108 protein-coding genes, 3 tRNA genes, 2 pseudogenes and 1 CRISPR repeat array (1 of these 114 only partly in view) are annotated in these 112,363 nt (G+C 71.4%); of the genes and pseudogenes, 52 read left to right on the forward strand and 61 right to left on the reverse strand.

Translation table 11 applies throughout. The features are described from left to right. Positions 1–92: 92 nt before the first annotated feature. The 3 genes from ACN28G_RS02845 to ACN28G_RS02855 all read right to left on the reverse strand — a co-directional run bounded on the left by ACN28G_RS02845 (position 93) and on the right by ACN28G_RS02855 (position 4,156). Positions 93–1,457 (reverse strand): glycosyl hydrolase family 28-related protein, encoded by a 1,365-nt coding sequence (locus ACN28G_RS02845; RefSeq protein ID WP_421478334.1) that lies wholly within the window; start codon positions 1,455–1,457, stop codon positions 93–95. Positions 1,458–1,492: 35 nt separating this feature from the next. After that, entirely contained in the window at positions 1,493–3,025 is a 1,533-nt protein-coding gene (locus ACN28G_RS02850; protein ID WP_421478335.1) for a sugar transferase, read from the reverse strand. Positions 3,026–3,148: 123 nt separating this feature from the next. Then, complete coding sequence (locus ACN28G_RS02855) at positions 3,149–4,156, reverse strand: LCP family protein (RefSeq protein ID WP_421480849.1); 1,008 nt, start codon at positions 4,154–4,156, stop codon at positions 3,149–3,151. 201 nt (positions 4,157–4,357) lie between these two features. Here ACN28G_RS02855 and ACN28G_RS02860 point away from each other — a divergent pair, with 201 nt between their 5' ends. Then, a complete protein-coding gene (locus ACN28G_RS02860) occupies positions 4,358–5,191 on the forward strand; it encodes a class I SAM-dependent methyltransferase (RefSeq protein WP_091435164.1) in 834 nt (277 codons plus the stop codon). Between the two features lie 77 nt (positions 5,192–5,268). Beyond that, complete coding sequence (locus ACN28G_RS02865; RefSeq protein ID WP_421478336.1) at positions 5,269–6,366, forward strand: expansin EXLX1 family cellulose-binding protein; 1,098 nt, start codon at positions 5,269–5,271, stop codon at positions 6,364–6,366. A 187-nt stretch (positions 6,367–6,553) separates the two neighbouring features. On the opposite strand, the gene ACN28G_RS02870 is transcribed toward ACN28G_RS02865, so the two are convergent. Beyond that, a complete protein-coding gene (locus tag ACN28G_RS02870) occupies positions 6,554–7,075 on the reverse strand; it encodes a GNAT family N-acetyltransferase (protein WP_091435168.1) in 522 nt (173 codons plus the stop codon). A 333-nt stretch (positions 7,076–7,408) separates the two neighbouring features. On the opposite strand from ACN28G_RS02870, the gene ACN28G_RS02875 reads away from it, so the two are divergent. Beyond that, positions 7,409–8,461, forward strand: coding sequence for a trypsin-like serine peptidase (locus tag ACN28G_RS02875; protein ID WP_421480850.1), 1,053 nt, complete (start codon positions 7,409–7,411; stop codon positions 8,459–8,461). A 101-nt stretch (positions 8,462–8,562) separates the two neighbouring features. On the opposite strand, the gene ACN28G_RS02880 is transcribed toward ACN28G_RS02875, so the two are convergent. The 3 genes from ACN28G_RS02880 to bcp all read right to left on the reverse strand — a co-directional run bounded on the left by ACN28G_RS02880 (position 8,563) and on the right by bcp (position 10,642). Beyond that, positions 8,563–9,885 carry a beta-xylosidase gene (locus ACN28G_RS02880; protein ID WP_421478337.1) on the reverse strand — a complete coding sequence of 441 codons (1,323 nt, stop codon included), beginning with the start codon at positions 9,883–9,885 and terminating at the stop codon, positions 8,563–8,565. 68 nt (positions 9,886–9,953) lie between these two features. Further along, positions 9,954–10,028 (reverse strand) — tRNA-Leu (locus ACN28G_RS02885). A gap of 137 nt (positions 10,029–10,165) precedes the next feature. Then, entirely contained in the window at positions 10,166–10,642 is a 477-nt protein-coding gene (bcp, locus tag ACN28G_RS02890) for a thioredoxin-dependent thiol peroxidase (protein ID WP_091435172.1), read from the reverse strand. Positions 10,643–10,790: 148 nt separating this feature from the next. Here bcp and ACN28G_RS02895 point away from each other — a divergent pair, with 148 nt between their 5' ends. From ACN28G_RS02895 to ACN28G_RS02910, 4 genes are read left to right on the forward strand one after another with little or no spacing between them, the layout of a single operon-like run. Beyond that, on the forward strand, positions 10,791–11,507 hold the full coding sequence (locus ACN28G_RS02895; protein ID WP_421478338.1) for an energy-coupling factor ABC transporter permease: 717 nt from the start codon (positions 10,791–10,793) through the stop codon (positions 11,505–11,507). Further along, a complete protein-coding gene (locus tag ACN28G_RS02900; RefSeq protein ID WP_421478339.1) occupies positions 11,504–11,917 on the forward strand; it encodes a PDGLE domain-containing protein in 414 nt (137 codons plus the stop codon). Before ACN28G_RS02895 ends, ACN28G_RS02900 begins: the two co-directional genes overlap by 4 nt. Positions 11,918–11,920: 3 nt before the next feature. Next, complete coding sequence (gene cbiQ, locus ACN28G_RS02905) at positions 11,921–12,688, forward strand: cobalt ECF transporter T component CbiQ (RefSeq protein WP_421478340.1); 768 nt, start codon at positions 11,921–11,923, stop codon at positions 12,686–12,688. Between the two features lie 8 nt (positions 12,689–12,696). Beyond that, entirely contained in the window at positions 12,697–13,473 is a 777-nt protein-coding gene (locus ACN28G_RS02910; RefSeq protein ID WP_421478341.1) for an energy-coupling factor ABC transporter ATP-binding protein, read from the forward strand. On the opposite strand, the gene ACN28G_RS02915 is transcribed toward ACN28G_RS02910, so the two are convergent. From ACN28G_RS02915 to ACN28G_RS02930, 4 genes are read right to left on the reverse strand one after another with little or no spacing between them, the layout of a single operon-like run. After that, positions 13,457–14,716, reverse strand: a complete 1,260-nt coding sequence (locus ACN28G_RS02915) for a hypothetical protein (RefSeq protein WP_421478342.1) — start codon at positions 14,714–14,716, stop codon at positions 13,457–13,459. The two genes, ACN28G_RS02910 and ACN28G_RS02915, sit on opposite strands and share 17 nt — an antisense overlap. Beyond that, positions 14,713–15,429, reverse strand: coding sequence for a DsbA family protein (locus ACN28G_RS02920; RefSeq protein ID WP_091435182.1), 717 nt, complete (start codon positions 15,427–15,429; stop codon positions 14,713–14,715). Before ACN28G_RS02920 ends, ACN28G_RS02915 begins: the two co-directional genes overlap by 4 nt. Further along, complete coding sequence (locus tag ACN28G_RS02925; RefSeq protein ID WP_091435184.1) at positions 15,422–15,946, reverse strand: MauE/DoxX family redox-associated membrane protein; 525 nt, start codon at positions 15,944–15,946, stop codon at positions 15,422–15,424. Before ACN28G_RS02925 ends, ACN28G_RS02920 begins: the two co-directional genes overlap by 8 nt. A 33-nt stretch (positions 15,947–15,979) precedes the next feature. After that, a complete protein-coding gene (locus ACN28G_RS02930; protein ID WP_421478343.1) occupies positions 15,980–16,579 on the reverse strand; it encodes a sigma-70 family RNA polymerase sigma factor in 600 nt (199 codons plus the stop codon). A 187-nt stretch (positions 16,580–16,766) separates the two neighbouring features. Between ACN28G_RS02930 and ACN28G_RS02935 the strand changes: the two genes are divergently transcribed. Together ACN28G_RS02935 and ACN28G_RS02940 are read left to right on the forward strand one after the other, a co-directional pair. After that, positions 16,767–18,479, forward strand: a complete 1,713-nt coding sequence (locus tag ACN28G_RS02935) for a copper resistance CopC/CopD family protein (protein ID WP_091435189.1) — start codon at positions 16,767–16,769, stop codon at positions 18,477–18,479. Between the two features lie 38 nt (positions 18,480–18,517). Continuing rightward, positions 18,518–19,324: a YcnI family protein gene (locus tag ACN28G_RS02940; protein WP_091435191.1), complete on the forward strand. Its 807-nt coding sequence runs from the start codon at positions 18,518–18,520 to the stop codon at positions 19,322–19,324. Positions 19,325–19,500: 176 nt separating this feature from the next. On the opposite strand, the gene ACN28G_RS02945 is transcribed toward ACN28G_RS02940, so the two are convergent. Further along, positions 19,501–20,754, reverse strand: coding sequence for a glycosyltransferase 87 family protein (locus ACN28G_RS02945; protein ID WP_091435193.1), 1,254 nt, complete (start codon positions 20,752–20,754; stop codon positions 19,501–19,503). 389 nt (positions 20,755–21,143) lie between these two features. Here ACN28G_RS02945 and orn point away from each other — a divergent pair, with 389 nt between their 5' ends. Then, entirely contained in the window at positions 21,144–21,740 is a 597-nt protein-coding gene (gene orn, locus ACN28G_RS02950; protein WP_421478344.1) for an oligoribonuclease, read from the forward strand. Between the two features lie 212 nt (positions 21,741–21,952). Continuing rightward, positions 21,953–22,025: transfer RNA gene (locus ACN28G_RS02955), tRNA-His, on the forward strand. Positions 22,026–22,475: 450 nt separating this feature from the next. Here ACN28G_RS02955 and ACN28G_RS02960 read toward each other — a convergent pair. Together ACN28G_RS02960 and ACN28G_RS02965 are read right to left on the reverse strand one after the other, a co-directional pair. Continuing rightward, positions 22,476–23,726, reverse strand: a complete 1,251-nt coding sequence (locus tag ACN28G_RS02960) for an Ig-like domain-containing protein (protein ID WP_421478345.1) — start codon at positions 23,724–23,726, stop codon at positions 22,476–22,478. A gap of 258 nt (positions 23,727–23,984) precedes the next feature. After that, complete coding sequence (locus tag ACN28G_RS02965; protein WP_421478346.1) at positions 23,985–25,250, reverse strand: Ig-like domain-containing protein; 1,266 nt, start codon at positions 25,248–25,250, stop codon at positions 23,985–23,987. 204 nt (positions 25,251–25,454) lie between these two features. Between ACN28G_RS02965 and ACN28G_RS02970 the strand changes: the two genes are divergently transcribed. From ACN28G_RS02970 to ACN28G_RS02980, 3 genes are all read left to right on the forward strand, one after another. Then, positions 25,455–25,530, forward strand: a tRNA-Lys gene (locus tag ACN28G_RS02970). A 264-nt stretch (positions 25,531–25,794) separates the two neighbouring features. Continuing rightward, a complete protein-coding gene (locus ACN28G_RS02975) occupies positions 25,795–26,424 on the forward strand; it encodes a hypothetical protein (protein ID WP_421478347.1) in 630 nt (209 codons plus the stop codon). Positions 26,425–26,566: 142 nt separating this feature from the next. Then, entirely contained in the window at positions 26,567–27,586 is a 1,020-nt protein-coding gene (locus ACN28G_RS02980) for a tryptophan--tRNA ligase (RefSeq protein ID WP_421478348.1), read from the forward strand. Positions 27,587–27,601: 15 nt separating this feature from the next. Here ACN28G_RS02980 and ACN28G_RS02985 read toward each other — a convergent pair whose 3' ends face one another. From ACN28G_RS02985 to amcA, 6 genes are all read right to left on the reverse strand, one after another. Beyond that, on the reverse strand, positions 27,602–28,621 hold the full coding sequence (locus ACN28G_RS02985; RefSeq protein ID WP_421478349.1) for an FAD-dependent oxidoreductase: 1,020 nt from the start codon (positions 28,619–28,621) through the stop codon (positions 27,602–27,604). Beyond that, the gene (locus ACN28G_RS02990) at positions 28,614–29,489 is read right to left on the reverse strand and encodes a hypothetical protein (protein ID WP_421478350.1); all 876 of its coding nucleotides are present in this window, start codon (positions 29,487–29,489) and stop codon (positions 28,614–28,616) included. Before ACN28G_RS02990 ends, ACN28G_RS02985 begins: the two co-directional genes overlap by 8 nt. Further along, the gene (locus tag ACN28G_RS02995; RefSeq protein ID WP_421478351.1) at positions 29,486–30,478 is read right to left on the reverse strand and encodes a hypothetical protein; all 993 of its coding nucleotides are present in this window, start codon (positions 30,476–30,478) and stop codon (positions 29,486–29,488) included. The genes ACN28G_RS02990 and ACN28G_RS02995 overlap by 4 nt, the downstream gene beginning before the upstream one ends. A 14-nt stretch (positions 30,479–30,492) precedes the next feature. Then, positions 30,493–31,338 (reverse strand): hypothetical protein, encoded by an 846-nt coding sequence (locus ACN28G_RS03000; RefSeq protein WP_421478352.1) that lies wholly within the window; start codon positions 31,336–31,338, stop codon positions 30,493–30,495. Between the two features lie 164 nt (positions 31,339–31,502). Beyond that, positions 31,503–31,706: a hypothetical protein gene (locus tag ACN28G_RS03005; protein ID WP_421478353.1), complete on the reverse strand. Its 204-nt coding sequence runs from the start codon at positions 31,704–31,706 to the stop codon at positions 31,503–31,505. Beyond that, positions 31,703–31,885 carry a multiple cyclophane-containing RiPP AmcA gene (amcA, locus tag ACN28G_RS03010; protein WP_421478354.1) on the reverse strand — a complete coding sequence of 61 codons (183 nt, stop codon included), beginning with the start codon at positions 31,883–31,885 and terminating at the stop codon, positions 31,703–31,705. The genes ACN28G_RS03005 and amcA overlap by 4 nt, the downstream gene beginning before the upstream one ends. Positions 31,886–32,330: 445 nt before the next feature. Here amcA and ACN28G_RS03015 point away from each other — a divergent pair, with 445 nt between their 5' ends. Further along, positions 32,331–33,566, forward strand: a complete 1,236-nt coding sequence (locus ACN28G_RS03015; RefSeq protein ID WP_421478355.1) for an XRE family transcriptional regulator — start codon at positions 32,331–32,333, stop codon at positions 33,564–33,566. Here ACN28G_RS03015 and ACN28G_RS03020 read toward each other — a convergent pair. After that, positions 33,563–34,219, reverse strand: coding sequence for an HAD family hydrolase (locus ACN28G_RS03020; RefSeq protein ID WP_421478356.1), 657 nt, complete (start codon positions 34,217–34,219; stop codon positions 33,563–33,565). The two genes, ACN28G_RS03015 and ACN28G_RS03020, sit on opposite strands and share 4 nt — an antisense overlap. A gap of 282 nt (positions 34,220–34,501) precedes the next feature. Between ACN28G_RS03020 and ACN28G_RS03025 the strand changes: the two genes are divergently transcribed. Continuing rightward, positions 34,502–35,035 (forward strand): hypothetical protein, encoded by a 534-nt coding sequence (locus tag ACN28G_RS03025; RefSeq protein ID WP_421478357.1) that lies wholly within the window; start codon positions 34,502–34,504, stop codon positions 35,033–35,035. Here ACN28G_RS03025 and ACN28G_RS03030 read toward each other — a convergent pair. After that, on the reverse strand, positions 35,032–35,451 hold the full coding sequence (locus ACN28G_RS03030) for an NUDIX domain-containing protein (protein WP_421480851.1): 420 nt from the start codon (positions 35,449–35,451) through the stop codon (positions 35,032–35,034). The two genes, ACN28G_RS03025 and ACN28G_RS03030, sit on opposite strands and share 4 nt — an antisense overlap. Before the next feature lie 314 nt (positions 35,452–35,765). On the opposite strand from ACN28G_RS03030, the gene ACN28G_RS03035 reads away from it, so the two are divergent. Next, positions 35,766–38,636: a restriction endonuclease gene (locus ACN28G_RS03035; RefSeq protein ID WP_421478358.1), complete on the forward strand. Its 2,871-nt coding sequence runs from the start codon at positions 35,766–35,768 to the stop codon at positions 38,634–38,636. Between the two features lie 100 nt (positions 38,637–38,736). Further along, a pseudogene (locus ACN28G_RS03040) lies at positions 38,737–40,000 on the forward strand (IS256 family transposase). 116 nt (positions 40,001–40,116) lie between these two features. Here ACN28G_RS03040 and ACN28G_RS03045 read toward each other — a convergent pair. The 4 genes from ACN28G_RS03045 to ACN28G_RS03060 are packed head-to-tail and all read right to left on the reverse strand — an operon-like array spanning position 40,117 to position 42,712. Next, positions 40,117–41,118, reverse strand: a complete 1,002-nt coding sequence (locus ACN28G_RS03045; RefSeq protein ID WP_421478359.1) for a helix-turn-helix domain-containing protein — start codon at positions 41,116–41,118, stop codon at positions 40,117–40,119. A 55-nt stretch (positions 41,119–41,173) separates the two neighbouring features. Beyond that, positions 41,174–42,319: a helix-turn-helix domain-containing protein gene (locus ACN28G_RS03050; RefSeq protein ID WP_421478360.1), complete on the reverse strand. Its 1,146-nt coding sequence runs from the start codon at positions 42,317–42,319 to the stop codon at positions 41,174–41,176. Further along, positions 42,316–42,450, reverse strand: coding sequence for a hypothetical protein (locus tag ACN28G_RS03055; RefSeq protein WP_421478361.1), 135 nt, complete (start codon positions 42,448–42,450; stop codon positions 42,316–42,318). The genes ACN28G_RS03050 and ACN28G_RS03055 overlap by 4 nt, the downstream gene beginning before the upstream one ends. A 49-nt stretch (positions 42,451–42,499) precedes the next feature. Next, positions 42,500–42,712 (reverse strand): hypothetical protein, encoded by a 213-nt coding sequence (locus ACN28G_RS03060; RefSeq protein ID WP_421478362.1) that lies wholly within the window; start codon positions 42,710–42,712, stop codon positions 42,500–42,502. A 131-nt stretch (positions 42,713–42,843) separates the two neighbouring features. Here ACN28G_RS03060 and ACN28G_RS03065 point away from each other — a divergent pair, with 131 nt between their 5' ends. Together ACN28G_RS03065 and ACN28G_RS03070 are read left to right on the forward strand one after the other, a co-directional pair. Further along, entirely contained in the window at positions 42,844–43,635 is a 792-nt protein-coding gene (locus ACN28G_RS03065) for a GntR family transcriptional regulator (protein WP_421478363.1), read from the forward strand. After that, a complete protein-coding gene (locus ACN28G_RS03070) occupies positions 43,632–44,186 on the forward strand; it encodes a GCN5 family acetyltransferase (protein ID WP_421478364.1) in 555 nt (184 codons plus the stop codon). The genes ACN28G_RS03065 and ACN28G_RS03070 overlap by 4 nt, the downstream gene beginning before the upstream one ends. A gap of 30 nt (positions 44,187–44,216) precedes the next feature. Here ACN28G_RS03070 and ACN28G_RS03075 read toward each other — a convergent pair whose 3' ends face one another. From ACN28G_RS03075 to ACN28G_RS03090, 4 genes are read right to left on the reverse strand one after another with little or no spacing between them, the layout of a single operon-like run. After that, the gene (locus ACN28G_RS03075; protein ID WP_421480852.1) at positions 44,217–44,633 is read right to left on the reverse strand and encodes a hypothetical protein; all 417 of its coding nucleotides are present in this window, start codon (positions 44,631–44,633) and stop codon (positions 44,217–44,219) included. A gap of 1 nt (position 44,634) precedes the next feature. Continuing rightward, complete coding sequence (locus ACN28G_RS03080; RefSeq protein WP_421478365.1) at positions 44,635–45,285, reverse strand: hypothetical protein; 651 nt, start codon at positions 45,283–45,285, stop codon at positions 44,635–44,637. Beyond that, positions 45,282–45,542 (reverse strand): hypothetical protein, encoded by a 261-nt coding sequence (locus ACN28G_RS03085; RefSeq protein WP_421478366.1) that lies wholly within the window; start codon positions 45,540–45,542, stop codon positions 45,282–45,284. The genes ACN28G_RS03080 and ACN28G_RS03085 overlap by 4 nt, the downstream gene beginning before the upstream one ends. Positions 45,543–45,544: 2 nt before the next feature. Beyond that, positions 45,545–45,808 carry a hypothetical protein gene (locus ACN28G_RS03090; RefSeq protein ID WP_421478367.1) on the reverse strand — a complete coding sequence of 88 codons (264 nt, stop codon included), beginning with the start codon at positions 45,806–45,808 and terminating at the stop codon, positions 45,545–45,547. A gap of 321 nt (positions 45,809–46,129) precedes the next feature. Here ACN28G_RS03090 and ACN28G_RS03095 point away from each other — a divergent pair, with 321 nt between their 5' ends. Continuing rightward, complete coding sequence (locus ACN28G_RS03095; protein ID WP_421478368.1) at positions 46,130–46,501, forward strand: hypothetical protein; 372 nt, start codon at positions 46,130–46,132, stop codon at positions 46,499–46,501. 255 nt (positions 46,502–46,756) lie between these two features. On the opposite strand, the gene ACN28G_RS03100 is transcribed toward ACN28G_RS03095, so the two are convergent. After that, positions 46,757–47,194: a hypothetical protein gene (locus tag ACN28G_RS03100; protein WP_421478369.1), complete on the reverse strand. Its 438-nt coding sequence runs from the start codon at positions 47,192–47,194 to the stop codon at positions 46,757–46,759. Between the two features lie 121 nt (positions 47,195–47,315). Continuing rightward, on the reverse strand, positions 47,316–47,669 hold the full coding sequence (locus ACN28G_RS03105; protein WP_421478370.1) for a winged helix-turn-helix transcriptional regulator: 354 nt from the start codon (positions 47,667–47,669) through the stop codon (positions 47,316–47,318). 112 nt (positions 47,670–47,781) lie between these two features. Here ACN28G_RS03105 and ACN28G_RS03110 point away from each other — a divergent pair, with 112 nt between their 5' ends. Beyond that, positions 47,782–48,465, forward strand: coding sequence for an NADPH-dependent F420 reductase (locus ACN28G_RS03110; RefSeq protein WP_421478371.1), 684 nt, complete (start codon positions 47,782–47,784; stop codon positions 48,463–48,465). On the opposite strand, the gene ACN28G_RS03115 is transcribed toward ACN28G_RS03110, so the two are convergent. Further along, entirely contained in the window at positions 48,424–49,392 is a 969-nt protein-coding gene (locus tag ACN28G_RS03115) for a hypothetical protein (RefSeq protein WP_421478372.1), read from the reverse strand. The two genes, ACN28G_RS03110 and ACN28G_RS03115, sit on opposite strands and share 42 nt — an antisense overlap. 101 nt (positions 49,393–49,493) lie before the next feature. On the opposite strand from ACN28G_RS03115, the gene ACN28G_RS03120 reads away from it, so the two are divergent. Next, positions 49,494–50,396, forward strand: coding sequence for a ParA family protein (locus ACN28G_RS03120; protein ID WP_421478373.1), 903 nt, complete (start codon positions 49,494–49,496; stop codon positions 50,394–50,396). Between the two features lie 15 nt (positions 50,397–50,411). After that, positions 50,412–50,819, forward strand: coding sequence for a hypothetical protein (locus ACN28G_RS03125; protein WP_421478374.1), 408 nt, complete (start codon positions 50,412–50,414; stop codon positions 50,817–50,819). Here ACN28G_RS03125 and ACN28G_RS03130 read toward each other — a convergent pair. After that, positions 50,791–52,995, reverse strand: a complete 2,205-nt coding sequence (locus ACN28G_RS03130) for a HelD family protein (RefSeq protein WP_421478375.1) — start codon at positions 52,993–52,995, stop codon at positions 50,791–50,793. The genes ACN28G_RS03125 and ACN28G_RS03130 overlap by 29 nt on opposite strands. A gap of 169 nt (positions 52,996–53,164) precedes the next feature. Here ACN28G_RS03130 and ACN28G_RS03135 point away from each other — a divergent pair, with 169 nt between their 5' ends. Then, positions 53,165–53,467 carry a hypothetical protein gene (locus tag ACN28G_RS03135; RefSeq protein WP_175440462.1) on the forward strand — a complete coding sequence of 101 codons (303 nt, stop codon included), beginning with the start codon at positions 53,165–53,167 and terminating at the stop codon, positions 53,465–53,467. A 229-nt stretch (positions 53,468–53,696) separates the two neighbouring features. On the opposite strand, the gene ACN28G_RS03140 is transcribed toward ACN28G_RS03135, so the two are convergent. The 3 genes from ACN28G_RS03140 to ACN28G_RS03150 form a co-directional block, all read right to left on the reverse strand. Next, positions 53,697–53,903 (reverse strand): hypothetical protein, encoded by a 207-nt coding sequence (locus ACN28G_RS03140; RefSeq protein ID WP_139135617.1) that lies wholly within the window; start codon positions 53,901–53,903, stop codon positions 53,697–53,699. An 82-nt stretch (positions 53,904–53,985) separates the two neighbouring features. Further along, entirely contained in the window at positions 53,986–54,735 is a 750-nt protein-coding gene (locus tag ACN28G_RS03145) for a 5-formyltetrahydrofolate cyclo-ligase (protein ID WP_091435311.1), read from the reverse strand. 536 nt (positions 54,736–55,271) lie between these two features. Continuing rightward, positions 55,272–55,508, reverse strand: a complete 237-nt coding sequence (locus tag ACN28G_RS03150) for a GntR family transcriptional regulator (RefSeq protein WP_175440463.1) — start codon at positions 55,506–55,508, stop codon at positions 55,272–55,274. Between the two features lie 109 nt (positions 55,509–55,617). Between ACN28G_RS03150 and ACN28G_RS03155 the strand changes: the two genes are divergently transcribed. The 3 genes from ACN28G_RS03155 (at position 55,618) to ACN28G_RS03165 (ending at position 60,581) form a co-directional block, all read left to right on the forward strand. After that, positions 55,618–56,508, forward strand: a complete 891-nt coding sequence (locus ACN28G_RS03155) for a helix-turn-helix domain-containing protein (protein ID WP_091435313.1) — start codon at positions 55,618–55,620, stop codon at positions 56,506–56,508. Between the two features lie 105 nt (positions 56,509–56,613). Next, on the forward strand, positions 56,614–56,991 hold the full coding sequence (locus ACN28G_RS03160) for a hypothetical protein (protein WP_091435315.1): 378 nt from the start codon (positions 56,614–56,616) through the stop codon (positions 56,989–56,991). Beyond that, positions 56,991–60,581 carry a caspase, EACC1-associated type gene (locus ACN28G_RS03165; RefSeq protein ID WP_421478376.1) on the forward strand — a complete coding sequence of 1,197 codons (3,591 nt, stop codon included), beginning with the start codon at positions 56,991–56,993 and terminating at the stop codon, positions 60,579–60,581. The genes ACN28G_RS03160 and ACN28G_RS03165 overlap by 1 nt, the downstream gene beginning before the upstream one ends. Before the next feature lie 72 nt (positions 60,582–60,653). On the opposite strand, the pseudogene ACN28G_RS03170 reads toward ACN28G_RS03165, so the two are convergent. Together ACN28G_RS03170 and ACN28G_RS03175 are read right to left on the reverse strand one after the other, a co-directional pair. Continuing rightward, a pseudogene (locus tag ACN28G_RS03170) lies at positions 60,654–60,833 on the reverse strand (substrate-binding domain-containing protein); the annotation flags it as partial. A 64-nt stretch (positions 60,834–60,897) separates the two neighbouring features. Continuing rightward, positions 60,898–61,383, reverse strand: a complete 486-nt coding sequence (locus ACN28G_RS03175) for a MarR family winged helix-turn-helix transcriptional regulator (RefSeq protein ID WP_091435321.1) — start codon at positions 61,381–61,383, stop codon at positions 60,898–60,900. 119 nt (positions 61,384–61,502) lie between these two features. Between ACN28G_RS03175 and ACN28G_RS03180 the strand changes: the two genes are divergently transcribed. After that, entirely contained in the window at positions 61,503–62,150 is a 648-nt protein-coding gene (locus tag ACN28G_RS03180; RefSeq protein ID WP_091435323.1) for an FMN-dependent NADH-azoreductase, read from the forward strand. 207 nt (positions 62,151–62,357) lie between these two features. Here ACN28G_RS03180 and ACN28G_RS03185 read toward each other — a convergent pair whose 3' ends face one another. From ACN28G_RS03185 to ACN28G_RS03195, 3 genes are all read right to left on the reverse strand, one after another. Continuing rightward, on the reverse strand, positions 62,358–63,158 hold the full coding sequence (locus tag ACN28G_RS03185; RefSeq protein WP_229688097.1) for a hypothetical protein: 801 nt from the start codon (positions 63,156–63,158) through the stop codon (positions 62,358–62,360). Between the two features lie 72 nt (positions 63,159–63,230). Further along, positions 63,231–63,692 carry an S-adenosylmethionine decarboxylase family protein gene (locus ACN28G_RS03190; RefSeq protein WP_091435326.1) on the reverse strand — a complete coding sequence of 154 codons (462 nt, stop codon included), beginning with the start codon at positions 63,690–63,692 and terminating at the stop codon, positions 63,231–63,233. Positions 63,693–63,720: 28 nt separating this feature from the next. After that, entirely contained in the window at positions 63,721–64,986 is a 1,266-nt protein-coding gene (locus tag ACN28G_RS03195; protein WP_421478377.1) for a glycosyltransferase, read from the reverse strand. 240 nt (positions 64,987–65,226) lie between these two features. Between ACN28G_RS03195 and ACN28G_RS03200 the strand changes: the two genes are divergently transcribed. Then, positions 65,227–66,180 carry an aldo/keto reductase gene (locus ACN28G_RS03200; RefSeq protein ID WP_421478378.1) on the forward strand — a complete coding sequence of 318 codons (954 nt, stop codon included), beginning with the start codon at positions 65,227–65,229 and terminating at the stop codon, positions 66,178–66,180. Positions 66,181–66,377: 197 nt separating this feature from the next. Here the strand turns inward: ACN28G_RS03200 and ACN28G_RS03205 are convergent, their stop codons facing one another. The 9 genes from ACN28G_RS03205 to ACN28G_RS03245 all read right to left on the reverse strand — a co-directional run bounded on the left by ACN28G_RS03205 (position 66,378) and on the right by ACN28G_RS03245 (position 75,634). Then, entirely contained in the window at positions 66,378–67,613 is a 1,236-nt protein-coding gene (locus ACN28G_RS03205; protein ID WP_421478379.1) for an endonuclease/exonuclease/phosphatase family protein, read from the reverse strand. After that, positions 67,610–68,665, reverse strand: coding sequence for a glycosyltransferase (locus ACN28G_RS03210; protein WP_421478380.1), 1,056 nt, complete (start codon positions 68,663–68,665; stop codon positions 67,610–67,612). Before ACN28G_RS03210 ends, ACN28G_RS03205 begins: the two co-directional genes overlap by 4 nt. An 87-nt stretch (positions 68,666–68,752) precedes the next feature. After that, positions 68,753–69,778, reverse strand: a complete 1,026-nt coding sequence (locus tag ACN28G_RS03215; RefSeq protein WP_229688096.1) for a UbiA prenyltransferase family protein — start codon at positions 69,776–69,778, stop codon at positions 68,753–68,755. Positions 69,779–69,799: 21 nt separating this feature from the next. Further along, positions 69,800–70,852: an NAD-dependent epimerase/dehydratase family protein gene (locus tag ACN28G_RS03220; protein WP_421478381.1), complete on the reverse strand. Its 1,053-nt coding sequence runs from the start codon at positions 70,850–70,852 to the stop codon at positions 69,800–69,802. Continuing rightward, a complete protein-coding gene (locus ACN28G_RS03225; protein WP_421480853.1) occupies positions 70,849–72,177 on the reverse strand; it encodes an aspartate aminotransferase family protein in 1,329 nt (442 codons plus the stop codon). The genes ACN28G_RS03220 and ACN28G_RS03225 overlap by 4 nt, the downstream gene beginning before the upstream one ends. Before the next feature lie 133 nt (positions 72,178–72,310). Then, complete coding sequence (locus ACN28G_RS03230) at positions 72,311–73,375, reverse strand: lysylphosphatidylglycerol synthase transmembrane domain-containing protein (protein WP_091435339.1); 1,065 nt, start codon at positions 73,373–73,375, stop codon at positions 72,311–72,313. Beyond that, positions 73,372–74,382: a glycosyltransferase family 2 protein gene (locus ACN28G_RS03235; RefSeq protein WP_091435341.1), complete on the reverse strand. Its 1,011-nt coding sequence runs from the start codon at positions 74,380–74,382 to the stop codon at positions 73,372–73,374. The genes ACN28G_RS03230 and ACN28G_RS03235 overlap by 4 nt, the downstream gene beginning before the upstream one ends. A gap of 255 nt (positions 74,383–74,637) precedes the next feature. Next, entirely contained in the window at positions 74,638–74,883 is a 246-nt protein-coding gene (locus ACN28G_RS03240) for a DUF1178 family protein (protein ID WP_139135618.1), read from the reverse strand. A gap of 40 nt (positions 74,884–74,923) precedes the next feature. Then, entirely contained in the window at positions 74,924–75,634 is a 711-nt protein-coding gene (locus tag ACN28G_RS03245) for an AfsR/SARP family transcriptional regulator (protein WP_091435343.1), read from the reverse strand. Positions 75,635–75,836: 202 nt separating this feature from the next. Between ACN28G_RS03245 and ACN28G_RS03250 the strand changes: the two genes are divergently transcribed. From ACN28G_RS03250 to ACN28G_RS03320, 15 genes are all read left to right on the forward strand, one after another. Next, the gene (locus tag ACN28G_RS03250) at positions 75,837–76,793 is read left to right on the forward strand and encodes a UbiA family prenyltransferase (protein WP_091435345.1); all 957 of its coding nucleotides are present in this window, start codon (positions 75,837–75,839) and stop codon (positions 76,791–76,793) included. Positions 76,794–76,970: 177 nt separating this feature from the next. Further along, positions 76,971–78,026, forward strand: a complete 1,056-nt coding sequence (locus ACN28G_RS03255) for a sensor histidine kinase (protein WP_421478382.1) — start codon at positions 76,971–76,973, stop codon at positions 78,024–78,026. Beyond that, a complete protein-coding gene (locus ACN28G_RS03260; protein ID WP_229688095.1) occupies positions 78,023–78,706 on the forward strand; it encodes a response regulator in 684 nt (227 codons plus the stop codon). Before ACN28G_RS03255 ends, ACN28G_RS03260 begins: the two co-directional genes overlap by 4 nt. A gap of 150 nt (positions 78,707–78,856) precedes the next feature. Beyond that, positions 78,857–80,164: an AMP-binding protein gene (locus ACN28G_RS03265; protein WP_175440465.1), complete on the forward strand. Its 1,308-nt coding sequence runs from the start codon at positions 78,857–78,859 to the stop codon at positions 80,162–80,164. Between the two features lie 574 nt (positions 80,165–80,738). Beyond that, complete coding sequence (gene asnB / locus ACN28G_RS03270; protein WP_091435351.1) at positions 80,739–82,574, forward strand: asparagine synthase (glutamine-hydrolyzing); 1,836 nt, start codon at positions 80,739–80,741, stop codon at positions 82,572–82,574. A 101-nt stretch (positions 82,575–82,675) separates the two neighbouring features. Then, complete coding sequence (locus ACN28G_RS03275; protein ID WP_421478383.1) at positions 82,676–83,524, forward strand: TauD/TfdA dioxygenase family protein; 849 nt, start codon at positions 82,676–82,678, stop codon at positions 83,522–83,524. Positions 83,525–83,526: 2 nt separating this feature from the next. Next, positions 83,527–85,137 (forward strand): GMC family oxidoreductase, encoded by a 1,611-nt coding sequence (locus ACN28G_RS03280; RefSeq protein WP_421478384.1) that lies wholly within the window; start codon positions 83,527–83,529, stop codon positions 85,135–85,137. Next, positions 85,134–86,987, forward strand: a complete 1,854-nt coding sequence (locus ACN28G_RS03285; RefSeq protein WP_421478385.1) for a GNAT family N-acetyltransferase — start codon at positions 85,134–85,136, stop codon at positions 86,985–86,987. The genes ACN28G_RS03280 and ACN28G_RS03285 overlap by 4 nt, the downstream gene beginning before the upstream one ends. 47 nt (positions 86,988–87,034) lie before the next feature. Next, complete coding sequence (locus tag ACN28G_RS03290) at positions 87,035–88,408, forward strand: hypothetical protein (protein WP_421478386.1); 1,374 nt, start codon at positions 87,035–87,037, stop codon at positions 88,406–88,408. Then, positions 88,405–89,103, forward strand: a complete 699-nt coding sequence (locus tag ACN28G_RS03295; RefSeq protein ID WP_091435361.1) for an oxin biosynthesis protein — start codon at positions 88,405–88,407, stop codon at positions 89,101–89,103. The genes ACN28G_RS03290 and ACN28G_RS03295 overlap by 4 nt, the downstream gene beginning before the upstream one ends. Before the next feature lies 1 nt (position 89,104). After that, positions 89,105–90,358 carry a diaminopimelate decarboxylase gene (locus tag ACN28G_RS03300; protein ID WP_421478387.1) on the forward strand — a complete coding sequence of 418 codons (1,254 nt, stop codon included), beginning with the start codon at positions 89,105–89,107 and terminating at the stop codon, positions 90,356–90,358. Further along, positions 90,355–91,185: a 2,3,4,5-tetrahydropyridine-2,6-dicarboxylate N-succinyltransferase gene (locus ACN28G_RS03305; RefSeq protein WP_421478388.1), complete on the forward strand. Its 831-nt coding sequence runs from the start codon at positions 90,355–90,357 to the stop codon at positions 91,183–91,185. The genes ACN28G_RS03300 and ACN28G_RS03305 overlap by 4 nt, the downstream gene beginning before the upstream one ends. A gap of 5 nt (positions 91,186–91,190) precedes the next feature. Beyond that, positions 91,191–92,483 carry an aminotransferase class I/II-fold pyridoxal phosphate-dependent enzyme gene (locus ACN28G_RS03310; RefSeq protein WP_421478389.1) on the forward strand — a complete coding sequence of 431 codons (1,293 nt, stop codon included), beginning with the start codon at positions 91,191–91,193 and terminating at the stop codon, positions 92,481–92,483. Between the two features lie 22 nt (positions 92,484–92,505). Beyond that, on the forward strand, positions 92,506–93,867 hold the full coding sequence (locus ACN28G_RS03315; protein ID WP_421478390.1) for a M20/M25/M40 family metallo-hydrolase: 1,362 nt from the start codon (positions 92,506–92,508) through the stop codon (positions 93,865–93,867). After that, positions 93,857–95,026 (forward strand): GNAT family N-acetyltransferase, encoded by a 1,170-nt coding sequence (locus ACN28G_RS03320; protein WP_421478391.1) that lies wholly within the window; start codon positions 93,857–93,859, stop codon positions 95,024–95,026. Before ACN28G_RS03315 ends, ACN28G_RS03320 begins: the two co-directional genes overlap by 11 nt. Positions 95,027–95,065: 39 nt before the next feature. Here the strand turns inward: ACN28G_RS03320 and ACN28G_RS03325 are convergent, their stop codons facing one another. The 3 genes from ACN28G_RS03325 to ACN28G_RS03335 all read right to left on the reverse strand — a co-directional run bounded on the left by ACN28G_RS03325 (position 95,066) and on the right by ACN28G_RS03335 (position 99,931). Then, the gene (locus tag ACN28G_RS03325; RefSeq protein WP_421478392.1) at positions 95,066–95,995 is read right to left on the reverse strand and encodes a carbon-nitrogen hydrolase family protein; all 930 of its coding nucleotides are present in this window, start codon (positions 95,993–95,995) and stop codon (positions 95,066–95,068) included. A 73-nt stretch (positions 95,996–96,068) separates the two neighbouring features. Next, complete coding sequence (locus ACN28G_RS03330) at positions 96,069–97,328, reverse strand: MFS transporter (RefSeq protein WP_421478393.1); 1,260 nt, start codon at positions 97,326–97,328, stop codon at positions 96,069–96,071. Positions 97,329–98,199: 871 nt separating this feature from the next. Further along, positions 98,200–98,472: direct repeats of the CRISPR family, unit length 28 nt; unit sequence CTCTTCCCCGCCCACGCGGGGGTGATCC. A gap of 223 nt (positions 98,473–98,695) precedes the next feature. After that, on the reverse strand, positions 98,696–99,931 hold the full coding sequence (locus ACN28G_RS03335) for a helix-turn-helix domain-containing protein (protein WP_421478394.1): 1,236 nt from the start codon (positions 99,929–99,931) through the stop codon (positions 98,696–98,698). A 451-nt stretch (positions 99,932–100,382) separates the two neighbouring features. On the opposite strand from ACN28G_RS03335, the gene ACN28G_RS03340 reads away from it, so the two are divergent. The 3 genes from ACN28G_RS03340 to ACN28G_RS03350 are packed head-to-tail and all read left to right on the forward strand — an operon-like array spanning position 100,383 to position 102,536. Then, positions 100,383–101,741, forward strand: coding sequence for a hypothetical protein (locus tag ACN28G_RS03340; protein ID WP_421478395.1), 1,359 nt, complete (start codon positions 100,383–100,385; stop codon positions 101,739–101,741). 41 nt (positions 101,742–101,782) lie between these two features. Then, on the forward strand, positions 101,783–102,292 hold the full coding sequence (locus ACN28G_RS03345) for an NUDIX domain-containing protein (protein ID WP_091435371.1): 510 nt from the start codon (positions 101,783–101,785) through the stop codon (positions 102,290–102,292). 31 nt (positions 102,293–102,323) lie between these two features. Next, positions 102,324–102,536: a hypothetical protein gene (locus ACN28G_RS03350; protein WP_091435372.1), complete on the forward strand. Its 213-nt coding sequence runs from the start codon at positions 102,324–102,326 to the stop codon at positions 102,534–102,536. Positions 102,537–102,551: 15 nt separating this feature from the next. Here ACN28G_RS03350 and ACN28G_RS03355 read toward each other — a convergent pair whose 3' ends face one another. The 4 genes from ACN28G_RS03355 to ACN28G_RS03370 form a co-directional block, all read right to left on the reverse strand. Next, the gene (locus ACN28G_RS03355) at positions 102,552–102,734 is read right to left on the reverse strand and encodes a hypothetical protein (protein ID WP_421478396.1); all 183 of its coding nucleotides are present in this window, start codon (positions 102,732–102,734) and stop codon (positions 102,552–102,554) included. A 288-nt stretch (positions 102,735–103,022) separates the two neighbouring features. Beyond that, entirely contained in the window at positions 103,023–104,258 is a 1,236-nt protein-coding gene (locus tag ACN28G_RS03360; RefSeq protein ID WP_091435375.1) for a hypothetical protein, read from the reverse strand. Between the two features lie 201 nt (positions 104,259–104,459). Next, complete coding sequence (locus tag ACN28G_RS03365; RefSeq protein WP_091435376.1) at positions 104,460–104,978, reverse strand: hypothetical protein; 519 nt, start codon at positions 104,976–104,978, stop codon at positions 104,460–104,462. A gap of 116 nt (positions 104,979–105,094) precedes the next feature. Further along, positions 105,095–105,298: a hypothetical protein gene (locus ACN28G_RS03370; RefSeq protein ID WP_091435377.1), complete on the reverse strand. Its 204-nt coding sequence runs from the start codon at positions 105,296–105,298 to the stop codon at positions 105,095–105,097. 269 nt (positions 105,299–105,567) lie between these two features. On the opposite strand from ACN28G_RS03370, the gene ACN28G_RS03375 reads away from it, so the two are divergent. Next, positions 105,568–106,230 (forward strand): GNAT family N-acetyltransferase, encoded by a 663-nt coding sequence (locus ACN28G_RS03375; protein ID WP_091435378.1) that lies wholly within the window; start codon positions 105,568–105,570, stop codon positions 106,228–106,230. 6 nt (positions 106,231–106,236) lie between these two features. Here ACN28G_RS03375 and ACN28G_RS03380 read toward each other — a convergent pair whose 3' ends face one another. Continuing rightward, on the reverse strand, positions 106,237–107,688 hold the full coding sequence (locus tag ACN28G_RS03380; protein ID WP_421478397.1) for a glycoside hydrolase family 3 protein: 1,452 nt from the start codon (positions 107,686–107,688) through the stop codon (positions 106,237–106,239). A 121-nt stretch (positions 107,689–107,809) separates the two neighbouring features. On the opposite strand from ACN28G_RS03380, the gene ACN28G_RS03385 reads away from it, so the two are divergent. After that, the gene (locus tag ACN28G_RS03385; RefSeq protein ID WP_421478398.1) at positions 107,810–108,985 is read left to right on the forward strand and encodes an ROK family transcriptional regulator; all 1,176 of its coding nucleotides are present in this window, start codon (positions 107,810–107,812) and stop codon (positions 108,983–108,985) included. 60 nt (positions 108,986–109,045) lie between these two features. On the opposite strand, the gene ACN28G_RS03390 is transcribed toward ACN28G_RS03385, so the two are convergent. Further along, positions 109,046–110,050 carry an ABC transporter permease subunit gene (locus ACN28G_RS03390; RefSeq protein WP_091435381.1) on the reverse strand — a complete coding sequence of 335 codons (1,005 nt, stop codon included), beginning with the start codon at positions 110,048–110,050 and terminating at the stop codon, positions 109,046–109,048. After that, entirely contained in the window at positions 110,047–111,045 is a 999-nt protein-coding gene (locus tag ACN28G_RS03395) for an ATP-binding cassette domain-containing protein (RefSeq protein ID WP_421478399.1), read from the reverse strand. The genes ACN28G_RS03390 and ACN28G_RS03395 overlap by 4 nt, the downstream gene beginning before the upstream one ends. A gap of 130 nt (positions 111,046–111,175) precedes the next feature. Here ACN28G_RS03395 and ACN28G_RS03400 point away from each other — a divergent pair, with 130 nt between their 5' ends. Both ACN28G_RS03400 and ACN28G_RS03405 read left to right on the forward strand, forming a co-directional pair. Then, the gene (locus ACN28G_RS03400; protein ID WP_091435383.1) at positions 111,176–112,018 is read left to right on the forward strand and encodes an ABC transporter ATP-binding protein; all 843 of its coding nucleotides are present in this window, start codon (positions 111,176–111,178) and stop codon (positions 112,016–112,018) included. Positions 112,019–112,020: 2 nt separating this feature from the next. Next, positions 112,021–112,363 carry the beginning of a ribokinase gene (locus tag ACN28G_RS03405; protein WP_091435384.1) on the forward strand. The gene runs 554 nt beyond the window's last position, so 343 of the gene's 897 nt are visible here — the first part of the coding sequence; the start codon lies at positions 112,021–112,023; its stop codon lies beyond the right edge, outside the window.

Genomic DNA, 112,363 nt, shown 5'->3' on the forward strand with positions numbered 1-112,363 from the left:
CTGCTCCGTCGCCTGGGTCGACGGCCTCGCCGGCCTGGTCGGTCAACTGCTGGTGGCCGAGGCGCTGGTGGTCTGCTGGTTCCTGGCCCGGATCAGGGCTCGGCCGCCAGCACCTGCACCGCGCCGTTGGGGAAGACCGCGCAGAGCTGCGTCCGACCGTCGACCTGCCGGGCCACCACCCGCACCGCGCCCGGCTGCGGGAGACCGGGTTCGGCCTGCGCCCGCAGGTCGAACGCCGGGCGGACCACCAGGTTCTTCTCCGGGTGACCCAGGCCCTGGGTGATCTCGACGAGCGTGGTCGCCGCCGGCTCGCCGATCCAACCCCGGCCGGTGCCGGGCACCCGCCCGCCCTCGGCGTCCAGGGCACCGGGCTGGGAGAGGCTGACCCGGACACTGGACAGTCCCCGGTCCGCACCGAAGTCGACGGCCGCCGTGCCGCAGTTGACCACCTTGCTGTCGATCAGGCAGCCCGAGGGCTCCTGCGGGTCCACCCCGGGCACGAACTGGAAGCCGATCTCCGGGTGCGGGTCGTGGTGGTTGTAGCCGAGCACCAGCCCGCCGATCCAGCGCACGTCGTTGCGGGAGATCCGGACGCCGACCCCGCCGTTGAGGTCGGCGTAGCAGTTGGAGCAGCTGATGCCGGCGGCGGCCAGGTCGAACGAGACGTTCTGCCGGATGCCCCAGGCGTGACAGTTGACCATCGAGGTGCCCTGCGCGTCACCGGCCAGGCGGAACCCGCTCGCGCCGTTGTCGAAGGTCAGGCAGTTGATGAACATCGAGTCGTGCGGGCCCAGGAAGTTGATCCCGTGGCCGTCGTTGCCGTGGGTGCGTACCGCCGAGAACCGGGACTCCATCTGGTGCGAGGGGGCCGGCAGTGCGCCGGCCGGCCCCCACTCGCTGACGATCCCGTCGGTACGGCAGTTGAAGACGATCACCTCGGACAGCTCGTAGCCGTACCCGTAGACCCGCAGCCCGTACCCGGCGGTGGGATTCTGCGCCTTGTTGCCGTCCAGGGCCAGGTCCCGGAGGCTGAACAGGGTGGTCCCGGCGTCGCTGCGGGTGCCGGTGAGCCGGTCGTAGCCGGCGGACTCGATGATCGCGGTGTTCGCGCCGGGGCGCAGCCGCAGCGTCGTGGCGTCCCCACCCGAGCCGCGCAGGTGCACCCGGGACGGCAACACGACCCGCCCGGTCAGGTACGTCCCCGGCGGGAGGAACACGATGCCGCCGGTCCGGCCGGCGGCGTCGACGGCCCGCTGCAGCGCGGCGGTGTCGTCCTCGCGCCCGTCGCCGACGGCACCGTGCGCCCGGACGTCCACCACGCCGCCGGAGTCCCCGGTGGACCAGGCACCGGCCACCCCGGTGCCCAGCCCGGCCGCTACCGTGCCGCCGCGTAGCAACGCGCTGCGCCGGCTGAGGCCCGGCGTCGGCGCGGGATCACCCGGGCTGCCCTGGGCCATCGCCGCGCTCCCGTCGTCCGGTTCCGGCCGGCGACTCAGTGTCGGCCACCACGGAACACCTGTGCCACCGTACGCAGAACCACCTTCGCGTCCAGCCACAGTGACCAGTTCTCGATGTAGTAGTTGTCGAAGCGGGCCCGGTCGGAGATCGGGGTGTCCCCGCGCAGGCCGCTGACCTGGGCCAGCCCGGTGAGCCCGACCGGGACCCGGTGCCGCATCGCGTACTGCGGGTACTCGGCGGAGAACTTCGCCACGAAGTACGGCCGCTCGGGCCGCGGCCCGACCACGCTCATCTCGCCCCGCAGGATGTTCCAGAGCTGGGGCAACTCGTCCAGGGAGGTCCGGCGCAGGAACCGCCCGACCGGGCCGATCCGCCGGTCGTGTGCGATCGACCAGTTGGTCCGCGACTCGTGTTCGTCGACCGGTCGCATGGTGCGGAACTTGACCACCCGGAACAGCCGACCGTGCCGGCCCACCCGCTCCTGCCGGAAGAAGACCCCGCTCCGGTCCTCCAGCAGGGTGGCCACCGCGCAGAACAGCAGCACCGGGCTCAGCACCACCAGCGCCACTAGGGCGAGCACCACGTCCGAGGCCCGCTTGACCGCCCACTTGGGCCCGGTGAAGGTGGTACCCCTGATCTTGACGATCGGGATCGCGCCGATGTGGTCCGGGTTGCCGTCGTGGGTCCGTGACCCCCAGAGCCGGGGCACCGCCCACAGGTCGCAGCCGGCGCTGGCCGGGCGGCGCAGCAGCTCCATCAGCACCGGCTCCGGGCAGGCCGGGTCGGCGATGATCAGCACCTCGCACTCGACCGCGCCGATCAGCTGCTCCAGCTCCTCCAGGCTACCGATCACCGCCGTCCGCCCCGTCCCGGCGGTTGCGGTCGTTGTGGCTGTGGTCATCCCGGCGGCTGTGGTCACGCCGCCGGCCGTGGTCGTCCCGGCGGCTGCGGTCGTTGCGCCGGCGGTCGGGGGTGCGTCCACGCAGCCGACGAAGCGCAGGCCGTACTGGGGGTAGCGGCGCAACAGCCGGGCCAGCTCGCTGCCGACCGGACCCCCGCCGATGACCAGGGCGTTGTGCTCGACCCAGCGCCTCCGCCGGGCCTGCACGATGAGGCTGCGGGTGCCGGCCCGCACGACCACGAGCAGACCGGCGGCGAGCGCCAGCGCGGGCAGGAAGGCGGTGGGGTGGCCGGCCGGCGCGGGCCGCGCCGCGACCAGGGCGGCCACCAGCGCGCCGCAGGCCGACAGCCGCCCCACCAGACCGGGCAGCTCGTCCAGGATGCTCACGTGCCGTCGGTGCCGGTAGAACCCGCCGACGGCGAGGACGGCCATCGTCAGCGCGGCCATCAGCAGCGTGGCGGTCCAGAACCGGGTGGTCAGCAGCAGCGGCGCGAGCAACGCGGCGAGATCCCCGGTCACCGTGACCATCCAGGCCCGCAACCCGCGGGTACGCCGGGACGCCCGCGATCCGACGTACGGCAGAACGGCAGTGGTGTCCAGCCCGGCGCGCGGCACGGGCACCGGGCCACGGGACCCGGCGTCGGCCGGTGGACCGTTCCGACTCATCGTCGGCTGGCTGGACATTGTGCGCGTGACCTCCCCGTCACGGCCGTGGCTGCCACCTTACGGCCGATCGCAGGATACGACTGGTCACGCACCGTCGCCAGGGCCGAACGGATGGAAATTGCCCTATGTGCCGGAGTCCACGATGTCCGGCACCGAGTCCCGGCGTACCGCGTCGAACAACGACCGGGCCGCCGGGGTGTCGGCGAAGACGACGCTCTCGTTGCCTACCTGGCCGGTGCCCTTGACCGGGCAGGTGTAGAAGCCCAGGTTGCCGCCGCGCAGGTGCCGGTTCTCCATGGCCAGGTCCACCAGGGACAGCGACCGGTCGACCGCGACGGCGTTCGTGGTCGCCTTGACGAAGGCGTTCAACGTGGCCGGGTTGGTCAACACCCCACCGGAGACGGCCTTGTCCAGGATGGCCTTGATGACCTGCTGCTGGTGCCGGATGCGGGCGAAGTCACCGTCGGGGAAGGCGTACCGCTCCCGCGCGTAGTCCAGCGCCGCCGCGCCGTCGAGGGTCTGCCGGCCCTGCCGGAAGGTGCGGCGGCTGTCCGGATTGAGGGAGTGGGTCGAGGTGAACCCCCGCTCGATGTCGATCTCGATGCCGTCCAGCGCGTCGACGATCTCCTTGAAGCCGGCGAAGTCGACCATGACCACGTGGTCCATCCGTACCCCGGTGAACTTCTCCACGGTGCGCACCATCAGCGGCAGGCCGCCCCAGGCGTACGCGGCATTGATCTTGGCATGCCGACCGCCGTGCCGCCCGTCGGCGGACCTCGGCACCGCGACCCAGGTGTCCCGGGGTATCGAGATCAACTGGGCGCTGGAGCGGTCCTTCGGCAGGTGGGCCAGGATGATGGTGTCCGCCCGGGAACCCGAGGTCTGCTCCGGATCCCGGGTGTCGCTGCCGAGGATCATCAGGTTCATCGCGTCCTTGACCACCACCTCGGGACGCTCCTGCTCGGGCACCCCGGTGAACGCGTCGACCCGCTCGATGTCCGACTCGACCGACCGGTAGTAGAGCCCGCCGGCCAGCGCGCCACCGCCGCCGACCAGCACGAGCACCAGCAGGCAGACGAGCAGGACACCCCGCCACCGACGCCGTCGGGGCGGGGGTGGGGCCGGTGCCACCGGTTCGACCGCCGGCGGCTGCTGGGGAGCGGACACGCGGGCATGTTACCGACTCACATTCCTGCCCGGGTGCCCGTCGCGGACGCCTGGTGTTCATCGGCCGGCCTCCCCGAGGCCTGTTGTTCATCGATCGGCCTCCCCGAGGCCTGGTGTTCATCGGCCGGCCGCCCGGACGGCGGTGAATCCTGGTACAACCCTCGGGTGGATGTCACGAAGCTCCGCCGGGCCGTCGCCCGGACCCGGCTCGCGCCGGTCGCCGCCTTTCCGAAACGGCTGGCCCGGGTCGCCCGGCACGACGCGAAACTGCTGCGGACCTCGGCACGCTGGCTGGTCACCTCGCGGGAGCACCACAACTACACCTACGAGCTGACCAGGTTGAGCCGCCAGCATCTCGCCTGGTTCGTCAGCGTGGTCTGCGACGTACCGGTCAAGCAGGTCCGCGCCTGGTTCCAGGAGATCGAGTCCGACGACGCGCTGCGGCGGCACATCGAGCAGGCCACCGCGGGCGCGCAGCGGCGCGGGCTGGCCGACCGGGAGGTCCGATACGCCCGCCGGATCGGCTGGTACGCCATCGTCCGCGCCACCCGCCCCGCGCTGGTCGTCGAGACCGGCGTCGACAAGGGGCTGGGTAGTTGCGTGCTCGCCGCCGCGCTGCTGCGCAACGCCGCCGAGGGCCACCCGGGCCGGCTCGCCTCACTGGACATCAACCCGGAGGCCGGCTACCTGGCCCGTACCGCGCCCTGGTCGGAGGTGGTGGATCTGGTGGTCGGAGACTCCATCGCCTCGATCGAGGCCCTCGACCGTCCGGTCGACCTCTTCCTGCACGACAGCGACCACAGCCGGGCGCACGAGAAGCGGGAGTTCGACACCGTCGAGGCCAGGATGGCCCCGGGTGGCCTGCTGCTCACCGACAACGTCACGCACACCAACGTCCTGGCCGACCACGCCGAACGCACCGGCCGCCGGTTCCTGGCCTACCGGGAGACCCCGGCCCGGCACTGGTACCCGGGCGACGGCATCGGCGTGGCCTGGTGAGATGTGCTCCGGGGCGTCCCTTAACTGTGCCTTAGCTGACTTGGCCGCAACCGGCCGTTACGGCAACATCGGGCGGTGTGACCGATCCCAGTGCGCACACCCAGCCTGACCAGCCCACCGGCCCCGGCCGGCGGCGTGCCCGGCGACCGGGACCGGGCCGGTGGCTGCTGGCGGTCCCGGTCGTCGGCGTGGCCACGGTGCTGGGACTGACCCTGCTGCTGCGCGCCGGCACCACGCCCGCCTGCGCCGCCGTGGTTCCCGCCCGGGCCGGCGCGGTGGCTTTGGCGCCGGGCGCGGCACCGGCGGCGGTGGCGCTCGCACCGGGGCTGGCCGCGCCGCCGGTCGGTGGGGCGGTCCGGCAGGGCAAGGCGACGTTCTACGACGTCAAGGGCGGCGGCGGGAACTGCTCCTTCGTCGCCCCGCCGACGAACAAGCGGTACGTCGCCCTCGGCCCGAGCGAGTACGCCGACGCCGCCGCCTGCGGCGGCTACCTGGACGTGACCGGCCCGAAGGGCTCGGTCCGGGTGGTCGTCATGGACCAGTGCCCGGAGTGCGCGGCCGGGCACATCGACCTCTCCGCCGAGGCGTTCGCCGAGATCGCCGACCCGGTCCAGGGCATCGTGCCGGTCAGCTACCGCGCGGTGGTGAACCCGCCGCTGCCCGGCCCGCTGACCTTCCGGCTGAAGGAGGGCTCGTCGCAGTACTGGTTCGCCGTCACCGTCGGCTCGCACGGCAACCCGCTGCGTTCGGTCGAGGTCCGGCAGGGCAGCTCGGGAGCCTGGCGGCCGGCGGCCCGGCAGAACTACAACTACTGGCTGATCGACTCCGGTGCCGGCCCCGGCCCGTACTCGATCCGGGTCACCGACGTCTACGACAACCGGGCGATCGCCACCGGCATCCGGATGCTGCCGGAACAGGTCCAACGCAGCGACGTACGGATGTACGGCGGGTCCGCCGCCGCGCCGCGTACCGCCCGGTCGGCCACCCCGTCGGCCACCCCGTCCCGGTCGGCTCCGCCCAGCCCGTCGGCCACTCCGACCCCCAGCCCGTCGGTCAGTCCCCCGGGCAGCCCGACGGCGTCGCCCAGCCCGACGGCCACCGAGGCGGGGGAGACCGACGCCGGTGGCGCGGCTGCCGGCACCGGCGAGTCAGGACCGGCCGGCTGCCGGGACTGACCAGCACGCGGCTGGCATTCACTTACCGGCGTGCGGGCCTTCTTCGCTGGCCCAGCCGGCGGCCTGCGTTCGCTGGCCCAGCCGGCGGCCTGCGTTCGCTGGCCGGGCGGCGGCCTGCGTGAGTCCGGTCGCGGCGGTGTGAGCGGGGAACCCTTCTCTACCAAATGCGTTAACAGGGGGCCCTTCCTTACTGCAGGGGGAGCCACATGAGGAGTTCGTCGCGGTCGTCGCCGGGGGCGAGGCGTAGCGCGCCGGGTAGGCGGCCCACCTCGCGGTAGCCGAGGCGACGGTAGAACGCGTCCAGGCCCTGGCCGTCGCGGACCGTCACGTGCAACGCCGACCAGCCCAGCTGCCGGGCGAGTCGTTCGGCCTCGCGCATCAGCGCGAGGCCGTACCCCCGGCCCTGGGCGTCCGGGTGGACCATGACCCGCTTGAGCACGCACCAGTGGGTCTTCAGGTGGAACCGGTTGTCGCTGAAGATCAGCGCGGCGACCGGTCGCCCGTCGGCGTCGTAGCCGATCAGCAGCCGGTCGGGGCCCTCGGCGACGGCCGCGAGGGCCGGGTCGGCCAGGGTGCGGACCTCGGCGGCGGTGACCGGGGGGACGAAGCCCACCGCGCCGCCGGCGTTGCTCACCTCCACCCACAGGGTGACGAGCTGGTCGCGCAGTTGCGGGGTGAGGTCCGGGTCGAGGGTGAAGCGTAGGGTCACCCCGCCATCCTGGCCGGCCCGGCCGGTGGCCCGCCCGGCATCGTGACGCGGACGACAGCCGCCGACCGGTCGCCCGCGGTCGCGCAACCACCCACGGACGGAATTGTCGCCGATTGTTTGTGCCCGAGCTGCGAGCACACGCCTCTCGGTACCTATGGTTTCGTTTGTGCCGAACGGGACAGCTGATCATGTCGGTCTTCCGACATTCAGGTGAATTGCCGGGAGCGTCGTGGGCGGGACCGCTGCGGGGCGGTCGAAAACCCAGGTCAAAAGGCTTCTCCGGGCATTGGTGATCCGCTTTTCGGGCATTGTGATCAAAGGGAGTGCGTCAATATGCTGGGCGAACCCGAAAGGAAAACCGGAGAATCGGAGGACCGATTGAAATCCAATCTGCGCTGGGCGGTCACCGCTGGATTGTCGGTGGCCATGTTCGTCAGTGCCACGCCGGCTGCCAACGCGAATCCCGCGACCGCCGCCGGAAAGGGAAACGTCTCGTCCGTCGCCCGCACCGGTGACGGTCGCGCGATCACCAACGACCGGATCGCCAAGGAGGTCGCCGACTACTGGACGCCGGAGCGGATGGCGTCGGCCGTCGACGTGACCTACGCGAAGTCCGCGGCGGCCGCCGACGCGCCGAGCCGTGCCTCGAAGCCCACCGGGCCGGCCGGCGCGATCGCGCCGATGGCACCGCGCGTCGCCGTCACCGACGACTTCCGGACCATGCTCAACGAGTCGCTGGCGGTCGGCAAGGTCTTCTTCACCACGCCCACCGGCGGCTCGGCCTCCTGCTCGGCCAGCACGGTGGCCAGCGGCAAGCGGCGACTGGTGATGACCGCCGGGCACTGCGTGCACCAGGGCGCCGGCGGCCAGTGGTACAGCAACTGGCAGTTCGTCCCCCGCTACCGCACCGGCGCGCGACCGTTCGGCACCTTCGTCGCGCAGAGCCTCAACACCCGGACCGCGTGGATCAACAGCAGCAGTTACGCCGAGGACATGGGCATCGCCATCATGTACAACGGCGGCTCCTACGGACTCAAGGTCGGTGAGACGGTCGGTGGTCACGGCCTGCGCTGGAACTGGGGCTACAGCGTCTCGGTGACCGCGCTCGGATACCCGTCCAACCTCGGCGGTGGCGAGAGCCAGTACTACTGCCAGAGCACCACCTGGAATGCCGGCGGTCAGCAGATCCGGATGTACTGCAACATGACGTACGGATCCAGCGGTGGACCCTGGTTGCAGGAATACAACGACGCCACCGGATACGGATACATCAACAGCGTGGTGAGTCACGGCGACAACCCGGGTAACGGGCAATTCGACGGCCCCTATTTCGACAACGACATCAAGAGCCTGTACGACTTCGCCGAGGGTCTTTCCCCGGCGTAGTGCCCCACGGTCGGAAGAGGTCAGACGCCGGCTGCCCCGACGGGTGGCCGGCGCCTGATCCGTTGGTCGTGCTCAGCCTCCCCGGATCCGTCAGGTCTGGTTCAACGGGCGGTCGACGCCGCCACCGACTCGAACCCGGTCTCGGCCGGCGGCAGCAGGGTCACCGTGTACGTGTCGGTCTGGTTGGCGTACGGCAGGACCACGCTGGTGGTGCCGTTCGACAGGTCGACCACCCGGTTCGAGACGGTGACCGGCCCCTGCACCGCGCCGCCGCCGTGGTCCGGGATGCGTTGGGTCAGCACCCGTACCTGGTTGTTCTGCACGAGGCCGCTGGTGGCGTCCAGGCGTTGCAGGTCGACGGTCAGGTTCCCGGTGGTGCGCCCACCGCCGACCAGGATCCGTGCCTCGCCGGTGGTCTTCGTCGCGTGGGCGTCGTACGACCCGCTGGGGGTCACCGCGACGATCTGACCGGTCTGGCCGGCGTAGTAGCGGTACACCCACCACTCCCCCCGGGGCTGGTGCCGGCCGGCGGAGGTGCGGATCAGCAGGTTGGCGTTGTCGTCGTGCAGGTCGGCCCCGCCGGCCCAGTTCGCCCGCAGCCCGTCGGCACGGGCCCGCTCCAGGCGCGCGATGTACCAGGCCCCGGCGGCCGGGTTCTGTTCGTCGGGCGCGCCGTACTCGTTGATCTGGTACGGCCGCGGGTGGGCGATGCCGCGCGGGTCGAGGGTGGCGTTGGCGGCGGCGACGTCGGCGACCGGGTCGCCCGGCAGCGAGTGCCAACTGACGATGTCCGGCACGGTGTCGGTCGAGCGGACGAAGTCCAGGTACTGGTTCCAGAAGGCGTGCTCAATCGACGGTACGAAGGCACAGCTCGGCCCGACGATGAGTTGGCCGGGCAGTTCGGCGCGCAGGCGTCGGTGGGTGCGCCCCCACAGTTCGAGGTACTGGGCGATCGGGCGGTTCCAGAAGACGGTGATGTTGGGTTCGTTCCAGATGTCCCACTGCACGGTCAGCCCGGCAGACCGGACGTCGTCGACGATGCGGGTCAGGAAGGCGTCGTAGTCGGTCCAGTCGCCGTCGTCGCCGGGGAAGCGGGAGATGCCGGCGCCGTCGGCGCCCCACAGGTCGTGCGCCAGCAGGATGAACCGACCGCCCAGGGCGGCGGTTCGGCGGGCCTGGGCCAGGGTGGAGGCCCAGCGGCGGTCGTAGTGTCCGCCGACCCAGCCGTTGCCGGGCAGTTGCGCTCCGCCGGCGCGCAGGTACCGGAAGTTGACCTCCCGGTAGAAGTGCTCGGCGGGGCCGCTGGCGTTCTCGGTCATGCCGTAGATCCAGCCGGACGCCCGGTAGGTAGGCGTGCCGGTGGTGGTGGCGAAGTTGACGGTGATCGACTCGTCGGCGGCCTGGATGGGGGGCGGGGTTCGCACCGGGCAGCTCCTTGGTGGGGCGTACGGGCCACGCGCTCCGGAGGCTGCGCCAGCGGATCGATCTGCGGTGGGGCCGGCGGGACTCGAACCCGCACTGGTACGGACCTAAACCGTATGCCTCCTGCCAGTTGGGCTACGGCCCCTCACTCCGCGTCGCGCGCTCCCGCCCCGGCATCGGGTCACCGGGCGTCCGGCGCGACCGCCCCAGTAGACCACACCGGCGGTGCGCCCGGCTGGCCGGCAAGCACCCGCCGGGCGTGGCGGCCGTCGATGCGTGGGATCAGTCCAGGCCGAGGTCGCGGCGGAGCTTGGCCACGTGGCCGGTGGCCTTGACGTTGTAGAAGGCGTGCTCGATCTTCCCGTCCGGGTCGATAACGAAGGTGGAGCGGATCACGCCGGTGACCGTACGCCCGTAGGACTGCTTCTCGCCGTACGCGCCGTACGCGGTCAGCACCGCCTTGTCGGCGTCGCCGACCAGCGGGAACGTGATCGCGTCCCGCTCGCGGAACTGGGCCAGCTTGGCGGGCTTGTCGGGGGAGATGCCGACCACCTCGTAGCCGGCGGCCCGCAGCGAGGCGAGTGAGTCGCGGAAGTCGCAGGCCTGCTTGGTGCAGCCGGGGGTCATCGCGGCCGGGTAGGCGTACAGCACCACCCGGCGGCCCCGCAGGTCGCTCAGGGTCAGCGTCTCACCGGTGTCGGTGGGGAGGCTGAACTCGGGTGCGGGGTCACCGGGGGAGAGGCGGTCGGGCGCGGTCATGGCTCGACCCTACCGCCGCCCGGCCGAGGGTGACCGACGCCACCGGCGGTTCCCGATCCCGGGTTGTTGCCAACTATTGGCAACAACGAAGCGGGGAAATACGCTGATGTCGGTGCGGGGGCCGGCCTGTCGACAGCTGGGAGGTCGAGTGGAGACACTCGCGATGCACATTTCCAACGGCATCATCAACGGCCCCGTGGCGGCGGCCTTCGCCGTGCTGGCCCTGGCCGCGTTGACCCTCTGCGTGCTGCGCGGGCGGCGGGACCTGGACGACCGGCTCGCCCCGATGGCCGGGCTGGTGGCGGCCTTCATCTTCGCCGTACAAATGATCAATTTTCCGATCCTCACCGCCGGGGTCAGTGGTCACCTGATGGGCGGGGCGCTCGCCGCCATGCTGGTCGGGCCCTGGGTGGGTGCCCTCTGCGTGGCGGTGGTGCTCGTCGTCCAGGCCCTCGTCTTCGGCGACGGCGGGGTGGCCATGCTCGGGCTCAACATCACCAACATCGCGCTGATCGGCACCGCGGCGGCGTACCTGCTGATCGCGCCACTGCTGCGGCTGCTGCCGCGCAATCCGACCGGCCTGGGCATCACCGCCTTCGTCTCCGCCCTGGTCAGCGTGGTCGTCGCGGCCCTGGGCTTCGTCGGGCAGTACTGGCTGGGCGGCACCACCGACCTCGGCGGCAACCTCACCGGCCTGGCCGGCACGATGGTCGGGGTGCACCTGCTGATCGGCATCGGCGAGGGCCTGATCACCGCGACCACGGTGGTCACCGTCGCGAAGGTCCGACCCGACATGGTGTACGCGCTGCGCCGGCTGCGGCCGCACGCGACCGCCGCCCCGAGCGTCACCGGAGGCGTACGGTGAACCGCCGCCTCTGGGCCTTCGTCGGCGGCGGCCTGCTGGTCGCGCTCCTGCTGGCCGGCGTGGTGAGCAACCTCGCCTCGGCACACCCGGACGGGCTGGACTCGTCGCTGCGCGAGGGCTGCACCTTCGACGCCGACGACACCGTCACCGGCGGCAGCTGCCCGGCCCAGCAGGAGAAGGAACACGAGGTCGGCGGGCCACTTGCCGACTACGGCATCGCCGGGATCGACAACGACCTGCTCTCCACCGGCCTGTCCGGGGTGCTCGGGGTGCTGCTCACCTTCGCCGTCGGCGGCGGCGCGTTCTGGCTGCTGCGCCGCCGCGATCCGGCGGGACCGGATGCCGGCCGCCGCGATCCGGCGGTACCGGATGCCAGCCGCCGCGATCCGGTCGGACCGGACGGGAGCTGAGCGGTGGGGGCCGGGCACGCGCACGTGTTGTACCGCGACGTCGACTCGCCCGTGCACCGGCTCCCGCCCGAGGTCAAGATCGCCGCGATGCTGGTCTGCACGCTCGCCGTGGTGGCCACCCCCCGGGAGGCGTTCTGGGCCTTCGGCGGGTACGCCCTGCTGGTCGCGGTGGTGGTGGCGCTGGCCCGGACCGGTCCCGGCTGGCTGCTCAGCCGGGCGCTGATCGAGGTGCCGTTCGTGCTGTTCGCCTTCGCGCTGCCGTTCCTCGGCGCCGGCGAACGGGTCCACGTGCTGGGGGTGGGCCTGTCCACCGAGGGCCTGTACGGCGCGTGGAACATCCTCGCCAAGGGCACCCTCGGCGTACTGCTGTCGTTGCTGTTGGCGGCGACCACGACGACCCGGGACCTGATCGTCGGCCTGGACCGGCTGCGCTGCCCGCAGATCCTCACCCAGATCGCCACCTTCATGCTGCGCTACCTGGACGTGCTGGTCGGCGAGGCCCGGCGGATGCGGGTGGCCCGGCTGTCCCGGGGCGACGACCCACGGTTCCTCTGGCAGCTGCGCGGCCTCGCCGCCGGGATCGGCACGTTGTTCCTGCGCGCCTTCGAACGCGGCGAGCGGGTCTACCTGGCGATGCTCTCGCGCGGCTACACCGGCCGGATGCCGGCGGTGTGGGGTGCGGGCGGCGCGACCGCCGGGCAGTGGCTGGTCGGGGCCACCGTCCCGGCCGTGGCGACCACCCTGGCCACCGTCGCCGTCGTGCTCACCTGACTGCTGGCATGATCGGGGCCGTGCAGCCCGACGTGCTCTCCCTCGACGTGCGTGGACTCCGGTACGCGTACCCGGACGGGCACGTCGCCCTGCACGGGGTGGACCTGACGGTGCCGCGCGGCGCCCGGGTGGCGCTGCTGGGCCCCAACGGTGCCGGCAAGACGACCCTGGTGCTGCACCTCAACGGCATCCTCACCCCCACCGGCGGCACGGTCACCGTCGGCGGGCTGACCGTCGGACCGGACCGGGCCACCCTCGCCGAGATCCGCCGCCGGGTGGGCATCGTCTTCCAGGACCCCGACGACCAGCTCTTCCTGCCCACCGTGGCCGAGGACGTGGCGTTCGGGCCGGCCAACCTGGGGCTGCGCGGCGCGGAGCTGGCCGCCCGGGTCGACGAGGCGCTGGCCGCGGTGGGCATGACCGGGCACCGGGACCGCGCCCCGCACCACCTGTCGTTCGGGCAGCGCCGCCGGGTGGCGGTGGCCACCGTGCTCGCCATGCGCCCGGAGATCCTCGTCCTCGACGAGCCCTCGTCGAACCTCGACCCGGCCGCCCGCCGGGAGCTGGCGGCGATCCTGCGCGACCTGCCGGTGACCGTCCTGATGGTCACCCACGACCTGCCCTACGCCTGGGAGCTGTGCGAACGCGCCGTGGTCCTGGACGCCGGCCGGATCGTCGCCGACGCCGACACCGCGGAACTGCTCGCCGACGCGGAGCTGCTGGCCCGGCACCGGCTGGAACTGCCCTTCGGCTTCGGCCCGCTGGGCGTCACCCGCCGGCCCTGACCGCCGCCGGCTCACCCCCGACGGTCCCGGCGTCACCGACGGTCCCGGCCCCGGCGGCGGTGTCGGCCCCGGCGGCGGTGCCGGCCTCGCCTCCGGCCCTGCCTCCGGCGGTGTCGGCCGCGCCCTCGGCGGCCCGGCCGGACCCGGCTTCGGCCGCCGCCGCAGCGGCCGCGGCGGCGGTGCGCAGGCGGAGGATGCCGGCGGCGGCGGCCCCGGCGCCGGCGACGAGCAGCAGCGCGGTCAGGATCCGGGCGGACTGGGCGGGCCACGGCACCGGCACCACCGAGCGGGTGAAGACCGCCGCGTTGCCGATCCCGGCGAAGAGCGCCAGGCAGGTGCCGGCCAGGGCCAGGGTGAAGTCGGCAGCCGGCCGGCGGGCCAGCGCGTACCCGCCGGCGACGAGCGCGCCCAGCCCGGTCAGCAACGGCCAGATCTGACCGCTGAGCAACCCGACCAGCACCCCGCCGACGCCCTCGGCGCCGGCGTCGACCTCCCGGCCGATGATGAGCACGCCGGCGGCCAGCCCACCGGCGGCGAGCAGGCCGCCGATCCCGGCCAGCGCCCGCGCGCCGGCCCGGGTACCGGCCGGCACCAGGCCCAGCGCGCCCACCGCGAGCAGGCCCACCGTCACCCCCACCCACCACGGGTACGGATCCGGCGGCGGGACCCAGTCCAGGGTGCCCCGCAGCTCGGCCGGCTCGGTGCCGTCGCGCAGCGGGATCACCCAGTCGCGTACCCGGTGCACCCGGTCGGGGGCGGCGCGCACCTGCGCCGGTGGCTCCGCCTCCCGCCACAGCGCGCGCCGGTCGTGCCAGCGTACGGTCGGCTCCTCGGCGATCCGCCGCCACTGCGGGGCGGCCTGCGGGTCCGCCTCCGCCGGCAGCACCGTGCCACCGGCGATGGTCCGGTTCAGGTACGTCGCCGGGGAGTGCACGTTCTCGAAGGCCCCGTCCGGCCCCACCCGCAGGTACGGCTCACCGGAGTAGCCGATCACCTCGACCGGCCGGTCGCTGCGGTTGGTCAGCTCCAGCCGGGCCCCCGCCTCGATCGCCCGTACGCTCACCCCGTCGCGGGCCGGGGCGACGCCGGTGATCCCGGTGCGGTAGTCGGTGCCGGCCGGGGCGTCCGCGCCGTGCGCGACGGCCGGCGCGGCGGTGCCGAGAACCGTGCCGAGCACCCCGGCGACCACCAACGCGGTACGCGCCAGCCGCCGGTACCGGACCGCGGGCCCGGTGCGGCTCATCGGCTGGCCGCCTCGACGGCCGCCTTGATCCCGTTCGGGGTGCGGTCGGTGACCGTCTCGCCGTCGACCACCACGGTCGGCGTACCGGTGATGCCGGCCCGGCTGGCCTCCTCGGTGACGTGCTCGGTCCACCTGGTGAAGGTGCCCTCCCGCTGGCAGGAGGCGAAGCCGTCCCGGTCCAGCCCCGCCTGCACGGCGAGGTCGGTCAGCTGGTCGTCGCTCAGCCCGGCCCCGCCCTCGGGGGGCTGCTGGTCGAAGAGCTGCTTGGCGTACTCCCGGTACCGGCCGCCCTCGGCGGCGCAGCCGGCGGCGGCCGACGAGCGGGTGGAGTACTCGGTGGTGGAGTACCGGTTGAGGTAGGCCACCGGGTGGTACACCACCCGGGCCAGGCCCTGGCTGACCAGCTCCTCCAGGGTCGGGCCGGTGGCCTGCTCGAACTGCTTGCAGACCGGGCAGAGGAAGTCCTCGTACACGTCGATGGTGACCGGGCCGGTGCCCGAGACGATGCCGGTGCCGGCCTCGTTCGAGCCGGTGGGGGCGGTGACCTGGCCGGCGCGCTGGCTGGACCAGACGCTCCAACCGATCAGTCCGGCGACGACCAGCACCGACACCGCGGCCACCGAGGTCCACAGGGTCCGTTTGCGGCGCCGTTCCCGGGCCAGTTGCTCCCGGACCACCCGGGCCGCGTCCCGGCGGCCCTTGCGACTACTCATCGTCGTCCTCCACGGTGGGTGCGCCGCCCAGCGCGGCGTCGACGGAGAGCGGGGTACGCGGCCGCCACAGCAGGAACCCGGCCAGCGCCAGGAAACCCAGGTCGCGCAGGATCTCCGGTAGGTAGCTGGGGGTCTGCCCGGCGGCCAGCTCCCCGCCGGTGCCGAAGCAGCCGCAGTCGATGGCCAGGCCCCGGCTCCAGGCCGAGGCGATCCCGGCGACGAAGACCACCAGCAGCGCCGCGGAGACCCCGGCGGCCAGTCGGGTGGCCAACCCCACCAGCAGCAGTACGCCCAACGCCAACTCGACGAAGGGCAGCGCCGCACCGATCGCCGCCGCCACCTCGTACGGCATGAGCTGGTATGCGTTGACCGCCCGGCCGGAGGCGGCCAGGTCACCGACCTTGCTGGCCCCGGCGTACAGCCAGACGGCGGCCAGGCCGAGCCGGACGGCGACGCCGAGCCACGGGCCCACGGCGTGCCACCGGCCCCTGGTGCTGGTCGCTGCGGTCACAGTCATCGGTCGTCCTGTCCCTGCCGGAAGTTCCCCGGCTCAGCCGGCGAGCGCGTCACCGACGGCCTCGACCAGCTCGTTGCGGGCGCGGGCCACCCGGGAGCGGATCGTGCCCACCGGCACCCCCTCCACCGTGGCCGCCTCGGCGTACGACAGGCCGAGCACCTGGGTGAGCACGAACGCCCCGCGCCGCTGCGCCGGCAACCGGTTCAGCAGGTCGGCCGCGCCGAGCAGCCCGGCCGGGTCGGGATGCGGGTCGTCGGTGTGCGCGTGCGCGAGGAGCCGGTCGTCGAGCCGCCGCCGCCGGACCACGGTGCGCAGGTGGTCGGCGCAGGTACGGCGGGCGATCCCGAGCAGCCAGGTCCGCGCGCTGGACCGCCCGGCGAACGACGGCAGCGCCCGCAGCGCCCGCAGGTAGGTCTCCTGGGTCAGGTCGTCGGCGCTGTCCGGGTGCACCAGGGCGGCGGTGAACCGCCACACCTCGGCCTGGGTGAGCCGGATGAAGGTGGCCTGGGCGGTGGGGTCACCGTCGCGGGCGGCCAGCGCCCACCGGGTGGCCGCCTCCCGGTCGTCAGGCGAGGCCGGAGCGCCGAGGTCGTCGGCTGCTCCGGCGGCGGGTTCACGCGGCGCGGGGATCACGAAGAACCAGCGTACGCGGCACGACGGGGCCGGACAGGGTCCTTCGGCCCGCGAATTTCCGAACCGGCCGGAACTTTTCCGCCGCGCCGCCCGACTAACTCCCTATGAGGTGCGACGACCGGTGCCCGGCGGGCCGATGGCGAGCCGGGCTCGCCATTTGCGGCCCTGGTCGGCGAGCATGGCTGGCATGACTGCTGTCGATCGTCGCCGGCTGCCGGCCCCCACCCGTCGCCACCGGGCCCCCCGGCTGACCGCCGCCCGCCGCTGGGCCGCCCGGTTCTCCGCCGGGCTGGGCCTGCTGGTCGTCCTCGTCGCGCTGCTGGTCGCCCCGGCCGGCCCGGCCAGCGCCCACGCGGTGCTGGTCAGCAGCAGCCCGGCGGCCTCCGCCGTGGTCCCGACCGCTCCCGTCGAGGTGGTGCTCACCTTCAGCGAGCCGGTCCGCAAGGTCACCGACAAGATCAGGGTGATCGCGCCGGACGGCTCCCGGGCCGACCGGGGCGAGCCCCGCTTCGAGGGCGGCGTGGTGACCGTTCCGGTTGCCCAGGACGCCGGGCAGGGCACCTACCTGCTCAGCTACCGGGTGATCTCGGCCGACAGCCACCCGGTCTCCGGAGCGTTCACCTACTCCGTCGGGGCACCGTCCACGCCACCGTCCGACGCCGGGGCGGACAGCCGGGCCGACCCGGTGGTGGACACCGCCGTGAAGGTCTCCCGCTACCTCGGGTACACCGGCCTGCTGCTGCTGGTGGGTGCCGCCCTGGTGCTCGCCGCGCTCTGGCCGGCCCGGCTGTCGCGAGTCGGTCCCGCCCGGCTGGCCTGGACCGGGTTGGGGCTGCTGGCCTTCGCCACGGTGGGTGCGATCCTGCTGCAGGTGCCGTACACCGCTGGCGGCGGCCTGTTCGACGTCTCCGGTGAGGGGCTGAGCAGCGTCCTGGCCAGCCCGTTCGGCACCACCCACCTGGTCCGGCTCGGGCTGCTCGCGGCGGCGGCGTTCCTGCTCCGGCCGCTGCTGGCCGGTCAGGCCGGCCGCACCGACGTGATCATCGTGGCGGTGCTGGGCGCGGCCACGCTGTTCACCTGGCCGCTCTCCGGCCACTCGGCGGCCTCGCCCGCGCCGGCCGTCTCGGTCACCGTCGACGCGGTGCACCTGGGCAGCATGGCGGTCTGGCTGGGCGGCCTGGTGATGCTCGCCGTCTTCCTGCTGCGCCGCGCCGACGAGCGGGAACTCGGCGCGATCCTGCCCATCTGGTCCCGGTGGGCGGCGCTGGCGGTGGCGGCCCTGCTGCTCGCCGGCACGGTGCAGGCGCTGATCGAGGTGGGCACCGTCGAGGCCCTGCTGACCACCACCTACGGGCAACTGGTGATCGCCAAGGTGGTGCTCTTCACACTGGTGATCGCGGTGGCCGCGTACTCCCGGCAGTTGGTCCGGCGGCAGATCGCCGCCCAGCAGCCGACCCGGGTGCGCCGGGCGATCGTCGCCGAACTGGTGGTGACCGCCGTGGTGCTGGGCGTCACCGCGGTGCTGGTGCAGACCCCGCCGGCGCGCACGGCGGCGACCGACGGCGTCGGCGCCGAGCAGGGCTACTTCAACACCACGCTGACCAGCTCGATCTACTCGTTGCAGGTCGAGCTCTTCCCGGCCCGGCGGGGCAGCAACACCGTGCACCTGTACGCCTACACCCCGGACAACCAGCCGCTGCCGGTCGAGGAGTGGCGGTTGACCGCCGCGCTGCCGTCGGCCGGGATCGAGCCGATCCAGTTCCCGTTGCTGCCGTTGACCGACAACCACGCCACCAGTGAGGTCAACCTCCCCGCCGCCGGGGACTGGCAGTTCAGCTTCACCCTGCGTACCACCGAGATCGACCAGGCCACGGTGACCGCCGCCGTGACAGTCAAGTAGGGCCCCGGCCCGCCCGACAGAGGAAGGTTCCACCCATCATGATCCGTTTTCGGCGCACCGCCACCGGCGCCGGGCTCACGCTCGGTGCCGCCGTCGCCGTACTGTTCGGCTTCACCGGACCGGCCGCGGCGCACGTCACGGTCAACCCGCAGGAGGCCACCCAGGGCGGGTACGGCCGGTTCGCGTTCCGGGTACCGAACGAGAGCGACTCCGCCTCCACCAGCAAGGTGGAGGTGACCATGCCGGAGAACGCGCCGGTCGGCTCGGTGGTGACGATGCCGGTGCCGGGCTGGACGGTGGCGGTCGAGCGCCGCACGGTCGACCCGCCGGTCCAGGTGCACGGCAGCGAGCTCACCGAGGTGGTGTCCAAGCTGACCTGGACGGCCGCTGCCGGTGGTGGGGTCAAGCCGGGCGAGTTCCAGGAGTTCCCGGTCACGATGGGGCCGCTGCCCGAGGTCGACACGATGGTCTTCAAGTCGCTGCAGACCTACTCCAACGGTGACGTCTCACGCTGGATCGAGGAGCCGGTCCCCGGCGGCGAGGAGCCGCAGGACCCGGCGCCGGTGCTGACCCTGACCGCCGCGAACGCCGCCCCGTCGGCCGCCCCCGCCGCTCAGAACAGCGACGACGACGATGACGACGACGACCGCGCCGAGGGCGTGGGGCTGGCGACCGGGCTGGGCGGCGTCGGGCTCCTCGCCGGGCTGGGCGGACTGGTGCTCGGCGGGCTGGCGTTCGCGCGTACCCGCCGGGAGACCAGCCCCGCGACGGCGACCGTTCCGGCGGCCGGTGCCGCGCCTGCCGGGGGCACCCCCGCGCCTTCGGCGGAGACCCCGAAGGACTGACCCCGCACCCCCCGGTGGCCCTCGGGTGGCTCTTTGGTGGCCTTTGGTGGCTGCCCTCCGGTGGCCCTCCGGTTACGACGGTGGCCCTCCGTGCTGCCGACACGGAGGGCCACCGGCACCGGGGGATCGGTGCGTCTCACTTGTGGTAGTAAACGCCATCTAGAAGGCGAAGAGGGTCAGTTGGCACTTCTGTCCATTTGGTGCGATTTTTCGACTGTCCGGGTGGGTAGCGCCACCAGTAGCAGGAGACAGAGCAGCACGTAGGTGTTGCGGACCACGAAGTCGACCGGATCGTCGGTCCGTACCGGCGACACCCCCCAGTCCTGGAACGTCACCACCCCGTAGACGATCACCAGCGACACCCCGCCGGCCAGCGCGAACCACAGCCGCCGGCGGCCCGTGCCCGGCCCGGCGCGCAACGCCGCGTCCACCAGCACCACCACCGCCGGCACGAACCAGTAGATGTGGTGGGTCCAGGTGATCGGGCTGATCAGGGCGGCGACCAGCCCGGTCAGGGTCAGCCCGGCCAGGTGGTCGCCCGCGCCGGCCGCCCGCGCCGCCCGCCACAGCCCGTACCCGGCGACCAGGGCGACCAGCAGCAGCCAGCCGAGCTGACTCGGACGCTCCGGCGCGGTCAGCCGGCTCAACAACCCGAACAGCGACTGGTTACCTGTGTAGTCGGTGCGCCCGACCCGCTCGGTAGACCACAGCTCGTGCGTCCAGAACCGCCACGAGTCACCCGGCGCGACCGCCGCCGCCAGCAGGGTCGCCCCGGCGGCCGTCGCACTGGCCACCGCCGCCGCCCGCCACCGCCGGGTGGCCAGCAGGTACACGATGAAGATGCCCGGGAAGAGCTTGAGCGCCGTCGCCAGCCCGACGCCGACCCCGGCCCACCGCGACCCCCGGGGTACGGCGAAGAGCAGGTCGGCCAGGATCAGCACGACCAGCAGCATGTTGATCTGACCGAAGGTGATCGTCTCGCGGGTGCTCTCCACGGCCAGCACCAGCAGCACCGCCACCACCACGGTGAACACCCGGGGCAGCCCGTGCCGGTCGACCAACGGCAGCACCAGCCACCGGGTCGTCACCACCACCCCGACCACGGTCAGCACCGTGAAGACCAGCTCCGTCGCCCCCAGCGGGATCAGCGTGAACGGACGCAGCAGCAGGGCGGCGAAGGGCGGGTACGTGAAGTACAACTCACCCTGCACCCGGTCCGGCTGGACGTAGTCGTACAACGGTTGGCCGGAGGCCCACCACCGCATCGCCCGCAGGTAGATCTTCAGGTCGAAGAAGTCGTGCACCCGGCCCGGCAGGTACAGCGCGGGCACCACGGCGGCCAGGGCGAGCACCGCGACGATCCGACGGACCCGACGACTGCGGGCGTCCTCCTCGTCGGCGGCGGACGGCGCGGCGGGTTCGGCTGGCACGCAGAAACCCTAGCGGTCTGAGCTGGCCACGGTGAGCAGGCACGAGCGGGATGTGACGAGGTGGCCCGACGTCCCGACGGCCGTCCCGCCGTCCCGGCGGTTGGGTGTCCGGCCTTGCCGGCGTCCGGCGCCTGGGTCCGCTCTGCGGTTGTCCGGGCGGTTCTCGGTCCGGGCCCGCCGGCGGTTGGGTGTCCGGCCTTCGGCGTGCCGGCGGTTGGGTGTCCGGCCTTCTGGCGTCCGAGCGCGCTGCATCCGGCGTGGGCGGCATCTCGGCGATCTGCGTCCGCCCGCGCGTCGGTCCGCCGGGCGTGCCGAGGTGACCGGGCGGGTCGAGGTGACCGGGCGGGTCGAGGTGACCGGGCGGACGGTGGTGGGCTGCGCGTAGTCTGTTGCCCGTGGCTGACCTCCTCGTCTGGATCGACTGTGAGATGACCGGGCTCGACCTCGGCAGGGACAAGCTGATCGAGGTCGCCGCACTGGTCACGGACCCCGACCTGAACGTGCTCGGTGACGGCGTCGACGTGGTGGTGCACGCCGACGAGGAGGCCCTGGCCGGCATGCCGGAGGTCGTCCGGACGATGCACGCCAAGTCCGGGCTCACCGAGGAGGTCCGGCGCTCGACGGTCAGCCTCGCCGAGGCCGAGGAGATGGTCCTCGACTACGTCTCCCGGCACGTCAAGCACCCGCGTACCGCGCCGCTCTGCGGCAACTCGATCGCCACCGACCGGGGCTTCATCACCCGGGACATGCCCCGCCTCGACGCGCACCTGCACTACCGCATGATCGACGTCTCCTCGATCAAGGAACTGTGCCGGCGCTGGTACCCCCGGGTGTACTTCGGCCAGCCGCAGAAGGGCCTCGCCCACCGGGCGCTCGCCGACATCCGGGAGAGCATCCGCGAGCTGGAGTACTACCGCCGGACGATCTTCGTCCCGCTGCCCGGACCGGACATCGACACCGCCAAGTCGATCGCCGCCTCGTTGTAGCCCCGGCCCCTGGCCGGGTTCGTCGGGTCCGGGTTCGCCGGGTCCGTGGTCGCCGGGTCCGGGTTCGCCGGGTCCGTGGTCGTCGGGTTCGTGGTCGTCGGGTTCGTGGTCGTCGTGGGTGAGGGCGCGGAAGTGGGCCGAACCCGGTGGACGCCGGCGGTGGGGGTGTGGCTATTATTAGTGCGCTCCGCCCCGGTGGGCGGGTGAACGTGGTGGCTGTAGCTCAGTTGGCAGAGCACCGGGTTGTGGTCCCGGTTGTCGTGGGTTCAATTCCCATCAGTCACCCTTGAGTAATGCCAGTTCAGGGCCGGTCTTCACCGGCCCTGACGGCGTTTCTGGGGGCGTCCTGGGGGCACTCCACCCGCCCCGCTTTTCGCTCGGGCCACGCAGCACCCCACCCCACCCCACGTCGCCTAGCCGCGGAGCGGCGGGCAGGCGACCACTTCCTGGATGTGGTGGTCTCGGAGTGGGTTCGAGGGGACAACATCCTGGATCCTGTGGAACATCCGTGACGGCGGTTCCCGTTGCCGGTGCGCAGGTGTCACACGCGGTGCCTCGCCGGGGGAGCGCGAACGGGTAGCGGTCCGCCGGGCCGTGCCGGGCCGCACGGCGCAACGCAGGCGCGGGCGGGCGCGACCGGTACAAGTGTCCCGGTACACCCGGCCGTCGCCCGCCTCCGCTCGCCGGTGAGAGGGGTGCCCCGCTCGACCGAAAGCGTTAACAGGGGGCCCTTCCTTACTCCTGGGGGAGGGCGCTGCCCTTGACGTACTCGTCCCAGCTCAGGTTCCAGTCGGTCCAGCCGTTGCCGTTCTGCAGCTTGCGCTCGGTGCCCTTGACCGTGATCGGGTCACCGACCTTGGTGTTCTTGAACAGCCAGGCCCCGTTGGCCATCGACACGTTCACGCAGCCGTGCGAGACGTTGACGCTGCCCTGCTGCCCCTCCGACCAGGGGGCGGCGTGGATGAACTCGCCACCCCAGGTCAACCGCTGGGCATAGTCGATCTTCGTGCGGTACCCGTCCTCGGGGCCCAGCTCGTCGAAGGTGTCGAAGACCGTCTTGCGCAGCTTCTCCATCACCACCATCGTGCCGCTGGACGACGGGGTGCTCTTCTTGCCCAGGCTGACCGGGATGGTTTTGATCACCTCGCCGTCGCGGGTCACCGTCATCTTCTTGGCCTTGTTGTCCACGGTCATCAGCAACTTCGGGCCGACCTTGATGTCCACGGTGAGGTCCGCCCGGCCGTACCAGCCGTCGCCCATCGGCAGGCCGCCGGCCTGCACCCGGTACGACACCGTGCTGCCCGGCTGCCAGAACTCCTTCGGGCGGTACCGCACCTCGGTCGGGCTCACCCAGTGCCAGACGCCCTCCTGCGCCGGCTCGGAGCGGACCGTCATCCGCCGCTGCACGTCGTCGCGGTAGTCCTCGGGAATGTCCCGGCCGAACTTCACGATCAGCGGCATGCCCACACCGACCACCTGGTCGTCACCGAGGAAACTCGTCACCCGGACCTGCTTGTCCGGCTTGGCCATGGTGGTGAAGGTGCTGGTCGCCGTCGCCGGCCGACCGTCGTCACCGGTAGCGGTCACCGTCGCGGTGTACGTCTCGCCGTACTCCAGCGCACCGGCCGGCAGCCAGGTCGTACCCTCGGCGTCGAGCGTGCCCTCGACGGCCTTGCCGGCGGCGTCGGTCAGCTCGACGGTGGTCTCGGTGGCCTGCTCGGTGCTGAAGCTGATCGCGGTCGCCGCCGGCACGTCCTTCGCGTCGGCCTTCGGCTCGCTGATCGTGGCCGACGCCTTCGGCGGGTTCTCGCTGGCCTCCGGCGCACCGGCGTTGCCGCTGCCGCCGCCGTTGTCGGTGCCGCCGCCGCTGGTGCAGGCCCCGGTCAGCGCGAGCACCGCGGCGAGCGCGCCCGCCGCGAACACGCGGCGTCGCCCACCGCGTCGGGTGCCGGCGTACCGGATCGACTGGTCCTGGCTGAGTCGCATGCTTCCCTCACTGTCCTAGGCCCCCACGGCCATCGTCTCTCACCGACGCGGCGGAGCCGACATCCGTTCCCGAGGGTGAAGAGGAACACCTCAGCGCCATTATGCCCGGTTGCGGAGTGGAACTCCCGTTCCTGAATCGCGCTCGGCTCGACCCGGTCCGACCTTCGTCGGCCGGGGCCGGGGCCGACCGTCCACAACGGCAGTGACCTCCGCCGGACGCCGGGTGGGGCGCGCGACGGAGGTCACCGATGCGGTACGTCACACCGCCGGACCGGCACCCTCCTCCGGTACCGGCAGCGCGCTGCCCTTCTTGAACTCCGCCCAGTCCAGGTTCCAGGCGGTCCAGCCGTTGCCGGCGGCCAGCTTGCGCTCGGTGCCGGTGATGGTGATCGGGTCACCGACCCGGGTCCGCTCGAAGAGCCACTTGGCGTTCTCGGTGGAGACGTTCACGCAGCCGTGCGAGACGTTGCGCTGCCCCTGGTGCTGCACCGACCAGGGGGCGGCGTGGATGTACTCGCCACCCCAGGTGATCCGCTGGGCGAACTCGATGTCGGTGACGTACCGGTTCTCCGGGTTCGGGTCGTCGGTGGTGTCGAAGACCGTGGCCGCCTGCTTCTCCATCACCACCATCGTGCCGCTGGACGAGGGGGTGCTCTTCTTCCCCAGGCTCACCGGCATCGTCTTGACCACCTGACCGTTCTCGTACACGGTCATCTTCTTGCTGGCGTTGTCCACCTTCATCTCGAAGGACCGCCCGATCTTCGCGGTGGCCTTCCGGTCGACGTTGCCGTACCGGCCGTTGCTCAGCGGGATGCCGGCCAGCGCGATCCTGACCTCGATCGTGGTCTCCGGCTTCCAGTACTCCGGCGCCCGGTAGTACGCCTGGGTGCCGTTGGAGACCCAGTGCCAGGCTCCCGGCTGCGGCGGATCGGTCTTGACGAACATCCGCTTCTGCACCGCCGCCCGGTCCTTCTTCGGGATCCCCGGGTGGAACTCGGCGACCACCGGCATCGCCACCCCGTACGACTTGTCGTCGAAGAGGTACAACCCGCTGGTGATCATCGACGAGGGCTTGGCCATCGTGGTGAAGCTGCTGGTCCCCTCGTGCCGCTCACCACCCGGCCCGGTCCCGACGACCGTGGCGGTGTACTTGGCGCCGTACTTCAGCGGCGCGGCCGGCACCCACGACGAACCGTCGGTACGCAGTGAACCCTTCACCTGGTCGCCGCCGGCGGTGGTCAGGCTGACCTCGGTCAGCTTCCCGCCCTCCGGCAGCTTGCCGCTGATCTCGGTGCTGACCGGCCGGTCCTTCGCCTTGTCGGCGGGGCTGACCGTCAGGTCCACCACGCTTGCCGAGTCGACCGGACCGCCGGAGACCCCACCCACCGAGCTGCTGGGTGCCGGCGTCGGCCCCTGGACGAACTCCGCCTGCTTTCCACCGTCGCTGCCGCACCCGGCCAGTGCCACCGACGCCGTCAACACGAGGACGCCCACCCTCGCCCCGGTCCGCGCGAACATGCCCATTCCCACCTCTGTTCTCACGTCCTGGCGGATGTACTCACGTTTCGCGGACATCGTGCCGCATCGGGGCGACAAGCTCGCCCCTGGTCCCAGCGAAGTGAGGGGTTTGGCGTGTAATGTCCGGTAAGCTCGGCCGAAGGGGGGAGGCGGGGATCGGATTGGAACCCGCCTCACGGGCCGTGCTAAGGTTCTCCCCGTTGCCGACGAGCGCCGCTAGCTCAACTGGCAGAGCAGCGGACTCTTAATCCGCGGGTTCGGGGTTCGAGTCCCTGGCGGCGCACCAACGGGCAAGGCCCTGACCTGGCATTTCTCTGCCGGTCGGGGCCTTTTTCGGGTCCGCTGGTGGCTGTGTGTGGCTCGGTGGGTGCTCGGGAGCCGATGGACCGGTCCGGCTGTTGGTGGACGGGTGGTCACCCGATGGATGTCGTCGGTGGCTGCCACGGTTGCGGGATAGCGGTGGAGAACGGCTGGCGGCAGCGGGTGTCGGAGGTGGGCTGCGGTCGTGTGTCTGATATTGATGCTTGCCATCGGGTCCTACGATGCGCGCGTGTCGATAGACAGGGAGCAGTTCGCTGCCGGTGTCCGGTGGTGGCAGACGAAGACAAACTGGCCGAACGACTTCCACAACAGCGACTATGAGGTGCTGGCTGCACAGAATCCGGATGGTGACTTCACGGACAGTTGGTGGGCGGGCTTCCTGCCTCGGTTGACCACGTGGAAGGCATTGCGGCCGCTCTCCCAAGCCGATGTCACCGGTCTGTTCGACGAACACCGGGGCGACCTTGCCCGAACCTGGCATCAGGCGTGCGCGCCGGTGAAGCACCTGGACATCACCGGCGTGGCCTGGGACCAGGTGCGGACGTTCCCGGGGGTGGCCGCGCGGCTCAAGCCAACGAAGTCGGCGTCCGCGGTCTTCCCGTCGAAGTTCTGCCACTTCCTGCTTCCCCGAATCTTCCCAGTCTTCGACAACGCGGCGGTCGGGGGATCTTGTACCTACGAGACGTACTTCAACTTGATCAAGAGCACCTGGGAGGCCACGCCCGCTGCCCTTCGAGCCGAGTTTCAGATGGAGCTAGCCCAACTCATCGAAGGCCATGGTGGGAGCTCTCTCTACGAGGGGTTCCCGCTGGCGACCAAGATTGTCGAGCTCGCCTTCATCGGACGTCGCCATCCGTGAAGTCATCCGCAGGGCGGGGTTGCCAGTGCTCGTCGTGTGCTGCAACGGACAGGGCGGGGCCTGGTCGAGTGGTGGCGTCTGACCAGTTGACAATGGTCGGTGCGGAGGCAGGATCGACGACGGTTCGCGGTAGTGTCATCACATGGGTTCGATGGCGCGAAAGGTCTCGCTGACCGGTATCAAGCCGACCGGTGAGCCGCACTTGGGCAACTACATCGGCGCGATCCTGCCCGCGTTGCAGTTGGCGGACAACTACGAGTCCCTGTACTTCATCGCGGACTACCACGCGCTGACGACGATCCGCGACCGGGACCTGTTGCGGCACTACACGCGCTCGGTGGCAGCTACCTGGTTGGCGGCCGGGCTCGATCCGGATCGGACCACGTTCTACCGTCAGTCGGACCTGCCGGAAGTCTTCGAGCTGAGCTGGGTGCTGAGTTGTCTGACCGGCAAGGGCCTGATGAACCGGGCGCACGCCTACAAGGCGGCTCGAGACCGTAATCGTGAGGCCGGTAAGACAGACCTCGACGCTGGTGTGAACGTGGGCCTGTTCAACTACCCGGTGTTGATGGCGGTCGACATCCTCATCATGGAGGCAGACGTCGTACCCGTCGGTCGTGACCAGGTCCAGCACGTCGAGTACGCCGCCGACATCGCGGGTGCCTTCAACGCGGTGTACGGCGACCGCTTCAGGTTCAAGGTTCCCACGGCTGTCATCCCTGACGAGGGCTCAGCGCACACGCTGCCCGGTGTCGACGGGCGGAAGATGAGCAAGTCGTACGGCAACACGATCCCGCTGTTCGTGCCCGATGCCAACCTGCGCAAGCTGATCCGACGTATTCCGACCGACAGTGTGCCGGTGGAGGAACCGAAGGATCCTGACTCGGCTGCTGTGTTCACGCTGCTGGAGCGGTTCGGTACGCCGGAGTCGGTCGCGGAGACGCGGCAGCGGCTGCTGGCGGGTGGGATGGGTTGGGGCGAGGTGAAGGCACAGCTCACCGACGCGCTGATCGCCCAGTTCGCGCCGCTGCGGGAACGTTACGAGACGCTGATGGCGCAGGGCAGCGAACTGGACGACCTACTCGCCCATGGTGCCGACAAGGCCCGGAAGCAGACCAGGCTGGTGTTGGAACGGGTGCGAGACGCCATCGGCATCGGGTAGCTCCGACCTCGGGCGTCAACCGAGCGCGCCGACCACCTGGTCGGCGCAGTGCCAGGCCGTGGTCCATTTCCCGGGCAGCGCGACGATCAGGTTCCCGGTCGGAGTCCACCCAGCCGGTGGCCGCCGGAGGTCGACGACCAGGCTGGACGGGTCGGCGTGCGGGCCGGATGGCTCGCACGCAGTGCCCCAGATCAGTCTGAGGTCGCGGCCGGACGGATGCACGCCGCGTCGGCCGAGCGCTGTTCGTAGTCGGGCATGTTCTGCCTCCGTGGTCGTGTAGTGGCCATCGGCGCCGGGCAATCCCACCCGGTTGCCCCCGAGGTCCGGGCTGATCGCGAGCAGGTCACCGTCCAGCCAATAGGTCAGGCTCCGTACCGAAGCGCCGTTTTGGTGGGCCCAGGCGATGCGGCGGGTGTGCAGGGTGTGCTGAATCCCAGCACCGGACAGCGCCCTGGGCGTGTCGGCACCGGTCGCCAGCACCACCATCCGTGACCTCGGCGCCGGCGGCGCGACGGAGACGAGCGTGCTCTCCGGGTCACGACGAAGGACGGCGTCGTGCCGCTGCACGGGCGGCACTCCGGTGGTGCGGGCCAGCTCGATGAGGCCGGCGTGAAGAGCCGGCAGGTTGACGCCGTAGTCCGGGATGCGGAAGGCTGCGGCCGGCGACGGGTGGGCGTCGAGGGCTCGGGGATCCACCTCCGAGGTGTCGATGCCGATCCGGTCCCAAGCATCTCGATAGCGTTGGACGGCGTCGGCCGTGTGGAACAGTGCCAGCCCAGTCGCGGCCCCGAACTGTGCGGCCCTGGCCAGGTGGTGCCAACGATCCCGATGCTGCCAGCATGCCTCGCTGAGCAGGGGGAGCACAGGCGCATAGACAGCACCCGAGTGCAGTTGCCCGAAGTTGGCCAGCGAGGCACCGGGCCGTCCGTCGCCGAGGCAGCGCACCCGCAGACCCCGTCGCGCCGCGGTGACGGCGATGGCAAGGCCGCACAGCCCCGAGCCGATGACCAGGACGTCGACGTCGTGATCAGCCATGTGCTCGCCTCCGTGCTGGGACGACCGTGGTCCGTTCGTCGATGACCGCGAGGTGGTATCGCCGGCCGAATCGGTGCACCAACCGCGTGGGCGCGGCGTGATGGTCGACGCGGAGTCGGAGTGGCTCCGGCAGCAGTCCCAGCCGACTGCCGGCCGCCGCCCGATGGGCGTGCATCGAGTCGCGGTCCAGCACAAGGCTGTGGAGGTGAGCCAGCAAGGTGTTGTCAGAGGCTGCTACCGGGGCGGCCCCGGCACCGGTGTCAATGGCCGGCACGCGGACGGTGAAATCGTCCGGCTGTGCTACCGCTGCGGCGACGAGCACCCGCGCGGCCTGCGCGAAGGACCAGACCGGTCGAAGCGCTACTTCGGTACCCGGCTGCTGCGCGAGTTGGGGGAGGAGCAGCGCCGAGCCCGTGAGGCCGGAACGTGCGTACCTGACGACCTGACAGCGCTTCGCGAGCCCGTACGGTGTCTGGTAGAGACCGGGGGCGAGCACCGCAGTCGTACTCGCGCTGACGAGGGCCACGTCCCTTCCGTCGGCGCGGAGCTCGTCCCGCAGGTGCAACACGGTTTCGGTCACGCCTTTGACGCTGCGCCGCATCGCGGCCACCCCGCTGCGGTCGAGTACGACGTCCATGACGCAGATCCGTTGGGGCGGGGAAGACATGGTTGCCGCGAGCGCGGCGACTCGGGCGCGGTCCGCGACCAACGTCAGGTCTGCGACGAGATGGCGGGATGCGGTTGACGCAGGAACAGCCGGTGCGGTCCGCGAGACGAGGACGACCTCGAATCCGGCGGCGACGGCCAGCGGTCGTACGACGCGGCCGAGGCGACCAGACGCACCGAGGAGGACGAGGACCTGGCTCACCGGGCGCATCGATGCCACACTCCGGCGAACTCGGCGAAGGAGTGACAGAATTCTCGACGGACCTGGTACCAGTCGTTCGGCCGCAGGAGGCGGTCGGCGAACGCGTCCCGTGCGCGGTCCACATCCACCGCGGTCCAGCCGCTTCCCAGCTCGATCGCGGACAGAAGTGCGGCCTGGGACTTCTCGTCGTCGGTCAGCACCCGTTCGGCAATCTCGGCAGGCCTCATGTTGAGGTGGATACTCGACGCCGGGATGCTCTTGGACATCTTCGGGTAGCCGGCGAGTCCTTCCAGGACCCGAAAGTAAAGAGCTCCGATACGGCCGCCCCAACCGAGACTCAGCTCACCGGCATCCGCCTGCCTCTGTAACGCCAGGCGGGCCAGGTCGGTGAAGTAGGCCTCCTCCACTCCCGAGACCATGAGCACTTGGCCGGCACCGTGGTCGAAGGGGCCGAGTACGTCGGCGACTGTGTACAGCGAGTCGACCACTACGCCGATTTCACTACCGAGTAGCCCATGATCGGCGTAGAGCTCCAAGAGGCTCTCCCGGTGCTCCTGAAAGTCGGCCCGCGAGAGATAGCGCGCGATCCGACCGGCGCGCACAAGGTTGCCGTGATGAAGGTGGGACCGTATCTCGGTCTGGTCTGGATCCAGACCGAGTTCCAGTAGAAACGCGTACATCTGGTCGCGGACCCGTTCCAACGCCGGCCACGGAACGTTGCGGGAGTTCCACGCCCCGAGATCGGAGATGACGACCGTCATCGGCACGCCGAGGTGTCGCTGCAGCTCGACCGCACCGAGCATGACCGACAGGGTGCCGGCGGTCGGTGCGTTGGTCGGACCGAAGCCCGTCACGATGGCCGTAGACTCTCGCTGGCCGGGGTGCAAGACCGACAGCGCGTCGTCGGCGTGGTCGAACCGGACAGCGGTTGGCCCGAGCCGGTCGGTCAGAACAGCTGCTGAAGTGACGTCGATGGGTGCGGCGGGCATGACGACTCCTTGGATCAGGTGAGTGAATTCAGCAGGCGCATGGCGTGCCCCGACCGACGGGCGTGGCGAACCCGGTCGACGGCTTCGTCGATGTCGGTCCCGCCTGCTCCGACGACGAGGGCGGCGTTCAGCTCGACCATCGCGGTGACGGGTGTGTCGTCTCCGGGCTTGAGCGCCGAGGCCACGAGTGCGGCGTTACCGCGGTGGGTAGGCCGGTGTGCAACCGCCTGGCGCCAGGATCGTGCCGGCTCAACTCCGCGGTTGATTCCGTAGGTGACGATGCCGTCGGCGACACGCGCCAGTCTTCTGGTGCCAGCGGCGCAGCTCTCATCGATCATCTCGCCGGGGGACAGCTCGCTGGACGCGACGACACCGGTGGTGAGATCCGGCCTGATCATCCGAAGTGCCTCTGCGGACAGCGCGACCCTTCGATGTGCCAATCCCAGCACGTACCCACTGGCGCGCACACAGATCGTCGCGACGGGCATGAAGAAGCTCGCCGGATTCAACGCGTCGAACACGCCGTCGTAGCGAGCCGCGTAGCGTGGGCAGAAGAGGTGGTAGGAGACGAAGGCGATCCCGAAACGATCCAGCATCTCGGGTATGGCTTCCGTTCGCTCGACGGCACGGATGCCGAGCACGTCGAGCACGTCGGCGGCTCCGGAGACGGCTGACACCGATCGCGAGATCCCTTTCACCACGGGTGTCCCGGCGGCAGCGGCGAGAATTCCAGCGGCGGTACTGACATTGAAAGTCTTGAAGTTCTCCTTGCCGCTGCCCGCCACGACGACGGAGCCCGGACGAACGTCCAGCGGCTGCTCGGTGTAGTCACCCAGCACCTCGTCGAACTCGGTGACCACCGTCCACCATGCGGAGAGCTCCGCCGCGCCCAGACGATCGGCGAGGAGCAGATCCGAACACCAGAGCCGCCACCGCTCATTCGCCGAGGGTGAAGCGTCCCGTAGGAGGGCGTGCAGGAGGTCTGGAGACCACGGGTCGGTCGAGGCGGTAACCGGTGCGGCCGTCACGCCGACCGCCAGCGGTCCGACGTGCGGTTCTGGCGTACACCGAACAACTCGAGCCGGGACGCGCCGGGCGTGCGTCGTGGCAACGGTGCTGATGGCTGCGCCATGAGCCCACGATGCTCTGGGGCGACGACGCCGTTGCCCAGCGGTGTGTCGACCAGGCGCAGGCCTGTGGACCCGATGCCGATGACAGGAAGCTTCATCGCTGTCCTTCCTTCCGAATGGTCTGCTCGAAATGCCGCTGCCAAACGTGATTGCACAGAGGGGGATCGATGCGGGGGGCGTGGAGCAGTTCGGCCGTTGCCCAGGAATCGGCGCGGACCGCTCTCGTGGAGTGGCTGGCGGTTGTAGCGGTGGCATGGCGAGAGATGTAGAGGGTCACCGCTGTCGGTCTCTTGCCCGTGCTGTTGCGGCCTTGCTGGCCGTACGCCTTTCTGGATTCGAGATCCCGGTACCGAAGCCGCCTGCCGTCGTGGTGATCGGGCCCGGTAGGGGCGACGCGTGGTCGGGGCTGGGTGATGTATCCACCATGAACCTCATGCCGTTGACGGGAGTATTACGATCATCGACGCCTGGATCAGGCAGCCTCGATGTCTGGCACTAGCGAACCGTCCGAAGCGGCTGACCGGTACCGTCCGCTGCCCGTCCAATCGCAACCAGGTGGTGACGACCCGTAGCCGGACTGGCTAGCGTGATCGATGTCAGCAGATGATGTGCGGAGGTGCGCGATGGTGGGACGGCGCTACCCCTCGAACCGGCGGCTAGCGTGGGAGAGACTCCAACGCGGTTGGTCCTACGAGGAGGTCACGGATCGCGTCCGCACCGAGATGAGCCGCGCCGGTGAAAGAGACACCGGGCTCAACGCCAACACCGTCCGGCGTTGGGAGATCGGCGAGCGCTGGCCCGACCCGCGGTACCGCAAGCATCTGGTCTCGATCTTCGGCATGCCGGCCAGCGACCTCGGTCTACTCACCGCCGACGAACTGGCCGTCCGCCCGGAGGCGGAGACCCTGCACGAGTTCAGGAGGTTGTGGAACATGATGACTGGAGAGGACAGCGGCAACGGTTGGGACCGCGCGTCCGTGCTGCGCGCACTCGTCGGGGCCAGCATGCTGCCCTTGGTCGCGCCCTTGCTGTCCCTTGATCCCGAAGCCGCACACGCCGACGGCAAGGCCGTCGACCCCGACTCGTACCGGCAGATCGTGCGCTGCCAGCGTGAGCTGTACTGGACCAGCCCGGCCCGGCCGCTGTACGAGGCCGCCTACGCGCACACCCAGCTCGGCGTCGGGCTCCTGCGGGCTGCCACCGGTACCAGCCGGACCATTCTGGCCTCCGCCCTCGCGGAGTCCGCGCTGCTCACCGCCCGGCTCGCCTTCTTCGACCTCAGCCGTCCCGCCATCGCCGAACGCTGCTACGACGTCGCCCTCGCTGCCACTCGCGAGGCCGGTGATCACGCCTTGGCTGCTGCTGTTCTCGGCCACATGGCCTTCGTCCCCGCCTTCGGCCACCAGCCGGCGAACGCCCGACCGCTGATCGACGCGGCCCTGCAGCACACCTGGCACGGCGTCAGCCCCATGGTCCGGTCATGGTTGCACTGCGTCGCCTCCGAGGTGGAGGCCCGGGCCGGAGCCCCAGCTGCCAGCCGTCGCCACGTCGACCTCGCCGCAGGTGCTCTCCACGGTGACGGCACCCCGCCCGAATGGCTCGACTTCTACGACTCCGGCCGTCTGCACTCGTTCGGTGGGTACGCCGCCCTCGTCAGTGGTGACCACAGCGCAGCGGCCGGCCATCTCACCCAGGCGCTCGCCGCGCTTACCCCCACTGGCGGGAAGCAGCGCAGCGTCGTACTCGCCGACCTCGCCACCGCCCACGCTCGCGACGGCGACCAGGCAGCCGACTACCTCAACCAGGCCGTGGACGCCCTGCACACCGACTGGTACGGCGTCGGCCTCGACCGGGTACGGGACGTCCGTCCCGTGCTCGGCGACAGTCGCCACGGTGTCGTGCTGGACGAGCGTCTCGCTGCTCTGACCGCCAGTCGGGCGGCGCTGCCCGGTGGTTAGCGTGCCGACTCGTTGTGTGCGCGGATGAGGTGAGGCAGGTCGGTCAGTGAGTCGAGGTGGAAGAGGCAGCGGTCGCTGGCCGTCTTGTCGGCTAGGATGTGGCCCCAGGGTCCGCGGCGGATCAGGGCGGTCGGGATTCCGGCCGCCTGGGCGGGTCGGATGTCGTTGTCCAACCGGTCCCCGACGTAGAGCACCTGATCGGCCGGGCATCCCGCTTCGGTGACCATCCGGTCGAAGAACGCGGTGATGGGTTTCTCCACTCCCCAGCCGTCGGAGGTGCCGATCACGTCGACCGGCAGGTCGAGGGCACGCAGGATGGTTTCCGCCCGTGCGGTCTGGTTGCCGGCCAGGCCGACGCGTAGCCCTGAGTCGCGCAGCGCGGCCAGGCATGGCCGGGCGTCCGGGTAGAGGTCCTCCTCGGTGAAGGACTCCGGCTGCCCCGCTGCGGTCCGGCGCTCGCGTTCCTCGGTCAGGTCGAAGCCGGGCCGGAAGACCTGGAACGTCTCCCGGTAGTCGAGGCCCCGAGCGATGACCGCCCCGAAGACCGCGGAGAAGGTGTGGCGTGGTACCCCGAGCCAGTCCGCCCAGGTGCCGTACTCCCGGGACTCGTCGACGATCGTCTCGCCCACATCGAAGAACACGCTCGCGATCATCCGGCGATTGTGCCTGCCGTTCTCCACTGGATCAACACGCGCCCCGAGGCGGGCCCGACGCGAGAGGTGGTCCGCAGTGCTGCCGACTGAACCTCGCTGTCACCCACCTCGGCATCACCGTCCGGCCGAAGTGACGTCGAAGGACGTCAGCAGCGCGGCTGGTACGTGGCTCCTTCACTGATCAGAAACGGATTCGAGATCGTGGTCTATCGGCGTAGGCCGAACAACCTGTTGCGTGCGGCGCGGTTGGCGCGTGTGTCCCCGTCGGGTTCTGGGCGGCCGATGTCTCGGCAGGAGTTGGCGGATGCGGTCAACGCGTATGCGTTCGCGCATGCGGGGTGTCGTGTCGCGGTGGGTGCCCGGTACGTCGGGAAGTTGGAGCGTGGTGATCATCGGTGGCCGGTGGAGCCCTATCGCACGGCGTTGCGGCAGGTGTTGGGTAAGGCCAGTAACGCCGACCTCGGCTTCTTCATCATCCGCAGACATCGGGGAGACCTCGAGTCGCACTCGGTGCCACCGGCCGAGGTTGCTCCTGCTCACGCTGACGCTCGTGGTGCAGTAGCGGGGCGGATCGAGCAGGACGGTCCGGTGGTCGTTTCTGGTGGTGTGGTGACGGTGCGGGTGATTCTGACCGTCGAGGCGGCACAGGTCAGGGTGGTGCGTGACGACGGTCCGGACGGACGTGTGGCGGTTGTGGCGGGGCCGGTCGAAGTGCTTATCGAACCGACGGCGGTGGTCGATGCGGTCCCCGCAGTGGCTGGCGGTGAGCGGCTCAGGCCCACCCGTCTCGTGTCGCGTGTGGTGCCCGCCGTCTAACGGTTTGGGACTGGGGTGCCGTCTTCGAGGTAGACGCCGCCGTGTCCGATGGCGGCGAGGGCGGCGGTGACGCGGCGGGCCATGCGGGGGATCAGCATCTGGTCGAGGTGGGCTGGGCCGACGAACTCGAAGTGGTCGAGTTCGTTCGGGTCCAGTCGGATCGTCGTGATCTGCTGCGCGGTAAGTGTTCCGCCGTCGAACAGGAACATGAGTCCACCGTCCCAGGGTGGGTTGGCCGGTACCCAGTCGACGCAGAGCAGCGCTCCGGTAGGTACGGACAGGTCGAGTTCTTCGCTGATCTCGCGGTTGCACGCGCCGGCCGGGAACTCGTCGGGTTCCACTGTGCCGCCGGGGAGTTCCCAGACTACTCGCCACCTATGTGGCGACCCCGATCCGGCACGTCTTCGCCGACTCAGGGTTCGCCGGCCGCCTCGTCGACTGGGCCCGCGACATCCTACGCACCACCCTGGAGATCGTCCGGAAACCCGCCTACCATCAGGGCGCACTCCTCGGCGGCGATCACCGTGCCGAGGAGTGCGATGACGAGCAAGATGCCCGACAACAGCTGGTAGACCCCTCAGGTGCCTTCATCAAGGGGCACCAGGACTGTTTCAGCTATGACTCGAAGCGACATGCGGGCGGCGTGAGCCGGACCCCTGCTCAACCTGTCCGGCCGGATCTCTGTCCGGGCGGTTGTTGACCAGTGAACGTGATGCGACAGCATGTAACGGTGCTTGAGGACCCGACTAAATGGCGCGAGCTTGTTGCCGAGTACGCCGCACTCCGCCAACTGAGCTCCGGGCAGACGCAGCAGGCGCGCGGCCAGCGGTTCAACGGGATGATCGCCGAGCTCCTGTCCGCCTTTGGCCTGCGGGCAAAGTCGGATCAACGGAGTCTCGGCGAGTTGGATGTTGTCTTTGCCTACGGCGGCCGGCGCTTCATCCTGGAGGCCAAGTGGGAGCGGGGGAGAACAGGCACGGGCCCGATCGCGAAGCTCCAGCGGCGGGTCGAGCAGCGTATGGCGGGCGTGACCGGCGTATTTCTGGCGATGAAGGGCTTCACCGACGAGGCGATAGCCGAGATCGATAGAGGTCGACGCCTTGACGTGCTGTTGCTTGACCAGTCCCACTGGGAGGCGATGCTCAGCGGGTTCGTGTCACCGCAGGAGCTCTTCGACCTGGCCACCGACGCGGCATCGTTCCAAGCCCGCGCCTATACACCGATCGCTGAACTGCTCAAGCACCCGACGGCGACGCCCAGGGTGGCGACCGAACCTGCGGGGCGACCGATCGACGACCGGGTCACCACCATCGGTCCCATCACGCAGTACGACCTTCGTTACGTCGGTCTCGGAGTCCAGGGGAGTCGCACACCGCTGCTCACGCTCGGGCAGGGCATCCTCGCCGTGGATCTGGCAGGCATGCGCGCCAACTGGGCCGTGCCCATCTCGGGCTGCAGTAACGGCTCACTGTCTGCAGCCGATGGCAGCGTCTTCATGGCCAGAGGAAACGGCATCGGGCGTTGGAAGGCCGGACAGCTGACCACGGTGTCCAGCGGGTCAGCGAAGCCAAACGACAGCCATCTCCTGATGAGACCTGACGGATCGATCTGGTGCCTCGATCGAGGATCACCCGAGGCTGCACCGGCTCACCTGATCAAAGTCGGGCCGCAGGTAGGCGACGAGAAGCGGTACCAACTGCCCATCTCGGCGATAGCGGCAACCTGGCTGACCAGCACGAGGCTGGTGGTCGCGAATGGCGGAGATCTCCTCGTACTCTCGTCCCGGTTCACCGTGGAGCGGCGCCTGTCCGGGCTGGCCGGGACCATACGTGCGTTGACAGCCGTCGACGGACGCACGGTAGTCATGCTCATGGACGACCTGACAGTGGCACTGGTCGACACGGACGATCCAGAGCCGCAATTCCTGGGGCGGATCGATCGGATCGGACTACCCGGCGTGGTCGTTCGTCGCACCGAAGACTCCATCCTTGTTCTCGGCCATCACCTCACCCAGGAAGGCCATCTCGGCGTCGCCGAGGTCGACATCCTCGGCCGCCGCCCAGCCCACGAGCATCCCTCGCTGAGGGTCGCAGCGCGGCGGGCAGAGCCAGGCAGAAGCAGAGCTCAAGTCCCTCCCGTTGTGGTCACTCCACCTGCGGCGCCCAGGGCGGCAGTGGCGGCGAGAGCGATCGTCGTGCCGACAACGCGGCTACCCGCCGAGCCTCCCCCGGCGACGATCACCCGTGTCCGCGCCGACGGAGGGCTATCGACCGAAGAGCGGCTCGATGACCAGCGCCGCGGCTACGCCGACGGCCTGACTGCAGCTAAGGAACTTCCCCTGTACGCGCTGGAAGGTCTCTTGGCGTGCAACTTCGAGGTCGCAAGTTGGTTGAGACCGTGGCGCGACCAATGGGACCGCATTGCCTCCGGACGCGCCGGTGCCGGGGAGGTCCTCGCCGACTGGCTACCACCCCTCGCTCTCCACCTCGGGGTGTATGCCGCACCGCCCGGGGTGGCGCATGGGCAGATCGCACCCTCCGCCTTCTACCTCATTGGATTCGCAGACGGCGCCAAGGCTACCTGGCTGGATGCCGTACGCAGTCGAATCGTGCCCGCAGACGCGGTGACGCTCAGGCAGTGGATCCAGGCCCCGCCACCACGACCAGGTCTGCCTACCGGCCTACAGACCATCGCCGGCCTTAGGTCGGCTGCGAAGAGGTCTCGCAGACTGACGATCTGGAAGTGGACGGGGCGCGGTGTCCTGTGGCTGATGACGAGCATGTTCTGCCTTGGTGAGGTCGCCGCGATCGGTGTCACCGCCACCGGGGGATGGGAGCCGAACACCGTCAGCAGCGCGGTGATCGGCAACGTGTGTTTCGGTGTCCCCTTCCTCGGACTCCTCTGGTTCGCCGTCTGGGACCTTCGACGTGTCGCCAACGACGGGCGACCGCATGTTCACCACCATGCGCAACCGCCGTCCCCTCCAGCGGAACAGCCCGCACCCAGTACCGACACGATGAAGCCGCAGGCGGAGCCAACACCCGGACCGATCCCCGAACGAACCGACTGGTTGGTGTCGCGCCCCGACCGGGCAAACCCGCCGGCCGAATACGCCACCTTCGCCACGCACAGTGGCCTCTACTGGATGGTCGTTGCCCTCAACTCACTCCTGATCATCATCCTGGCTATCGTGATCGCCGCTACGGGTATCCCTGCCCTCGTCAAATTCCTCCTAGGCTTGACCGACGCCTTCCTCATATTTGTGACCATCGCGTTCGGTAAGCTGGCGAGCAATCCCACCCGGCTGGAGATCGGCAAAGCCGGAATCCAAATCTACAGCCGCAGCGGAACCTCCTGGTTCCCCTGGCAAGCCCTCGACCGAGTCGAGATCACGCGGCTGGAGGCTGGCCGCTACCACCTCGTCGCATGGTGTTCGAACCCTGAACTATTCCCAGAGTCCGACAACCTCGGCTGGGGACCCCGCTTCCTGCCCAAACTAAACGCCGTCGGCATCTGTCCGCTCAACATCCTTCATACCCGTCGGCATCTCGTCGCTCGCGCGCTGCGGATGTACGGAGGTAACCGCTATGGCCGGCTCTGATGCAATGCCGTTCAGTTAGGGTAACTGCGTAGATTTTCGTGTTTGACCTGGGTGTGGTCCGTTGGACAGGACGTCGATCCTGTCCAGGAAGGACCACGTCATGGCAGACAAGAAGAATCCGGTTCAGCTTCCGGGGCCGTCGGCGGCGGAGCGGGAGTTCGCCCAGCAGTTGGTCGAGCGGGCCAAGGCCGACGGAGTCTCGTTGGTCGGATCGGGTGGGCTCCTCGCCGGGATTACCCGCACCGTCCTGGAATCAGCGCTCGACGCCGAGTTGGACGCCCACCTCGACGACGTCGGTGTTGACGAGGAGACCGGTCGGCGGGTCAACATCCGTAACGGTCACGGGGTGAAGACGGTGCAGACCGAGGTCGGGCCGGTGCGGATCCAGGTCCCTCGGGACCGGGCCGGGTCGTTCACCCCGCGGATCGTGCCGAAGCACGCCCGCCGCCTTGACGGCTTCAACGAGGCGATCGGCGTCGCTGTATGCGAAAGGGTTGACGACCGGGGAGATCTCCGCGCATCTCGCCGATGTGTATGACGCCGAGGTGTCCCGGGAGTTGATCAGCCGGGTCACCGACAGTGTCCTGGCCGACATGGAAGCGTGGCGGCAACGCCCCCTGGACCGGATCTATCCGGTGGTGTTCATCGACGCCCTGGTGATGAAGATCCGCCAGGGGCAGGTCGCGAACCGGCCCGTCTACGTCGTGGTCGGCATCAGCCTCGACGGGGAACGCGACGTGCTCGGCATGTGGGCCGGCACCGGCGGTGAGGGCGCCAAGCAGTGGGCCGCCTACCTCACCGAACTACGTAACCGGGGCGTCGAGGACGTGTTCATGGTCTGCTCCGACGGACTCAAGGGCATGACCGACGCGATCGAACAGGTGTGGCCGCTCGCGGTGCATCAGCAGTGCGTCGTCCACCTCGTCAGAGCCAGCCTGCGGTACACGAATCGTAAGGACTGGCAGAAGATCACCCCCGCGTTGCGGGAGATCTACACCGCGCCCACGGTGGCCGCCGCCGAGACCCGGTTCGAGGCGTTCGCCGCCGAGTTCGGCGACCGCTACCCGGCCGTCATCAAGCTGTGGCGCCAGTCCTGGCCCCAGTTCGTGCCGTTCCTGGACTACAACCACGAGGTCCGCAAAGTCCTCTACACCACCAACATCATCGAGTCCCTGAACGCCCGGTTCCGGCAAGCCGCCCGCCGACGCGGGCACTTCCCCACCGAGCAGGCCGCGATGAAGGTCCTCTACCTCGTCGTCCAGCAGAAACGCCGGGGCGGCGGAAGCATCACCGGCCGGGTCTACGGTTGGGCCAAGGCCCTCAACGCCCTGATCCTGGCCTACAGCGACCGGATCACCATCTAACAACCTCGATCACACCACAGGCCCAAACACGGAAATCGCCACACTCCCCAGGATCTCTTGTCGGTGTCTCGTCGAACCGTGCTGCGGAGATTGCCAAGGGCGTCCGGCGTCACTGCCTACGAGGTGTTGGAACGGATCGCGGCCGGCCTGGACATTCTTCGTCCGGCCATGGGACTCGGTCGCGACGATGATGCTGTCGTGCCTCGCGACCCCGGCCATGTGGCAGGGGAGGGTGGAGTGGACCGGGCGAGCTGGACCGGCCTGCGACTATCGGTTGCTGTCGAGGTGGTGGCGATGAGGTGTGTCGAGGTTTCCGGGTCGAGGGCGCGTGTGGTGAGTTTTGTCCATACGTGTTCGTAGGCGGTGTTTTCGTCGGGGCGGTCGAGGTAGAGGGCGCCGGTGAGGAGTTCGCGGTGGATGATCGGGGGGTCTGGTGTGGTGCGGTTGCCGGGGGCGAAGTCGAGGATCGTGAAGGGTCCGGCGAGGGTGGCGGCGGTTGCCCCGGCGGTCAGGGGTAGGACCTGGAGGGTGACGGTGGGCAGTTCGGCCAGGGTGAGTAGGTGGGCCAGCTGTGCGGCCATGATGTCCGGTCCGCCGGCGGGGCGTAGCAGGACCGTTTCGGAGAGCACCGTGTGCAGTCGTGGTGGTGGGGGTAGCCGTCGGGTCAGCAGTGCGGCGGGTTGGCGGCGTACGTCGGGGTCGTCGGGCCGGTGGGGGTGGGCGGCCCGGGTGTAGGCCGCGGTCTGGAGGAGCCCGGGGATGAGGGATTCGTGGTAGGTGCGGATTCGGGCGGCGGTGGCTTCCAGGCTGGGGTACGGGGTGAAGGTGGCGGGGACGGGGTTGTCGTAGGCGTGCCACCAGCCGCGGGCTGTGGTTTCGGTGGCGAGGGTGGTCAGGTTGGTGGTCAGGTCGGGGTTGGCGGTGTAGAGGGTGGTGAGGGTGCGGACGTCGAGGGGGCGGACGGGGCGGAGGCCGGCTTCGAGTTGCCAGATCTTCTGCCGGCTGCAGCCGATCGCCTGGCTGGCGCCGTCGAGGGTCATTCGGGCTTCGGTGCGTAGCTCTCGCAGGATGTGTCCGAGGTGTCGTCGGGGCACGCTGGAGCCCAGGTCGGTGGTCACGTCGCGGTCTGTTCCTCTCGGGGTGGGGTGTCCGGCGTTCGCTGGGAGCGCGGGTTCATCGGGTGAGTCCGATGAGGGTGGCGAGGCGGGTCACGGCGGCTGTTGGTGGGCCGTTGCGGGTGATTTCGGTGATGAGGGTGCGGGCGTGGGGTCGGAGGCGGATCTCGGCGGGGGCGATGGTGTCGGCGTCGGTGAGGGTTTGTGCGGCGGTGGTGTGGTCGCCGGTGTGGTGGTAGGCGTGGGCGGCGTCGAGGAGGTGGGCGGCGCGGTGTTCGGCGGGGAGCCGGGGCCAGTCGTCGTGGCGTAGGGCTTGCTGGTGCAGGTGTACGGCGTGGGTGTGCTGGCCGAGGTGGTGGGCGGCGAGGGACCGGGCCAGTCGTACGGCGATGGGGTTGACGGTGGTGTGCTGCGGATCCTGCTCGGTGGGGTGCTGGTTGGCGAGGTGGGTGGCGTGGTCGAGTAGGTCGTGGGTGGTGTGGTTGTCGCCGGTGCGGGCGGCGGCGAGGGCGGCCTGGAGTAGGAGGGCTGCGCGTACCGGCGGGTTGGTGGTGGTGTCGGCGGCGGTGAGGGCGGCGGTGAGGGCGAGGCGGTCGCGGCCGAGGGCGCGTAGGGCCTGGACGACGGTGACGGTGGCGGTGCCGGTGAGGGTGGGGTCGGTCGCGGTGGCGGCGGCCCGGTCGGCGGCGAGCCAGGCGAGGTCGGCCTCGCCGAGTTTGATCAGCAGGTGGGCGGTGATCCGGTAGGTGGGTACGAGCAGGTTCGGGGTGCCGTGGGCGGCGTCGAGCAGGTCGGGCAGGGCGCGCAGGAGTGGGGCGTAGTGGGCGTGCTGGTAGGTCAGCCAGGCGTGCCCGATGTGCCGGCGTACCTGCTCCGGTGGGACGGTGCTGTGGGGTTGGTGGTGGTGGCGGACCAGGGCGGCGCGGACCCCGTCGACCCCGTCGGGGCCCGGTGCGGTCGTCGGTGGCGGCCGTCGGTTGCCGAGGAGGACCGCCGGGTCGAGGTGGAGGACCTCGGCGATCTCCTGGATGACGGAGTACCGGTCGAGGGCGCGGACACCACGTTCGACCTTGTCGACCCAGCTCTTGGACTTGCCGAGACGATCGGCCAGCATCTGCTGGGTCAGCCCGCGACGCACCCGCCAGCGGGCCAGCTGCCGCCCGATCGGCAGGTCACAGGCGTCGGACAGGCCCGGCCGGGTCACCGGCCCCGCTCCCCGGGTGCGGGCATGGCCTGGGTGGACTCCCCGCAGCGGGGGCACCAGCGTGCCTTCACCCGGAACGCGAGCAGCCCGAGCAGGAACCCCGGCACTAACCCGCCGAACACAACGGACACGACCACGGACACCATGAGCACCCTTCTCTGGAACGAGGGGAGGATCGGTTCATGGGCGGGGCTTCGCCCGCAGGTACTTCGTCACCCGGGTAGCTGCCTTCTCGGCCTGCTCGACGAGCGTGAGCAGCGGTGAGTGGGTGGGTTGGCGCAGCTCACGCGCGTCTTCCGCCCGAGCGAGTGCGGCCAGGTGAACGCGGCTCGACTCAAGAGCGCGGTTGACCACCTCGATGTCCCGGGTTAGCTCGCCCGCTTCGTCGTCCATGCCACGTCCTTGGATGTAGTTGAGGTGAAGCACTCTGTAACGTTGGATTTATACCAACCATTTCAGTTGGTCGGGACGTAGTCAAGGACCCTCGATAGATTGGTTGGTACGACATCGGGAAGGGTGGCGACGTGGCTCAGCCGAGGTACCGGCAGATCGCAAGCGAGCTTCGAGATCAGATCGTGTCCGGGGCATTGCGGGAAGGCGACCGGCTGCCGACCGAACCGCAACTCCAGGAGCAGTACCGCGCCTCCCGGAACACGGTCCGCGACGCGACCGCTCTGCTGGTGAACGAGGGCTTGGTGCACCGGGTACCGGGGCGCAGTGGTGGCATGATCGTCCGAGGAAAGGTCACCCTGACGTTCCACGCTCATCGCGCCGAGATGCCTGCCCAGCCGATGGCCGAGACGGACGCGTGGCGATCGGAAGTCGCCGCACAGGGCTACGACGCGTCACAGAAGTTCTCCCTGACGATCCAGTCGCTCCTGCCCGACCTCGCCGAGCGCCTGCACGTCGAGCCCGACTCGGTCGCAGTGCTGAGGCGATGCGTCCGGTACGTCAACGGCCAAGCGTCCTCGCTGCAGGACACCTACTACCCGATGGACCTCGCGGAGGAGGTCCGGGAGTTGCTCTCGCCGAAGGACATCCCCCAAGGAACGACCAAGCTCCTGGCCGAGCGAGGCCACGAGCAGACGGCCTACTACGACGAGTACGTCTCCCGGATGCCGACGCCCGACGAGATTGACCTGCTCGGGCTGCAGGCGGGTACGACGGTCCTGCTGCACGTCCGCACCGGCTACACCGAGCGACGACCGGTCCGGGTGTCCCTCAACGTTTTCGCTGGTGACCGCAACCAGATCGTCACCACCCACGGAGACGTCCGGGTCATCGCCAAATTCCGCCCGGAGGAAGCTCCCGAATGATCATCACTCCGGCCAGGTTGGGGGATGTCGACGTCATCATGAGGTGGCGACGCGAGCGCGTGGCCTGGCTCGCCGATCGGGGCGAGGAACAGTGGTCCATTCCGCTGCCCAGGGCCGCCGTGGCGGCGACCGTCTCTGCCGGGCAGACCTGGCTGGTGTGGGAGGGCAACGACCCGATCGCCACCATCACCCTGACCGCGTACGTCGACGTGGACAGCCTCTGGAAACCCGACCGCGATCCCGAGGCGTTGTGGTACCCGGAGGACGACCCCGCGGACGCGCTGTACGTGGCGAAGATGATGATCCCGCTCGCCCACGCCGGTGAGAACCTTGGCGGTGAGCTGCTGAACTGGGCAGGCGGCCGGGCGTACGACGCCGGGCTGACGTGGCTGCGGCTGGACGCCTGGACCACCAATCGCGGGCTACACGACTACTACCGCCGCCAAGGCTTCCGCCACGTCCGCACCGTCGAGTCACGAGTCTCGGGCGCGTGTTTCCAACGACCGTCCCAGCCCTACCTTGATGGACTACTCAAGACTGAGATGACGTGACACCTTGCACCCGGCGGCTACTCGGCGAAGTCAAGCAAGCCGCAGCCTGTTGGCCAAGGTGGCAGCTTCCCCAAGGAGGGCATCCAGATCCTCGTCGGTCACCGCGCCGCCGCCGAGGGTGTGCAGGATGGTCAGACCCTGGATTCGGCCGGCCGACATCGGCTCGATGTCGGTGTCGAGGCTCGGATTGAGGGCTGCGCTGACCAACTTCTCTGCGCTGGCTGCGTCGGTCTCGGGCCCACCGATCGAGGTGCTCCGCATCTCACCGACGAAGCGGATCACCTCGTCGCGGCTGGCCCCGGTAGGGAAGCGACGGTTCACCGCGAAGTAGAAGACCGCGCCGAGGAATGTGCCGAAGCCGTCCCAGCCTTCGCTGTCGAGACGGGCCTCGATCTCGTCGTTGGCCGCGTGCTCACCCTTCACCATCGTCCGGATGTAGGCAACCATGTCAGGGCTGACCGCCATGACGCCTCCTCTCACGAGTCCTCTTGGTGACGTTCCACAGGCCCCTCAGCCCCACCACGACTGCTCCGGCGGCCATGATGACGGAGGCGACCGGATGATCCAACTGTGGTCGATCAGCCGGCGTGGCGGGGTGGGGCTGCGTGGTGGACGTCGCGGTACTGCCGGGGCCACCTTTGACCTGCTGCGCAAGGTCTCGTAACCCTGCGGTCACGGCCTTTTCGGCGTCCTGCAGGTTCCCTTCGGTGCTCTCAGCCTTCTTCACGTGTCGCCGTAGGAAGGCTTCGGCCTTGCTGCCCCGGCTCTCCGACTCTGACACGACGTCTTCCCCCGAGGGGATCGTGTACTCGCCCGGCTCGCCGATCGACCCCGGCGCTATCACATTCGCATACCGAGCGAGGTGACCTGCCGCCGAGCTGGCCAGCCGACCGACCGTGCCGGCCTGGTCAGCAGCGGTGCGGCTCTGGCCCAGCGCCGCACGGAGTGCCGGGTGTCCGCTACCTGAGCCGACTTGGGCAATCCGGTCCTGCCCCTGCGTGATGTCGCCTGCGGCGTGAGCCGCCCGGACGGCCAGCGCGTCCAGCTGATCGACGGCGGTCCTGAGCTGCGCCACAACCTGGGCGAGCAAACCGCTCATCCCAGCTCCTTGGCATACGCGGAGATGTTCTCAGTCGCAGCGTTGACGGTGCGGAGCGTCGACTCCACCTCGCGGACGGCTTCTGCGAGGGCCTGCCGAGCGCTCTCTGCCTCGGCCCTTCGGCTGTCGTGCAGAGTGGCGAGCGCGAGCCCGGCGGTTTCTTCCAGTGCTGCGCCGATTCCCTCGATCGTGATCTTTCCTTGGTCGAGCATCCGATGTGCTTCCGCAAGGGCGGCCTTGACCTCGCCGATGCTCACGGTCAGCCGAGGACGCTGATGTACTGCCGGGCGGCCTCGCCGCTGCCGTGGAGGATGGTGGCCGCCTCGATCAGTTGCTGCTTGCTCTGCTCGGCCCGGCCGATCGCCTCCGAGATGGCGGGATGGCCGGTGCCGGCGGCGACTGCCCGCAGGCGGGAGAGCACCTGCTCGGTGCCCTCGATGGCGGCTCGGATCTGGTTGGTCGTCGCGTTGCTCTGTTCGGCTGCCTGGGCCAGCTCGGCCTTGACCTGCTCGATGCTTGCCATGCCGCCCCTCCGCTTCGACTGCACGGCGGGTGCTGGGGGCCTGCCGCGCTGTAGCGAGGCAGACACTACCCAACATGAATGCCTCTCCGCATCCTATCCAGCGTCCGGGGATGCGGATGCGTAGTCCCAGCGGCATGTTCAGTGCGGCGGTCGCGGAGCGGCACGCGCGCACGCCGAGCCTGCTCGCCCGGCTCGACCGGGCCGGGCTCGGCTGATTCCAGGGAGCGACGACTTACCTGCGGGCCCACAACGTATCGACCGAGCGGTAGCATCGCGCGTCGGAGCGTACTGATGCGGTGACATAGGGAGCCACGAGCCGTCATGTCCTTCGTGCCCCCACTGCCGAAGAGTCGGCGCTGGACCTTCACCGCCGTCACCGCCGTGGTGGTCCCACCGGCGTTGGTGTGGGGCGTCGACCGGTCGTACCGTGCCACGGATCGGTGTCTGCGGGCCAACGGAACATCGATCAACGATCCAGACGCCGAGCAGCGTCCGAGCGCGCTGGCTCGGCTTCAGCGTCGTGACCTTGTACGGGCAGTTCTTGTCGGTCAGCAGGGCGTATGCGTCGATGGCTCGGGCGGCGGCGTCTTGAGCCTGGTCGGCAGGTTTCACGTCGCGGCCACGGTTGCGGAACAGGGCACCGTAGAAGGCGGAGCTGAACACGCCGCTCTCGTGCCAGCCGATGAGGGATGACGTACCTACGTAGGTGACCTCGCCTTGGAGGCAGTCTCGGACCGCCTTCTGCCACGCACCGGTGCCGGTCTTGCAGCCGTCCGCGATGATGGCGCCGGTCGAGATGCCTTTGCCCAGTCCTGCCGCGACTTCTCCGAGCTGCTCGAAGGACACGGTGACCGTGCCGTCCGTGCTGGTGAACGACGGTGTGACGCTGTGGCCGCCGTGAGCCATGACGTGCAGGACGTCGCATGACGAGGTGAATAATGGCTTCGGTCAGGCCCGCTTGCGGCTAGCGATTACATCAGAGAGCTGCTGCACACGGGCCGGGTCCGCGTCCCGGGCAAGGGCGACGTAGTGGTCCATGACGGCGGGCCGGTAGCGCACGGGCAACCTCTGTCCTGGGGCGAGTCGGGTGAGCTCGGTGATCGTGAGGTCTTCGTCTGCGATACCGCGGAACGAGATGCCGTCGGCGGTCTCCACGTCGAACATCAGGACCACGCGAGGGTTGCTGTTCACCTCCCGCCAGTCGACGAGAACACCGAGCGCAAGCGCCCCCGTACGCAGTTCCGCATTGCGCTTCCGTGCGTCACCGCTCAGGAGCGGGTTCGGGGCGACGCCCGGAAAGTCGGGCCCGACGCCGAGCGACTCCCGACTCAGGTCGGGCCTGAGCTGCGCCATCATATCGTTGATCTTCTTCTTCGAACCGAACACCCTGTCCCCTCCCTCACACCGGTGCCGGAGTCTCGGCCTGGCGTTTCGCCCTCACCGCGACTGTACGTCGCCGGCCATTCCCTTCCGGCTCGGCGTCCGGGCCGGGCCGACGTGGCCAGCGTCAGCTCGATGCCGGGTCCGCCCGTTCTTGTGCCTCGAAGAGCTCGTCACCGTACCGGTTGATCCATTCCGCGAGGGCGCGCATCGGCCCGTCAGTGAAGGTACGGCCGAGGAGCGTCAGCGCGTAGTCGACCCGAGGGGGCCACTCGGCGTACGACCTCCGTTCGATCAGGCCGTTGTCGTGCAGCCGGTGGAGCGCCTCGGTGAGAGCCTTGTCGCTGATGCCACCGATGGTCGCCCGAAGCACGCGGCGACGGTGGGGGCCGGTGACGAGAGCGGCCAGCACCACGGGATCCCACCCATGGATGAACAGGTCCGTGGCCATTCGCAGCCGGCAGTCCGCCACGAACTCCACGCCCGCGTCGTCGGCATCTCGGGACATCCGGCCATCGTGGCACGGCCGACGTGCACCGGGTGGTGCGCGACGTACCGACCGGTGCGAAACAGCACCTCTAGGGTCGGACGCCATGCGAATCGCCATCCTCGGCACCGGAGCCCTCGCCACGTCGCTCGCCACCGCCTGGACCCGAGCCGGACATGACACCCACATCGGCGGCCGCTCGCCCGAGCGCGCACACCTGGCGGCGAAGGCCTCCGGTGCCCGTGCCCGCCGGCTGTCCGAGGTCGCCGTGGACGCCGACGCCGTCCTGCTCTGCGTGCACTGGACGGGCGTCGCCGACATCCTCACGGCCGTCGGCGCACCCGATGGGTCGCTTGCCGGAAAGCCGCTGATCGATCCGACGAACGCGGTCGACCACGGCATCGGCGTCCTGCGTACGGGCACCGGACGTGCGATCGCGCAGCACGTCACCGACCTCGCCCCCGGCGCCCATGTGGTCAAGGCATTCCACCTGCTCCCCTCGACGCACTGGACGACGCCCGTGCCGCCGACGGCGACCGTCGTGATGTGTGGGGACGATCCGGGCACACTGGAGACCGTCGGCTCACTCGTACGCGATATCGGAGGCGTTCCTGCCGTGGTCGGCGGACTGGACCGGGCACGCCAGTTGGAGGAGGTCGCCGGGTTCGTCATCGCGTTGGCCTTCGCCGCCGTCGACCCACGCTCGGCGATCCCCGGTGTCGCCGTCCACGGCGACCAGGTCGTGTCCTCAGCGGCTGACCGAGTGCGCTGGGCAGGGGCAGCCGGTTAGCGCGGTGGCATCCGGCCCCCCGCCACCTGACTCGTCGGCCCCGGAGAGCCGTCGGAAGGCCAGCCGGAAGAGCACCGGGATGCCCGAGCGGAGCTTGAAGAGGCTGTTGTGCCGTAGCTCGCCGGTGAGCAGCGTCGGCATGATCCGCACCAGCGTCCAGGCGGCGCGTACGTAGTGTCGGCGCTTGAACCTGATCGTGAACAGGAAGCCCAGGCAGAGCAGTTCGCCCCGGCGGAACCGGATCGTCCGGCAGTGCCGCAGCGACGCGAGCCCCTGGCGTTCGGCCTCGGCGAGACCACCCTGCTTGGCCGTCAGGGTGGCGTGGCCGAGTTCGACCTGGACGGCCGCCGAGCCCCGGTTCGCGCCCGTCGTCGCCAGCTTCTCGGCCCGACGCAGGTGGTCGTACGCCAGCTCGAACAGGTGGGCGTTGGCAAGCGGTTCGGAGAGCCGCAGTTGGAGGAACGCGTTGGCCTCGATCTCCTCCGGGCAGAGCTGCTGGTACTCCTGGCCGCGCAGGTAGTGGTGCAGGCAGTCGACGTCCCGGCCGCGCGCCTCGGCGATCCGGCCGAGGTAGTGGAAGGCGGTCGCGAGCCACCGGGCGACCCGTACGTCGGTGTCGGCGGCCGGTGCGAAGGTCACGGCGCGCCGCAGGAGCCGTTCGGCCTCCGCGAGGTCCTGGAAGGAGGTGAACAGGGCCGTTCCCTCGTGGGTGAGCGCACCGCACTCGAAGCGGGGGTCGACCGCGCCGCGCTCCACCCATTCGCGCAGCTGGCGGGAGGTGCGGACCGCGGCGGCGTACCGGCTGATGTTCACCTCGTACGCGCATTTCGCGATCATCGCCCTGCCCCACTCGTCGGTGCCCGGCACGGCGTGGCTGACGGCGGCGGCGATGGCGTCGCCCCGGGCGCGGCTCTGGCGTAACCCCACAGCCGCTTCACGCGTCCATCATGCCCGTCGATGACAAGTCCATTGTCGCCGCTCGCGGAGGGCGGTTCGTTCTGCGATCATGGCTCGATGCGGGGAGTGGCATGAGCATCACGTCCGTGATCAACTACAAGGGCGGCGTCGGCAAGACCACGATCACCGCGAACCTCGGCGCCGAACTCGCCGCCCGTGGCCGCCGGGTGCTGCTGATCGACCTTGACCCGCAGGCCAGCCTCACCTTCTCGTTCTATCCGGCCGCCCAGTGGGAGGCCGAACTCGCGTACGAGAGGACCGTCCTGCAGTGGTTCGGCTCGGTACTGGCCGACGAGCCCACCGCCGCGCTGCACCCGTACGTGCTCACCCCGGAACCGGCCAACGCGCTGCTGCCCGGCGCTGGCCGGCTCGACCTGATCGCCTCCCACCTGCAGCTCGTCGACGTCGACCTGGACCTCGCCGCGGCGCTCGGCGGGTCCCGGTTCCAGCACGGCAGCCCGCACTTCCTGCCGCTGCACCGGGCGCTCGCCGACGCGCTCGCCACCGAGGCGTTCGCCGGGTACGACGACATCCTGATCGACTGCGCGCCCAACTTCACCATGGTCACCCGGACTGCCATCGTGGCCAGCGAGTACATCCTGACCCCGGCGAAGCCGGACTACCTCTCCACGCTCGGCATCGACTACCTGCGCAGCAAGGTCTCCGAGCTGGTCAGCGACTTCAACCGGGTGGCCACCCCCGGTCCGACCATCGACCCGCAGTACCTGGGCGTGGTGTTCACTATGATCCAGTACGCCGGCAGCGCGCCGATCTCCGCGTCCCGCAACTACCTGCGGCTCACCGACAACCTGGAGGTCCCGGTGTTCCGGCAGACCATCCGGGAGAACAAGACCCTGTTCGGTACGGCCGGCGAACGGCACCTGCCCGCCGTGCTCGTGCCGAACGCCAACGACAAGGTGCAGTACGAACTCCAGCAACTGGCAAGCGAGTTCCTGGCCCGTACCCGCGCCTGAGAAGGAGAGCCACCGGTGTCCGACCCCGCCGACCTCGCCCACGCCGTACTCCTGCGGGTGGCGGAGTTCGTCCGCGCGCTCCCCGCCGACCAGCTCGCCGCACTGGCCGACGGCACGGCGAAACTGGCCGTCATCGACAAGGCCCGGCCCGCCGCCCGCCCGGCCGCGGCGGCGTCGCCCGGCGTGGACACCGACCGGGTACGCGCCGACCTCGCGGCGATCGGCGACCGGGCGGCCGGCGCACGCTACCTCGCGGACCTGAAACTCACCGTGGCGAAGCTGCGGGCCCTGGCCAGGGAGCTGGGCATCACGGTGCCCAGCAAGGCCAAGAAGGCCGAGATCGAGCAGGACATCCTGCAGTGGACGGTGGGCCGCCGGCTCGACTCCGCCGCCATCAGCCGTCCGCCGGCCGCCCGGAGCTGACCCCGTCCGTCGGCCGGCCGGAGCTGGCCGGGTCGGTCGGCGGTCCGGGGCTGGCCGGGTCCGTCGGCCGGAGGGTGGACCGTACCTGGGTCAGGATGTCGTCCCAGAACGCCGGCGGTGCGGCGCCGCGCAGCTGACCGGCCAGGTGTTCGGCCAGCCGGTGCGCCTCCCGCCGGGTGAACGCCGCGTCCGGCTCGTCGTCCACCGGCGGCCGGGGCCGGGCCGGCGCGTCCAACGGCACCGGGTCGCCGGTGCAGACGATGTCGAGGTACCCGGTGGTGCGGGTAAGCGCGACGTAGAGCAGCCGGTGGCCGCGTTCGTCACTGGCCACGATCTCCTCCGGCTCGACCACCACCACCGCGTCGAACTCCAGACCCTTGGCCTCCTGTGGACTGATCAGGTTGACCGCGCCGCCCAGCTCGCCCCGGTCGGCGCTGCTCCAGGTCATCCCGTTGGCGGCCAGCGCCGCCTCGACCGGTCGCCGCTGCCGGGGCGGGCAGACGACGCCGACGAACCGGCCGGCCTCGGCGTGCTCCCGCGCCACCGTGACCGCCCGGCCGGCCAGCTCGGCCAGGCCGACCCGGTGCACGCCGGTCTCCGCCGGCCCGTCCCGGACCACCTCCACCGGCGCCGTACCCGGCGCGGCCACCGACAACAGCGGCACCGCCGTCGCGTACGCCTGCCGGGGTACGCGGTAGCCGTACCGCAGCGGGGTGATCCGGGCCGGGTGCCCGGTCGGCAGGTGGGCGAGCACCTCGTCCCACGAGTCGCGGGCCCAGCTGCCGGTGGACTGGGCGAGGTCGCCGACCACGGTCAGGGAGCCGGTGGCGCTGCGCCGGGCCACCGCGCGCAACTGCATCGGGGAGAGGTCCTGCGCCTCGTCCACCACCAGGTGGGCGTACCGCCGGCCCGGCCCGTCGATCAGGTACGCCAACTCGTCCAGCAGTGGCAGATCCGCCGCCGACCAGGTCTCCCGGGACAGCCGGTCCGCGCCCCGCCGGTGCAGCGCCGCCACCTCCGCCGCGGTGAACTCGTCAGCGGCGGCGGCACGCAGCCGGGCGGTGGAACCCAGCAGGTCACGCAGGAAACCGGTCGGGTTCTGCTGGGGCCAGAGCCGCTCGACGAGGTTACCGACCGCGTCGGCGCCGGCCGGATCGACGCCGGTCCGGGCGGCCACCAGGGCGGCGAGCCGGTCCCGCAGCAGCTGCCGCCGACCCGTGTACGGCAGGGCGGCGGCCCGCGCCGCGGCGAGCGCCTCGGCCACCTCGACGCCGGGCAGGGTGACGAACCGGCCGCCGACCAGCAACCGCTCCGCCGGGTCCGGCGCGCCGATCCGGGCGTCCAACGCGCGGGCCAGCAGCCCGGCCATCCGGGCCGCACCCTTGATCCGGGCGACCGCATCCCGCTCGGTACGCCCACGCGGCACGTCCGGGGCGAGCCGGCCCACGTCGCGCAGCTCCACCCCCTCGTCGCCGAGGGCCGGCAGCACCTGGCCGATGTAACGTACGAAGGTCGGGTGCGGCCCGACCACCAGCACATCGGCGGCCGACATGTCCGCCCGGTGCTGGAACAACAGCCACGACACCCGGTGCAGCGCCACCGCGCTCTTGCCGGTGCCGGGGCCGCCCTCGATCACCAGCACCTGGTCCCGCGGGGCACGGATCAACGCGAACTGCGCGGCCTGGATGGTGGCCACGATGTCCCGCATACTGCCGGTACGACCACGGGTCAGCTCGGCCAGCAGCTGCGCGTCCACCGCCTCGGCGATCTCGGCCATGATGGTGTCGGTGATGTCCTCGATGGTGTTGCCGGTGCAGGTGAAGGCCCGCTTGCGGCGTACTCCGGCGGGGTTGTCGGGCGTGGCCTCGAACCAGCCGGCGGCGGCCGGCGCGTGCCAGTTGACCACCAGCACCCCGCCGTCGGCGTCCCGGATCAGGTGCCGCCCGACGTACCGGGTCTCGCCCGTCTCGGCGTCGACCCGGCCGAACGCCACCGCCTCGCCCGCCGAACCCAACGCCCGCCGGGCGGTCTCGGCGTAGCGGCGCAGGTGGGCGGCGGCACCGGTGTGGGCGGCGGCGGACGGCAGCTGCCGCAGGTCGTCGCGCCGCCGGTCCCGGTGCTTCGCCGCCGCGTCGAAGTACGCCTGCTCGCTGGCGATGTCGGCTTCCCTGGACACGCAACGCCCCCCTCGTGCCGGTCCGACCGACGGGACTCGGCCGGCCCACCGTACCGGCCGGATCCGACCGCGGACGAGTCGCCGACCGGGCCGGTGAGCGGGCCTCTGCGGCAGATGTCAGGCCCCGACACGGTCCTTCCTTGGCGAACCGCGCCGCGAGGTCGGGGAGGTGCAGGGCGGTGGCCGCCGCAGTGGCGGTGAGCAAGGCGTCGATCGCGAGTTGCGTCATCGGCATGCCCAGGCTCAGGACCTTCGGATTCACGCCGCCCTGGATCTCGTCGACGAACGGTCGAAGCCCGGTGTCGTAGTTGGCCAGCGCGGCCGGCAGATTGTCGGGGTGACGGTTGACCTGACCAGCCAGCACGTAGGCGCCGACGAGTCCACCGGAGACGCCCATGTCGATGTAGGGGGAGGCACAGTGGGCGGCGTCGCCGATGACAACGACCCCCAGGTGTCGATGCGGACCTGGTGACCTCCGTCCCGGATACGACCGTCGGAGGCGATCCGGGGCACGAACCAGTACGCCATGTGGATCCCGGTGCGCCAGTACGGATCCTGACCGCACGGAAGCAGGGCGCGGCGGATGCGGGAGCCCTGCTAGCTCCGCTTGCCGAGTACGGCATCCGCATCTGCCGTTTCCGTCCGTGGCTCGGCGGGTGCTCGCTGGTGCCAGGGTGGTTGGCCGCTGTTCTTCACCTGCCTCAGATTCCACCGACCCCACCCGCACCGCTTCCCGCGCTGCCATCGCTCGGGTTCCGGTGCTCGTCGAGTCGTCTGCGGGCTTCGGTGGAGGCCTGCAAGTTACGAATCTGGCCCTCGTCGAGGGCTGCCTTGCGCTGCGAACGACGCCACAGCGAGACCGCTGCAACGACCACGACCCCGATGATCAGAACTACGAGCCAACGCATGTCGACCTCCGCCGGGTGAGCGACCGTAAGCCCGATTGACCGTCCGTGTGCCAATCGCTGCTTTCAGTATGCGCGGCTCCGGTCAAGTGGACGGCATGCCGGCCCGGTGAGCGGGGTTGGACAGGGCGGGGATCTGGTCGAGCTGGTCGGGGCGGAGGTGGGGCGCGACGATCCCGGAGAGGGCTTTGCGTCGTGGCGGGAAGCTCAGGACCTCGTGTGGGGTGACGGCGAGGTCGACCGGAAAGTCGTGGCCTGCGTGGGGTAGCGCCTCGTCGAGGAGTTGCCCCTGGTGGATGGTGGTGGCGATGACGGTGTCGGCAGTGGCGAGGCCCGCGTCGGCGAGCAGGGCGGCTTCCAGGTCCGCGTAACCTGCCCCTTTGCCGATCCGGACACCGTCGCGTCGGCTGATGGCGACGCTACCGCAGACGATCAGGTCGATGGGCTGCATCTCGTCCGGGCCCACGGTGGGAGCGACCTCCGGTGCTCCGGCGCTGGTCGCGGCGATGTCGAACGGCGCGTCCAAGGTGGCGGGGTCGAGAAGGTAGAAGGGCTTGGGCGCGGCGAGGCGTGGTACCGCCAGGTAGAGCAGTTTGCCGTCCTGGAGCGCCCGCACTCGGACGGGAAGTTGGGCGCGGTCGGGGTTGCACTTGATCACCCGTGCCGCCTTCCAGGCATCCAGGGCGGCGAGCCGGTCGGCTGCGGCGTCCTTGCCGACGAAGTCGGGGATGTGTCCGTGTACCCCGGCGGGGGCGGCGTTCTCACGTTCGAGGAGGTCCCAGACATGCTGTCGGACGGCCTGCTTGGCATGGTCGATCTCGGCGAGGCTGCTCACGCGGTGGCTCCTACGGGGTGATCAGGGTGAGGAGTCGGTCGTTGACGTCCTGGACGGCGGGTTGGTCCCGCCAGGAATGTAGTTGGCGTGCCGCGCCGCAGGCGAGATCGATGCCCCCTCCGGCCCGGATTCCTTCGATCGCCGATCGTCGATCATCGGCGGAGGCAGGCTGCGGCTTCGACCTGGCGTGGCGCGATGGTGAACCTTGCCCAGGACGACGGCGATGAGTCGTCAGGCGTCCTCCAGCACAGCGTTCACCCCATCGGCCCTGCTCAGAAACCGCCAGCGATCCGTTGAAGTGACCCGGGCAGGTGTAGATCTTGGACACTTACCGTCCAAATAGAACGGTAAGTGTCCAAGATTCACTTCAAGGCACGGTGCCGGCGGTGGTGTGGGGCCGGTTGATCGGCCTCAAGGGTGGTGGGTCGGCGGGTGCTCAAGGCCGTTGTTCGGTCCCCGGGAGACGCCCAGGCGATCCGGAAGCTCGGCGCTTCCGTGGAACCTCCGCCGTCGGCCGGCCCTCGCCTGGTGCAGCGCTATGCGCTTTCGTCGCGAGTGTCGGTGACGAAGACGCCCACACCCTGCCGGCCCTCCAGGACGCCTGCCTCAAGCAGGATGTCGATGGCCTTGCGGACCGTGACGCCCGAGGTGTCGTACTGCTCGGCGAGTTCCCGGGTGGTCGGGAGCTTGTCGCCGGGCTTAAGGACGCCTGCGGCGATCTTGGCTTGGATCTCCCGTCGGATCCTTCGCCACAGCGGCTCGTAGGGCACCATGGCCGGAGTTCACCACAGCTCTCGTCCGGTCTTGCCGCCTATGCCTTTCTTAGCTTGAAAGACTTGTTTGGTTGTAAACTGCCATCGAGCAGCGAAACGACGAGGGGAGGTGACCGTGGAGCTGACCGGGGATGGGGCGTCGAGCGTGCCCCGTCGGGCGTTGGGGCGGGCGCTGCGGGAGTTGCGGACCGAGGCGCGGATGACCCTGGAGGGAGCGGCCGGGGCGTTGGGGTGGAGTCGGCACAAGGTGTGGCGGGCCGAGAGCGGCGTCGGCCCGGCCCGTGGGGTGGACGTCCGGGTCATGTGCGAGCTGTACGAGGCGCGTACCAGGTTGACCTCGGCTTTGGTCGCACTGGCGGGGGAGACCGGGGCGAAGGGCTGGTGGCTCGCCTACGGTGGCGCGATCCCCGACTGGTTCGACCTCTACGCCGGCCTGGAGGCCGCCGCCGGCCGACTCCGCGAGTACCAGGACGTCCTGGTCCCCGCCCTGCTCCAGACCCGCGAGTACGCGACGGTTGCCTGCCGGCATCGGCCCGACGGTGAGCGGGAAGGGGTGGTCGGGGCGCGGCTGGCGCGACAGTCCCTGCTGCGGCGGCGGTCGCCCGCGCCGCCTCGGTTGGCGGTGGTGTTGTCGGAGGCGGTGCTGATGCGGGTCGTGGGTGACCCGGCGACCATGGCGGGCCAGTTGCGGCAGCTGCTGGCGGTGGGTCGGCTGCCGCACGTTTCGGTTCGGGTGTTGCCGTTGGCCGCCGGGCCACATCGGGGTGCGGTCGCGGGGGCGTTCGTGCTGCTCGACTTCCCACCGGGCAACCGGGGCGAGCCCGAGGCTCCGGTGGTCTACCAGGAGTCGTTGAGCGGTGCGCTCTATCTCGACCGCCCGAAGGAGTTGGCCGCGTACGAACGGGTCTGGGCCAGCCTCGACACCCTCGCCCTCGACCGGGACCAGTCGGCCCAACTCATCGGCAAGGCCCTTGACGAACTGGACCTTGATGAATGTTGATCGGGCGCCGCCTGACCGACGGTCTTCGATCGGCAAGCCGACAGTCGAGACTCCGACGCGTCCTTCTTCCATAGGTTGGTCAACACCGCTCTGACAGGAGGTTGGATGTCCCACGTCCGCATTCGGATCGACTTCACTTCGCTTGTCGACGACGACGAGTTCGTGCTCGGTGAGCTGACCGACGAACTGGCGGACGACCTCCGCGACATCGGCGAGGTGGAACGCGTCGAGCTCGCCACCGGCCCGGATGCCAAGGGCGTCGCCGAGTTGGCGCTCGGTGTCGTCACCGTGCTGGCGGGCGCTGATCCCGGCTACCTGCAAGCGCTGGTCGACGTGGTCCTGGCCTTCCTGCGACGGCATTCCGGCCGTCGGGTTCACCTGCGGGTCGGTGACATCGAGTTGACCATCGACCGGCCCACCCCTGGCCAGACCGATGAACTGGTCAGCACGGTGCGGGCCGCGATCGAACGGACCCGCCCCTGATGGGACGGCACGCCCTGCTGATCGGCACGGCCACCTGCCAGGTCGACCGCGAACTTGCGCCCCTTCCATCGGTACGACAGGACGTGGCGCAACTCAAGGCGCTGCTCGACGGTGCCGGTGAGTTCGACACGGTACGCGCCGAACTGGACCTGCCAGCGGCGCGGCTGCGTCAGGTCGTCGAGGAGTTCTACGGCGCGCGGCGTACGGGTGACCTGGCCCTGCTCTACTACTCCGGCCATGGGGTGCTGCACGGTGACGGTCAGTCGTTGTTCCTGGCCGCGACCGACACGGTAAGCGGGCAGTTGCACGCGACGGCGTTCGACGCCGACGGCATGCTGCGTCATCTGCTCAACGACACCAAGGCCAGCCAGAAGGTGGTTCTCCTCGACTGTTGCTTCTCCGGCGCGTTCACCGCCCGGCACCGGTTCCGGGGCGGAGTGCGGGAAGAACCGCGCCGGCTGAAGCGTCAGCGCGGCACCTTCGTGTTGACCTCGAGTACGCACCTGAAGGCGTCGAAGGCACAGGGGCCGGACCACCCGTCGGTCTTCACCGAGGTGCTGCTCAACGGTCTGCGGGGTGAGGCCGCGGGCCCGGCCGACGACGGTTGGATCACCACCAACGACCTCTCCCGGTACGCCCCGACGGAGATGGCCCGGCGTCGCCAGCACACTCCGGTCGAGTCGAGTGAGGGCGTCACCGAGCCGATCCGACTGGTGACGGTGCCCGGTTCCGCCGCTGCGGCGAAACGGGTCACGGCCGTCACCTCGAGCCCGGCGGACGAGGCACCCTTCGACGCGGACCAGTGGCGTCGGCTGGTGACCTACTACATCAACTGCATGCGACGGTCGAGCGTGCTGCAGTCCCTCGTCGATCCGCGGGCCGCCGGGACGTTCGTCGCGGCACCGCCGGGATCCGAGGCGGTCTTCACCTCCGTCACGCCCGTCAAGCTGGGCGGTTCGGCGGCCGGGCTCGCCGCCCGGGCCCGCGCCGACGGCCGGGAGTTGCAGTACGGCTACCCGGTCGCCGTCGTCCGGCCGACCCGTCACAAGCCGCTCCGGTTCGCTCCGCTGCTGGTCTGTGACGTCACCGTCGGCGCGGACGACGTGCTGCACGCCTCCTTCCCGCCCCGCCCCAGCGCCGCACTCGTCGACCTGTTCCAGCTCTCCGAGGTGGAGGGCGACGAGCTGCTGCAGCGGGTCGAGCAGGCCTTCACACCGGGTGATCCCGCCGCCCTCGCCGCCACCGTCGACGTGCTCGTGCAGACGTTCGGGTTGAGCCCGGTGACGGAGCTGGACCCGGCCGCGCTCGTCGGCACCATCCGACCGGGACAGGTGAACGGGGTGCAGAACGCCGCGATCCTGTACACCGTCGACGCCGCCGAGTCGCCCCAGCGGCAGCTCGTCGAGGATCTCCGGGGGATGGTCAGGAACCCCGGGCTCATCGAGCGCACGGCGCTGGGCGCGCTGGCTCTGCGACCGGACGAGGTAGCCCCGACGCCGGTTGTGACGGTGGCGATGAGTGCGGCGAACGAGGCGCAGGAAGAGATCATCCAGGCGGCGATGGCACAGCCGTTGACGGTGGCCCAGGGGCCGCCGGGCACCGGTAAGAGTCAACTCGTCACGGCCCTGTTGGCCACCGCCACCGCCGCCGGTCAGAGTGTGCTGATCGGCTCCACCAGCAACCAGGCCGTCGACTCGGTGCTCGACCGGGTGACCGACCTGATCGGCCCGGGCCTGTTGGTGCGCACCGGCAACAAGGACCACCGGATGCAGGAACCGAAGCACCTCGCCGACATCCTGGCGGCGTATCCACCGGCGGAGTTGCCCGGCACACCGGAGGACCGGACACCCCTGCACGAGCTGCGGCTCCTGGCGGAGGAGGCGGCCGACCTCCGGGCGACGCTTGACGAGCGGCGGTTGCTCGAACGGGACCTGGCCGACCTGGCCGTCGAGCGTGGCGGCGAGCCAGCCACCGGTGCGGCTGCGCTGCCCGCCGACGACCCGGCGCTGGCGCGTCTCGTCCGGCTGACCGACCGGGCGCTGGCCAGCAGGTGGTTCGGCTGGTGGTACCGGTGGCGGCTGCGTTCGTACCAGGTCGTCGACCGGCACGCCGTCGAGGTACTCGCCGAACGGGCGGTTCTCGAGCTGCGCTGGCGGGAACTCCGACGGCTCCTCGCGGAGCTGCCTGACGCGGAGACCTCCTGGCGGCGGTTGGTCGACATCACCGGCACCGAGCGGCCCGCCCTCAGCATCGACCTGCTGCGGGACCGGATCGCCCGACGGGTGGCTGCCGGAGCACGGCTGCTCCAGGATCGCTCCGACGAGATGTCCAAGCCGCAGTCGGACAGCTGGGCGTACTTTCCGGAGCTGCTACGGGTGCTGCCGGGCTGGGCGGTGACTGCCCTGTCCGCTCGGCGGCTGAGGAGCAGCCCCGCGATGTTCGACCTCGTGATCATCGACGAGGCGGCACAGTGCACGGTTCCCGCGATCCTGCCCATGCTCTTTCGGGCCAAGCGGGCACTGCTCATCGGCGATCCCCGTCAGCTCGCACCCGTGGTGGACCTGCCGGAGACCGAAGACGTCACCGAACGTGCCCGAGCGGCACTCAGTACCGGGTGGCTGACCGCCCGGCGGTTGACCTACACGGCCCATTCCGCGTACGACGCGTTCGCCTCCGCTGCGGGCTCCACGCATCTCCTCGACGAGCACTACCGGTGCCACCCCGACATCGTGGAAGTGCCGAATCGGGAGGTCTACCAGGGGCGGCTCACCGTGCTGACGGACCCGGCCCGGCTGGTCGCCCCGACCGATCCGGCGGTGCGCTGGCGCGACGTGCCCGGACGGTTCAGCCTCGGGCCGTCCGGATCAGGGTTCAACCAGATCGAGATCGAGGCTGTCGTCGCCGAGGTCGCCGGCCTGCGAAGTGCGCATCCGAGCGCCTCGATCGGGGTGGTAACGCCGCTCGCCGCGCATCAACGGCAGCTGGCCGCGGCCCTCCGCGACGCCGGTCTCACCGACAACCTGCTCTGCGCGACGATCCACCGGTTCCAGGGCAGCGAACGGGACGTCATGGTCGTCTCGCCGGTCGGAGCGCACGGCGTTCCGGACCGTACCCGGGGCTGGCTGGTGCACCAGACCAACTTGTGGAACGTCGCCATCACCCGGGCGCGATCCCAGCTCGTCGTGGTCGGCGACCGGTCGTGGTGGTCGGGTCAACGTGGCCTGCTGACCGCCCTGGCCCTGTTCCGTGAGGTCGCCGACGCCCGACCCGCCGCTGCGACCGGGCCGGCGGACCGACTGCACCTTGTCCTCCGGAACGCGAATGTGCGCGTGCGACGCGACGTCTCCGTGGCCGGGTGGGCAGCCGATCTCGTGGTGAGTCAAGGGGATGCCGAGCTGGGTGTCGTCGTCGACGATCCGTTGGGCGACCCGGATGGTCGGGGGCTACGCCGGGTGTTCGCCCGGCTCGACCTCAACAGTGGTGCCACGCCTGTCCGTCGGGTGCCCGCCTGGCGCTGCCTGGCCGAACCGGAGCAGGTGGCGGCAGAGTTGACCGGCGATCTGCGTCGGTCCAGGCGGCACGAAGGGTGAGGTGACCAGCGCCCACGAGCTCGCCCCGCTCACCTCACCGGGGCGGGGCCGGTGGATCCCCGCAGCAGGCCGGCCCTGCCGTTCCCGGTCGACGCTGACGGTCGACAGGGCCGGACGCGTGCAGCGGCCGATCTCGTCGTCGTCCCAGCCGAAGACGCTGATCTGTCCCGGCACGTCGATGCTCAGGCTCCCGTCTTCCTCCGAGCTCGCCTTGCTCTCTCCGTGCCCGACCGGCGTGTAGATCTTGGACACTTACCGTTCTATTTGGACGGTAGGTGTCCAAGATTCGCTGCGGGGCCCGCTTCGGGCGTGCTGGTCAGCAGGGGCGGGTGTCCGGGTCGGCGGCGTCGGCTACCTGCCGGGTGACGTGGTAGGCGACCTCACGCAGTACCTCGATCTGGTGCGGGGTGAGGCCGTCGATGACGTAGCGGCGGACGGCGGTGACGTGGCCGGGGGCGGCGGTGACCACCAGGTCCCAGCCGGCGTCGGTGAGCGCGGCGGTGGTGTAGCGGGGGTTCTCCGGGTCGGGCTGGCGGCGCAGCAGCCCGCGTAGTTCGAGGCGTTTGACGACGTTCGACAGGCGGGACAGCGAGCTGCTGACCTCGGCGGCCAGCTCGCTCAGGCGGCGGGTCCGCCCGGGTGACATGGACAGGATGCTGAGCACGAAGTAGTCGAAGAGGGTGAGGTTGTTGTCCCGCAGGAGCTGGGCATCCAGCGCGCTGGGCAGCTTGAACACCAGCTTGGCCAGGGCGATCCAGGCCTCGGTCTCCTGCTCGGTCAGCCAAGCGGGTTCGTCCGGCATGCGGCCAGTCTACGGCCGCGCTTCAATCGTGAAGTGAGCCGCGTCTCAGTGGGTTCAAGCTTGAACGTCGGGGGTCTAGGCTCTGGTTCAAGGTTGAACTTCGACGTCTGGGAGTGGCAGTGACCTTGTTCCGGTTGGACGCCAGCATCCGTACACACGGCTCGGCGAGCCGCGAGATCGCCGACATCGTGGAGCAGGAGTGGCGGGACAGCCACCCTGGTGACACCGTCGAGCGGCGGCACATCGGCGTGGACACCCTGCCGGCGGAGGCCTGGGCGGCGGCGGTCACCGCCGGCGCGACGCCGGCCGAGGAACGGACCGAAGAGCAGCGCGACGCCGTCGCCCTCGCCGCGACGCTGGTGGACGAACTCGTCGCCGCCGACGCCATCCTGTTCGCCGTGCCGCTCTACAACTACGGCGTGTCCCAGCACTTCAAGACGTACGTCGACCTGATTCTCGCCGACCCGCGGGCGAACGGGGTCCCGTTCCTCGCCGGCAAGCCGGCCGTGCTCGCCATGGTGCGCGGTGGCGCGTACGGCGCGGGCACGCCCCGGGAGGGCTGGGACCACGCCACGCCCTACCTGCGCCGCATCGTCGCCGACTGCTGGGGCGCCGACCTGACCGTCATCGAACGCGAGTTCACCCTGGTCGGGGTGAACCCCGCCCTCGACGCCTTCACCGACCAGGCCGCCGACCTGCACGCCGAAGCCGTACGGGCCGCCCGGGAGGCCGGTCGCGCCCTCGGCGCGCTGCCCGTCACCGCCTGAGCCACCGGGCGGGCCGGGCGGGGCTCCGGCGCGAGGTCAGCGGGCGGGGCTCGGTCAGTGGGTGGCCGGCGGCCCGGGTCAGCGGGTGAGGTCGCGGGCCAGGTGCGCGGGGCGCAACGTCATGGTCGCCCATCGGGCGCGGTCAGTGCCGCCCGCGCCCCTATCCGACGCGCCGGCGGGACAACCACCGGATGGTGCCGGGAGGGGTCAGCGGGGCGGCGAGACGTAGAGGCCGGTGCCGCAGCCGGTCTCGCCCGGCTCCAACCAGATCCGGTCGTAACCGGGGGAGACGATGTCGCCGTCGGGCTTCCGGACCATCAGCAGGCACTCCCGCTCGACGGGCACGCCGACCGCGGCGACGAGAGCCCCCTGGTGGACGACCGTGTCGACGGTGATGTGTTCGGCGGGAAACGCCTTGCGTACCCGCTCGGCGAGGGTGTCGGGGGTGGCCCCGCGCAATGCCGCGGTGAGCCGCTTCCGGCCGTCCTCGGGCAGGCGCGGCACCGGCGCGGCGCTGGGCACCGGCGGATCGGCGACCGCCGGACAGTCGATCTCGTCGTACGTCGCGTACGCGTTGAGCCGGAGCAGGTAGCGGTAGCAGCGGGTGGCCTGGCCGGCGGAGTTGCCCCGGTCGCTGTAGACGCTCCCCGACTCGGCCACCTCGACGACGATCCGGACGTCGATGGTGGCCTGCTCGCTGCCGGACGTGCGACCGGACCAGCTCAACGGCTGCCGGCGGGTGACGATGGTGCCGGCCGGCACCTCCTCGGCGATCTCGGTCGCGGCGATGTACTCCGCGTCGCGGATCCGGTTGCGGTAACCAAGATCGTCACCGAGCTGCTCCGCCTCGCTCGCCGCCGCCTCCCGGGCCACCGCGTCACCGTCGCGGCGGGACATCGCGCACCCGCTCACCGCCAGGCCGACCACGATCGCCACGGCGGCCAGGGCGGATCGGCGTACCCGGGTCGGTCCCGGCGGCTTCCGCGTCGGGACCGACGACTCAGACATCGACATGCGTACCCCCGTCCACCGACCCACGGTAGCGCCTGGTTAGCCACTGTGGAGCCCCGGTCAGTCCTCTCACCCGTGGCGTTGAGCGCGCCAGAGCCGGGTGGCCGGGCCGAGGGCCCGGGGCCAGTTCTCGCCCCGACGGGTCAACGAGCGCTCGTTGATCTCGAAGTCACCGACCAGCCGGCCCAGCTCGTCCAGCACGTCGGCCTCCCGGAACGGCTTGCAGGAGAAGATGTTGACGAAGACCTGGCGCAGCCCGGGGTAGGTGTGGATCGCCGCGTGCGACTCGGCGAGGATCACCACCGCCGACTTGCCGGCCTGCTGTGGTGGCCCCTCCTCGGTGGCGACCAGCGGGCCGGCGATCACCGTCATGCCGATCCGGGCCACCAGATCGAGCATGAAGGTGTGCAGAGCGTCGCCGTCGTCCAACGCGCGGGTGTCGGTCACCTCCGACAGCCGGAGGGTCAACTCGTCGCCGTAGTGGTCGTCGTGACGCAGCGCGGTGCGGTGGGCGAGGTAACGCTGACGCATCGGGATCTCCTCCTCGTGGGTGCCGGTCTCAGCGGGCCAGGACGGCCAGCCGGCTCGGGGTGGCGGTCAGTTCCTGCATGATCTCGACGACCCGCGCCGCACCGCGCGTCGCCGACCCACCCGCCGTCAGACCGGCGGCCGTCGTCAGGCCGGCACCGGCCAGGCCGGCGCCGGTCGGGGTGACAGGGGCCGGGGTGGTGCGGGCCGCGCGGGCGGCGGCGGCCTGCCGGACCAGGTGCCGCAGCCGCTCCGGCCGCCAGTCGTCGGCGGCGCAGTTGGCGGCCAGCCCCTGCCGGGCCAGCATGTCGGCGAAGTACTCGCGCTCCGGGTCACCACCGGCGAAGACGATCAGCGGTACGCCGGCACGCACCCCGCTGGCCAGGGTGCCCCGGCCGCCGTGGCAGATCAGCGCGCCGGCCCGGCCGAGCAGGTCACGCAGCGGCAGCAACGGCCAGAGCTGCACGTTGGCGGCCGGCGACACCCTCGGCCCGGCCCCGTCGGAGCGGCCGGCGGCGATCAGCACGTCCACCGTCGTGCCCTCGAAGGCCGCCAGGCAGTGCCGGCGGTACCAGTCGGCGTCCATCGGTGGTCCGCTGGAGTAGGCAAGCACCCCGGTGTGTCCCGGCCGGGGCCAGTCCGGCGGGCCGGCGGCGAGGCCCCGGTCCAGGGTGGTCGCGGTCAGCGGACCGAGGTACTCGCCGGTGCTGTGCAGGCCGACCAGCGGGTCCATCCGTGGGGTGAGCGGATAGACCAACCGGGTGCTCCAGTCGAAGAGGACCTCCGACAGCGACATCGCCTCCGGGTGTCGGGTGCGGCGCAGCGCGGGGCGGAACGCCGCCAGCGCCCGGGTGTCCATCGGCTGCCAGCCGTCGCTGCCGCGACCGAAGGAGAGGTGGTCGGGCCAGGTCACCGGGGAGACCACCGGGATCCCGGCCAGCGCCCCGGCCACCACGGTGGTCAGGTCGTAGTCGTGGAAGAGCACCTGGACGTCGTACTCGCGGAACTGTCGCAGTTGGGCGGCGAGCACCGTCTCCACCAGGTCGCGGTCGGCGTAGGCGGACCGGGACAGCAGGTCGTCCAGGCGCAGCACCGGGTCGTCCGGGTACGCCGCCCGCGTCGGCCCGGGGATCGGCACCGCCGGCACGCCCAACCGGTCGAGGATCGGCTGGAAGTGTGGCGCGGCGAACAGCACCGGGGTGTGACCCGCGTGGCGGACCGCCTCGTGCACGGCGAGCACCGTGGAGACCGAACCCAGTCCGTACGACCACACCCCGGGTACGAGACCGACCCGCATGACGGCCTCCCTTCGTCCGAAACGGCTTCCGACTTGATGGCGAACGACTCGGTGTTGCCTGGCGAACGTATGGCCGGCCGGACGAGCCGGACAAGGTGGCGGGTCGTAGCCGTCGGCGGGAATGCACCCCAGGTCCCATTCCGCATCAGCACAAGGTCGTAGATATTCGTCCGGGGCCCGTTTTCCACAGTCGTCGTCCCTATTCTGTGGCCGACGGATCCGCCCATCCTTGGAGGACTGATGAGGCAACGTGAGCTTTCCGGTGGCCCGGGAATCCAGATCAGCCAGCTCTGCCTCGGCGCCATGTCGTTCGGCACCGAGATCGACGAGGAGACCTCGTTCGCGATCCTGGACCGGTTCGTCGAGGCCGGCGGCACCACGATCGACACCGCGAACTGCTACGCGTTCTGGGTGCCCGGTGGCTCCGGTGGGGAGAGCGAGACGGTGCTCGGCCGCTGGCTGGCCAGCCGGGGCGGCCGGGACGACCTGGTGCTGGCGTCGAAGGTCGGCTCCGGCCTGGCGGCCGACGGCGGGGCCGAGGGGCTCGGCGCGTCGGTCATCCGCGAGCAGCTCGCCGGGTCGCTGCGCCGGCTCGGCGTCGACCACCTGGACCTGTACTACGCGCACCGCGAGGACCGGCAGACCCCGGACGAGGAGACCCTGGCCACCTTCCACGAGGCGGTGACCGAGGGCAAGGTACGGGTGCTCGGGGCCAGCAACCACGCCGCCTGGCGGCTGGCCGAGACCCGGGCGTTGGCCTCGGCCCGGGGCTGGACCCCGTACACCGCCGTGCAGCAGCGCTACTCGTACCTGCTGCCCCGGCCGGCGACCGCGCTGCCCGAGGGTGGGCACGTGCACGCCAGCGACGAACTGCTGGACCTGGTACGCAGCCGCGACCTGACCATGTTCGCGTACAGCACCCTGCTCTGGGGCACCTACACCCGGGCGGACAAGCCGCTGCCGGAGCACTACGAGCACCCGGGCACCGAGCGGCGGCTGCGGGTGCTGGGCGAGGTGGCCGCCGAGCTGGCCGCCACCCCGAACCAGGTGGTGCTGAGCTGGCTGATGGGCGGTGACCCGTCGATCGTGCCGGTCGTCGGGGTCAGCTCGGTGGCGCAGCTGGACGAGTGCCTCGCGGCGACCGACCTGAAGCTGCCGACCGAGCTGCGCCAGCGCCTCGACGAGGCGGTCTGAGCGGAGACCCGGACCGCTACGGGCAGGGGACGCGATCGCGTCCCCTGCCCGTCGTCGTGGCCGACCGACCGCACCCCGGGACCCCGCTCCGGCGAGGAGCAGGGCCGACCGACCGCACCCCCGGGACCCGCTGGCCGGCCGACCGCATGCCGGTACCCCGCTCCGGGGCGGAGCGGGGCGACCGGTCGTACCCGGGGTCAGCCGTCCTGCCCGACCGAGACGGTCAGCAGCTGGCCGCGGTGGTCGGACATGCCGTCGGCCGGGACCATCCGGTAGTCGTGGGTGCGGGTCGGGCCGTCGGTGAAGGCCCAGTCCAGCCGCCACTTCGGGGCGTCGCCGTCCGGCCAGGAGACCGGGTACGGCGTGTCGCTGGCCCGCGCCGCGTCGGTGACCTGGGCGGCCAGCTCGCGTAGCTCGCCCATCGCGCTGGTGGCGTTGAAGTCACCGGCGATCAGCCGGCCGTGCGGGTTGGCCGCCAGGTCGGCCCGCAGCGCACGGTAGTGGGCCTGCCGGCGGTCCTGCTGGGCCCGCATGAACTCGGTGAACTCGGCCGAGGTCGGGTCCATCGAGATGTCCAGCTGCACCGGCACGTGCACGTTGTAGACCGAGAGCACCCGACCGTCGACGGTCAGGTCGGTGCGGAGCACCTTGTGCCGGTAGTAGTCGTCGAAGTCGGAGTTGGCCGGTACGCCGTGGCGTGCCGGGTCGGTCAGGTACGGCCAGCCATCGAGGAGCCGGGTCGACCGGATCGGCATCCGGGACATGGTGAGCAGCTCGCCGGTGGCCACCACCTGGTAGTCGGGGAACCGTCGGCGCAGCTCGGCGAGGTGGTCGACGCGGACCGGGCGGTGTCCGGCCAGGTCCCAGCCGACGTACTCGCTGAGCAGGTAGACGTCGGCCCGCTGGGCGGCCAGGTAGTCGTAGAACCGTTGCGGGTCGTCCCCGTCGGACCAGTACTCGGTGTTCCAGGCGAAGACCCGTACCGCCCCCGGTGGGGCCGGGGTGGCACCGCCCACCCCGGGCAGTGCGGCCGGGTTCAGCCCGGCCAGGTCCAGGCCGACGACCACCAGGCAGACCGCGACGGCGGCCAGCCGGCCGCGGACCGGGCGGGCCAGCGGGGCGAGCAGCAGCAGCAACGCCGGCACGGCGGCGAAGACCAGCGGTGGGGCCAGTTCGACCGGCCGCCACCACCAGTAGCCGCCGGTCAGCAGCAGGAAGGCGGCCAGGAACCCGGCCCAGGCGGCGGCCAGGCCGACCAGCAGCCGGGTCCGCCGCGGCCACCGACCACCCCGCCCCCCGCCGACGGTGCGTCGGCCCGGTCGCCGAGCCCGGCCGGTCGAGCGGGTCGGGCCGGTCGGGTGGTCGGTGGGGACCCCGGGGGTCCCCGGCGCGGTGGTGACCGCGCCGGGGACGGGGTCGAGCAGGAGACTCATGCCGCCGCTCCGACCATGGTGGTGGCCGGCGAGCCCTCGCCCGACCAGTCGGCGTCGTACAGGTTCCGGAAGTCACGCGACAGCAGCCACTGGGCGGCGCCCACCGCGATGCCGGCGGCGATCGCCACGTTGGTCAGGAACACCACGCCGGTGAAGACGGTCAGGAACGGCACGCCCCGGTTGCGCCACACGTGCCGGTACATGTCGGTGTCGGCCGAGAGCGACACCCCGAACAGCACGGCGGTCAGCAGCAGCCACGCCGGGTGCAGCACGGCCAGCGGCAGACTGGCCAGCGCCCCGAGGGCGGCCACCGTGCCGAAGGAGCGGGCCGGGCTCTCGAAACCCTTGGCGAACCTGCGCCGGCGGGCGAAGAGCGGCACCCGCAGCCGGGCCCGGCGGTACAGCTTGCGCAGCAGCGGCAGCAGTTCGTGGTCGTCGTCGTGCCAGCCGCGTACCTGGTCGGTGACCATGATCTGGTAGCGGGCGGACATCCGCTCGCCGTAGTCGACCTCCTCGGTCTGGCGCAGCCGGGGGTTGAACGGGCCGACCTCGTCGAAGACCCGGCGGGGGATCGCGGTCAGCGAGGAGAACAGGAAGCTCACCTCGCCCAGCGAGGTCATCCGCCAGCAGTACGCCTGCTGCACCCGGCACTCCTCGACGATGCTGTCCCGGATCAGCGGCTCCTCCTCGTAGATGCCGCAGACCGCGCCGTACTCGGGGTGGGCGGCCAACTCGGCGACGGCCTTGGCGACCGCGTCGGGGCGCAGCGCCACGTCCGAGTCGACGAAGAAGAGGATCTCGCCGTTGGCGGCGGCCGCCCCGGTGTTGCGGGCCACCGCGACCCCGCTGTTGCGGGGTGTCTGGAGCACGGTCACGTCGCGCCGGCGGGCGCGGGCCAGCGAGTCGTCGGTGCTGTGGTCGTCGACCACGATCACCTCCAACGGCTGGTACGTCTGGGCGAGGGCGGCGTCGACGCACCTGCCGATCGAGTTGGCGTAGTTGTAGTTCGGAATGATCACCGAGACCAGCGGGTTGGTGGTCGGGGTCGTCATCGCGGAGCTCTCCTCATCAACGAGCGGGGGAAGGGACCGGGGTGGGGGACCGGGCCGCCGGCGGGGCGACCCGGTCCGGGCCACCGGTCAGGGAACGAGATCGAGTACGGCCGGGTACTGGCTGACCAGCAGGGTGCCGCCGAGCAGTACGCCCCAGAGCAGCGAGTTGACGAGCATGGCCCGGTCCCGCAGCAGCACCCGGGTCGGTTCGCCGCCGTCGCCGTCGACCACGACGACCTGGAGGTAGCGGGCCATCGCGAACATCGCGAACGGCATCGAGCCGACCAGCGCCAACGCCTGGTACGGGGTGGGAACGGTGGCCTGCACGTGGCCGAGGAACCCGCTGACGGTCACCGCGGCGCAGAGCACGATCAGCAGATCGAGGTACTGCACCGAGTAGCCGGCCAGCGCGGGCCGGTGGGAGCTGCCACCGACGGCCATCTCGTGTCGCCGCTTGCCCAGGATGAGCAGCAGGCAGAGGGCGAACACGGAGATCAGCAGCCAGCTGGAGACGGCCACCTGAGCGGCCAGGTACCCCTGCGTGATGCGCAGCAGGAACCCGCCGGCGACCACCAGCACGTCCAGCAGGGGCACGTGCTTCAGGCCCCGGCTGTAGGCCACGTTGAGCGCCAGGTACACCGCCAACGGCCACCACGGGAACGCCGGCCCGAAGGACACCGCCGCGACCAGCGCGACGCCGATCAGACCACCGAAGGTGTACGCCGCCGGCACGCTCACCCGGCCGGAGGCGACCGGCCGGTGCCGTTTGGTGGGGTGGGCCCGGTCGCGGTGCCGGTCGTAGACGTCGTTCCAGACGTACACCAGGGCGCTGACCATGATGAACAGCAGCACCGCCCAGGCCACCCGGCCGAGCAGGTCGAGGCCGAGCCGGGGGCTGTCGATCAGCACCAGCGGCACCACCAGCAGGTTCTTCGCCCACTGGTGCGGCCGGATCAGGGTGACCAGGTCGCGCAGCGGCGTCCGGTCGGTGGTCGCGCCGGTGACCGCGGTGCGGGCGGCGGTGGCTCCGGTGACGCCGACGGCACCGGTACGGCTGACGGGGTTGGTCAGGGTGGACCCGCCGAGGGTGGGCGGGTCGACGAGGACAGTCACGGTCTACCTCCGGGTGCCGGGTCAGAAGACGGCCTTGGCCAGTCCGAGAGCGCCCTGCTTCCAGGGGTCCCGGCTGGTCCGGCCGGCCGAGGTCGGTGCGGCGGTGCGGTGGCTGCTCTGCCACCAGCGGTAGGTGCGCAGGATGGCGTCCTGATTGGACAATCGAGGCGTCCAGCCGAGCACGTCGCGGGCCTTCTCCACGCTCACGTACGAGTCGGCCAGCAGCTTGTGGATCAGCCGCCCGTACACCGGCGAGAGCTTCAGCCGTTGCAGCAGCTCCAGGGCGGCGACGGCGGGCCGGGCCGGTACGGAGACCACCCGTTTGCCGTGGCCGGCGGCGTCCAGCACCGCCTGGAAGTCCTCCCGGATGGTGCCGAACCGGTCTGCGGCGATGTTGAACGTGTCGTTGGCGACGGTGTCCGGCGCGCGCAGCACGGTGCGTACCGCGTCCACCAGGTCGTCGATGGCCAGCATCTGGATCCGGACGTCGCCCCGGCCCAGCACCGGGAAGTTGCGGCCCTCCTCGGCCCACTCGAACAGCATCGAGAAGAGCCCCATCCGGCCGGGACCGAGGAACGTCTTCGGCCGCAGCATCGGCACCAGCAGCCCACGCTCGCGGAACCGCTCGGCCACCTCCTCCGCGCTCGCCTTGGCCCGGCTGTACGGGTCGACCGGCTCGCGCGGGTACCGCTCGGTGGTCGGGACCACCTTCGGCAGCCCGTACACCGCGGTCGAGGAGACGTGCACGACCCGTTCTGCGCTGGCGCGTTCGGCGGCGGCCAGCACCGTCTCGGTGCCGCCGACGATGATCGAGCGGATCTCGTCCTCGGGGTAGCTGGGCAGGGCCGCGGCGGTGTGCACCACCGCGTCCGCGCCGGCCACGGCGGCGCCCACCCCGGCGGTGTCCCGCACGTCGGCGACCAGGTAGTCGACGCCGGGTACCGGCTCGATCGGCTGCCGCACGTCCAGGCTGCGCACCCGCCAGCCGTCGTCGGCCAGAGCCTGGACCAGGTGCCCGCCCAGCATTCCGCTGCCGCCGGTCACCACCACCGTCTTGGCACTCACGTTGTTCACCACAGCGACGACACCTTCTCCTTGACGAAACGGGAGACCAGCCGGGGCAGGCCCTGGGCGAGGGTCTGGTCGAGCCGGTCGACGAAGCGCTCCACGTCGACCGGGTCGACGACCAGTGGGGGACCCACCACCAGCGGATTCTTTCCGTTGAGCGTGTAGTACGTGTATATGTCGTGGTCCCGGTAGAGGGCGTTGACGACCGCGCAGGTGACCAGCTTCGTCCCGAACTGGGGGTCGCGGGCCAGGCCGGCCGGGGCGAGCTTGGCGACGGCGTCCAGGGCGCGCGGGGCGTTGAGGAAGACCCCCCACAGCGCACCCGCGCCGCGTACCTCGGAGACCGCGTCGGGGTGCTCCTTGGCGATCCGGGCCAGCCCCGGGGCGAGGATCCGTTCGATGTCGCGCGCCCGGGCCGGGAAGTCCTCCTCCACCGCCACGTTGATCGCCTCGATCGCGGTGGCGGTCTCCTCGCCGAAGCCGTAGTAGGTGGTGCTGGTGCTCTGCAACAGGGCGTCGTTGAAGCTCTCGTACGCCTTGTGGAAGATCGGCCGACGGGCCACGTACGCCGAGATCGAGGACTTGCCGCCGCCGAAGGACTTCGAGGTGGTCACCACGTCCGGGATCAGCCCCGGGTAGCGCATGAAGTAGAACATCGAGCCGGTCTTGCCCCACCCGGTGTAGATCTCGTCGAAGATCAGGACGATGTCCTCCCGGGTGCACAGCTCCCGCACCCCGCGCAGGAACTCCTCCGAGCACCACCGCATCGTCGAGGCGCTGAACGGCTCGATCAGCAGGGCGTACGCGTCGCTTCGGCCCCGCCGGTCCCGGCTGGCGTCCACCGCCGCCCGGACCGAGGCCAGGTCGTCGTAGCCGAAGCTGACCACGCCCGGGATGCCGGGGAAGGCGAAGTGGTTCTGGGCGCTGCCGGTCAGGCTGCCCGAGCCGAGCAGCTTGCCGTGGAAGCTGATGTCGCTGCGCAGGATCGTGTTGCGCCGGCCGCCGTGGTACTTGTAGGCCAGCTTGACCGCGCCCTCGACCGCCTCCGCGCCGGAGTTCGGCAGGAACGACATGTCCAGGTCGCCGGGGAGCACCTCGGCCAGGTTGTGTGAGAGCGCGGCCAGGTACGGCGAGAAGTAGGTCTTGTGGACCTCCATCCGCTGCCGGGCCTGGAAGCGCTGGCGGGCGGCGAGGATGCGCGGGTGGTTGTGGCCGTGGCTGAGCACCCCGACCCCGCCGGTGAAGTCCAGGATGGCCCGCCCGTCGCGGGTGTGGATGTAGGCGCCCTGGGCGTGGTCGGCCAGCTCCCGGCCGAAGCCGAACGAGGTCATCAGGCTGACCTGGCTCTTGTTCACGTACTTGCGGTACAGGTTCTGCACCTGGTCGATCGAGAGCTGCTCGGCCGCGTCGACCGTGTAGAGCTTCGCCATGGTGGGTCCCTTCAGGATGGGTGAGGAGGGGGATTCAGCTGGTGGTGGGGGTGGGGGTGAGTCGGGCGGTCGCGGGCCGCGTCGCCCGCTCCCGCAGGGCGACGGCGGCCAGCGCCGTGCCGGCGGTGAGGATCTCGGCGAGGGTGGTGAGCACCCGGCTGGCGATCGCCGCGGTGACCGCCGCCGGCAGCGGCAGCACCGTGGCCAGGGCGGCGACCACGATCACCTCGCGGACCCCGGCGCCGTCCGGCACGAACAGGGCGAGCGTGCCGGCGGTGGTGGCCAGGGCGAACGCGCCGACGGCCACCGGCAGGGCGGTCCCGGCCTCCGCGCCGAGCAGGACCGCGAGGACCCACAGGTGCACGCCGGAGAGCACCCAGGACAGGCTCTGGTACCCGATCGAGCGCCGGACGTCGGCCGGTCGGGTCAGGGTGGCCGGGGGCGGCCGGCGGGTCACCCGGGCGGCCAGCGCGACCAGGGTGTCGATCACCCCGGGCCGGACGACCAGCACCGCCAGCAGCGCGACCGGGACGAGCAGCCAGGCCAGCCCGGTGCCGAGCACGGCCGGCGCGACCAGCAACCCCACCGCCCCGCCGGTCAGCATCACCACGACCAGGTTCACCAGGTACGTGCCGGCCATCCGGACCCGGCTGACGCCGGCCTGCTCGCCGAGGCGCAGCTGGGCCAGCAGCCCCCAGAGCCGGCCGGGCACGAACTTGCCGAGGAAGCCGACGAAGAACATCCGGATCCCGGCCCCGGTCGGCACCGGAGCGCCGAGGGCCGCCAGGGTCAGCGTCCAGGCACGGGTGCCGCAGAGCAGCCCCACCGCCGTGACCACCAGCGCGGCGAACAACCAGCCGGCGGTCTCCGGGCGCAGCAGCCGGCCCAGGGCCGACCACTGCTGTCCGCGCAGGGCCACCGTGACCCCGCCGACCACCGCCGCCACGAAGGCCACCGTCAGCACCGGCCGCAGCACCCGCCGCCAGCGGTGCCGGCCGCCCGGTCCGCCCGGCGCGTTCGTCGCCTCCGCCGTCGGGCCGGCGTCGCGTCCGCCCGCGTTCGTCGCCGGGGCCGTGCCGGGCCCGCCCGGCGCGTTCATCGGCGGGCCTCGGCCAGGCTCAGCGGCTGCGGCGTGGCCGTGCCGCGCAACCGGGTGAGCAGACCGACCGCCGCGCCGGCCACGATGGCCAGCTGGGCGACCAGGTGCACGCCGACGAAGTACGCCAGGAAGGCCGACCCGCGCTCGCGACGGACGAAGGGCAGCAGCCCCGGGTCGGCCAGCAGGAACAGCCCGAAGCAGACCACCGGTACCGCCCAGAGCGCCGGGTGCACCAGCCCCAACGGCAGGCTGAGCAGCACCAACGGGGCGACCAGCACACCCAGGGCGGGATTGACCGCGACACTGCCGGCGCGCATCCGGTGCGACCCGGCGAACGCCGCCAGCGGCAGCGACCGGCGGTACTGCTCCCGCAGCATCGCGCGGAACCCGGCGCAGTCGTCGTGCCGGCCGACCACCGTGTCGGTGAGCCGGATCCCGGCCACCCGCACCAGCCGGTCGCTGTACTCGACGTCCTCGGCGTCGCGCAGTCCCTCGTGGAACCGGCCGGCCGCGGCGAACACCGAGCGGCGCACCGCGGCCAGCGCGAAGACGGCGGTGCTGACCCGGCCGACGCTGCGCCGCCGCCACCAGTGCGCGTGCAGGACCTTGTAGTGCTCGATCGGCCCGTCGTCGTACAGCGGCCGGGTGTCGTAGGTGCCGTGCACGCAGCCGCACTCCGGGTCGGCCGCCAGCACCGCCAGCGCGTTGGCGATCGCGTCGGGGCGCAACGCCACGTCGGAGTCGACGAAGAAGAGGATCTCGCCGGTCGCCTCCCGGGCGCCGATGTTGCGGGCCGCCGACACGCCCTTGTTGCCGCCGCCGGCGACGATCCGGCACGGGTAGCGCGCCGCGATCTCCCTCGACCGGTCGGTGGAGCCGTCGTCGACGACGATCACCTCGTACGGCCGGTGCGTCTGGGCGAACACGGCGTCCAGGCACGCGCCGAGCGTTTTCTCGTAGTTGTAGTTCGGCACGATCACCGACACCGTCTGCTCATCAGCGGCCATTCGGCCTCTCCCTTTCACGACCGACGTCGGTTGTGACGTCCAGGAACTCCGATGTCGATGACGTTAGGCAGCCGTCGATCCCCGGCCAAGGTGGCGAATCCTTTTCCGGTGCCGATCTCCTCGAAGGTGGCAAGGGCGACTACGACCAAAAGCGCATTCCTGCGGCGTACCCGGAATGGTGCGCGTGGAGCGCGCACAGAAAGGCACCCGGTACGCCAGTCGGCGTACCGGGTGCCTTCGTTCGGTGGGTTGCTCTCAGTTGCGTTGGGTGAGGCGCAGCAGCATCGGCGGGCAGTCGTCGGCGGTGCTCAGCAGGAACCGCCGGGCCCGCCGCAGGCCCGCGCGCCACCGGGTGGGCAGCGACCGGGGTGGGGTCGGTGACGTGGCCGGCTCCGGCGGGGCGAGCCCGGTCCCCGACGCCGCCACCGAAGGCCGGGCGTCGACGGGCCGGACCGGCCCGGGTGCGGTGGTAACCGCGGGTCGCAGTTGGGTAGTGGTCACGGTTGCTCCTTCCAGTTGCGTTGTCGGCATCCGGTGGCGGTCACACCTCCGCCAGCCGGCCCCGGGCAAGGTCGTCCCAGCGCAGCGCCTGCGAGGTGAGACCGAGCCGGTGGTGGCAGTCGGTAAGCACGGCGAAGGCCACCGGGTCGTAGGGGTCGACGTCGATCGCCCGACGGTTCCAGTGGATCGCCGTCCACCAGTCGCCGGTGGTCAGGGCCAGGTCGCTGAGGTACCGCAGCGCCTGCAGGGCCCGGGTCCGGCACCACTCCCGTTCCGTCACCACCCACTGGGCGTCCTGCGTGGGCAGCAGGGGGCCCTGGTAGACCGCCACCGCGCGATGGAAGTGCTCGGCGGCCGCGGCGTGGTTGCCGGCGGCGACGGCGGCCTCGGCGTTGGCGATCCACCTGCCGAACGTGGTGACGTCGATCCGCAGCTCGTCGGCGCGCAGCAGGTAGCCACCGTCGACCGAGCAGATCTGCACCGGCGTCGGTCGGCCGGCCGGGCCGCCGAGCGCCCGCCGCGCGCCGTGCACCGCGGCCTTCACCGAGGTGGTACCCGCCGACGGCGGCAGGTGCGGCCAGAGTGCCTCACGCAGCGTGTCCCGGCTGACCGGCCGCCCGACGTGCAGCAGCAGGTACTGCACCAGTGCCCGGGACCGACCGGCCCGCCAGTTCGTCACGGGATTGCCATGAATGGTGATCTGGAAGCCGCCGAACAGTTCGGCGGTCGACGATTCTGCGTGGTACGACATGAGGACTCCGCTGTGCTCCGTGGTTGGCTGGGTGGGAGCGACAGGTCGACCATAAATTGCGTGCGTCGCGGCGGGCAGGTAGCGGGTGTTGTCCGGGGTGGGGAAGTAGCGTTTGGTAGTGCCACCCCTGCGACCTAGGTCGTAGTCCGGGTTGGTGGCTCGGATGAACCGGAAAAGGTGTGGCGGCCTCACGATGTTTCACATGACCTACTCGGTGAATGGGCTCGACCGGTACTTCCGGGTCGACGGCCCGGTCCGGCCGGCGGTGCCGGCGTTGGCAGCCATCGCCCAGGGCGGTGGCCAGGTGGTGGCGAGTTGGCGGGAGGCCCGCCCGGTCGTCCAGGTCATCTTCCAGTTGCGGTTCTTCGCCGGTGCCGCGGTGGCCGCTCCGCACGCCGTGGTGACCCGCCCCGGGGCGCTGCTGCTGGGCTCGCTCGCCTGGCTCTGCGCGACCTGGTTCGTCTATCTGCTCAACGGGCTGAACGACCAGGTCGAGGACCGGCGCAACGGTTCGCACCGGCCGTTGGCCACCGGGGCGCTGCCGACCGCCGCCGCCCGTCGGATCGCGGTCGGGCTGGCCGCCGCCGCGCTGCTGCTGGGCGCGGCGGTGTCGCTGCGGCTGGCCGGCCTGGTCGCGGTGATGCTGCTGCTCGGTTGGCTGTACTCGGCCGGTCCGCGCCCGCAGAAGGGCAACATGCTCGGCTTCGTCCTGGTCGTCGCCGCCGGTGGGGTGGTCACCTACCTGGCCGGCAGCGCGGCGGCGGGCGGCCTGTTCGAGCCGGAGCTGGTGGTGCTGATGCTGGCCATGTCGATGTGGATGGCGCTGGCCGGCACCACCAAGGACCTCTCCGACGTCGCCGGTGACCGGGCGGCCGGCCGGCGTACCCTGCCGGTGCTGCTCGGCGACCACGGGGCCCGCCGGCTGATGGCCGCGCTGGTCGCACTGGCCGGCGGGGTGCTGCTGATCGGCGCGCTGCTGGTGACCCCGACGCTGGCCGCGCCGGCGGCCGTGCTCACCGTCGGCGCGACGGCGGTGGTCGGCTGCCTGCTGGCCGGCACCGGGGCGACCGATCGGCGGCGGCAGCGCCGCCCGTACCGGATCTTCATGGTCAGCCAGTACGCCGTTCACCTGACGGTGCTGAGCCAGTTCGTCAACTGACAGCCGACTATTCGTCACACTTCCGTGCCGCCTTGGAAACACGCGTATCGTCGACTGTGGCCGCTGGACCTTGTGGTGCCAGCGGCCATGATCTAATCTGCGCGGCCCACGCGCTACCTGTGGTAATCTCGGGCGTGACAGGGGGGATCCATGGGGAAACCACATGAAATGGGACCTGTGGGTGAGGTCGAGTTGTCCTCAACGGCACGGGAAATTGTCGCCGCTTTCCAGGATTCGCTCCGTCGGCAGGGCAACGAGCTGGTCACCGGCCCCGAGGTCGTGGCGCAGCTCGCGATCCAGGTCCAGTCGGTGCTCGACGACATCGAGGCCCGCCTCTCCGGTGCCGACGCGACCTCGGTGGAGCTGGTAGGTGAGTCCCGACTCTTCAACGTCGACATCGGCGCCGACCGGGCCCGCCGGGGCATCCACCCGGTGCAGTCGCTGCGCGCGGCGACCACCCTCTTCGAGGTCATGCTGCGGATCCTCACCCGCGACCTGCCTCCCACCGACAGCGCCGCCGCGCTCCGGCTCAGCCGGGCGCTGCACGAGGCCATCATGGCCCGGGTCGCGTTGGCCTCACTGTCCTATGTGGGGTTTCTGATGGAGAAGCTCCAGGCCTCCCGGCAGGAGGAACGGACCCGGATCGCCCGGGAGCTGCACGACCGGGTGCTGCACGAGATGGGCCTGACCCTGCACCGGCTGGACCTGCACCGGCACTACGCCGACCGCGATCCGGCGCAGGCCCGGGCGAAGGTCGACGCGGCCATCGAGTCGCTGGACGAGGCGCTGCGCACGGTGCGGACCCTCTCCGCCGAGCTGCGCCGCTCGGTCGGCGAGTACGGCCTGGAGCGCACCCTGCGTGCCTACCTGGAGGCCAACGCGCCGACATCGGTGCAGTTCTCGGTGACCACCACCGGCGACGTCAAGGCGCTCCCGCCCGACGTGTCGGAGGAGCTCTATCTGATCATGCGGGAGGCGGCCCGTAACGCGTTGCGGCACGCCGACCCCGGCCGGCTGGAGCTCTCCATCGACGTGGGTGACGACGCGGTCGCCGCCGCGGTGGTCGACGACGGGGCCGGGTTCGACACCGGTGACCCCGACCGGGCCCGGGGCGGCCTGCCCTCGATGTACGAACGGGCGCTGTTGTTGCACGGCGTCCTGACCCTGACCAGTGCGCCCGGCAGCGGTACCCGCGTCGAGGTGCGAATCCCGTTCTCCGAGGCAGGGCTGTGAGCATTCCCGTACGGTCGCAGATCAGGGTGTGCCTGGCCGACGACCACAACCTGTTGCGTGACGGCATCCGCGAGATGCTCTCCACCGAGCCGGAGTTCGCGGTGGTGGGCGAGGCGTCGTCCGGCCCCGAGGCGCTGGCCATGGTGGCCCGGCTGCGCCCCGAGGTGCTGCTGCTCGACGTGGAGATGCCCGGTCCGGGTGCACGGGCCGTCATCCGCCAGGCCCGGCAGGTGGCGCCGGAGACCCGGGTGATCGTGCTGACGATGCACGACGACCCGGACATGGTGCACGAGTTGCTGGAGGCCGGCGCGGTCGCGTACCTGCTCAAGACGATCCTGCGGGACGACCTGATCGCCGCGGTCCGGTCGGTGGTCCGCCGCCCCAGCCAGAGCGTCCTGCTGGCGGTCTCTCGGGAGACCGTGGAACGGCTGGACCGGCAGAAGCCGCGCACCACGGGCACCCCGCTGACCGCCCGGGAGCTGGAGGTGCTCCGGCTCATCGCGGAGGCGATGAGCAACGCGCAGATCGCCAGCCGGTTGTTCATCACCGAGGCGACCGTCAAGCGGCACCTGACCAACATCTACGCCAAGCTGCACGCCGTGTCCCGGGTGGACGCCATCCGTAAGGCCACGGCCGCCCGGCTGATCAAGCCGATGGACGACCATCCCACCGTCTTCTGAGGGCGGCCCGGCGGGTATGACCGGGGTGTGACCGGAGCTGGCTAGCTTCGGTGGGGTCGGATGTCGACGAGGTGTCGCGGGTGTTGCCGGATCCTCGCCGACCGCCGTCGTCCATGCCGTTGTCCGGGTCCGCACTTCTGGGAGCAGCACATGTTCGGGCGAGAGGAGCTCCGCTACGTCCAACTCGTGGCCACCGAGGCCAGGGAGTTCGCGGTCTGGCCGATCGGTCGACGACCTCCCCGGGGCTGGCGGGTCGTCCCCTTCGCGGGCACCCTCGCCGCCTGTGGTCGCCACGTGGCGGAGCTGCACCACGCGGCGGCGACGCGCAGCGGTGGTGGGCAGGCACCGCAGTCGGCCGGCCACGAGCTGGTCGGGCTGTTGGCCAAGGCCGCCGGGGAGCAGCCGGATGCCGTCGCGCTCTCCGCAGGAGCACTGCGGATGACCTACCGCCAGCTCTGGGAGCACGTCGAGGAGCTGGCCGCACGCCTCGGCGAGGCCGGCGTCGGCCCGGGTGGACGGGTAGCCGTCGTCGGGCGACCGCCCGCGGACCTGGTCGTCGTCGTGGTCGCGGTACTGGTCGCCGGGGCCACCTGTGTGCTGGCCGAAGGCGGGTCGCCGGAGGCCACCGGCGAGGCGGTGCGGGCCGTCCGGCCCGACCTGGTGCTGGCCCCGGCCGGTACGCCCTGCGTGCCGCCCTGGTGGCCGGAGGCCCGCTGCCACTGGTCGGGCCCGACCGGGAGCACCTGGCACGCCTGGGGCACCACGGAGCAGGCCGCCGGGACCGGTGGGAGGGTGGCCACCCCGGCGAGCGCACCGGTGACCGGCGGGGCCCCGGCGGAGGCGGCCCTGGTCGTGTCGGCCTCGCCGGACGGCACCGGGGTGGTGTGGCGCGGCCAGCAACTCGCCTGGCTCGCCGGCGGCTGCGGGCTGCCCCGGCTGGGTTGCGGCGACCGGCTCCTGCCGTTGGCGCCGCTGGATGCGACGACGACCCTGGTGGTGGCGTTGCGCGCGTTGCTCACCGGGGCGGAGCTGGCGTTGCCCGCCGACGGCGACCGGTCGTCGGCCACCGGGCCGGTCCCGGCCCGGTGGCGGTTGCGCGTCGAACGGGCCGACGGATCGGTCGACGAGATCCAGGTGTTCGGCTTCGCCGAGACCACGATGCTGGCTGCGACCGTGGACCCGGCGACCGGTGAGCTGACGCCGTTGCCGCAGACCCGGGGGTGCGTGCTGGACGGGCACCTCGCGTCGGTCCCCCGGGGACAGGTCGGTGAGCTGTACCTCGCGGGCACCCCGCTGGCCGCCGGCTACCTGGACCGGCCCGAGCTGACCATGGGCCGGTTCCTGCCCGACCCGTCCGGCGCGGCGCCGGGCAGCCTCATGTTCCGCACCGGGTTGCTGGCCCGGCAGGTGGCGGAGCAGCGGTTCAGCCTGGTCGGACCGGCCAGCACCGGGAGCTGACCGGACGGCCCATCCGACCAGCGGCGTGTCGCGGCAACAACATCATGATCGCCGGGCGCCGGCCGGTGGGGTGGGTGTCTGTTGTGTCCGGTGGGTGGATGGTGGATGCGTCCGGGATGGATTGTTTCGTTCGTCGGTGAAGTGTATTTCCGGCCAGGTTGGGGTGGCGGGTTCCACTCGCATCTGGCCGTTGGCCTGCGCTTACGTCCGACTCGGTCGCGGCTGTCCCAGGATGCGGTACCTGGCTTTTTGGCTACTTGTGCTGCGTACCGACGACGGTCATTATGAGTTCGTTCCGGGATGCGGCATTGCACATTCATCCGACGTGGTGGTGTTTTTGCAGGTCAACTGCAGTGTCGTGGCCCGGAACGGATCGACCAGCCAATCAGTCGGAGCTATTTTACGAACGTGTTTCCGGCGCATGGCCTCGATGCGTCGGGGCTGGTCGGTGCCATGGTGGTACGGCCGCAGGCGCGGTGCCGCCATTTTTGAAGACTTCTCTGGGGCCGATTCTTGACTCGGCAGTGCCGCCGGGCGAATGTCCGACGACCGCGCGGGTACGGGAGATCAACGCATGAGTGGAATTGCCGGCTGGATCGACTTCCGCCGAGATATCGGTACGCGGTCGAGCATTCTGCGGGCCATGACCGGGACGATGCGTGATCGCGGTCCGGACAGTGCCGGTGTCTGGATGTCGGCCCACGCCGGCCTCGGCTACCGGGGGTTGGACACCGGGGCGCCCGGTGGCTCCGGGAACCTGGCCCGGGTGGAGTTCGGCGACGCGGCGGTGACGCTGGTGCACGCCGGGCCGATCTACAACCTCCGTGAGCTGCGCCGGGCGGTCGAGGCGGCCGGCACCCGACGTCGGGCCGAGTCCACTCCGGAGATCCTGCTGGAGACGTACCTGCGACACGGGGAGCGCTTCGTCGAGCAGCTCGACGGCATGTTCACCGTCGCCGTCTGGGACGGCCGGCACCGCCGGCTCCTGCTGGCCCGGGACCGGCTCGGACTCAAACCCCTCTACTACCACCGGTACGCCGACGGTGTCGTGTTCGCCTCCGAGCCCACGGCGGTCCTGACCCACCCGTTGGTCACCGCGCGACTGGAGCTGGCCGCGCTGCCCATCGTGCTCCAGCCACGGCTGACCCGGGCGGGGGAGACCCCGCTGGTGGGGCTGCGTGAGCTGGCCCCGGCCGAGCTGCTCGGCTGCACCGCCGAGGGCACCACCAGTCGGCGGTACTGGGAGCTGACCAGCGCACCGCACCACGACTCGTTCGACAAGACCGCCGCGCACGTCCGGGAACTGCTGGAGGAGAGCGTCGGCCGGCAACTGGCCACCGGGGTGCCGGGCGGCGCGATGCTCTCCGGCGGGGTCGACTCGACCTCCGTCGCGGCACTGGCGGCGCAGCTGCTCGGCGGTGGTGGGCAGCGGCTCGACACGTACTGCGTCGAGTTCGCCAGCGACCCGTCGCACTTCACCCCGACCGAGCTGCGCCCGGACGTGGACGCGCCGTACGCGGCGGCGGCGGCCGAGTTCCTCGGCACCCGCCACCACACCCTGACCGCCAGCGTCGAGGACCTGCTGGCCGCGATCCCGGCTACCCGTCGGGCCCGGGGTCTGCCCGGCTGGGGCCAGTTCGACGCCTCGATGTACCTGATCTTCCAGCAGATGCGCGAGCGCAGCGTGGTGGCGCTGACCGGGGAGGCGGCCGACGAGTTCCTCGGCGGGTACCCGTACTTCTTCAAGGCCGACCGGCTGGAGCGCGACACCTTCCCCTGGATCGGCGACGGACCCCGGCTGGTCGACTACCTCGCCCCCGAGCTGCGCGACGTGGTGCGGCCGGCGGCCGACGAGCGGGACCGGTACCACGACCTGCTCGGCCAGGTGCCGAGGCTGCCCGGGGAGGACCCGGCGGACGCCCGGATGCGGGAGGTCTTCTACCTCGGCATGGCCGGGCCGCTCGCGGTGATCCTGGACCGCAAGGAACGCATGAGCATGGCCCACGGCCTGGAGGTACGGGTGCCGTTCTGCGACCACCGGCTGGTGGAGTACCTGTGGAACGTGCCGTGGTCGATGAAGTCGGCCGGCGGGGTGAAGGGGCTGCTCAAGGCGGCCATGGCCGACCTGCTCCCGCCGGGCACCGTCAACCGGCGCAAGAGCGCCTACCCGCACGTGCAGAGCCCGCGCTACGACGAGGCGCTGATCCGGGAGGCGACCTGGATCGTCAACGACCCGGCCTCGTCGCTGCGCGCGATGTTCGACACCGCCCGGCTCAACGGCCTGATCCGGCAGATCACCGCCGGCCGGATGGACTCCGAACTGCCGGGCGGGGCGAGCCCGGCGCACCTGCTCATCCAGCTCGTGGAGCTGCGGGCCTGGATCGAGGAGAACAAGGTGGCGCTGCCGTGACGACCCCGGCCACCGGGCCGGAGGGCCACCCCGACGGTGGCCACCAAGCCGGACGGCACCCACGCCCCTGACGCACCGCCAGACGAAAGGCAGGCAGTCTGATGCTCGAACTGGTCCCCCTCGCCGAGGGCGTCGGCACCGAGGTCCGTGGCATCGATGTCACCGGCGACATCTCCGACCGCGACTTCGCCCGCATCCACCAGGCCTGGATGGACACCGCCGTCCTGCTCTTCCGTGACCAGAAGCTGACCCCGGAGCAGCACATCGCCTTCACCCGGCGCTTCGGTGAGGTCTTCGCGTACACCCGTTCGCAGTTCAACGACGTCGAGCACCCCGAGATCCTGCTGCTGTCCAACCTGACCCGCGACGGCAAGCCGATCGGCTCGGCGTACAGCGGGCGGGTCTGGCACACCGACGGCCACTACCTGACCAACCCGCCGGTCGGCTCGATGCTCTACGCCATCGAGGTGCCGCCGGTCGGCGGCGACACCTGGTACGCCAACATGTACGCCGCCTACGAGGCGCTGCCCGAGCGGGTCAAGGAACGCATCGAGGACCTGCGGGTGGTGATCAGCCGGGTCCAGTCCCGGCCGTACAACTACCCGGACCGGCCGGCACCGACCGAGCAGGAACGGGCCGAGTGGGTGGACGTGTCGCACCCGATCGTGCGTCGGCACGAGGTGAGCGGCCGCAAGGCGCTCTACGCCGGCGGCAACGTGCCGTGGCGCATCGAGGGGCTGCCGGTGCACGAGAGCGCCCCGCTGGTCACCTTCATCCAGGAGTTCGCCGTGCAGCCCCGGTTCACCTACCGCCACCAGTGGCGGCCGGGCGACATCGTGCTCTGGGACAACCGGGGCGCCATGCACCGGGCCACCTACTACAACGACGTGGCGCACCGCCGGCTGCTGCACCGGACCACCATCGCCACCGACCGCCCGATCCCGGCCTGATCATGGCGACGTACGACTATGTGGTCGTCGGTGCCGGCGCGGCGGGCTGCGTGCTGGCCGGCCGGCTCACCGAGGACCCGACGGTGAGCGTGCTGCTGCTGGAGTCCGGCCGACAGCGACGCAGTCCGCTGCTGTCCATCCCGGCCGCCGAGACGATCCTGATGGGCAACCCACGCTACGACTGGTGCTTCGACACCGAGGCGGACCCGACCATCGGCGGGCGGAGCCTGCGCATCCCGCGGGGCCGGCTGCTCGGCGGATCGAACGCCATCAACGGCATGATCTTCGTACGCGGCCAGCGCCAGGACTACGACGACTGGGCGGCGCTGGGCAATCCCGGGTGGTCGTGGGAGGGGGTGCTGCCGTACTTCCGGAGCATGGAACGGGTGGCCGGGATCGGCGGGGACAGCCGGGGCCGGTCCGGGCCGATCGCGGTGGGGTTGCCCCGCGAACGCGACGAGCTCTGCGACGCGTTCCTGACCGCCGCCGGCAAGGCCGGTTACCCGGAGAACCCGGACTACAACTCCGGCGACCAGGAGGGGTTCGGCTACTACCAGGTCAACCACGACGGTGGGCGGCGGTCGTCGGCGCTGGGCGGGTACCTGCGGCCGGCCCGGCAGCGGCCCAACCTCACCGTGCTGACCGGCGCGCACGTCGGCCGGCTCCGCTTCGACGGCACCCGCTGCGTGGGGGTGACCTACCGGCACGGCGGCGCGGAGCACACCGCCGACTGCGGCCGGGAGGTGATCGTCAGCGCCGGCACGGTGCAGTCCCCGCAACTGCTGGAACTCTCCGGCGTCGGCCCGGCGGAGGTGCTGCGCAACGCCGGGGTGCCGGTGGTGCACCACCTGCCCGGGGTGGGGGAGAACTTCCGGGACCACTTCGCGGCCCGGCTGCGGTGGCGGGTCCGGCAGCCGATCACCTTCAACGAACGCTCCCGGGGCGTACGCCTGGCCGGCGAGGTGCTGCGCTACCTGGGCACCCGCCGCGGCCTGCTCAGCCTCCCGATCGCCCTCGGGCACGGCTTCGTGCGCACCAGCGACACGCTGGACCGGCCGGACGTGCAGTTCCACTTCGCCCCGGCCAGCTACGGCGCGGGCTCCACCCGGCGGCTGGACACCCGGCCCGGGATGACCGTCGGGGTGTACCCGCTGCGCCCGGAGTCGAAGGGCTCCATCCACATCCGCAGCGCCGATCCGGAGCAGCCGCCGGCGATCCGGCCCCGGTTCCTCGACACCGAGGTGGACCGGGCCACCCTGCTGGCCGGCATGCGGATCGCCCGGCGGATCGTCGAGGGCGCGCCGCTGGACGCCTACCGGGAGTTCGAGACCCAGCCCGGTCCGGACGTCCGCACCGACGACGAACTGCTGGCGTACGCCCGGGAGCGGGGGGACACCTCGTACCATCCGGTGGGCACCTGCCGGATGGGCGACGACCCCGGCGCGGTGGTCGACGAGCGGCTGCGGGTGCGGGGGCTGGCCGGGTTGCGGGTGATCGACGCCTCGGTGATGCCGACCATGATCTCCGGCAACACCAACGCGGCCAGCATGATGATCGGCGAGAAGGGCGCGGCGCTGGTCCGGCAGGACCACCGGGCGGGGGCCGCCCGGTGACCGGCGCCCCGGTCACCGTCGGGCCGGGTGACCCGGAAAGCGCCGGGGTCACCGTCGGGCCGGGTGACCCGGACGACGCCGAGGTCGCCGCCCTGCTGCGGCGCTCCGAGGAGTACGCCCACTCGCTGTACCCGCCGGAGAGCGTGCACCTGCTGCCGGTGGCCGAGCTGCGCGCCCCCTCGGTGGCCTTCCTGGTCGCCCGCGACGCGGCAACCGGTGCGCTGCTGGGTTGCGGCGCGGTGGTGCTGCCCGAGCCCGCCGCCGGCACCCTCGCCGACGGTGCGGATCGTGCCGAGCGGGCCGGTGCCGGGGCGTACGCCGAGGTGAAGCGGATGTTCGTCGAGCCCGGCGTGCGTCGCCGGGGGGTCGGTGCCCGGATCCTCGCCGCGCTGGAGCAGCGGGTCCGGGCCGCCGGGGTGGGCACCGTCCGGCTGGAGACCGGGCCGGACCAACCCGAGGCGATCGCGTTGTACCGGCGACTCGGCTACGTCGAGCGGGGACGCTTCGGCGACTACTCCGACGACCCGCTCAGCATCTTCATGGAGAAGGCCCTCGATCCGCCGGGGGCCGGACAGGAACAGGGGTCAGGGATGGACACGACACCGCGCCCGGTGCTGGTGGTGGTCGACGGCTACTCCTCCGGGGCACAGCTGCCGGGGTTGCTGCGCGAACGCGGCTGGGACTGCGTACACGTGCAGAGCAGCCCCGACCTGCCGCCGTACTTCCTGGCCAGCTTCGACTCCACCGCCTGGATCGACAGGTACGGCTACCTCGGTGACCTCGGCGCGCTGACCGACGTGCTGGCCCGGTACCGACCGGCGGCGGTGCTGCCCGGCTCGGAGAGCGGCGTCGCCCTGGCCGACCTGCTCGCCGAGGCGCTCGGCCTGCCCGGCAACTCCCCACAGAGCAGCGCCGCCCGACGCCACAAGTACGAGATGCACAACCGGTTGAAGGCGGCCGGCCTGCGCAGCATGGACCACTACCTGGCACACGACCTGGCCGGGCTGCTCGACTGGGCCGGCGGCGGCTCGTGGCCGGTGGTGCTCAAGCCGCCGGCCAGCGCCGGCACCGACTCGGTGACGTTCTGCGCCGACGCCGGGGAGCTGACCGGGGCCTTCCAGCGCCTGCACGGCGCGGTCGACCAGCTCGGCAACCGCAACGACACCCTGGTCGCCCAACGCTTCCTGACCGGGCAGGAGTACTTCGTCAACGGGATCAGCGGCGACGGCCGGCACGTGGTCACCGAGATCTGGCGCACCGACAAGATCCGGGTGCCCGGCGGCGGCTGGATCTACGACCGTAGTGTCCTGTTCGACCCCACCCAGCCCGAGCAGAAGGAACTCGTCGACTACGTGCACGGGGTGCTCGACGCGCTCGGGGTCAGCTACGGCGCCCACCACACCGAGCTGATGGTCGGCCCGGACGGCCCGACCCTGGTGGAGTGCGCCTCCCGGATCTCCGGCGGGCTGAACCGGCCGGCCGCCGCGCACGCCGTCGGCGCGAGCATGCTCGACCTGGTCACCGAGATCGTCGTCGAGGGGCCCGGCTTCGTGCCCCGGTACGCCGACAGCCGGCCCGGCCACGCCGCCCCGCTCTGGCAGGTGCAGTTCATCTCCACCGTCGACGGCGTGGTGGTCGAGTCGCACTACGCCGAGCTGCTGGCCAGCCTGCGCAGCCGTACCTGGTTGCAGCGGGCCCCCCGACCGGGCGACCGGGTCTACCGCACCAACGACCTCTTCTCCAGCCCCGGCATCGTCTTCATGACCCACCCGGACGTCGACGTCCTGGCCGCCGACCACGCCCTCGTGCGGCAGTGGGAGCAGGAGAACCGGCTCTTCACCGTCGCCTGAGACACCGCACCAGCGGGCCGTTCCGCGCCTTGAGAAGGGACACCAGCGTGCCTGACACCGACCGCTTCGACTACGCCGACAACCTCACCCGCGCCGGCCGGTACCGCGACCACCGGGGCGCCTTCTGGCCGCCGACGGCAAGCTACCGACCGATCGGGCTGGACCTCGCCCCGGCCACCCCGCAGCTGGACGCCGACTTCCCCACCGCGCTGGCCGGGCTGCGTACCGCGATCGAGGCCGAGTGGGCCGGGGCCAAGGAGCACGGCATCGCCGTACCCCGGCGGTTGGCCGACCCGGCGGTCACCGCGGCGGCGCTGCGCCGGGTCGCCGGGCTGCTGCCGGCCGAGGCCGACCGGCGGGCCGCGTCGCTGCGCGCCGACGCGGTCGAGCACGGCTACACCGACGAGATCCTCAAGGAGCTGACCGGCCTGGTCGAGGAGGTCACCCTGGTCGCCGGGCAGGTTTCCACCTGGTACGGCAAGGACATCCGGGGTCTGCCGACGGCGTTCGCCTGCCGTCGTGACGACCAGCGGCAGGCCGACGTGGACCGGGCGCTGGAGTTCCTGCCGGACGTCCCGCCGTACCTCGGGCGGCTCCACGCCGACCTGCGCCTGGGTGACCTGCCGGCGTTCGGCGCGGCGCAGCTGTTCTTCATGGCCGGCGAGGGTGACCTGCACCCCAAGCACATCGCGTACTTCCTGCCGGAGGACGAGGGCGTCAAGTACTCGCCGTTCAAGAAGACCTACTACTTCGCCAACGTGCACCGGGCGCTGGTGCGGGGGGTCTCCGGGCCGCTCGCCGCCGACCTGCTCACCCTGGACACCCCGGTCGACCTCGACGACGAGCGGTTCGCCACCATCGGCACGCTCGGCGTGCTCAGCCACGAGTTCGGGCACTTCGTGCAGCGACCGGCGACCTCCTTCAAGGAGCTCAACGCCGCCGACCGGTGGGCCTCGGTGGTGCTCCAGGAGGTCGCCGCCGACGTCTTCGGCATCCTGATCCTCGCCGAGGTCTGGGCCGAACGTCTCGCCCTGACCCCGGCCGACGTGATCGCCTACTACCTGGCCGAGTGCCTGCGCTACGTCAGCCGGGGGCTGGGCCACTTCCCGGACAGCGACGGCATGTACCTGCAGCTGTCGTACCTGGTGCAGGTCGGTGCGCTGGAGACCGACGGGGCCCGGCTGGTCGGCGGGCACAGCCAGGTGGTGGCCGGGCTGCGGTCGCTGGCCCGGGTGCTTGCCGACTTCCTGCTCTCCGGGGACGCCGAGCTGGCCGGTCGGCTGCACCACGACTACGGGCCGGCCAACCCGGCACCGCTGCGGGCCCTCGTCGACGCGCTGCGCCGGCGACCGGCCGGCTCGGTCGAGTACGGACAGTCGCACACCACGATCGCCACGGCCGACGGGGAGAACCAGCAGTGATCAAGGTCGAGCAGCACCTGGAGCAGGTCCGCGAGTACTACCGCACGCACCGTTCGGTCGACGGGCAGGCCGAGGGCACCATCTACGCCATCTGGGAGCGGGGCCGGGCGTTCAACGACTCGGTCACCCCCTCCACCTACGTGCCGGAGTACCGGTCGCACATGACCCTCAAGCTGCTGTCGTTGACCGCACCGGGCGCGGCCGTCTTCTCCCTCGGCTGCGGCAACGGCTTCGTCGAGGGCGACCTGGTGGCCCTGGACCGGACGGTACGGGCGATCGACTTCAACGACGAGGCGGTCGCGCTCACCCGGGGCCGGGGGGTGGACGCCTTCGTGGCCGACTACTTCGACCTGACCCCGGCCGACCTGGCCGGCACCGACCTGCTCTACGCCGACGGGTTCCTCGGCCACGTCTTCACCGCCGAGGAGACGGTCACCCCGGCGCTGGCGCAGCTGACCGGGCTGGGGTTGCGCTCCGGGGCGTACGTGGTGCTCTCCAACGACGCACCGTACGACCCGGCGGCCGACTACGCCCCGCACGAGCGGGTGGCCGGGTTCTGGTTCGTCTCCCGGGAGTACCTGGGCCAGGAGCTGGCCCGGGCCGGCCTGGTGCCGGTGGAGAGCTACTACTTCCCGTACCTGCGGCCGATCAGCGGGCTGCGCAACCGGACCATCTGCGTCGCCCGGGTGCCCTGACATGCCGATCTCGCAGGAGTTCGCCGCCCGGCTGCTGCCGGTGCTGCCGGCGGTGGTCGAGACCTACCCGACCCCCTTCCACATCTACGACGAGCGGGGCATCGTCGACACCCACCGGGAGCTGGTGGCGGCCTTCGACGGTGCGCCGTACCGGCAGTACTTCGCGGTCAAGGCGCTGCCCAACCCGACCGTGCTGCGCACCCTGCTCGCCGAGGGCAGTGGTCTGGACTGCGCCTCCCCGGTCGAGCTGGAGCTGGCCGAACGGCTCGGGGCCCGCGCCGACGACGTGGTCTTCACCTCCAACAACACCACGGTCGCCGAGTACGAGTCGGCGCTCAAGGCCGGCGCGTTGATCACCTTCGACGACCGGTCCCTGCTGGACAAGGTGGACCGGCTGCCGGAGCTGGTCGCCTTCCGGGTCGCGCCGCACGGCACCGCCGCCGGCTCGGCCCTGATGGGCAGCGCCACCCACTCCAAGTTCGGGGTGCCGCTGGCCGAGCTGGCCGACGCCTACCGGGCCGCCCACCGCCGGGGGGTACGCCGGTTCGGCATCCACGGGATGATCTGCGCCAACGAGCTCAACCTGGAGCGGGCGGTCCGGGCCGCCGTCGAGGTGGTCGAGCTGGGTGCGCGGATCGCCGCCGAGACCGGCATCGAACTGGAGTACGTCAACATCGGCGGCGGCCTCGGCATCCCGTACCGGCCGACCGAGCGGCCGATCGACATCCGGGCGTACGCCTCGGCGATCCTGGCCGCCCGGCGGGGGGCCTTCACCACCCACCGGCCCCGGATCGTCACCGAGATCGGGCGGTACCTGACCGGGCCGCACGGCGTACTGGTCAGCCAGGTGGTCAACCGGTGCCGCAAGGGGCAGGACATCGTCGGGCTGGACGCCTCGATGTCGGCGCTGATGCGGCCCGGCTACTACGGCGCGTACCACCACATCAGCCTGCCGTACGCCGCCGGCCGACCCGAGACGCTCGTCGACGTGGTCGGCTCGCTCTGCGAGAACAACGACAAGTTCGGCGTCGACCGGCTGCTGCCGGCCCCGGCCGAGGGGGACATCGCGCTGATCCACGACACCGGCGCGCACGGGCACGCGATGGGGTTCACCTACAACGGACGGCTGCGGCCGGCCGAACTGCTGCTGACGGCGGCCGGCGAGGTGGTCGAGATCCGTCGGGCGGAGACCTTCGACGACTACCTCGCCACGGCGCGCTGGACACCCACGAAGATCATGGAGAGCACCAGGTGACTGACGAACAGAGCCGGACGTACGTCGAGCAGGCCTTCGCCCGGCGGGACCGGCTCACCCCGGACGAGGTGGCCGAACTGCGGCCGTACGTCGAGGCGGGGCTGGCCGGGCTGGACCGGGGGGAGCTGCGCGCGGCCTGGCCGGAGGGCGACACGTGGATCGTCGACGCCTATGCCAAGCAGGTGATCCTGCTGTCCTTCCTGACCCATCCCAACCTCATGGCGCAGTCCGGCCCGGGTCGGCCGAGGACGTACGACAAGGTGCCGTTGAAGTTCGAGACCTGGACGGCCGACGACTTCGAGAAGTCCCGGCTGCGGGTGGTCCCGGGCGCGGTCGTCCGGTACGGCAGCCACATCGCCCCCGGCGCGGTGCTGATGCCGTCCTTCGTCAACGTCGGCGCGTACGTCGGTGCGGGCACGATGGTGGACACCTGGGCCACCATCGGCTCCTGCGCCCAGATCGGCCAGCGCTGCCACATCTCCGGCGGCGCGGGCATCGGCGGCGTGCTGGAACCCCTCGGTGAGCAGCCGGTCGTCATCGAGGACGACGTCTTCGTCGGCGCCCGCTGCGAGATCGCCGAGGGGGTCCGGGTACGCGCCGGCGCGGTCCTCGGGATGGGCGTCTACCTGGGCCGTTCCACCCCGATCGTGGACCGGGCCAGCGGTGCGGTGAGCTACGGCGAGGTGCCGCCGAACGCCGTCGTGGTGCCCGGCAGCCGGGCCGTCGCCCAGCAGCCGGGGCTGTCGTTGGCCGCCGCCGTCATCGTCAAGTACGCCGACGAGCGGACCCGGGGCAAGACCGCCCTGAACGACCTGGTGCGGGACTGATCCGGGTGACGCGGAGCCCGTTCGCCCGACTGCGGGACCTCCTGCGCGACGTGCCCGCCCCGGCGGGGGTGGACCCGATCCCGCTGCACCTGGGGGAGGCCCGGCTGGTCGAACCGCCGCTGGACGTCGCCGCGTTGGACGCCGTGGACGGCTGGACCCGCTATCCGGAGCTGGGTGGTTCGGCGGAGCTGCGGACGGCGTACCTCGGTTGGTTGGCGCGGCGGTTCGGCGGGTCCTTCGGTGAACCGGCGGACGCGGGGCTGATGACGGACGCGGAGCTGGCGGCGGACGCCGGGTTGGCGGTGGAGCCGACGCCGGGCAGCAAGCAGGCGCTGGCGGTGGTGATCGCCCAGGCCGTCCGGCGGGCCCGGGCACGCGGGGTGACCGACCCGGTGGTGGTGCTACCGAACCCCGGCTACCCGACCTACCTGGCCGGCACCGAGGCCGCCGGCGCCCGACCGCTCTGCTACCCCGGCCCGGTGGACGACGGGCCGGCGGACGACGGGTCGGGGCTGGCCGATCCGGTGGACGCGCTGGCCGCGGCGGTCGCCGCCGGGGCGGGACGGGTGGCGGCGGTGGTGGTCTGCCATCCCGGCAACCCGGACGGCGAGACGTTGACCGCCGGGCAGCTCGCCCGCGCCGCCGAGGTGGCCCGGCGGGCCGACGCGGTGCTGGTGGTCGACGAGTGCTACGTCGACCTGTGGCTCGGCACCGCATCGGCCGGGTTCCTCTCCGACCCGGCGGCGCTCGCCGACCCGGGGCTGTCCTTCGTGGTGCTGCACACCCTCGCCAAACGCTCCGGAGCGCCCGGCCTGCGCAGCGGCTTCGTCGTGGGCGACCGGCACACCGTGGCGGCCTACGCCGAGTACAACCGCACCTGCGGGGTGTCGCTGCCCCGCCCGGTCTGTGCCGTCTCCGCCGCGCTCTGGTCCGACGACACCCACGTCGCCCGGGCCCGCGCCGCCCTGGCCCGCAACTGGGACACCGCCGACGAGCTGCTCAAGGACCTGCCCGGCTACCGGCGACCGGGTGCCGGCTTCTTCCTCTGGCTGCCGGTACCCGACGACCCCGGGACCACCCGCCGGCTCTGGCGGGACCAGGCGCTGACCGTCATGCCCGGCCGCTACCTCGCCGTCGACACCGCCGCCGGGAGCAATCCGGCTGCCGCCGGGAAAGACCCGGGCGTCGACACCGCTGCCGGGAGCAATCCGGGCGCCGGTCACCTGCGGGTGGCGCTCGTGCACGACGAGGCCCGGACCGAGGTGGCATTGACCCGGCTACGGGCGGGCCTGACGTGACCCGCATCGAGGAGGACGACCGATGATCGTCGGTGAACAGGTGCCCGAGGCCGTCGACACCGGTGTCGATCCGGTGGCCATCGCCCAACGGCTGGTCCGCTTCGACACCACCAACCCGCCCGGCGCGGAGGCCGCCTGCGTCACCTGGATCCGTGACCTGCTCGCCGGGGCCGGCCTGGAGACCCGGCTGGTCGGCGTCGACCCGCAGCGGCCGAACCTGGTGGCGCGGCTGCCCGGCCGGGGCCTGGAGCCACCGCTGCTGCTGCACGCCCACGTCGACGTGGTGCCGGTGGCCGGCCAGCCGTGGACCCGGCCGCCCTTCGCCGGTGAGATCGTCGACGGTGAACTCTGGGGCCGGGGCGCGGTCGACATGAAGGGCCAACTGGCGATGATGCTGGCCGCGCTGCTGCGGATGCGGGCGCACGGTCAGTCACCGCCGGGTGACATCATTCTCGCCGTGGTGTCCGACGAGGAGACCGGCAGCGACGTCGGCGCGCGGCTGCTGGTCCGGGAGTACGCCCACCTCTTCGCCGGGGTGCGGTCCGCCGTCGGCGAGGACGGCGGCGCGGAGCTGGGGCTCGGCGGCCACGCCCGACTGCACCCGGTGGTGGTCGCCGAGAAGCGGACCTGCTGGGTGCGGGTGACCTTCCGGGGGCCGGGCGGGCACGCCTCCCGGGTCGCCGCCACGGGCTCGGCCGTCGGGCAGCTCACCCGGTTCCTGGCGGCGGTCTCCAGCGGCGGGCTCGACGTCGAGCTGACCCCGGTGACGCACCGGATGCTCGACGAGCTGGCCCGCGCCCTGCCGGCAGCCATGGGCGACCGGATCGCCGCCTTCCACGCCGCCCCGACCGACCCGGGCACCCTGGACGGGCTGCCCGAGGAGACCGCCCGCTACCTGCGGTCGGTGGTACGGCACACGGTCGCCGTCACCGGGGTCGAGGGCGGCACCGGCCCCAACGTGCACCCCGCCGAGCTGACCGTCACCGTCGACGGGCGGGTGCTGCCCGGGGCGTACCCCACTCAGTCCTTCATGGACCAGCTGCGGGCCCGGACCGGCCCCGACGCGCGGCTGGACCTCTTCGTCGAGGGTGAGATCTCGCCCGCGCCCCGGCTGGACGGCTGCTACGACCGGCTGGTGGCCGCGCTGCGGGCGCACGACCCGGCCGGGGTGCCGCTGCCGGTGCTGACCACGGCCTCCACCGACGCCCGGCTCTTCAGCCAGCTCGGCATCGCCTGCTACGGATGGCTGCCGCTGCCGGCCGGGGCCGGCTACCGCGACCGCCTGCACCAGGCCGACGAACGGATCTCACTGGCCGCCCTGGATTTCGGGGCCGACTGCTACCACAGCTTCCTGTCCGGACGGAGCCACCCGCATGCCCGCTGACCCGTACCCCCGGCTGACCGAGGTGTCGACGATCGCCGACCTCCCACCGCAGGAGTGGGCGGCGCTCTCGGCCGGGGCCTCGCTCTACCAGACCCACGGCTGGCTGCACTGGGCCGAGGAGTACTTCGACCTGCCCACCCGCTACGTGCTGGCGTACGACGCCGACGGCACGCTGGTCGGCGCGGTGGTGACCAACCTGATGACCGAGGTGCCGACCCGCTTCACCACCTGGTACGACCCGGTCAACATGTTCCTCGCCCCGCACGTCGACCCGGCCGGCGCGGCCGAACGCTGGTTCCCGGTGCTGCTGGTGGGCGGCTGCAGCGGCTACCACGGCGAACTGCTGCTCGACGCCCGGCTCGACGCCGACGCGCAGGCCGAGGTACGCCGGGCGATCCTGGACCGCTGCCGGGAACTGGCCGCCAGGTGGGGGGCCCGCAGCACGGTCTTCATGTACCTGCCGAAGGAGGCCGCCGAGGAGGTCTGCCGGAGCTGGGGCGGCACCGCACCCGTCGTGGCCACCTCGGCGGAGGCGGTGATCCCGCTCGACGGCGGGGAGACCGACTTCGCCGACTACCTGGCCCGCTTCCCCAGCGCCCGCCGCAGCAAGCTGCGCAAGGAGGTCGACGGCTTCACCGCCGCCGGATCGCGCATCGGCCAGCACCTGCTCGCCGACGTGCTCACCGAGGTGGCCCCGCTGCTCGGCGCGCACCAGCGCAAGTTCGGCGCGACGATCACCGACGAGGAGACCGGGCAGTACTTCGCCCTCCAGGACAAGTACCTCGGTGCCGGCAGCGTGGTCTTCACCGACGAACGCGACGGCCGGATCAACGGCTTCACCCTCTGCTACGCCCACGGCGACACCCTCTACTCTCGGGCCGCCGGCTTCGGCCCGGACGCGGCCCCCTTCGCGTACTTCAACCTCGCCGTCTACGCCCCGATCCGGCACGCCCTGGCCACCGGCCGGCGGGCGGTGGCCCTCGGCGCCGGCAGCTACCAGGGCAAGGTGCTACGCGGCGCCCAGGTGCACGGCCTCTGGTCCACGGTGCTGCCCCCGCACCCCCTGGAGCCGTCCTGGCGCGACGCCCTCACCCGCCCCTTCCCCCAAGCCGTAGAAGCCGGCATCTGTAAGGAAGGGCCCCCTGTTAACGCTTTCTGATGTAGAAGGGCCCCTTCCAAACCGCCCACGACCGCCGGCTCAGTCGACGGTGATCAGCTCGCGGGGGCGGCCGTGCTGGGCGTCCAGCGAGGGGTCGGCCAGCGGCAGGTCACCCGCGCGGGCGCGGGCGACAGCCGCCGGGTCCAGCGGTACGACGGCCAGCCCCGGATCGTCGAGCCCGGCGTCGGCCAGCAGGCCCCCGTCCGGGCCCCAAGCACCGCTGCCCCCGCAACCGTCGTACGGGCCGCTGCGGGCACAGTGGTTGGCCACCACCACGTACCCGGCGTTGTCGAAGGCGCGGGCCGGCCCGAGCACCGCCCGCTTGCGCACCCCGGCACCCCGGTCGAACATCGCCGAGACCAGGTACGCCTGGCAGCCGTCCAGCGCGGCGGACAGCGCGTGCCCGGGGAAGCTGGCGTCCCAGCAGATGCCGAGCCCGAGTCGCCAGCCGTCGAGGGCCAGCGTGCACCCCGCCGCCCCGGGGGTGAAGCCGGCCGCCCGTTCCGCCGCGTCCAGGTGCTGCTTGTCGTACCGGCCCAGCCGGGCACCGTCGCGGCCCAGCACGACCACCGAGATGTGCAGGGTTCCCCGCTCGGGGTCGCGAACCGGCGCGCCGACCACGACAGCGGTACGCGCCCGCGCGCAGGCGGCGGCGAGCACGTCGAGCCGGGGGTCGTCCGGACCCAACGGGTACCGCCGCGGCTCCCCGACGATCGCCGGCAGGTCGTACCCGGTCAGGAACAGTTCCGGCAGGACGAGCAGCGCAGCCCCGGCGTCCCCCGCCCGAGCCACCAGCCGCGCGGCGGTGGCCACGTTCGCCGGTACGTCCAGCGGGGCCAGGCCGGCCTGCCCGGCGGCCACCCGGACCGGAGCCACCGGCACCGCGCGCAGGCTTGCCGGGTCGGTCTGCGCCACCAGGGTCGTCGGGGTGGAATGGGCGTCGATCCGGGCCGCCGCAGGGGTACTCACACCCGGACGTTACCCAGGATGCTCCGAGGAGACCCCCGGCTTCAGCCGGTCGGGGCGACCGTCACCGGCCGTCTCAGGTGGTGGCCGGGGCCTTCACCACGGTCGGGGCGACGGCGGTGAAGCGGTTCTGCACGCCGTACCAGAGGGCGCCGAAGGCGATCACCCCGAGCACGGCGCAGACCGCCCAGGCGGCCCGCCCGAAGAACTGGAACAGGGTGGTACCGATCAGCGGACCGAAGGCGTACCCGGCGGACTGCACCGCCGAGAGCGCCCCGATGTACCGGCCGCGTAGCTGCACCGGTGCGGCCATCGCCGGGTACGCGTTCAGCGAGGGCGCGTTGACGATCTCCCCGAAGGTCCAGATGAGCGCGCCCACGACGAAGACCCAGATGCCCCCGGCGAACCCGAACACGGCCAGGCCCAGCCCGATGCAGAGCGAGCCGACGGCGATGGCGGTGCGGATCGGCAGCCGCTGCACGGTCCGGGTGAGCGGCAGTTCCAGGGCGATGATGATGGCCCCGTTCAGGGCGATGATGGTGCCGTAGAGCGACACCGGGTGCCCCTGCTCGCCCAGGTGCAACGGCAGGATGACCTGGTACTGGATCTCGGCGAGGGCGGTGGCGAACATCGCCACCAGCACCGCGAGGTACCGACGGTCGTGCAGCATCCCCCGCCCGCCGGCTTCCGGTGCGGCGTCCGAGGTGGCCGGTCGCGCCGGGTCGCCGGCGTGCGCGGCGGCCCGGACGTCGGGCAGCAGGAAGATCGTCACCAGGCCGAAGGTGAGCGCGGTGCCCGCGTTCACCAGAAACACCGCGGTGTACGAGTGGGTCGCCAGCCAGGCCCCGATCAGCGGCCCCAGGGTCGCGCCCACGTTGAGCCCGAGCCGGCTGGCGGCGGTGGTGGTGACGAGCCGGTGCAGCGGGGTCAGCTCGGCCAGCATCGCGGCGGCGGCCGGCCGGTACGCGGCGGTCAGCACCCCGGCGGCCAGACTGGTCACCATCAGCCAGGTGTAGCGCGTCTCGAAGGCGATGGCGGCCACGGCCACACTGGACAACAGTGTGGAGCCGATGATCACCTGCCGGGGGCCGATCCGGTCGGAGAGCAGGCCACCGGCGAAGACCCCCCCGATCGAGCCCACCCCGTAGAGGGTGAGCACCACGCCCGCCGCGGCGGGGCTGAAACCGAGGCTGGTCAGGTACAGGATCAGGAAGATGGCGAGGAACGCGCCCATCCGGTTGACCGCGATCCCGACGAGCAGCACGACCACCGGGCGGGGGAGCGTACGCAGGGTCCGCAGGGTCCCGGGCGAGCCTGCGGGGTCCGATTCGGCCATGGCGCGCGTCCTTCCGTCCACGGTGCGCCGCCCGATCCGTGAGACCGGCCCCACCGTCACCGAGCGTATCGACCAGCGTGCATTGTAGGGTTTTCCGAGGTCTCCCGGAGCCCGTCGGATCGCCGCCACCGGGCGCGGCGTCCACGCCTGTGCCGGCACCCCTGCTCCGACCTGCTGCCTTCGCGCCGGCGGCCTGCGCAACGGTCGGATGTGTGACAACAGGGGTGAGTCCTGAATCACACCCGCCGCGCATTCCGCCAGCTCACGGCCTGTTTCAGAAGTGTTTCGAGTTTGCTGGAGCGGACCACCTCTGGGGGCCTCAGGGCAGTCGTACTCGTCGCGTTCTCTGCGGGTCCTGCGCCATGCCTCCGGCGTGACGGGCACGTCGGCGCGCCTCACCTCCCGAAGACGCCCATCGCGTTGACGATCCCCATCCGTCAGGACTGCCTCCACCCCGCCATCGGGGGCAACTTCCTTGTTGTAGTGGTCTCGGGGGTGCTCGTGGGGACTGTTTCCCGGTTGTTGTGGGGCATCCGTGACGGCAGATTCCCCTGGCTGCTACTTGGCGTCACACCCGTGACGTGTCGGATCCGGAAGCTGCGCTCGTTCCCGGCCGGCCGCGCGGCAGTACGAGGTGAGCCGGCGCAGTCGTCCCTGCGGCCCGCTCCTTCCCAAGGACGAGGGACCGATTGAGGATCGTCAGGGCGAAGCGTGTGTGCCGTCGGCTACTCGTCCCCAGTAATGTGGTGAGTTCGCGGCCGGCCTTCCGGTCTTCTGCAGCCTGTCACCACGGTTGACCTAGGAGGCGATCTTGGGCAGCAAAGTGAATGAAAACGAGGAACTTGATCTTTAGCGCCCCAGGTCAGGAAGCCTCTTCCCCGCCCACGCGGGGGTGATCCGTTCAACTCGGCCTCGGGTCTGGTGGCGAACCACTCTTCCCCGCCCACGCGGGGGTGATCCGGCCTCGGACTGGATCCGATGGCGCTCATCCTCCTCTTCCCCGCCCACGCGGGGGTGATCCCTCCACCTGGTCGAAGCCGACCGACGTCTCCGGCTCTTCCCCGCCCACGCGGGGGTGATCCCGGTCAGCGAGGCGCGGAGTCGCCGGACCCAGTCTCTTCCCCGCCCACGCGGGGGTGATCCGGCGATTACGCGCGGGTCCTTGCTGGCACTGGCCTCTTCCCCGCCCGCGCTACCTCTTCCCCGCCCCACGCGGGGGTGATCCCGGACATAGGGGGGATACCCCGCCCCCGGGCCGCTCTTCCCCGCCCACGCGGGGGTGATCCCCCGGTGGACGTCAGCTACCGGCTCTCGCCCGCCTCTTCCCCGCCCACGCGGGGATGATCCCGCCTCTGCAGGGCCGGTCGTTATGGGGTCAGGCCGATCAGCATCGCCAGGCGGGTCACGCCGGCCACCGCCGGGCCGTCCCGGGCGATCCGGGCCAGCAGGGTACGGCCCACCGGTCGGCACCGGACCTCGGTCGGCGCGGTCCGGTCCGCCTCGACCAGCATCCGCCCTGCTCCGGCGAGGTCACCCAGATCCAGGTACGCCCGTGCCATATCGAGCAGGTACGCGGCCCGGTGCTCGGGCGGCAGCCGCTGCCAGTGAGGCTCCCTGGTTACCTGCTCGTGGCCGCGTACCGCCTCGGCGGGCTCGCCCAGCTCGACGGCCGCCGCCACTCGGGCCAGCGCCACCACGGTCGGTCCGAACGCGAGCTGATGGTGGTCGTCGCCGTCGCCGAGGCGTACCGCGATCTCGGTGGCCTGCCCGACCAGCTCCGCGACGCCGCGCGGGTCACTGCGACCGGCGGCGGCGAGGGCGGCCTGGAGCAGCAGCGACCCACCGACCGCCAGGGCTTCCGGCGGTCCCTGGCCGGGCACGGCCGGCGCGATCCGGTGCGCTGCGGCGAGCGTCGTCGCCACCGCCAGCCGACCCCGCCCCGCCGCCCGCAGCACCTCACCGAGCGACACCACCGCCGTGGCCGCCAGCACCGGATCGTCGCCCGCCATCGCCACCGCCCGGTCGGCGGCCAGCCAGGCACCCTCCACGTCACCGAGCTTGACCAACGATGACGCGGCAATCCGGTACGCCTGCACCCGCAACGCCGAACGCCGCGCCGGATCGTCGGCGGGCAGCCGCCGGGTGACGTCCAGCAGGCGCGGCAGCAGCCGCAACACCTGCGGGTAGCCGGCATGTTGGTACGTCAGCCAGGCGTGCCTCACCTGCCGCCCCACCTCCGCCACCGGAGGTGCGGGCCGGTCGACTCCGTCCGGAGCGAAGACCGCGTACCGGGTGAGAGCCGCCCGCGCGTCGTCCACGTCGGCGACCAGCGGGACGGCGGCCGACCGCGCCCGGGTGTCCCCGCCGAGCAGCACCGCCGAGTCGATGCGGAGCACCCCGGCGACCTCGTGGATCACCGACATCCGGTCCAGCGCCCGGACACCCCGCTCGACCTTGTCGACCCAACTCTTCGATTTCCCGAGCCGGTCCGCGAACACCTGCTGCGACATCCGCCGCCGTACCCGCCATCGCGCCACCCGCCGCCCGATCGGCAACTCGCCCTGCGGGTTCCCATCCGACGAAAATCGCTCGTGTCCGGTCATGGTTGCCTACCCGCAATACGTTCATAGTGGTCACGCTGTCGCAGTCCCCGTTGCCGCTCATCGCAGGGATGCGGCCGACCGCAGGTGCACAGGTCCAAACCCGTCGTACGGTGATTGGTGAGGATCGAGTCGGCGTCCTCGATCTGTTGGCGGGCGTATGCGTACATCTCTTCCCGGTTGCTGATCGCACCCATGATCATGTAGTTCCGCACTCGCGGCCTGACCACATCGGCACTCCCTCTGGACTGGATATTCAACGGCCGCCTACGTGCTCGTGGGCTCCTGCTGTCAGCGAAGCCGGCGGTTGATCGCCCGACCAGATGGCGTGCCTTGCGCACCGATGCTTCGATCCGCCTCGGGTTGCGTGGCATTGCGCGGGGTCCATCCGGAACCGAAGCAGCCCGTACGCTGATCACCGTTGGTAGTCACCCGACTTCTGGGGGTGCGGGGTATGGCGCGGCCGGTCACGAACTCGGGTCTTGAGGCACTACTGCGCGAAGCCGATTACCAGAACGCTCACGCCACCTTCGCCCGTCAGGTCAACCACGCAGGTCGCGCCTACGGCTCATGGCGGTACGACGCCGCCAGCGTCTACTGGTGGTTGCGGGGGAGACGCCCCGCCAAGGACGTGCAAGCTGTCATGGTCGAGGTACTGGCTCGCAGAATCGGCCGTCCGGTGGACCGTGATCAGTTGGGTTTCACCGAAGCCGGCCCCTGCGCTGACGCCGCCTATCCGGCATCTGTCACACAGGCGATCGAAGCGGCTCAGCGGCTCTGGGCGATGCTCGCCAAGCAGCCGGGCGGCCGCGCCGGGAAGGCTTTCCAGGCCGGTGCCGCGTTGCAGTCCGCTCTTTCGTGGCGTTACGACACTCCTGACCGGACAGTGAATCGCAGCGGTCGGGATGCCGTCACCAGGGCCGACGTGCAAGCCCTGTACGTGCTGGCAGACCGCTTCACCGACCTGGACCGACGCCACGGCGGCGGTTCCCGGAGTGCTCGGACGCTCCTGGCCGACCTCCTCGTCCGGCAGGTCACCCCGATGCTGCACGGCACGTACTGTGACGCCGTCGGCCGTGATCTCATGCGCGCTGCCGCCGTGCTCGCCGGTCAGTTGGCCTTCATGTCCTACGACGCAGGCGACCAGGGCTTTGCTCAACACCAGATCACCCTCGCCCTTCGGCTGGCCAAGGCAGCCGACGACCGGTTGTTCGGTGCTCACCTTTTGGCCAACCTGGCGACTCAGGCCATCTATCTCGGGCACGCTGACGACGCCGTACGGATGGCCCAGGCGGCGATCGACGGGGCTGGTCGCGCACCCGCCGCAGTGAAAGTCCGGCTCTACGCCACCGTCGCCAGCGCCTACGGTCGGTCCGGCGAGAAGCGCTCCTGTCGGGCGGCACTCGCCAAAGCCGAACGGGCCGTCGATCAGGCGCCAGCCGAGGATGTTCCGTCATGGGCCGGGTACTTCAGCCCGGCCCACCTCGCCGGGGCCACCGTCAGATGTCTCAGTGACCTGGGTCTGCACCGGGAGGCGCTCCGCGATGCCCCCGGTGCGCTGGCCCTCGCCACCGCCAACATCCGAACGCGAGTGCTGCACACCGCCCTCGTCGCCACCACGCACGCCCACGCCGGGGACCTTGATACTGCCTGCGAATGGGGCAACAGGCTGGTCGATCTCGCACCGAGCGTCCACTCGGTCCGGGTGACCAGCCGCATTCGTGAACTCGCCAGCAAACTCGCTGATCACCAGAACAACAATCGGGTTCACGAGCTTCTTCAGAATCTACCCACGCAGTCCCCGAGCGCGTAACGGCATCCGCCAGATCAGGACGTGTCCGCTACCGTCACCACGTGACCTGGACGGACCCCGCCATCTGGTACGCCAACCTGCCGGCCTTCCATGCCGCCGCAGCCGCCTGGATCACCGACCCCGCCGACAAGCTGCTACTCGTCAAGCCCACCTACCGCGATCACTGGGCCTTCCCGGGGGGATACGTCGAAGAGGGCGAGTATCCGCACCGTGCCTGCGCTCGTGAGATCCACGAGGAGCTAGGTCTGGTCATCGCCGTGGGTGCCCTGCTCATCGTGGACTGGGCGTCTCCTGCCGGTGACCGGCCACGTGCTCTCGTCAGCTTTACCTTCGATTGCGGAGTGATAAAGGATCTGGACGGCGTCAACCTACCCGGCCAAGAGCTGTCGGACGCCGGCTTCTTCACGCCACAGGCTGCCGAGGAACGCCTTCCTCGGAGTGTCGCTCCGCGAGTGCGCGCGGGCATCCAGGCAAGAGATCGCCTTTCCCCGGTGTACCTCGCTGACGGCATTCCTGACGGAGCAGAGGGCTCCTCCGGTGGGGCGGCCTGAGGCTCCTCCCCGCGCACACCGGGGTGATCCGGTGCTGGTGTTCCACCCCGCCGTAGACCCGGTGATCCGGTTGATCGTCAAGTTGTTCAGGATCATGTTGCTGATCATCAGTTCCCCCGGTGCGCTGGCCATCGCTATCGCCAACATTCGAACGGGCGTACTACACACCGCCCTCATCGCCACCACGCACGCCCACGCCATCTTTCGCAAGACGGGAACACGACGTCCCGCCAGGAGAGATTGACCGGCCCGACTCGGCTCAGCCCAGCGTGTCCATCAGGGCGGTGACATATTCATCTAGCCGCTCCTTCACGGCTCGCGTCGTCAGGTCTGTCCTGCCTGCTTCCCGCCATGGCTGCGCCACCACCTGCACTTCTTCTGAGCACGCCAGCGCGTCCCGCACCTGCCAGTACAACCGCTCGCTCGCGGCGGCGGCCAGCACCCCGCCGGCCTCCTCATACGCCTGAGCGAACCGCGGACCCCACGCTGGGCCGTGCAGCAGCGCGAGATTGGTGCAGCAGTGCGCCACATCGAGATCCGCCGGGCCCCAGGAGGCGCTGCTGCGATGTAGGTCGGGTATCCGCTGCGGGTGAACGTGGTGTTGCCGGCTGCGGGTAGGTCGGTCCGGTGATTCACGGCATCACCGGAAGGAACCGTCGGGGGCAAGGTCGCCTTGCCCCCGACGAGGCGGGGCGGGGCCGCTCTTACCTGTGTACCCGGCAGGCCCCGGTCAGCAGCGGTTGATCGTCGAGTTGTTCAGGGTGATGTTGCTGATGGTCAGGTTGGTGGTGCAGGGGCTCTCCCGGATCCGGCTGTTGACCAGGGTGAAGTTGCGCAGGACGATGTCCCGGTTGCCGGGGAACTCGGTTCGCGCCGCGAGCCGGACCTCGCCGCCGCCGCTGATCGTGCCGCCGTTCGCGGCGATGTTCACCCCGTAGCAGTTCTCGATCAGGATGGCGTTGTTGCCGGTGTTGGCGATGTCGACCCGGTCGATGCTGGCGCCACCGGACTCGGAGACGCAGAAGATGCCCCGGCCGCCGCCGCGTGCCTTGACCGTGCCGACCCGGATGTTTGTCGGGTAGTTGGAGCCGATCCGGCCGTTGCGGTTGGCCATCCGGAAGGCGGCGTACCCGGTGCCGGTGCCGGCGTTCTCCGCGTCGACGGTGTTGACCGTGGCGTTGATCGTCTGGTTCAGCAGCAGGCCGGACTCGCCGACGTTGCGGGCGGTCACCGTGCCGACGGTCAGCCCGTCGACGCCGTACGTCTCGACGGCGTGCGAGCTGGCGCCGGAGACGTACACGTTGTCGATCCGGATGTTGCGGGACCACTGGCTGGTGTCGCCCCGGTTGTCGATGCGGACGCCGAGGCCGCCGGAGAGCCGCATGTCGATCTGGCCGAGGACGACGTCGGTGACGTTGCGCAGGAAGATCCCGTACAGCGGCGCGCCGGTGACGGCGAGGTTCTGCACCTCGACCTGGGTGGTGCCGCGGGAGTAGATCGGCGCTTGGTCGCCGGAGCCGGAGCCGGTGACGTTGATGGTGCCGCAGACGTCGATCGTGGTGTAGCTGGGCAGTGAGATCCGGGAGTTGGCGCTGATCGTGCCGGAGCCCCGGACGACTACCCGCTGCTTGCTGGTCCGGCCGGCGCTGAGGCTGCCGATCGCGGCCTGCACGGCGGCCCGCATGTCGCCGCCGGTGTAGACGGTGCTGCTGCCGTTGCGGGCGGTCCAGGTGCCGCCGTTGAGCACGGCCTCGGCGTTGAACGAGCCGCTGCCGCAGGCGTTGGCGACGGGGTTGGTGTTGGGGTCGACAGTCGCGGCCGCGGCGGTGCGGTTGGGGTTGACCGTCGCGGCCGTGGCGGGGGTCGGTGCGACGAGGGTGCCGACCCCGACGAGGGTCAGCGCGGTCGCGACCGCCAGGGTGAGTCGTCGGCGGTGGGCGGGTCTGCTGCGGGTCGAGAGCGCCATGGATGCTCCTCCGGGTGCTTCGCGGCAGGGTGGGAGCGCTGGCGGTGGTGGTGGCAAGCGCATTCCCCGGACGCCCGAAATGTATCGAAGCTCATCGAAGTAATCAAACGTTTCCCGCGTACGGCGACCGCCCGCCGCGCCGGGGTGCGGCACGACGGGCGGTCGGGGCTGACGGGTTGACGCGGGGTGACGCGGGTGGGGTCAGGCCGGGGTGGGGAAGCCGTACCGGCTGGCGTGCTCCGGGTCGGTCGGGTCGACCTGCCGCAGACCGGCGTCGGCGAGGCGCTTGTTGACCTCGTCGAGCTGGTCGCGGACGATCCGGGCCTCCTCCTCGGTGACCCGGCCCCGGTGCGGCTTGCCGGCGTGCTCGACGGTGCCGTAGTCGATCTTCTCGGCGCCCTTGCGGGCCCGGGGCGGCTTGACCCGCTCGGCGGTACGCAGCAACTGGGCCATCGGCGTGTCGGTAGCCATCGCGTCGAACTCACTGGCGGTGAGCACCACCCGACGCGGCTCGTCGCCGCCGTGCCGGTCGTGGACCTCGACCACCGCGACGTCCAGCGCGGCGTCGTCGATGCTCTCGATCTCGGCCGGGGTGGCGTCCAGCTGCACAGGGCCGGCGACCAGGTCAGGGTGCTCCAGGACGACGACGCGGACCACCTCGTCGTCGGCTTGCAGGACCGTGCCAGTGAAGTCGGAGACGTGGATCGTCTTCTTGCCCATGCGCGGAGCTTCTCCTGTCGTACACCGTTTCTCGGACCAGGAGAAGTTACCCGACAGGTGTGCGAAGACCGTGGGGTGCGCCGCCCGGGAGTGTCGCCGGTTCCACTTCGGCCGGATCAGCTGGCCCGGGGCAGGCCGCCCGGGGCGGACCTGCCGGCCGGCAGCTTGTTCAGCTCGTGCCAGGAGAGCGCGGCGTTCGGGCCACGCGAGGTGCGGACGCGATGGTACGGCGGCTGCGCCGGGAGCCGCCCGGTCGACTCCGGCTCCCGCCAGAGGTGCCCGGTGTCCTGCTGGTACCGCTCGTTCGGCTGATTCGGCATGCCCTTTACCGTCCCAGAGAAAGTTGTCCATGTATGAAAATGAATATGACGCTCGGTCGATGTTTCTGGTTCCCCGAAGTCGCCTTTGTCACCAACCCGCAACGTCGACGAAGCACGGTACGGCTGCACCGTTGGTGCGCGCCGGCAATCGCCTGGACCTGCCCGATCGGCCGACCTCCCCCGCCGTCACGCCGATCCGGGGGATGATCCGGGGCACGGGTCCAGTACGCCGGCCGGCGGGCCGACATGTTTCGGTGAGGTGACTGCGGGTGTTCGATCGGCGGTTGTTCCTGCACCTGGTGACCTGGCTGGGGCAGTGGCCGGCCGGTCCCGGACGGCACGTGGTCGGCTCGCCCCGGCGGGCCCGACCGGCCTGGGACGGCCGGGCCCGGCCGGCGCTCGCCGTCGCCGCCGAGGGCGTCACGGTGCTTTCCGTGCCGCCGGACCGGGTAGTCGCGGTCCGGGCGCTGGTCGGGGTGCCGGCGCGGCGGTTCCTGCCGGGGTTGCCCGAGGCGGTCGGCTACCCGGCCTGGACGGTCCACGACGGTGCCTTCCGGTGGACCCGGTCCCCGGCGCGGCTGCCCGACGCCGGCCGGTGGACCCCGCCGACGGCTCCCGGGCTGCCCCACTGGCTGCGGCTGTTCGACCGGGACGTGCTGGTGGTGCGGGATGTCGACGGCCGGTACCTGGCCGGGGTGGGCATCAAACGGCACGACGCGTACGGGCACGAGCTGGCGGTGGGCACGGTGCCCGACGCCCGGGGCCGGGGGCTGGCCCGACGGCTGGTCGCCCAGGCCGCCCGGCGGGTGCTCGACGAGGGAGCGGTGCCTACCTACCTGCACGACGTCGGCAACCTGGCCTCGGCGCGGGTGGCCGAGGCGGCGGGTTTCCCGGACCGGGGCTGGCGGGCCTACGGCGTGTACCCGGACTGAGCCGGATCAGCGCCCCCGGTCGGTGGCCAGGCCGAGCACCTCCGCCGCCGCCCGAGCGTTGGCGTGGCTGGCCCCGTACGTGGTGACGAACGCCCGGACGCCGCTCGGCCGCCAACCGCCCGGCCAGCCCAGCTCGACAACCGTCACCGGTCCGGTGGCGGCCAACGCCTCGACCAGCGCCGACCCGCCGGGAACCCGGTGCAGGTGCCGGCCGACCAGCACGATCGGCCGGTCCCCGGCGAGCTGCCGCAGCGCGGCCGGGTCGGCGTCGGCGGCGACCACCCGGACCTGCTCGGCGTCGGCCAGGTGCGGCCCCAGCCCCCAGGGGACCCGTCCCTCGGCGACGGTCGAGGCGGCGTGCACCTGCACCACCAGCGGGTCCGCCAGCCCGGCGACGGTCCCCTCCACCCGCACCGCGCGGCGTGCCGCGGCGTACCCCAGATCGGGCTCGGGTGCTGCGGCGGTGGCCGGGACGGGCGCGGCGAGGGCGGCGGTGCGGGCGGCGGCCTGCTCGACGCGGGCCCGGTCCAACCGACCGTCGGTGAGCGCGTCGACGACCTCCCCGACCACCCGTTCGACGAGCGCGGCGTCGACCCGCGCGCCGAGGCAGAGCAGGTCCGCCCCGGCGGCCAGCGCCCGGACGGCGCCCGGCCCGATCCCACCGGCGGCCAGCGCCGCGCCCCGCATCTCCAGCGCGTCGGTGACCAGCGTGCCGGTGAAGCCGTACTCGCCGCGCAGCAGGTCGACCAGGGCCGCCCGGCTGAAGGTGGCCGGGTCGTCGCCGGTGAGCCGGGGCACCCGGATGTGCGCGGTCATCACGGCCCGGCTGCCGGCCGCCACCACCGCGGCGAACGGCGGCAGGTCGCGCTCGCGCAGCACCGCCGGCGAGACGTCCACGGTGGGCAGTTCGTGGTGCGAGTCGACGACTGTCGCGCCGTGGCCGGGGAAGTGCTTGGCGCAGGCGGCCACCCCGGCGGCCTGCAGCCCGAGCACCGCCGCGGCCGAGTGCGCGGCCACCCGGGCCGGATCGGCCCCGAACGACCGGGTACCGATCACCGGGTTGTCGTCGGCGGTGTTGACGTCGACAGTCGGGGCCAGGTTCACGCCGATGCCGAGCCGGGCCAGCTCGGACCCGATCGCCTCGTGCACCCGGCGGGTGAGCGTCGGGTCGTCGACCACGCCGAGGGCGGCGTTGCCCGGGTACGGGCTGCCGGTGGCGTGCGCCAGCCGGGTGACGTCCCCACCCTCCTCGTCGATCGCGACCAGGACGTCGGCGCGGGCGGCCCGCAGCACGGCGGTGCTCGCCGCGACCTGCTCCGGGGTGTGCACGTTGCGGCCGAACAGGACGTGCCCGGCCAGCCCGTCGGCGACCAGCCCGACCGCCCAGTCCGGCGGTACCGGCCCGGGGTACGCGGCGAGCAGCGTGCCGAGCACCAACCGGCGCAGTCCTCGATCCACCCGTACCCCCTCTCCGGTCCACCTGGCGGCCCGGCCGGCCACCGGGCGGCCGTTACGCTTTGGGCACCGCCCGCCCGGCGGCGCGCGGTCATCGGATTTTACGAAAACCAGAGGACACAGCATGAGTACGACCCGGCTGCCCGGTACGCCCCGCCTGCTGCGGGCACTCAACGACCGCGCGGCGCTGGAGTTGCTACTCGAACGCGGCCCCCTCACCCGGGCCCGGATCGGCGAGCTGACCGGGCTGTCCAAGGTGACCGCCTCGCAGCTGGTCGAGCGGCTGGAGGAGCGGGGGCTGGTCGCCCGGGTCGGCGAGCAGGCCGGTGGACGCGGGCCGAACGCCCAGCTCTACGCCGTCCGCCCGGGCAGCGCGTACGTGGTCGGGGTGGACGTCGGCCCGGACCGGGTGGTGGCCGCCTGCGCCGACATCACCGGCGCGGTGGTCGGCCATGTCGAGCAGTCCACCCGGGACACCGACGACCCGGTGGGCGTGGTGCACAACGCGGTGGTCCAGGCGGTCGCCAGCGCCGGGGCGGAACTGGCCGGCGTCCGGCGGATCGTGCTGGGCACCCCCGGCCTGGTCGACCCCGGCACCGGCGACATCACCTTCGCCTTCAACCTGCCGCGCTGGCACCGGGGCCTGCTCGCCGCGCTCCGGGACGACCTGCACACCCCGGTGGTCTTCGAGAACGACGTCAACCTCGCGGCGGTCGCCGAGGCGCAGTCCGGTGCGGCGCGCGGGGTCGGCGACTTCGCCCTGATCTGGGCCGGCGCCGGTGTCGGCCTGGCGATCATGCTCGGTGGCCGGCTGCACCACGGCAGCCACGGCGCAGCCGGCGAGATCGGGTACCTTCCGGTGCCCGGGGTGCCGATCCCCCGGGACGTGTCCCGCCGGGCCAAGCCGGCGTTCCAGCAGCTCGCCGCCGCCGACACGGTCCGGGCGGTGGCCCGCGAACACGGCCTCGACGCGCCCAGCGCCGCCGACGCGGTACGCGCCGCCACCACCGCCGGTGCGCCCGGGGAGGCGTTCCTCGACGAGTTGGCCCGCCGGCTGGCCCTCGGCGTGGCGAGCACCTGTGTGGTGCTCGACCCGCCGTTGGTGGTTCTGGCCGGTGAGATCGGCCAGGCCGGCGGAGCGGCGCTGGCCGACCGGGTGCAGCACGAGGTGGCCGCGATCACGCTGGTGACGCCCCGGGTGGTGGCCACCGGGCTGACCGAGGAGCCGATCCTGCAGGGTGCGCTGCGGACCGCGTTGGACGCGGTCCGCGACGAGGTGTTCGGCTCCACGGTCGGCTGACCCGCCGCCCGGCTCAGGTCCCTGCTTCCGCCGTTCAGATCAGGGCCCGGCTTCCGCCGTTCAGATCAGGTCCCGGCGGCGGAAGGCGGCGAACGCGGCCAGGCAGAGCCCACCGGTCAGCCCGAGCAGCACCACCAGCGCCGTGCGGGCCGTCAGCACGAACTCGCCGGTGCAGCCGTCCGGGCCGCAGACCATCTCGCCCCAGAACGCGTACCGGCCGGTCAACCAGGCGATGAGGTGGCTGGAGAGCATCCACCTGTCGACCTGACGGACGTCCACCAGCTCCATCACCAGCCGGGCGCCCAGCTCCCACACCACCGCGTACGCCGCCACCGTGCCCAGCGCCGCCGCGGTGTGCCGCCCCAGGGTGGCCAGCGCGAAGCCCAGGACGGTGGCCAGCAGCACCAGCACCAGCCCCCGGCCGTGCCGGGTGGCCAGCGACTGCCAGAACTCCCCGTCGAGGTTGCCCGGCAGCCCGGCGGACTGACCGATCAACCAGAACGTGCCGAGATAACCGGCCGAGGCGACCAGCGACAGCAGCAGGACCGCGCCGAGCAGGGTGCCGAGCTTGGCGGTGAGCACCGTCAACCGGCGGGGCCGCCACAGCAGCAGGTTGACCACCCCACCGGAGTTCAGGTCGGCCCCGATGTACGAGGCGCCGACCAGGAAACCGAACAGCACCAGGAAGGCGACGAGGAAGTACAGCAGTCCCCGGGCCTCGTCGGCGAAGGTGAACACACCGCTGAGATGGTCCGCGGCGACCGGCAACCGGTCCCGCTGGCCCGGGTCGAGCACCGAACACTCGGCGGGGTAGTCCTCCGGCTCCTCGCCGGGCAGGGTCGCGCCGCGTCGTACCGCGACGCAGCGCTCGTACTCCAGCTCCATGGCCCGGATCTCCTGCGCGGCCTGCGTGCGGGCCTCCTGCACCTCGGCGTCGCTCGGGCGGTGCGAGCTGATCACGGTGGTCGTCGCGGTCACCCCGAAGGCGAGCACCAGCAGCACGATCATGAGCTGGACGAAGCGGCGGGAGGCCAGCCGCTCCAGCTCGGCACGGACGAGGTTCACGCGTCGACCTCCGTGGCCGGGTGGGTGGGCGTACCGAGGTCGATCACGGGTTCACCGGGGTGCTGCCGGGGCAGCAGCGGATCCGTCGGGGCCCCGGTCAGCTCCAGGAAGGCGCTCTCCAGGTCGGGGCGGAGCGGGGTCAGCTCACGTACCCAGACGCCCTGCTCGCCGAGGGTCCGGGCGATCAGTTCCGGGTCCGCCACCGCGCCGACGACCAGGTGGTCCGGGTGCGTCTCGACGGCCAGGCCGGCGCCGCGCAGCAGCTCGGCGGCCCGGTCCGGCTCGGCCACCCCGACCCGGATCTCGTGCCGGTCGAAGCCGGCCAGCACGTCGTCCACCCGCCCGGCCGCCACCTGACGGCCGTCGGAGATGATCGTGACGTGGTCGCAGATCAGTTGGATCTCGGCGAGGATGTGGCTGGAGATCAGCACGGTCACCCCGGTCGCGGCCAGGGACCGGGTCAGGTCCCGCATCTCCCGGATGCCCGCCGGGTCCAGCCCGTTGGCCGGCTCGTCGAGGATCAGCAGCTCCGGATCCTTGAGCAGGGCCGACGCCACGGCGAGTCGCTGCCGCATGCCGAGCGAGTAGCCCCGGACCCGTTCGTGGCCGCGTTCACGCAGGCCCACCAGGTCCAGCGCCTCGTCCACCCGGCTGGTCGGCACCCCGCCGGCCAGAGCGAGCAGCCGCAGCGTGCGGTGCGCGGTGAAGTTGCCGAAGAACTGTGGGCTCTCCACGATCGCACCGACCCGACCGGCCACCCGGGGCAGGTCGTACGGGGCCCGCGCGCCGAGCACGGACATCTGCCCGCCGTCGGCGCGGACCAGGCCGAGCAACGCCCGTAACGTGGTGGTCTTGCCGGACCCGTTCGGCCCGAGGAACCCGTGGATCTGCCCCGGCTCGACCCGCAGGTCGAAGCCGTCGACCGCGATCCGCCGACCGTGCCGCAGACTGCGGAACGTCTTGCGCAGGCCGGAGATCTCGATGACCGGGCTCATCCGGGCAGCCCGCTGCTCCGTGACGACATGGACCGTCCTCCGGTTGTGGTGATCAATGACACGGCGCTCCAGACTAGGGCCGCCGCCTTGCCCGTGGGGGGCGACCCGGCGGGCGTGATTGGATGGGCGGGTGCACACTGACCTGATCTCCGGCGCCGGTGGTGCCGCATCCGCATCGTCGTCCGTGGACGCCGACCTGGTGGTCAGCCTCGATGGTGTCGGGGTACGCCGCTCCGGCACCGCGCTGCTGCACGACGTGGACTGGCGGGTCGAGCTGGACGAGCGCTGGGTGGTGCTCGGGCCCAACGGCGCGGGCAAGACCACCCTGCTCAACCTGGCCGGCGGCCGGCTGTACCCGACCACCGGCACCGCCCACGTGCTCGGTGAGCGGATCGGCCGCACCGACCTCAACGAGCTGCGGACCCGGATCGGGCTGAGCACCGCCGCGCTGGCCGAGCGGGTGCCGGCCGAGGAGCGGGTGAGCGACGTGGTGGTCACCGCCGCCTGGTCGGTGGTCGGCCGCTGGCGGGAGGAGTACGACACCGGCGACGAGCGTCGGGCCCGGGCCCTGCTGGAGCAGCTCGGCGTGGGCTCGCTTGCCGACCGGGCGTACGGCACCCTCTCCGAGGGTGAGCGCAAGCGGGTGCAGATCGCCCGGGCGTTGATGACCGACCCGGAGCTGCTGCTGCTCGACGAGCCGGCCGCCGGGCTGGACCTGGGTGGTCGCGAGGACCTGGTGGCCCGCCTCGCCGAGCTGGCCCAGGACCCGGACGCGCCCGCGCTGGTGCTGGTCACCCACCACGTGGAGGAGATCCCGCCGGGCTTCACCCACGCGCTGCTGCTGCGCGACGGCCAGGTGGTCGCCCAGGGTCTGCTCGACCAGACGCTCACCGCTGACAACCTGTCGAAGACCTTCGGCCTGCCGCTGACCGTGGACCGGCACGGCGCCCGCTTCGCCGCCCGCGCCGCCTGATCGTGGAGCAGCCCAGGGTTGCCGTCGTGGGCAGCGCCAACATGGACCTGGTGGCCACCGCGCCCAGCCTGCCCCGGCCCGGCGAGACGGTGCTCGGCGACGACTTCGTGATGGTGCCCGGCGGCAAGGGCGCCAACCAGGCGGTGGCCGCGGTACGCGCCGGCGCGTCCTGTGCCTTCCTCGGCGCGATCGGCTCCGACGCCTTCGGGGTGACCCTGCGCGCCCGGATCGCCGCCGCCGGGGTGGACACCAGCCACCTGCGGGTGGTGTACGGGGCCTCCGGCGTAGCCCTGATCATGGTCGGCGCCGACGGGGAGAACGCGATCCTGGTCACCCCCGGCGCCA

It is taken from the genome of Micromonospora sp. WMMA1923 (assembly GCF_049179195.1).
In the GTDB taxonomy this organism is placed as follows: Bacteria; Actinomycetota; Actinomycetes; order Mycobacteriales; family Micromonosporaceae; genus Micromonospora; species Micromonospora yangpuensis.

What these genes read in the sequence shown, in the direction of transcription:
- ACN28G_RS02845 (WP_421478334.1), bottom strand. Translation starts at nt 1,457, where the DNA reads ATGGCCCAGGGCAGCCCGGGTGATCCCGCGCCGACGCCGGGCCTCAGC.
- ACN28G_RS02850 (WP_421478335.1), bottom strand. Translation starts at nt 3,025, where the DNA reads ATGAGTCGGAACGGTCCACCGGCCGACGCCGGGTCCCGTGGCCCGGTG.
- ACN28G_RS02875 (WP_421480850.1), top strand. Translation starts at nt 7,409, where the DNA reads ATGCTGGGCGAACCCGAAAGGAAAACCGGAGAATCGGAGGACCGATTG.
- bcp (WP_091435172.1), bottom strand. Translation starts at nt 10,642, where the DNA reads ATGACCGCGCCCGACCGCCTCTCCCCCGGTGACCCCGCACCCGAGTTC.
- ACN28G_RS02910 (WP_421478341.1), top strand. Translation starts at nt 12,697, where the DNA reads ATGATCGGGGCCGTGCAGCCCGACGTGCTCTCCCTCGACGTGCGTGGA.
- ACN28G_RS02915 (WP_421478342.1), bottom strand. Translation starts at nt 14,716, where the DNA reads ATGAGCCGCACCGGGCCCGCGGTCCGGTACCGGCGGCTGGCGCGTACC.
- ACN28G_RS02920 (WP_091435182.1), bottom strand. Translation starts at nt 15,429, where the DNA reads ATGAGTAGTCGCAAGGGCCGCCGGGACGCGGCCCGGGTGGTCCGGGAG.
- ACN28G_RS02925 (WP_091435184.1), bottom strand. Translation starts at nt 15,946, where the DNA reads ATGACTGTGACCGCAGCGACCAGCACCAGGGGCCGGTGGCACGCCGTG.
- ACN28G_RS02935 (WP_091435189.1), top strand. Translation starts at nt 16,767, where the DNA reads ATGACTGCTGTCGATCGTCGCCGGCTGCCGGCCCCCACCCGTCGCCAC.
- ACN28G_RS02940 (WP_091435191.1), top strand. Translation starts at nt 18,518, where the DNA reads ATGATCCGTTTTCGGCGCACCGCCACCGGCGCCGGGCTCACGCTCGGT.
- ACN28G_RS02960 (WP_421478345.1), bottom strand. Translation starts at nt 23,726, where the DNA reads ATGCGACTCAGCCAGGACCAGTCGATCCGGTACGCCGGCACCCGACGC.
- ACN28G_RS02965 (WP_421478346.1), bottom strand. Translation starts at nt 25,250, where the DNA reads ATGGGCATGTTCGCGCGGACCGGGGCGAGGGTGGGCGTCCTCGTGTTG.
- ACN28G_RS02980 (WP_421478348.1), top strand. Translation starts at nt 26,567, where the DNA reads ATGGGTTCGATGGCGCGAAAGGTCTCGCTGACCGGTATCAAGCCGACC.
- ACN28G_RS02985 (WP_421478349.1), bottom strand. Translation starts at nt 28,621, where the DNA reads ATGGCTGATCACGACGTCGACGTCCTGGTCATCGGCTCGGGGCTGTGC.
- ACN28G_RS02995 (WP_421478351.1), bottom strand. Translation starts at nt 30,478, where the DNA reads ATGCCCGCCGCACCCATCGACGTCACTTCAGCAGCTGTTCTGACCGAC.
- ACN28G_RS03005 (WP_421478353.1), bottom strand. Translation starts at nt 31,706, where the DNA reads ATGAAGCTTCCTGTCATCGGCATCGGGTCCACAGGCCTGCGCCTGGTC.
- ACN28G_RS03015 (WP_421478355.1), top strand. Translation starts at nt 32,331, where the DNA reads ATGAGCCGCGCCGGTGAAAGAGACACCGGGCTCAACGCCAACACCGTC.
- ACN28G_RS03020 (WP_421478356.1), bottom strand. Translation starts at nt 34,219, where the DNA reads ATGATCGCGAGCGTGTTCTTCGATGTGGGCGAGACGATCGTCGACGAG.
- ACN28G_RS03025 (WP_421478357.1), top strand. Translation starts at nt 34,502, where the DNA reads ATGTCTCGGCAGGAGTTGGCGGATGCGGTCAACGCGTATGCGTTCGCG.
- ACN28G_RS03060 (WP_421478362.1), bottom strand. Translation starts at nt 42,712, where the DNA reads ATGGACGACGAAGCGGGCGAGCTAACCCGGGACATCGAGGTGGTCAAC.
- ACN28G_RS03070 (WP_421478364.1), top strand. Translation starts at nt 43,632, where the DNA reads ATGATCATCACTCCGGCCAGGTTGGGGGATGTCGACGTCATCATGAGG.
- ACN28G_RS03075 (WP_421480852.1), bottom strand. Translation starts at nt 44,633, where the DNA reads ATGGTTGCCTACATCCGGACGATGGTGAAGGGTGAGCACGCGGCCAAC.
- ACN28G_RS03080 (WP_421478365.1), bottom strand. Translation starts at nt 45,285, where the DNA reads ATGAGCGGTTTGCTCGCCCAGGTTGTGGCGCAGCTCAGGACCGCCGTC.
- ACN28G_RS03090 (WP_421478367.1), bottom strand. Translation starts at nt 45,808, where the DNA reads ATGGCAAGCATCGAGCAGGTCAAGGCCGAGCTGGCCCAGGCAGCCGAA.
- ACN28G_RS03095 (WP_421478368.1), top strand. Translation starts at nt 46,130, where the DNA reads ATGTCCTTCGTGCCCCCACTGCCGAAGAGTCGGCGCTGGACCTTCACC.
- ACN28G_RS03110 (WP_421478371.1), top strand. Translation starts at nt 47,782, where the DNA reads ATGCGAATCGCCATCCTCGGCACCGGAGCCCTCGCCACGTCGCTCGCC.
- ACN28G_RS03120 (WP_421478373.1), top strand. Translation starts at nt 49,494, where the DNA reads ATGAGCATCACGTCCGTGATCAACTACAAGGGCGGCGTCGGCAAGACC.
- ACN28G_RS03140 (WP_139135617.1), bottom strand. Translation starts at nt 53,903, where the DNA reads ATGCGTTGGCTCGTAGTTCTGATCATCGGGGTCGTGGTCGTTGCAGCG.
- ACN28G_RS03150 (WP_175440463.1), bottom strand. Translation starts at nt 55,508, where the DNA reads ATGGTGCCCTACGAGCCGCTGTGGCGAAGGATCCGACGGGAGATCCAA.
- ACN28G_RS03160 (WP_091435315.1), top strand. Translation starts at nt 56,614, where the DNA reads ATGTCCCACGTCCGCATTCGGATCGACTTCACTTCGCTTGTCGACGAC.
- ACN28G_RS03165 (WP_421478376.1), top strand. Translation starts at nt 56,991, where the DNA reads ATGGGACGGCACGCCCTGCTGATCGGCACGGCCACCTGCCAGGTCGAC.
- ACN28G_RS03175 (WP_091435321.1), bottom strand. Translation starts at nt 61,383, where the DNA reads ATGCCGGACGAACCCGCTTGGCTGACCGAGCAGGAGACCGAGGCCTGG.
- ACN28G_RS03185 (WP_229688097.1), bottom strand. Translation starts at nt 63,158, where the DNA reads ATGTCTGAGTCGTCGGTCCCGACGCGGAAGCCGCCGGGACCGACCCGG.
- ACN28G_RS03190 (WP_091435326.1), bottom strand. Translation starts at nt 63,692, where the DNA reads ATGCGTCAGCGTTACCTCGCCCACCGCACCGCGCTGCGTCACGACGAC.
- ACN28G_RS03195 (WP_421478377.1), bottom strand. Translation starts at nt 64,986, where the DNA reads ATGCGGGTCGGTCTCGTACCCGGGGTGTGGTCGTACGGACTGGGTTCG.
- ACN28G_RS03200 (WP_421478378.1), top strand. Translation starts at nt 65,227, where the DNA reads ATGAGGCAACGTGAGCTTTCCGGTGGCCCGGGAATCCAGATCAGCCAG.
- ACN28G_RS03205 (WP_421478379.1), bottom strand. Translation starts at nt 67,613, where the DNA reads ATGAGTCTCCTGCTCGACCCCGTCCCCGGCGCGGTCACCACCGCGCCG.
- ACN28G_RS03210 (WP_421478380.1), bottom strand. Translation starts at nt 68,665, where the DNA reads ATGACGACCCCGACCACCAACCCGCTGGTCTCGGTGATCATTCCGAAC.
- ACN28G_RS03225 (WP_421480853.1), bottom strand. Translation starts at nt 72,177, where the DNA reads ATGACCTCGTTCGGCTTCGGCCGGGAGCTGGCCGACCACGCCCAGGGC.
- ACN28G_RS03230 (WP_091435339.1), bottom strand. Translation starts at nt 73,375, where the DNA reads ATGAACGCGCCGGGCGGGCCCGGCACGGCCCCGGCGACGAACGCGGGC.
- ACN28G_RS03235 (WP_091435341.1), bottom strand. Translation starts at nt 74,382, where the DNA reads ATGGCCGCTGATGAGCAGACGGTGTCGGTGATCGTGCCGAACTACAAC.
- ACN28G_RS03245 (WP_091435343.1), bottom strand. Translation starts at nt 75,634, where the DNA reads ATGTCGTACCACGCAGAATCGTCGACCGCCGAACTGTTCGGCGGCTTC.
- ACN28G_RS03250 (WP_091435345.1), top strand. Translation starts at nt 75,837, where the DNA reads ATGACCTACTCGGTGAATGGGCTCGACCGGTACTTCCGGGTCGACGGC.
- ACN28G_RS03265 (WP_175440465.1), top strand. Translation starts at nt 78,857, where the DNA reads ATGTTCGGGCGAGAGGAGCTCCGCTACGTCCAACTCGTGGCCACCGAG.
- asnB (WP_091435351.1), top strand. Translation starts at nt 80,739, where the DNA reads ATGAGTGGAATTGCCGGCTGGATCGACTTCCGCCGAGATATCGGTACG.
- ACN28G_RS03275 (WP_421478383.1), top strand. Translation starts at nt 82,676, where the DNA reads ATGCTCGAACTGGTCCCCCTCGCCGAGGGCGTCGGCACCGAGGTCCGT.
- ACN28G_RS03280 (WP_421478384.1), top strand. Translation starts at nt 83,527, where the DNA reads ATGGCGACGTACGACTATGTGGTCGTCGGTGCCGGCGCGGCGGGCTGC.
- ACN28G_RS03300 (WP_421478387.1), top strand. Translation starts at nt 89,105, where the DNA reads ATGCCGATCTCGCAGGAGTTCGCCGCCCGGCTGCTGCCGGTGCTGCCG.
- ACN28G_RS03315 (WP_421478390.1), top strand. Translation starts at nt 92,506, where the DNA reads ATGATCGTCGGTGAACAGGTGCCCGAGGCCGTCGACACCGGTGTCGAT.
- ACN28G_RS03320 (WP_421478391.1), top strand. Translation starts at nt 93,857, where the DNA reads ATGCCCGCTGACCCGTACCCCCGGCTGACCGAGGTGTCGACGATCGCC.
- ACN28G_RS03330 (WP_421478393.1), bottom strand. Translation starts at nt 97,328, where the DNA reads ATGGCCGAATCGGACCCCGCAGGCTCGCCCGGGACCCTGCGGACCCTG.
- ACN28G_RS03335 (WP_421478394.1), bottom strand. Translation starts at nt 99,931, where the DNA reads ATGACCGGACACGAGCGATTTTCGTCGGATGGGAACCCGCAGGGCGAG.
- ACN28G_RS03340 (WP_421478395.1), top strand. Translation starts at nt 100,383, where the DNA reads ATGGCGCGGCCGGTCACGAACTCGGGTCTTGAGGCACTACTGCGCGAA.
- ACN28G_RS03360 (WP_091435375.1), bottom strand. Translation starts at nt 104,258, where the DNA reads ATGGCGCTCTCGACCCGCAGCAGACCCGCCCACCGCCGACGACTCACC.
- ACN28G_RS03365 (WP_091435376.1), bottom strand. Translation starts at nt 104,978, where the DNA reads ATGGGCAAGAAGACGATCCACGTCTCCGACTTCACTGGCACGGTCCTG.
- ACN28G_RS03370 (WP_091435377.1), bottom strand. Translation starts at nt 105,298, where the DNA reads ATGCCGAATCAGCCGAACGAGCGGTACCAGCAGGACACCGGGCACCTC.
- ACN28G_RS03385 (WP_421478398.1), top strand. Translation starts at nt 107,810, where the DNA reads ATGAGTACGACCCGGCTGCCCGGTACGCCCCGCCTGCTGCGGGCACTC.
- ACN28G_RS03395 (WP_421478399.1), bottom strand. Translation starts at nt 111,045, where the DNA reads ATGAGCCCGGTCATCGAGATCTCCGGCCTGCGCAAGACGTTCCGCAGT.